Genomic DNA, 111,785 nt, shown 5'->3' on the forward strand with positions numbered 1-111,785 from the left:
GAGCAGCCGCGCGGCCGTCGTCATGCGCCAGCGGGTGAGGTAGGTCGGCGGCGGTTCGCCGACCACGTCGGGGCGGCCGATCCGGCACCAGGACGTGACGCAGGCGGAGCACGAGGAGCACTTCGCGAAGTCCGGGCGTCCCGATGCGTGGGTCGACCACATGCTGCACCTGTCCGAGCTGGTGCGAGCGGGCGCGTTCGCCGCGGTCAGCGACGACTTCCGGCGGCTCACGGGGAAGGACCCCCGCACGCTGGTGGCGTACGCCGGGGAGAAGTGGGCGCCGGCTCCCGGACGTGACCACGGTGGGGGTCCGGAGGTTGCGCCCCCGGAAGATACGACAAGCGAGTGGGCCCGGAGAGACTCGAACTCTCACTGGCATGGACCTAAACCATGTGCCTCTGCCAATTGGGCTACGGGCCCGCAGCACGGGGAAGCGTAGCGTGCGGCGTGGCCCGTGCGGGAGCGGTGGGGCGGTCGACTAAGTTGGGGCTCGGAAGACCCATGCGGCGAGGAGGAAACGTGGCTCGCGACCCCGAGACGATCGAGCGTGAGATCGAGCAGGCCAGGACCGCTCTGGCGGCGACGCTCGACCAGCTGACCGTCAAGGCCGACCCCAAGAAGCTCGCCGACGCGGCCAAGGACGGCGTGCGCGCCAAGCTGGACAACCCCAAGGTGAAGTACCCGCTGATCGGTGGCGGGATCCTGGTGCTCGTCCTGCTGGTGCGCAAGCTCCTCAAGTAGCGGCTCAGGCCTGGTTGGCCGGCGCCTTGCTCTCCGTGGCGGGCGCCGGCTCGGCCGGGGCCTTGCGGTCCTCGACCGCCTTCGGGAGCTGCTTGCTCGGGGGCAGCTGCGGCTTCTTGTCCGCGACCTCCGGGACCTGCGCGGCCTCCGTGGTCTGCTGCTTCGGCACGCTGCCCGGCGGCGGGACCTCGAGCGGCGGGAGCTTCGGGAGCGTCAGCCGCGCGGTCATGTACGCGCTCGTGAAGTCCAGCGCGCTGCCGTTGAGCAGGTGCACCACCGTTGCCTTGCCGTCGACCGCGAGCTCCTCGACCAGCTGGTCGGCCCGGTCGCGGGCCGCGATGATGCCGGGTGCCCGCGCGGTCAGCTCCTTGCCCTGGCCGCTGACCGTGATCGTCCAGTCGGCGTCCTCTTGGACGTACGTCGCCGTGATCGCTTCCACCATCTGCCTCACGCCCCTCTCCATGCCTTCACAACCGTGACGCGGTCGCCGCGATTCCATGACGCGGTACCGCGCCCCCTCTCGGCCGTGAAGGTCCAGCACACTTTCTACCGTGTCTTCAGTACCGTAGAGCAACTCTGTGTCACAGGACACGACAGCAGTGAGTAACGACCGAATGGCCTAATGCACTTGCAGGCTACCGTGCACGGTGCTGCAGGCCGCTCCACAGCACGTCCATAGCGTATTCGGTGGCCGTCTCGGGGTTCACCTCATCGTGTTTCTCGCACCAGATCGCGAGCCGTTCGCACGCCCCGACCACGAATTCCGCGGCCGCTTCGGCCCGCAGGTCGTCGCCGCTGTCGAAGTAGCCGCTCATCAACGCGGCGATTAGGTCGGTCTGCTGGCGGCGGGTCTCCTCGACCTCGTCCGCGGCCGGCGTGCCGATCAGCGCCATTTCGTGGCGCAGCAGCGACCACGCCTGGCGCCGCTCGCGGATGAAGACGAAGAAGGCGAGCAGGCCGCGGCGCAGCGCGTCCTCGGCCGTCGCCGCGCCGACCGTCGCCTGCTCGGTGACCTCGCGCAGGATCGACCGCGACTCGCGGATGCAGGCCAGCAGCAGGCCTTCCTTCGAGTTGAAGTACTCGTAGAGCATCGGCTTCGAGACGCCCACCAGTTCGGCGATCTCGTCCATCGACGCCGCCGCGTAGCCGCGTGCCGCGAAAACCTCTTCGGCGACCTCGACCATCTGCCGCATCCGCTCGGCCCGGGGCATGCGCTTGCGCTTCGCGGTCGTCATGGGCAACACTCTACCGGCAGTAACCTACTCTGAGTAAGATGGACGACGAGTAACAGGCAACGGGAGGGCGCCATGGGCAACCGCACGGAAACCGGGGTCGTCATCGTCGGGACCGGCTTCTCCGGTCTCGGCATGGCGATCCAGCTGCGCAAGGAGGGGCGCGACGACTTCGTCATCCTCGAAAAGGCGCAGGACGTCGGCGGCACCTGGCGCGACAACAGCTACCCGGGGTGCGCCTGCGACATCCCGTCGCACATGTACTCGTTCTCCTTCGAGCAGAACCCGGGCTGGTCGCGGGCCTACTCGCCGCAGCCGGAGATCTGGCGCTACATGCGCGAGGTCGCCGACAAGTACGACCTGCGCCGCTTCGTCCGGTTCGGCCAGGAGATGACCGGCGCCCGCTGGGACGCCGAGGGCAACCGCTGGCACGTCGCCACGAGGGGCGGCGACGAGTTCGTGGGGAACGCCCTGGTCGCCGGGGTCGGCGCGCTGCACCTGCCGATGGTCCCGGACCTGCCGGGCATCGAGAAGTTCGCGGGCCCGGCCTACCACTCCGCGCAGTGGCGCCACGACGTCGACCTCGAGGGCAAGAAGGTCGCCGTGATCGGCACCGGCGCCAGCGCGGTCCAGTTCGTGCCGAAGATCGCGCCCGAGGTGGCCGAGCTGACGCTGTTCCAGCGGACGCCGCCGTGGATCATGCCCAAGGCCGACCACGAGATGTCCGGGCGCACCCGCGCGCTGTTCAGGGCGTTCCCGCCGGCTCAGCGCGCCTACCGGAACCTGCTCTACTGGCTGCTCGAAGCGCGCGCGATCGGCTTCAACGGCCAGTCGTGGGTCATGAAGCTGGGCCAGCGCCTGGCCAAGCGGAACATCGACCGTGCGATCAGCGACCCGACCTTACGCCGTAAGGTCACGCCGGACTACACCATGGGCTGCAAGCGCGTGCTCATCTCCAACGAGTACTACCCGGCGCTGGCGCGAGACAACGTCGACGTCGTCACCGACGGCGTGCGGGAGGTGCGCGAACGCAGCGTCGTCGACGCGGCGGGGGTCGAGCACGAGGCCGACGTCATCATCTACGGCACCGGCTTCCACGTCACCGACGCCTTCGACGACCTGGAGATCGTCGGCCGCGACGGGCGCAACCTCGGCAAGGAGTGGGCGACCGAGGGGATGCGGACGCACCTCGGGATCACCGTCGCCGGCTTCCCGAACCTGTTCTTCCTGCTCGGCCCGAACACCGGGCTCGGGCACAACTCGGTCGTGTTCATGATCGAGGCCCAGATCTCCTACGTCGCGGAGGCGCTGCGGCTGGCCCGGGGCCGGGCGATCGAGCCGAAGCCCGAGGTGCAGGAGCGGTTCAACACCGACATCCAGCGCAAGCTCGCGAAGGGCATCTGGACGCGCGGCGGCTGCAAGAGCTGGTACCTCGACGCCAAGGGCGTCAACCGCACCATCTGGCCGGGCTTCACCTGGCGCTACTGGCTGGACACCCGGAAGGTGCGGCGCGAAGACTTCCTGGTCGGCTGAGGGGCGTGGGTGTTCAGGGCGGTTCTGACCGCCCTGAACACCCACGACCGGGCTGGGACTAGCGGGAGACGTAGCGGCGGAGGCCGGCGATCAGCTCGACGGTCGGCAGCTCGCAGAGCTCGGCCATGCGCTCCAGCGCGGGCAGGTCGAGCGCCACCTCGGCGGCGCCGTGCTCGCCCGACTGGCGCAGCCGGTCCTCGGCCCAGCGGCGCAGGGGGAGCAGTTCGGGGGACTCATCCGCGACGACCTTGCGCAGGTCGACGCGGACCCGGCCGGGCTCGTCGACGAACACCCGGCGGTGCACCTTCGCCAGCAGGTCCTGGGGCAGCTCGTCCATCGCGACGCACAGCTCGACCAGGCGCACGACGGAGCACTGTCTCGTGCCCAGTTCGTAGGTGGCCAGCGTCTGCAGCGAAATCTCGCTCTGCAGGTGCTGGTTGAGCTCCTTGCGCGTCCAGCCCCGGCTGCGCCGGAGCTTCCGGAGCTCGTCCCCGAGTATCCGCTGGTACTCCTCGCCGTCGATCAGCACATCAATTTCCCCTGCCGTGCGCTCCCGCGGCACCCGTACGGTTGTGACAACTTTCCCGTGCAGGTGCACCCTCACGTGTATGTAAGTGCGCAGGAGCCCGACCCTTACGCGAATTCGCGCATGTCTTTGATACCGATTGCGCGAGTTAGGCCGAACGGGTTAACGCCGGCTCGCTCACCGGCGCATTCCCGGGGGTCAGTTGACGCAGGGAACGCCCTCGGCCGTGATCGGCTTCTCCGCGTCGGCGGGCGGCGCGGCGGCCTGGGACGGCGCGCTCGAGGAAGCACCGGCACCGGCGCCCGAGTTCGCGTCGGAGGTGGCGCCCTGGAAGTCGGCGCCGAGGAAGACCAGCACGTGACCGGCCTGGACGCTCTTGTCCTCCTGGATCGTCGGCGAGCCGCCCAGGGCGTCTGCGACGGCCTGGCCCTTGTCCTTGCCGCCCTTCGGCACCCAGATGACCGTCGTCTTGCGCGAGGTCGCGTTCGCCGTGTCGCCGGAGGTGAAGCCCTTGCCTTCGAGGGTCTTGGCGACGCTCGCGGCCAGGCCGGTCTTGCCGGAGGCGTTGCGGACGTCGACCGTGGTCGCCTTGTTGGCGGGGTCGGCCTGCGGCGCGGGCGGCTGCGACGTCTGACCGGGCTGCGGTCCGGCGAGGCTCTGCACGAACTGCTTGACCTCGGTGGGGTCGACCTGGATGGCGACGCCGTCCTCGGGGGTCCGGTACTCGACGTTCTTCACCGGGATGGTCCGGAACTCGAGCTGGCCGCCGGTCAGGCCCTTCATCTGCTGGGCGAACCCGAAGATGTCCCAGTTCTGGTTGAGCACGACCGACTTCTTGATGGCGTCGATCAGGTCGTTGAGCTTGCCGGGGTTGGTCAGCGTGCCCGCCGAGAGCACCTTGCGGGCCATGCCGGCCATGAACACCTGCTGCCGGACGACCCGGTCGAGGTCGCCGTTGGGCAGGCCGTGGCGCTGGCGGACGAACTCGAGCGCCTCGACGCCGGAGATCGTGTGCTGGCCCTTGCTGAAGTTCGCCCCGGAGTACTGGTCCTTGACGTTGTCGTTCAGGCAGACGTCGACGCCGCCGATGGCCTTGGTGATGTCGCTGAAGCCGAGCAGGTTGACCGCGGCGTAGTTGTCGATGGTCGACCCGGTGAGCTTCTCGATCGTCTGGATCAGCTCCTTCGCCCCGGCCTGGTTGGCCTTGACGTCGAGCTCCTTCGGGTCGGTGACGCCCTGCTTCTGCAGGTCCTTGCGGGCCGCGAGCATCGCGCGGGCGTACGCCGAGTTGATCTTGTGCTTGCCGTAGCCGGGGATGTCGACGTAGGAGTCGCGCGGCAGGGACATCGCGACGGCCTTGCTGCCGTCGTTCGGGATGTGCACGAAGATGAGCGAGTCGGTGTTGAGCTCGCCGTCGGACTCGCCGGCGCGCAGCTCGTCGAGCACCTCGCGCGGCAGGGGGTTGCCCTGGGCGTCGGTGCGGCTGTCCAGGCCGACCAGCAGGATGTCGCGGGCGCCGTCGGCCGGCTTGTCGCCGCCGGCGTCGTCGCTGATCACGTTCGCGTAGTTCAGCCCGTTGACCAGGCCCTGCATGGCCGCCCACGCGTACCCGGTCAGGCCCATCACCAGCAGCGAGACGACGGCCAGCGCGATCTTCGCGCCGCGGAAGGAGTTGCGGCGGCCCCGCGCGACCGGGCGCGGCCGGGGGCGGCGCTGCGCGGGAGCGGGACGGCGGGCGTCCACGGGCTCGCGGCGGGGCGCCGGGCGGCGGGACGGCGGTGGGGTGCGCCGGCCCGGCTCGTCCTGCCAGGGCCGGGCGGGGCGGCGGTCGCCTTGCCCGTTCCGCGGCGGGTGATCCACGCGGGCGACTCCTCACTGCTTCGATCGGTGGTCCTGGGGTTGGGACGCATGGTGCCTGCCCCGGGTTGCCGTAGCGTTACACATCCCCCCACGAATGTGTCATGCACCACCCAGTTTCCCGCAGGACCGGCGCTTTCGCCTGGTCACGAAGCCGCCCCCGCCGGACGTCTGGCCGGCAGCAGCGTGCCGGCCGCGGCGAGCAGGGCGAACGCCGCCGTCACGACGTGCAGGGTGACGCCGAGGAAGCCGGGCGTGCCGCCGTCCGCGGCGAACAGCAGTGAGGGCGCGCAGGCCAGCGCCGTGGCCAGCCAGGTGCCGGTCGCCGCGCCCGCGCCGATCCGGATCGTGTGCAGCAGGAAGACCCCGAGCAGCAGGTGCACCAGGCTCTGGATCGGGTCGAGCCGCAGGCCGAGCAGGTCGGCGTCGGCGGCCACCCCGCCGAACCGGGTCAGCGCGAAGCCGAACACGCCGAGCATCGCGTAGCCGATGCCGAGCACGGCCGCGGCCCGCGTGAGCACCGCCGTCCGGCGGCCGGGGAGCTCGGCCGCGCGAGGTGCCCGTGCACCGTGGCTGTGCCGCTCGAACCACCAGAAGACCACGGTCGCGGGCACCGCGAGCAGCCCGACCGCGACCAGCGTCCGCGGCCGGATCAGCCAGCTCAGGCCGTCGGCGATCCGCCCCGGCAGGTAGACGACGGCGACGAGCAGCAGCATCGCGGCGAGGAACGCCAGGTAGAGGCTCATCGGCGCGCGCAGGACGAACCGGCAGGCGGTGGCGACGCCGGGACGGCGGCCGAGGCGCGCCAGCGGGCCGGCGAGGAGCCCGAGCAGGCCCAGCTGGACCAGGCCGAGCAGCAGCACGCCCCACGGCGGCGCCGACAACGCCGCCGGGGCGCCCGGGCTGCCGAGCAGGACAGGTGGCCCGCCCCGCAGGACGCTCGCCACGACGAGGCCCGCTACCCCGCTCGCGGTGGCCACGGCGAGCAGCCGTCGTGCCGGGCGTACGCCGTCGGCGTGGGCGAAGGCGAGCTGCTGGGCGAGGAGCGCGAGGGCGAACGTCGCCGCGTAGCGGGGCAGCGGCGAACCCGCGGCGTCCGCGAGCACCTCGCCGCCGACGACCAGCGCGAGCAGGACGGCGGCCGCGCTCACCGGCGCCCGGCGGTGCAGGGCCAGCAGCGCGGGCGCGCAGACGATCGTCAGCAGGTAGACCCCGAGCAGCCAGAGCGGGTGCAGCGCGATCCGCATGACCGTGGCCGTCGTGCCGGCCGGGATGCCGAGCAGTTCGAGCGCGAGCGGCGTCAGCAGCGCGACGACGGCGAAGATCAGCGCCGGGCGGAGCAGCGGGCTGGCGCGTTCGGCCAGGAAGTGGCGGTAGCCGCCGCCGGCTTCCTGCTCGGCGCGCCAGCCGGCGGCGTTGGCGTGGCCGCCGGCGAAGAAGATCAGCGGGGTGAGCTGGGTGAGCCAGGTGAGCGGCCACCACGCCGTCTCGGCGGCGCCCGCCCAGTGCGCGAGCGCCGTCACGGACTCGCCGAGGAGCAGCAGGACGACCCCGCCGGCGCCGAGCAGCGCCCACCGGCTGACGTCGGCGGGGGTGGCGGGGGCCGGCCGCCGTGGTTCGCGGCGGGTCCGCAGCCAGCCGCGCAGCCGGAACACCAGCAGGCAGGCGATCACGAGCACGCCGGCGACCATCGGCCCGATCGGGTCGCCGACCGGCGGGCCCCAGCGCTGGTGCCACGAGTTGACGACCAGGCCCGCCGAGTAGAACGACGCGACCACCCGGCAGGTGAGCGCGGAGTTCATCGGGTTGAGGTCGCAGGCGTGGTGCATGTCGTAGGAGAGTCGGTCGTCGAGCGCCGCCCGGACCTCCGGGCCGAGCGGGTGGCCCTTGCGGTCGGCGTAGCGCAGCAGGTCGTAGCCGAGATCGTGCGCCTTGCACGGCACGGCGTAGTCCCACTTGGTGTTGTCGTCGCCCCACGGCGTCGAGCAGCCGCCGTCGACGTGGACCGCGCGGACGGTCCCGTCGCGCGCCGGCAGCGCGCCCGGGGTGACGCCGCTGAGCGCGGTGAAGTCCTTCGGCAGCAGCGCGAGCGCGTCGGGGTGCGGGCCGGGGTGCACGAGCGCCTCGACGGCGTTCTGCGCGGCGAGCACGTCCCCGGTCGGCGGCCCCTGGTCGGGCGGCGACGGCGGGCGCGAGGCGATCAGCCCGAACGCGAAGACGACCAGCAGCACCAGCAGCAGCCACCCGGACGTCGACCAGGGTCGGCGACGACGAGGCGGCTCGGGCTCGGCTGGCATGGGTCCAGGGTGCCAGCCCGGGGGTGGGCCCGACATGGGGACAACCCCAGTGTCGCGGCGCGGGTTTCCCCTAAGCTGCCCGATCGGCCGCCCGATCTCCTCTTCCCCGCGCGCACCCGGGTCGGTGACGCTGTCCCCGGGGGCGCGGTGACCAGGAGGGCGTGCGGTGAGCTCGACCGATCCCGGAGTACCGGTGGAGAACGCGGTCCGCGCCTTGCGCCGGCTGGCCCCCGGCGCGCTGGTGCGCCGGCCGCGGAGCCCGGAGCTGCGCGCGCTGGCGCGGGCGTTGCGGTCGCTCGCACCGCGCGAGCTGGCCCGGACGTGCCCGGACGCGGTGGCGCGGGTGGTGCTGGCCGGGCAGCTCGATGCGCTCGGCCGGGCGATGACGGGGTGGTACGGCTCGGCGGGCCCGGAGGCGGCTCGGCTGGTGCGGGCGGCGCGGTACAGCCGGCGGTTCGGGCGGGCCGGGCCGCTGCGGGAGCGGTTGCGGGCCGAGCCGGGCCTGCGCACGGCGGCGTTGGGGTGGGCCGAAGCGAGCGGCTGCCGGTTGTTGGTGGACGAGCTGCTGGGAGCGCCGCTGGTCCCGGGGGTGGAGGACGGACGGCGGGCGGCGGAGCTGGTGGTGGCTGCTGTGCTGCCGCAGGTGGAGCTGGGTGACCTGGGGCCAGGCGGCCCGGTGCCGGGCAGAGTGGCCGGCGGCGGTGACCGGGCCGGTGCCGGGCTCGAAGTTCGGGCGCTGCACCTCGGTGAACTCGGCTTCCGCGTCGACATCGAGGCCGATCCCCCCGTCGACCTCGCTCGCGACGACGGCGGCCTGACCCTGCGCGCCCTCTGGTGGAACGGGCTCGGCCGCGTCGCCGACGACCTCGGCCACGAGTACCTCCTGCTCGCCAAGGACCCGGCCGGGACCGGAATTGTCCGGCACTGGTGTCACCCGCGGCCCGCGGCCGGGGCGCGGGTGCTGCGGCTCGAGTCCGGCGGCTACCGCGGTGAGCTGCTGCGGCTCGATCCCTCCGCCGCCCGGACCTGCGCCGACGTCCTCGTCAAGCTCGAGCTCACGGTGCGGCTGGCGGCGTGAGCGTGTCCGGCGCGAAGCAGACCTGGTCGCGGCCGTTCTCCTTGGCCAGGTAGACCGCCGCGTCCGCGGACTGGAGGAGGCGCTCCAGGGTGTCGCCGTGGCGGGGGTGGCGGGCCACGCCGATCGAAGTGGTCCGGTCCGCGATCGTCGCCGGGTCGCCGCGCTTGTCCGTGGTCACGATGTGCAACTTGGCAATCGCGACGCGTATCCGTTCGGCCGCGTCCCAGGTGGCTTCTTCGTCGATGTCCGGGAGCAGAATGAGGAATTCCTCACCGCCGAAACGGCCGACCAAGTCGCTCGGTCTCGTCACTTCGTCCAGCGTTTGCGCAACGGTGCGGAGCACGTCGTCGCCCGCCGGATGTCCATAGGTGTCGTTAATCCACTTGAAGTGGTCGAGATCGACCATCAGGAGCGCCAGCTGATCACTCGATCGAGCGGTCCGTTCCAGTGCCCGCTCCGCCGACTCCGACCAGCCGCGCATGTTGAGAATGCCCGTTTTCGGGTCGGTCCGGACGTCGTTCTGGAGCTGGTCGAGTTCCGCGAGCCGATTGAAGACCACGGTGGCGACCGCCATCACCACGACCATCGGCGGGACGACGGCGAGCAGAATCGCGGTCACCGCGCCGAGGCCGACGGTGATCGCTTCGAGCATGTTGTCGGCCGGGCTGCCCAGGACGTTACGCAGGGTCGGCTCGGAGGACATGCCGAGCGCGAGTGCCCCGCCGACGTAGACGATCTGGATCGCCTCGTAGATCGCGGCGGTGACGACGATGGCGCCGAACTCGGCGAGGAAGTCGTCCCAGCCGGTGCCCAGGAAATGGGGGCCGAGCGCGGTGTAGGTGAGGTGCGCGAGCACCGCCGCGAGACCGTGCGTGATCGACGAGAAAATGAAGTTGTGTGCCGGGCGGCGGGCGATGAACCAGTGCTGGAGCCGGACGACGAAGATGACGAGCAACGTCAGCGGAACCGGGAGGATCATCGCCGCGGAAAAAGTCCACACGGCGGTGAGGTCGATCAGCACCGTCTTTTTGCGGTTGCGGCGCCGTTCTTCCTGCCGCTGGGTCAGCTGAATGTGCACCGTCGCGCCTGCCGCGAGGATTCCGAAATTCAGCCAATCGCGGGAAACGAGCGCCTGTGAATAGGCGAGCGAAACCGCGAGAACGGCGATGGCCAATCCCTCGCTGCCCAGCATGAACGCGATGACGCGGGGACGTCGCCGCCAGAGCGCCCAGTTCCGCGGCGAGTGCGGGTGGTCGCGTCGGACCGTCCCGGGTGGACCACCGGGCGTGGTCGGCTGGTCCGGCTGTTCGTGCGGCGACGTCGGCCGCGGCCGGTCGCCGCCGGCCGGTTCGCCGCCGCCGGTCGCGGCGTCGTCTGGTCCGGGATGCAATTGGTCACCTCCTTTCCAGCCTACTTCGGGTGTTGAGTAATCTCATCGGTACCTGCCAGAGTGTTCACACATTCCGTCGGCGGGTACCATCCCACTGCAACGGAACTGCCGAGTCCTCGGTGGAACTGCCGGGAACGCGGACCAAAAGCATCTTCAGGCTCCCCACACGGAGGTGGCACCGTTGACCAACCGCGATCTCTGATGCGCCGTCGAATTGTCCTCCCCGATTACCCAGAGAGGTGGCGACCATGCGCAACCGCGACCTGTGACCGCCTGAATACCATTCATGATCTTGACCGCACGGAGAGGTGGCTCCCGATGGCCAACCGTGACCTCTGAACCCCCGGCTCATGACGGCCGCGGTTCCCGTTCGGCACCGCCGACCCGGCGCCAGGCGAACCCGACCGGCACGGCCAGCAGCAGTCCCACCGCACCGGCGAGCGCGATCGTCGCGTTCGCGGAGCCGAGCCACTGGGCGACCAGCCCGCCGATGCCGACGCCCACACCCTGGGCGACGCGCAGCCCGGTCCGGTACAGCCCGCCGGCGCTGCCCCGGATGTCGTTGGGCACCCACGTGATGAACGTGGCGGACACCGTGATGACGTACGCGCCGGTCGCACCGGCCAGCGCGAGCAGGACCAGCGCGAGCGCCAGGTTCGGGTGCAGCGCGAACGCCGCGAGCGCGGCCAGCGGCAACGCGGCCAGCACACCCAGCAGCTTGCGGCGGTGCTCGGTGGAGACGAACCGCGACAGCAGGAACGTCCCGAGCACGAACCCCAGCGGATCGGCGGCCAGCAGCCAGCCGACCGCCTGGTCACCCGCGCCCAGCTGCGCGGCGAGCGGCGCGGCGAGACCCTCCGGGATCACCGCCAGGCCGACCAGCCAGGACAGGTAGAGCAGCACCCGCAGCCGTTCGTCGCCGAAAACCTGCCTCACGGCGCCGAACCACGGGGCGTTCCCGTTCCCCGCGGCCGGGCGCCGCAGCATCATCAGCCGCACCACGGCGGCGGCGACCAGGAACGTCAGCGCGTCGATCGCCAGCGCCCACGACGTCCCGATGCCGGTGACCAGCAGCCCGCCCGCGGCGAGGCCGGCCAGCATGGCCGTGTTGTTCGTGATCCCGCGCAGGTCCTGGCTCTGCAGGTAGACGTCGTCGTCGGCGAAGATCTCCCGGCCGAGCGCGTTCTGCGCCGCGTTGCACGGCGCGTTCGCCAGCCGCGCGAAGACGAACAGGACGAACAGCCAGGCCATCGGCATCCCGGGCACGGCCATCAGCCCGATCAGCACGGCCTGCGCGAGCGAGCCGGTCGCCAGCACCGCCCGGCGGGGGAACCGGTCGGCGAGCTGGGAGAGGCCGAGCCCGCCGGCGAGCGCGGGCAGGAACGTCAGTGAGTAGACGACGGCCGACAGCAGCGGCGAGCCGGTCCGGTCGAAGATCAGGATGGCGAGGGCGACGATGGTCAGCTGGTCGCCGAGCATCGACTGGGTTTCGGCGAACCACAGCGCGCGGAACTCGCGGTTGGCCAGGACGGCCCGCAGCCGCGGCGTCGCGCGCGTCGTCACCTCGTAACCACCGTCCCCCGATCGAGTGAATATGGACCGTCCGCATTGTGCCTCGCCAGTGACGACCCCGTCCGGGGGAGTCACCGCTGACCTCCCGGAAGCACGAACAGTATGGCGCCGATTACGCGCCGATGTCCTCGGAACGGGCGGCACTCACCCCGTCGAGGGGCGATCGGGTCACACACCCGAAGAGGCGGCGGACGGTGGCTGTGACCGGCCCGCGGGTACCTCCGGACTGATCGAACCGGATTCGCTCGGCGCAGGGCGGCCGCCGCTCGTCGTCGGGGCGCTGCCCCGCTGGGCCGGATGGGCCAAGACTGGACCCAGAGCCGGCCGGGGTGGACGGGACGCGCGCCGCCGGCGCCGCAGAGCGGGGAGTGGACGATGGACGGGTTGATGCAGGGCAAGGCGGTCGTGGTGACCGGCGCCGGGCGGGGCCTCGGCGAGGCGTTCGCGGTGCACGTGGCCCGCGCGGGCGGCGCGGTGGTGGTCAACGACGTCGACGCCGAGCTCGCCGAGCGCACGGCGGAGAACATCCGGACGCACGGCGGCCGGGCCGTCGCCAGCGGGCACAGCGTGGCCGACGCGGGGCAGGCCCAGGAGATCGTCGACCTCTGCGTCAAGGAGTTCGGCGGGATCGACGGGCTGGTCAACAACGCCGGGCTGAACTACGAGGCCCTGCCCTGGGAGGACGACGCCGAGCAGGCGCGCGAGCTCGTCGCCGTCAACGTCATGGGCGTGGTGAACACCGGGCTGGCCGCGATCAAGGCGATGGTCGGCGCGGGCACCGGCGGCTCGATCGTCAACATCTCGTCGGGCGCCTCGCTCGGGCAGCGCAAGCTCGGCGTGTACGCGGCGAGCAAGGGCGCGGTCGCGTCGCTGACCTACTCCTGGGCGCTCGACCTCGAGGAGCACGACATCCGCGTGAACGCCGTCTGCCCGCTCGCGCACACGCGCATGGTGTGGAAGTCCGAGCGCTCCCTGCGCGCGTGCCCACCGGACCGCACGCCGGCGCGGATCGCCCCGGTCGTGCTGTTCCTGCTCGGCGCCGGCTCGCACGGCATCACCGGCCAGATGATCCGGTGCAACGGCCCGCAGCTGCACGTCATGGGCCAGCCGTTCCTCAAGCAGCCGATCCTCGAGCGGCCGGTCTGGGACACCGAGACCGTGCAGAAGGCGTTCGACGAGGTGTTCTCCGCCCACTTGGAGAACTACGGCCTGGAGAAGCGCGTGCCGCCGAGGCTGCGCAAGTGGACGGAGTCGACCTCACCCCGCACCGCCTGACGCGCCGGGGCTCGCACTTTCACGTGAAAGTGCCGACCTGGGGCTCGCACTTTCACGTGAAAGTGCGAGCCCTGGGGGCGGAGCTTTCGTAGGGAAAGTGCGGGGGTGGTCAGGCGCCGGCGGCCGGCTCCGGGTCGCGGGTTGCCGCGTACAGGGCCTCGATGTTCGTCGAGTAGCGGTCGTTGATGACCCGGCGCTTGAGCTTGAGCGTCGGGGTCAGCTCGCCCGACTCGGGCGTCCACGCCTTCGGGAGCACGTGGTAGCGCTTGATCTGCTCGATCCGCGCCAGCCGGCTGTTCGCCGACTCGACCGCGCGCTCCAGTTCCGCGCGGACCGCCGGGTGCGAAGCCAGCTCCTCCGGCGTCGCCTCGACGCCGTTCGCCGCGGCCCAGCCGGGGGCGATTTCGTCGTCGAGGACGATCAGGGCCGTCACGTACGGGCGGTCGTCGCCGATCGCGACCGCCTGGCCGATCAGCGGGTGCTCCTTGAGGAGGCCCTCGATCCGCGTCGGCGCGATGTTCTTGCCGCTCGAGGTGATGATCAGTTCCTTCTTGCGGTCGGTGATCGTCACGAAGCCGTCTTCGTCGATCGTGCCGATGTCGCCGGTCGCGTACCAGCCGTCCGCGTCGGTGGCGTCGGCGATCGTACCGTCCTCCTGCAGGTAGCCGAGGAAGACGATCGGGCCGCGGACCAGCAGTTCGCCGTCGTCGGCGACCTTCACCTCGACGCCGTCGAGCGGCTTGCCCACCGAACCCGCGCGGAAGTCCGTGCTCGAGTTCGACGTCGCCGCGCCGGTGGTTTCCGACAGGCCCCAGACCTCGCAGATCTCGACGCCGAGGCCGGCCAGGAAGTAGATGATCTCCACCGGCAGGGCGGCCGCGCCGCTCGAGGCGACCAGGAGCTTGTCGAGGCCGAGCAGGCCGCGGACCGGCGCCAGCGCGGCTTCGTCGGTCTGGCGGATCTTCTCGGCGAGTTCGGCCGGTACCTCCTGGCCGGCGCTGCGCAGCTTGTAGCCCTGCTGCAGCAGCTCGTTCGCCTGCAGCAGCGCCGTGCGCCGGTCTTCGGGGACGCTGCCGAGCATGTTCTTGAGGCCGGCGACCATCTTCTCCCACACGCGCGGGACGCCGAAGAAGCTCTGCGGGTGCACCTGGCCGAGCGCGCCGGCGACCGCGGTCGGGTCGGCGAGGGTGTGCACGTGGCCGGCCCACACGATCGGCAGGTACACCGACAGCTCGCGCTCGGCGATGTGCGCGAGCGGCAGGTACGCGATGTTCGTCGCGTGCATCGGCGGGTGGTGCAGCTCGGTGACCGCGTACGCCTGGTGGATCGCGTTGCGGTGCGAGAGCACGACGCCCTTCGGGTCGCCGGTGGTGCCCGAGGTGTAGATCATCGACAGCGGGTCGTCCGGCTTGATGTCCTGCCACGACCGCTCGAACGCCTCGGGGTCGGCGGCAAGCGCTTCCCGGCCCCAGCTCCGGAGGTCGGCGAGGGAGACGAACCGGCCGTCGCCTTCGGGGATCGCGGTTTCGTCCATCACGACGATGCGGCGCAGCGCCGGGAGGTCGTCGAGCACCGGGCGCCAGCGCGCCAGCTCGGTCTCGCCGCCGAGCACGACGACCGGGGCCGCGCTGTGCCGCGCGACGAACCGGATCTGGTCCGGGCTGAGCGTGGCGTAGGCGGTGCACGGGATCGAGGACAGGTGCGTCGCGGCGAGGTCGGCGATGATGTGGTCGGGACAGCCGGGCGCCATGATCAGCATGCGGTCACCCGCGGCGAGCCCGAGCCCGGCGAGGCCGCGGGACACCTCCGCGATCGCCGTGCGGAATTCCAGCCAGCTCAGCGTCGGCCGGCCTTCGAGGTCGAGCGAAGTGATCGCCGGCAGGTCCGGGTAGTCGACCGCGTTGCGGTGCAACAGCCGCGGGATCGTCTGGCCTTCGGTCTGCTCGGCGACGGACGGGGTGGTCAACGCTGGCCTCCTCGGTGCTCCGGATGGCCACACTGTAGGGGCTCCCGGCCGAGGTGGATAGAGAATCGCGGCCAGGTCAACCGTCGCCGTCGAACCGGACATCCCGGTCAGCCGCCCACCACCGTCCACTGTGTACACGGGCGCCCGCGCGCCGGCCGCGCTTCAATGGAGGTACCACGGACTCCAGGGGGAAGCGATGACGCGGTCGGCTCGTGAGCTGCTTGACCGGATCCAGGCCGAACTCGCGCCGCGCGACGGCGACAACCGGCTGGTCCCGCTGATCACCGCCGGCCGGGCGCCGCGCGAGGTGTTCGCCGCGCTCGCCGCCGAAGAAAAGCTGATCACCGCCAGCGACTGGCGGAGTTTCCACGCGCTCGCCGCCCGCGCCGACGAGCCGAACGCGCGCGCCTTCTTCGGTGGTCTGGCGCCGGGGGAGCAGCAGGCGAACGGGATGCTGGACGCGTTGCTCGCGGCCACTGGCCCGGACCACGGGAAGGAACTGCCGCGCGCGGGCTGCCAGGCGTACCCGGCGTACGTGGCGTGGCTCGCGCTGAACGGCGAGTCGGCGGCCGCCGTGGCCGGGATCTTCGCGAACTTCGCCGCCTTCGGCCGGTACTGCCGGGACGTCGCCGCCGCGATGCGCGCGCACTACGGCTTCACCGCCACCGAGTGCGCGTTCTTCGACTTTTTCGCTGCGGACGTCCCCGAAATCGAAGAACAAGCGCTCGCGGCCGTCCAGGCCGGCCTCGACGCGCGGCGGCTCGACAGGGCCGAGGCGCATCGCTACGCGCGGCTCTTCCAGAGTTACGAACTGCTCTTCTGGAACACCCTCGCCGACGAGTTCCCGGCCTGACCGCCCGCGGAACCGGTACCGGCGCCACGGGCCGTGTCCGCGCGAGCGCGCATGCGGAATGGCGGGAATTCCGGTGTGCGGTCCGGGGAATCCGTGGCGGTCTTCGCGAATGCCGCGCATTTCCGCTTTACGGAAGCCGTCCGGCCCGGACGAAGTGGCGGCGGACGGCCGGCTTCGCGAACCCGTGACGTTTCTCACCGAACCATCCGGCGCTGTCGTACGTAGCGGACCCGCGGCGGGACGGCGGGCGGACCGCAACCGGTACCAGCGTGCATCCCTGCGGTGAAACGGAAGTCGACCTGGGACGAACGTCACGACTTTCGGTGGTGGACTTTCCAAGAGCAGGCAGCAAGTGTGGACGGGTCACCGTGCCAAGATCACGTTCGCGCCACGGACTTGACGCGCCCTGAGCGGCTGCATACCGTCGTCGCGGGCGAAGCAGACCACGGTGATGTTGATCCGGCTGGTCGGAATCCGGGTGTTGACCGCCTCGGGCGACCCGAAACCATGTACTGCCGGAAGGAAAACGGACCCAGGTGAAGCAGATTTCTCTTCGACGCAACCGGGGATCCTCGATTCGGAAGCGCGTGCTCACGATCGCGCTCATCCCCAGTGTGGCCTTGTTGCTGGTCGGCGTGGCCCTCGCGGGCTACCTCATCTACGACGCGGTGACCGCACGCGACTACACCACGCGCATCCGGAATTCGGAAGCTCCGGCGATCCCGTTCTTCGCCGCGCTCCAGCAGGAGCGCCAGGCGACGCTGAGCCTCCTCGCCGGCCAGGGCAACCAGCGGGCCGTGCTCGCGGCCGTCCGCCCGAAGGTCGACTCGACCGCCGCGAAGGAGATCGAGAACCTCCGGGACAACTTCGCGGACTACGACGACACCCCGCCGAGCGTCCAGAAGAACATCGCCACGTTCTTCGGGGTCTTCCAGCAGCTGCCGCAGACGCGTCAGGCGGTCGACAGCGGCCAGATCCAGATCAGCCAGGCGTTCGCCTTCTACAACAGGATGCTCGACCAGTTCACCGACGGCGTCGCCGGGCTGGCGCAGAAGGCCCGCGGCGCGCAGAACGCGTTCGACCGGCTGACCGCCATCCCGCTGTTCACCGCGGCCGACGCGATGCAGCGCAGTGACGCGCTCGCCGCCGCCGGGCTCGCCGCGGGCGGGCTGACGAACGACGACTTCCGCGCCTACGTCGGCCAGGTCGGCGCCTACCACGCCCAGCTCGACGCCTCGGCGCCGAAGATGATCCCCGAGGTCAAGGCCAAGTACGACCAGCTGCTGGCCAGCCAGCCGTGGCAGACCGTGACCCAGGTGGAAACCGCTTTCCTGCGTGGTGACCTGACGAAGCTGCCGGTCGCGCAGGACCAGTGGCGCACCGCCGCCCGCCAGGTCGGCGACGCGCTGATGGGCATCTTCGTCGCGCAGAGCTCGAACGCGAGCCAGGCCGCCATCGAGGACGCCGACTCGACGTTCACCGAGTCGCTGATCGCCGGTGTGATCGCCGTCCTGTTCGCGGTCTTCGTGGTCTTCGTCGCCGTCCGGCTGTCGAACCGGCTCATCGGCCGGCTGCACCGGCTGCGCGAGGACACCCTCGACGCGGCGGAGGTCCGGCTGCCCGAGCTGGTCGCCCGGGTCCAGGCGGGCGAGCCCGTCGACCTGGAAGAGGGCGGGCACTTCCTCGACCACGGCACCGACGAGATCGGCCAGGTCGCCGACGCGTTCAACAAGGCGCAGCAGACCGCCATCGCGGCCGCCATCGACGAGGCGAAGATCAAGGAGGGCACCAAGGCGGTGTTCCTCAACATCGCCCACCGCAGCCAGGTCATCGTGCACCGCCAGCTCAAGGTGCTCGACCAGGCCGAGCGCAAGCAGGAGGACCCGGAGCAGCTGGACACCCTGTTCCAGCTGGACCACCTCTCCACCCGCGCCCGCCGCAACGCCGAGAACCTGATCATCCTCGGCGGCGGGCAGCCGGGCCGGCAGTGGCGCAACCCGGTCGGGCTGGCCGAGCTGGTCCGCGGCGCGTCCGCCGAGACCGAGGACTTCGCGCGGGTCAAGACGGCGGCGCTGCCGCAGATCGCCATCCGCGGCCCGGTCGTCGGCGACCTCGTGCACCTGCTCGCCGAGCTGATCGACAACGCGACGTCGTTCTCGCCGCCGCAGTCGCGGGTCGAGATCCGCGGCAACGTGGTCGGCAAGGGCGTCGTGATCGAGGTCGAGGACCAGGGCCTCGGGCTCGAGCCGGACCAGACCGAAGAGATCAACACGATGCTGGCCAGCCCGCCGGACTTCGGCATCATGGCGCTGTCCGACGAGCCGCGCCTCGGCCTGTTCGTGGTCGCGCGGCTGGCCGCCCGCCACGGCATCCAGGTGCACCTGCGCGAGTCCGCTTACGGCGGCACCCGGGCCATCGTCCTGGTGCGCACCGACCTGCTGGCCCCGCTCGCCGAGTCCGAGCCGGAGCAGCCGATCACCCCGCCGAAGCCGGAGCTCGTCCCGAACCCGGTCGAGCCGGAGCAGGGCAACGACGAGGTCGCGCCGCTCAAGCGCCCGCAGCGCCGCCCGGCCCGGCACCGCACCGAACCGCCCATGCCGACCCAGCCGGCGCCGGTCTCGCCGCCGCCGTCCGCGCCGACCCCGGTGGCGGCGCCGCCCGCGCCGCCGTCCGCGCCGACGCCGGTCCCGGTCGCTTCCGTCCCGGAGCCGGTGAGCCAGCCGACCCAGGCGCAGCCGGTGGCCCCGCTCCGCCCGCCGTCCCCGCCGAACCGGACCTCGCGCCCGGCCCGCCCGGCCGCGCAGCAGCCGGCGTGGCCGCCGCAGGAACCGCGCCCCGCGGTGCCCGAAGGACGGCCGCAGCAGCCGCGCCGCCCGGAGGCGCCCGGCCGCCCGCCGCTGCCCCAACGGCGACGCCAGCAGAGCCTCGTGCCGCAGTTGCGGGAAGATAAGCCCGCACAGGAACGCGAAGAGGTGCGGCTGGACTCCCCGGAGGCCGCCCGCAGCAGGCTGTCCGCGTTCCAGCAGGGCACCCGCCGGGCCCGTGACGAAGAGTTTCCCGAGAACGACGACACGTACGGAGAGCGCGAGTAATGGTCAACTCAGGCGCCCACGAGCTCGACTGGCTGCTCGACGACCTCGTAAAACGGGTCGCCGGGGCGGACCGGGCGGTGGTCCTGTCCTCGGACGGCCTGCTCATCGGGCGATCGGGAAACCTCTCCGAGGAGGACGCCGAACACCTGTCCGCGGTGGCTTCGGCGTTCCAGAGCCTCGCGCGCGGGACCGGACGGCACTTCGGCGGCGGCAACGTCCGGCAGACGATGGTCGAGATGGACCACGCGTTCCTCTTCGTGACCGCGGCCGGGCGGGGTGCCTGCCTGGCCCTGCTCGCGCGTGAAGACGCGGACATGGGCCTCGTCGCGTACGAGATGAACCTGATGGTGAAGCGCGTCGGCCAGGTGCTCACCTCGGCCCCGCGGACCGGTGCCGGCGTCCTGCCCACGTCGCCATGAGCGGACGGCACGAAGCCTGGTTCGACGACGAGGCCGGCCCCCTGGTCCGGTCGTACGCGGTCACGGGCGGCCGCACGCGGTCGGACACGCTCGGGCTCGACCTCATCACGCTCGTCGTCGCCCTGCGTACCGCGCACGAAGCGGGCATGCTCGAACCGGAGTACGCGCGGATCATCGCCCTGTGCCAGCGGCCGGTCTCGGTGGCCGAGGTGGCCGCCCGGGTCGACCTCCCGCTGCCCGTGGTCAAGGTGATGCTCAGCGACCTCATCGAGCAGAACCTGGTGCTGTTCCGTACCGCGGCACCGGCTCAGGAATCCCCCAACCGACACGTATTGCAGGCGGTCCTTGATGGCATCCGGAAACTCTGACCCCCGGCGGAACCTGACCGCGACCGCGGTCAAGGTACTCATCGCCGGCGGGTTCGGGGTCGGCAAGACCACGATGGTCGGCTCGGTGAGCGAAGTGCCGCCACTGCGGACCGAGGAGGTCATCACCACCGCCTCCGAAGGCGTCGACGACCTGTCGGGCGTCGAGCAGAAGACCACGACGACGGTCGCGCTCGACTTCGGCCGCATCACGATCAACCCGGACCTGATCCTGTACCTGTTCGGTACGCCGGGGCAGGACCGGTTCTGGTTCATGTGGGACGAGCTGGCCGAGGGCGCGCTCGGCGCCGTCGTCCTGGCCGACACCCGCAGGCTGGACAGCTGCTTCGCGGCCGTGGACTTCTTCGAGCGCCGCAACCTGCCGTTCGTCGTCGGCGTGAACTGCTTCGACGGCGCGTACCGCTACGGCACCGAGGAGGTCCGGCAGGCGCTCGACGTCGGCATGGACGTCCCGCTGCTGCTGTGCGACGCCCGGGACCGGGAGTCGACCAAGCAGGTGCTGACCAGCCTGATGGAACACGTGATGGCGCGGTCCGATCTGGCAGCCGCCCAGGGTGGCTACTGACCGGACCGCGCTCTCGCGGCGTCAGCGACGGCGCTTGACGAGCGTGTCCACGGCGAAGCGGCCCGGGCCGATCGCGGCGAACAGCAGGAAGACCCATGCGTAGACCGCGGCCGGCTCGCCCATGTTCTGCAGCGGCAGCAGGCCCATCGGGGCGTGCACGGTGAAGTAGGCGTAGGCCATCACGCCGGAGAGCAGGATCGCAGCGGGCCTGCTGGCGAGCCCGACGAGGAGCAGCAGCGCGCCGGCGAGCTCGAAGACGCTGCCCCACCAGCCGGGGAACGAGCCGAACGGGACGCCGCCGCCCTGGCCGTCGACGCCACCGAAGAAGCCGAATCCCTGCAAGCCGTGGAAGCCGAACAGGAACGAGATCACGATCCGGCTCGCGCCGATGACGATGCCGGTGACCTGCGTCTTCGGGGTGGCGGTGGACTGGGTCTCGCGGGCGATGGTGGTGGTCATTTCGGGGTTCCTTCCCTGGGTTGCTTCCGTGCCTTCTGCCTACGCGTCGAGCGGGTCACCACCGGATCGACAACCCCGGCGGATTTTTTTTCCGGGGGTTTCGGCAGACTGGGCCGATGGCGGGCAAACGCAGTGCCGGGCTCCTGCTCCACCGCGGGCGGGGCGAGGCCGTCGAAGTGCTCCTCGGGCACATGGGCGGGCCGTTCTGGGCGAAGAAGGACGCGGCGGCGTGGTCGCTGCCGAAGGGCGAGCTGGAGCCGGACGAAGAGCCGGAGGCCGCGGCGCGGCGTGAGTTCGCCGAAGAGCTGGGCCTCCCGGCCCCGGACGGCGAGTACGTCCCGCTGGGCGAGGTGAAGCAGTCGGGCGGCAAGGTCGTCACGGCGTGGGCGGTGGCCGGCGACCTCGACCCGGCGCTGGTGGTGCCGGGGACGTTCACCATGGAGTGGCCGCCGCGCTCGGGTCGTCAGCAGGAGTTCCCCGAGGTGGACCGGGTCGAGTGGTTCTCGCTGGCGGCGGCGCGCGAGAAGCTGCTGAAGGGCCAGCTGCCGTTCCTGGACCGGCTGCTGGAGCTAGTGCGCGAGTAGGGCGTCCAGCGGTTTGGCGGTGAAGGACGGCAGCACGACGTCGGCCTGCCCGAAGTCGAGGCTCTCGGTGATGGCGTTCGGCACGGCGACGCAGGTCAGCCCGGCGGCCTTGGCGGCGGTGACGCCGTGCGGGGTGTCCTCGAAGGCGATGGTCTGCGCCGCGGTCGTTCCGAGGGCGTCCAGCGCGGCGAGGTAGAGGTCGGGATCGGGCTTGGCCTTGTGCCGGTCCCCGGTGAGGACGGCGTCGAAGTGGTGGGCGATGCCGAGCCGGTCGAGGTGCGGGTTGACCCAGCCCCCGGACGAGCTGGAGGCGACGGCGAGCTTGAGGCCCCTTTCGTGCGCGGCCGCGAGGTAGGTCTCGACGCCTTCGCGGGCGCCGAGGGTCTCGAGGAGCTCGTAGACCCGGGCCTTGGTCCGGGGGCGCAGCGCGTCGACGTCGATGCCGGGCACGTGCTCGGCGAGCAGCGCGAACATGGCGGGCGTGGTGTGCTGGGTCCCGATGACGGCGTACCAGGCTTCCAGGGGGAGCTCGGTGCCGTGCTCGAGGAAGACCTCCTGCCACGCCTGGAGAACGGCGGACTCGGTGTCGGCGAGCGTGCCGTCGAAGTCGAAGACCAGGGCGCGGGTGGGCACGGGTGAACCCTGCCCGGTCGGTGATCGTTCAGGCAAGGGGGTTGTGACGAGCCTCGAAGGCCCGCATCGCCTGTTCGCCGCGGAGGGCGAAGACGACCTCCTCGATCCCGCCGGGGTCGGCCTGGCTGACGGTGGCGAGCGCGATCTCGGCGGCCGAGTCGAGGGGCCAGCGGTAGCTGCCCGTGGAGATGGCCGGGAAGGCGACGGTCCTGGCGCCCAGCTCCTTCGCGACTTCCAGGGCGTTGCGGTGGCAGTCGGCGAGCAGCCCGGACCGGTCTTCGGTGGCCGACCAGACGGGACCGACGGTGTGCACGACCCACTCGGCCGGCAGGTTCCCCGCGGTGGTGGCGACGGCTTGGCCGGTCTTGAGCCCTTTCCCGTAGTGCCCGGCCCGCAGCTCCCGGCACGCGGCGAGGATCTCGGGGCCGCCCTTGCGGTGGATGGCCCCGTCGACCCCGCCCCCGCCGAGCAGCGAGGAGTTGGCGGCGTTGACGACGACGTCCACCTCGAGGGTGGTGATGTCGGCGTCCAGGATCCGGATGCGCATGGGGTGGATCCTCCCGGACAGAATGGGTTCGTGCTGCTGAATTCCATCGCCGAGCTGGCCACTGAGGAGTACCCCGGCGAGTTGCCCTTCGGCGCGGAGTCGCGGCAGAACACGTGGCCCCTCGGCGGCCCTCGGCCGGCGGTCCGGTGCGCCGTCGGACCTTCTGAGTGTGGCACGACCAGCAGATCGGGGCGCTCACGTTGTCGCTCTCGTCGCTCGGCCCCGGCGAGTTGCCCTTCGGCGCGGAGTACGTGCCGACTCGTGAACTGACGCCGATCGGCGAGGAGGTCCTCGCCGATCCGAGTTCCGGCTTCGTGGCGTGGAGCGCGATCACTGCCTAGCCCAGGAAGAACTTCGTCAGCACCGGGGCCAGTGCCGTCGCCTTCACGATGTGCGTCTGGCCCGGCAGGGTCGCGTACTCCGCCGACGGCAGCACCTTCGCCAGCGACGACACCCCGTGCCGCATCCACTCGGGGCTGCGGTCGCCGTCGATCGCCAGCGTCGGGGTCGTCACCTCCGGCCACGACGGCGTCAGGGGCTCGCCCGACTGGCGGTCGCCCACCACTGCCGTGTCGTACGGGATCGTGTGGGCCACCTTCTTCAGCTTCGGCCAGAACGGCATCACGCGCATCATCGCCACCGTCGCGCGGCCCAGGCCGACGCCCTCGGTCATGAACAGCTTGACCGCCTTGCCGCGCTTGCCTTCGGCGAGAGCCGCGTCGAGGCGGGCCGGGTAGTCGGCCGGGACGCGGGGGCGGGTGGCGTCCACCACGAACGGGGGTTCGTACAGCGCCAGCTTCGGGACCGGCAGGGTGCGAGCCGCTTCGAGGGCCAGTGCCGCGCCCGACGAGATGCCGAACAGGAACGCTTCGCCGCCCGCTTCCTTCAGCAGGGCCTCGATGTCCTCGACCTCGCGCTCGATCGCGTACGGGCCCGTGTCGGTGCTCTCGCCCCGGCCGCGGCGGTCGTACGTGTACACCGCGAAGCGCCCGGAGAGCTCCTTCGCCAGCGCGTCGTTCGGGGACGAGCCGCGGTAGCACATCGCGCCGTCGACCAGCACGAGCGCGGGGCCGGTGCCCGAGCGCGTGTACGCGATCTTGGTGCCGTCGGCGGAAATCGTCGTGGTCATCGGGACTCTCCTCGCGGCATCAGGTGGGCGGACGTCGTGGCGAGCCAGGCCCAGGCGAGCACCACGGCCGCCCAGAAACCGAGGGTGACGGCCGGGCTCGCCGAGCCGGACGCTACGCCGCCGAAGCCTACGAGGAACAGCAGGCCGGTGATCCGCGAGTACCACGCCCGGGCCGTCGGCAGGTGCGCGCCGATCGCGAAGCACGCGGCGACCAGCGCGGCGAAACCGACGCCGCCGCAGGCGAAGTGCAGGGCGCCGTGCCAGCTCACCGACGACGGCGGGCCGGCCGGCGTGCCCAGCGGGAAGCCGTCCTGCGGGTCGGCGCGGAAGACGCCGGCGCAGATCAGGCTGACGCCGTACACCGCCAGCAGTCTCGGCCCCCACCTCCCGGGCAGGACGCGCCGGAGGCCCGCCGCGGCCGCGAGCGTCAGGAGGCCGGTGACGAGGAAGTTCGCGACCTGAACGAAGCCGAGCGAGCCGTTGGCCAGGATGCTCGCCGGGTGCCGCGTGAAGTCGAAGCCGGCGCGGGTCAGGCCCTGGAGCACGGCGGTGCCGACGAAGACCGGTCCGGCGAGGATTCCGCAGGTCAGCAGCGTGCGGGTGGGTGCGGAGACGCGGGTGGGAAGCGTGGTCGTGGTCATGCGGACAGCCTGGCATCCGATCATTCGAACTGTCAAGACAAAAAAAGTTGTCGGTGACACCGGTTCGGATCGGCTGCGGCCGAGATTCGGCTCAGGCGGAGCGCAGGGTGAGGAGCGTGATCTCGCTGGGCGCGAAGACGCGGAACGGCGGACCCCAGAACCCGGTGCCCCGGCTGTTGTACAGCTGGGTCGGGCCGTGCCGGGTCAGGCCGGACAGCGTCGGCTGGTCGAGGCGCACCAGGAGGTGGAACGGCCAGATCTGCCCGCCGTGGGTGTGGCCCGAGATCTGCAGGTCGACGTCGGCCTCGCGGGCCTCGCGGACCTGCTTCGGCTGGTGTGCGAGCAGCACCACCGGGACGCCTTCGGGGCGGTCGGCCAGCGCCGCGGCCAGGTCGGGGCCGTGGCCCGGGAGGCCCGAAGAGGTGCCGGTCGGATCGTCGATGCCGGCGAACAGGATCCGGTCGCCGCCGCGCTCCAGCAGGGTCGAGCGGTTGTGCAGCGTGTCCCAGCCGAGCCCTTCCATGTGGTCGAGCCACGCCTGGGCTTCGCCGAAGTACTCGTGGTTGCCGGTGATGTAGAAGCGCCCGAGCGCGGCCTCGACGCCGCCGAGCGGGTCGACCTGCTTGCGGCGCTTGGCCACTGCGCCGTCGGCGAGGTCGCCGGCGTGGCAGACGACGTCGGCCTGCAGGGCGTTGACCGCCGCGACGACCTGCTCCGACCACTTCGTGCGGTCGATCGGGCCGAAGTGGGTGTCGGTCAGCACGGCGACGCGCAGGCCGTCGAGCCCCGGCCCGAGGCGCGGGACGACGACGTCCGTCCGCTTCACCGGCGGCACGCGCATGGCGACGCGGTTGCCGTGCACGAGCAGGACGGCGGCCACCAGCACGGTCGAGCCCGCGACGATCCGCGACCGCAGCGGGTCTTCGACGCCGAGCAGCGCGACCCGCAGGACGAGGCTCAGGATGCACCAGCTGAACAGCACCCAGATCACGGCGAGCAGGGAGTCGCCGAGGCGCGCGGACGCGTCGCTCTGGCGCTTGGAGTGCCCGCGGAACATCGCGATCGGCATCGTGACCAGGCCGGCCGCCAGCACGACGGTGCCGGCGATCGTGCCCGCCAGGCCCCATTCCGGCGCCAGCACGAGCGTCCACCACGGCACGCCGTACAGCAGCAGCATGGCCAGGATCGGCACGACGACGAGTTGCCCTCTCATCGAACCAGGTTACAGCCCATCGGGCTGTTAGCGTTTTCGCTACCCTGGGAGGCGGAGGAAGGGGGACGGCCGTGAACACGCTGCTCGAGCTGGCGTTCCCCGCGTTGACCGGCCCGACCGCGCTGGTCGCCTTCGCCTCCCTCGCCGCCGCGAGCCTCCTGGTCGTGCTGCTGGCCGGCAGCACGCACCGCAGCGAAGTTGCGCTGTGGTCGGCGCCGGTGCGCAGCCGCGTCACGGCGTTGCGCCGCCGGGCCCGCCACGCCGAGTCGATCCGCCTCCGCGACCCGGGAAGAGCCGGCCGCAGCAGGCCACGAGCACCCGGGCACCGCAGCACGGCTGCGTGAGCTCGGCACGCAGCCATTCCGCCTGTCCCATTCCTTTTCACTCACGCGGAGTGCTGCCCATGTTCGGCTTTCTCGACGTGCCCGTTTCCGGCGCGTACCACCTGATCCACGCCCTCACCGGCCCGCTTTCGACGGCGCTGGCCATCGTCGTGTTCACCCTCGCCGTGCGGCTCCTGCTGCACCCGCTCGCCCGCTCGGCCGCCCGCGGCGAGCGCGCCCGGGCCACTCTGCTGCCGGAGCTGCGGGCGCTGCGGGAGAAACACGGCGGCGACCGCGACAGGCTGGCCGCGGAGATGACGAAGCTGCGGCAGGAGTCCGGGACGTCGTTGTTCGTCGGCTGCCTGCCGATGCTGCTGCAGCTGCCGTTCTTCACGGTCATGTACCGGCTCTTCACCGCCCCGGCGATCGGCGGCGAGCCCAATTCCCTGCTCGGCGCGACGCTGTTCGGGACGCCGCTGGGCGCGCACGGCCTGGCCGGCAGCCCGCTGGTGTTCGTCATCGCGGCGGGGCTGGCGGTCGTGGCGTGGTGTTCGGTCCGCTGGCAGGACCGCCACCGCTCCGAGACACCGGGCGTCCCGGACGTCCCGGGCGGCAAGCTCCTGCGCCTGCTGCCGTACGGAACGGTGCTCGCAACCCTGGTCCTGCCCCAGGCGGCGGGCCTCTACCTGCTCACGACGACGGCGTGGACCGCGGCCGAGCGCGCGCTGCTACGACGCGGTTCGTGAGCGGCGCCAGTCCCGGACCGCTTCCTCGACGTCCACCAGCGCCACCGTCAGCGGGGGACCCGTGTGGTGGTTGAGGTAGGCCTGCCGGATCCGCTCGTTGAGGTCGGTCACGACCTCCCGCACGCGCGCTTCGGTGCGCTCGGCGGCGAGCGTGGCCGGCAGGTCCTGGACTTCGCGTTTGAGCGCCAGTGCCGGCGGCAGCAACGCCTTCGTGTCGTGGCCGCCCCTGCGGACCTCGCGCAGCACCCAGTCGGTCGCCGCGTCGTTGCCGGTCGGTTTCGGCAGCGGGCGGCCGGTGCCCGGGAGGTCGTCGAACTCGCCGCGGTCGCGGGCTTCGGCGATCTGCCGGTCGACCCACCAGCGGAAAGAGACTTTCGTCGGCTTGCGCCGGGTCATCGCCGCACCCCCCTCGTCCGCCGTCCAGGGTAATCTCCGGGGAAGGAGCGAGGGGACCGCATGACCGTCGAACGCAGTGGCGCCGATGCCGTCGACCGCACGCTCGCGCTGCTCTGGCGCGCCCGCGGTGGCACTTCCGAACCGACCAGGGGCCGCAAGCCGACGTTGACGGTCGAGCGGATCGTCGCCGCCGCGATCGGGGTCGCGGACGCCGACGGGCTGGCCGCCGCGTCGATGCACCGGGTCGCCAAGGAGCTCGGCGCCGGCACGATGACGCTCTACACCTACGTGCCCGGCAAGGCCGAGCTGGTGGACCTGATGGTCGACGACGTGCTCGTCGAGCGCCGGCTGCCGGGCCCGGGCGAACCGCGGTCCGGGGACTGGCGTGAACAGGTGGCGCTCTACGCCGAACGGACCCGGGCGGCCTACCGCGCCCACCCGTGGCTGTGCGAGGTTTCGCGGGTCCGGCCGCCGCTGGGGCCCGGGCAGCTGGCCGGGCAGGAGTACCTGCTGTCCATTGTGGACGCGCTGGGGCTGGCGCCGCGGCAGGCGGTCGCCGCGGCCAACGCGATCGGCACGTACGTCGACGCGAACGCCGCGCTCGGCGCGGAGAACACCAGCCTCGAACGCAGCACCGGCCAGTCGACCGAAGCCTGGTGGCACCAGCGGTCTTCCTTCTGGGAGGACTACTTCGTGGTCGACGCGCACCCGGCGATGAACCGGATCTGGCTCGGCGGCGGCTTCGACCAGAGCGCCGAAGCGCAGGGCGAAAAGGCGTACGAGTTCGGCCTGAACCGCATGCTCGACGGCATCGAGGCGCTGGTCGGCTAGCGCCGGCTGCGCCACCGCAGCCGGCGTCGCTCCTGGCGGGGCACTTCGACCGCCGAGCCGCCGCGCAGCAGGTCGCGGCAGACCGGGTCGAACCGGCCGGGTGCCTCGATCATCGGCGCCGCCAGGACCAGGTGCCCGCACACCGCCCGGAACCGCCCGTCGTGCCGTCCCGTCGCGAACTCGTCTTCGGTGACGGCGTGGGTGTAACCGTCGGTGTCGCAGCGGATGTGCACCAGGAACGGCTCCACCGGGCTCACCCGGCCGGGGTGGTCGAGGTGGTTTCGGTCGGGGTCGCCGGAGCGTCGGCCGGGTTGGTGCTCGAAGGCGTCTCCGGCGGCGGGGTGGTGGTGGCCGTCGTCGACGGCGGCGGCGTGCTGGTGGACGGCGGCGGCGTCGACGGGTCCGTGGTCGGGGTCGTCGGCTTGGTGGTGGTGCTGGTCGGGCTGGTCGGGGACGTCGGCGTGGTGCTGCCCGGCGGCGTCGACGTGCCCGGCAGCGAGCCCGGCGGCTGGGCGGTCACCGGCGGCGCGGGCGGGGCCGGGACCCCGACCGGGGCACCGGCCGCGGCGGCGTCCGGGGCGTCGGGCGCGCCGATCGGCACCTGGCTGTCGGGCAGCTGGGCCACCCCGCCGCGGTAGGCCGACGCCCACGCCATCACCGTGTCCACATAGGACTGCGAGTTGTTGTAGCGGCGCACGGCGATGCGCTGCCCCGCGTCGGTCGAGAGGTCCAGCCCGCCCGAGCACAGGTAGCGCGCGGTGGCCAAGGCCTCGTCGTAGACGTTGTTCGGGTTCGACACGCCGTCGCCGTTGCCGTCGGAGGCGTAGCCGCGCCACGTCGACGGGATGAACTGCGTCGGGCCGACCGCGCGGTCCCACACGGCGTCGCCGTCGTACTTGCCGCCGTCGGTGTCGGGGATCGCGGCGAACGCGCCGGCACCGTTGAGCACCGGGCCGAGGATCGGTTCGAGGGTGTCGCCCTTGGCGTTGACGTACCCGCCGCGGGCGTGGTTCGACTCGATCCGGCCGATGCTCGCGATCAGCGCCCAGTCCAGGTGGCAGTTCGGCTGCTCCTTGGCCAGGATGTCGGCGGCGTTCTGGTACGCCTTGAGCATGCTGCCCGGGATGCCGAGTGGCCCGGAGATGCCCGCGGAGCCGGCGCGCCCGCCGGGCACGACCAGCGGCGTGGGCAGCGGGGGCTGGGGCAGGCTGCCGTCGACGGCGATCGGCGGCATGACGATGGTGGGCTGCTGCAGCGGCGCGGCTTGGTCCGGCAGGGCGTTGCCGGCGTCGGCGACCACGACGGGCGCGGGCAGGCCGGTGGTCAGCGTCGGCAGCACGACGAGCGCGCCGCCCGCGAGCGCGGCCGCGGTGCGGCGTACCGCCCGCGAGCTCTTGCGACGTGGCCGGTGCTTCGGCATGGTCGTCCCCGCTTCCCTCGATCTTCGCTGATCGCCTCACCCGATCGGCCCCACCCACCGGTACTGACCGGTAGGAGCAAGCTATCCGATGGGAGCGAACTTTGGCGAATGGCACAGCGAAATCCGGCCGTCGCGGAGAAGTTCGTCCTGATGGCACAAAACCTTAGTAGGGAATCTGTCACATTCACCAGGACTTAACGGGTCGCCGAGGACAGTTTGCCGAGCAGTGCGCCGGGCACGGTGATCCCGCGCTGTGCCACGTCCGAGGAAAACCGCCGGACGAGCGAATCCGAAGGCGTAGCGGCGAACACCACGACTTCGCGGTGCAGCGCCGGCTTCAGCCGCCGCAGCGCACCGGCGAAGGTCCGGGAGAGCGCGGTCGTCGGGACCAGGGCCAGACCGAGCCCCGCCGCCGCGAGCTGAGCCGCCGTAGCCGCTTGCTTCGTCCGCATCACCACGTCCAGCACGGCCCCGCGGCGCGCCGCTTCCTCGTCGAGCCAGCCGCCGAGTCCGTTGTCGGGGTGGTAGTGCACCACCGGCAGCCCGGCGAGGTCGGTCATCGCGAGCGCCGTTCGCGCGGCGAGCGGGTGGTCCGCGGCCAGCGCCACGACGACCTCCTCGCGCCCGACCACCTCGACCGGCCCGGTCCAGCGGCTCGGCCGCGGCCCGGCGGCGACGTCCGCTTCGCCTGATTCCAGTGCCTTGACCAGCGCGTCCGCGCTCGTCGTTTCGGTCAGCGTGATCAGCACGTCCGGGCGGTGGCGGTGCCAGGCCCGCAGCACCGGGGCGAGCAGCCCGGCGGTCATGCTCTCCGCGCACGCGATCCGCAGGGTGCCCGCGCCGCCGGCGGCCACCGCGCGCCCGGCCCGGACCACCCGTTCGGCGGCGGCGAGCGCCGCTCGCGCGTCGGCCAGGACCGCCCGCCCGGTGGCGGTCGGCCGCACCCCGCGCGGCAGCCGTTCGAGCACGGGCGCGCCCAGTTCGCGTTCGAGCGCGCCGATCTGGTGGGACAGCGCGGGTTGCGAGAGGTGCAGCCGCGCGGCCGCTTCGGTGATCGACCCCGCGTCCAGGACGGCGACCAGGCACTCCAGCGCGCGCAACGTAGGCATTCGCCGATTTTATCGCAACCTTCGAAAACATCGAGATCAAGACGGGATTGTCCGCGGGGCCGTGAGCGCTGAACGACGTGTGCGAGACGGAAGGAGCACGGAAATGTCGTTCGAAGGAAAGCGCCTGGTGGTCGTCGGTGGCGGTTCGGGAATCGCCCGGCGGATCGCGGTGGACGCGCGCGACGCGGGTGCCGAAGTCACGGTCGCCGGGCGGAACCCGGCGCGGTTCGCCGAATCCGGGGTGCGCACCGCATTCGCGGACCTGACCGAAGAATCGTCGCTGAAAGCGCTTGCCGAAGAGGCCGGCGAAGTCGACTACCTGGTCGCGCTCGCGTCGGCGCCGGCGAACGGCCCGGTCACGACGCTGGAGCGCGACGCCGTCACCCGGGCGTTCGACGCGAAGGTGATCGGGCCGCTGCTGCTGGCCAAGCACTTCGCCCCGCGGTTCCGTGAGGGTGGGGCCGCGGTGCTGTTCTCCGGCGTCGCCGCGTGGCGGCCGGCGCCGGAACGGACCGTCATGGCCACGACGAACGGCGCGGTGGCCTTCCTCGCGGCCGCGCTCGCGGTCGACCTGGCGCCGATCCGGGTCAACGCCGTCTCGCCGGGCATCGTGGACTCGGGCGCGTGGGATCGGCTCGGGGACGCGAAGGACGCGTTGTTCCGGCGGACGGCGGAAGCGAACCCGGCGCGCCGGGTGGGTACCGTCGAAGACGTGTCGGCGGCGACCCTCCACTTGCTCCTGAACCCGTTCGTCACGGGCACGGTGCTGCATGTGGACGGTGGCGGCCGGCTCGCCTGAAACCCAGGGTGAGCAAGCCTTTACACGGCGGTTGACCATTCCTATGATCGGGCCCGACCGGACGCGCCGCCGCGGTCCGGTCGGCCCGAGGTGGAGGGTTCAATGGCACGTAGGGCGCCGCGACGGGAGCACGTCACCGTCGCCGAGCTGCTGGTCCGGACCACCGCGCCGCGCGAGCAACCCGACGGGGCGCGGGCCCGGCACCGGGAGAAACCGCAGGTCTTGCGTTCGCTCGCCCGGCTGCGGGTGTTCTCGGTGGTCGCCGGGGCGCTGGCGCTGACCGGCGGGGTCGGCGCGGCGGTGTCGATGCCGGTGCAGCGGGGCGCGGGCGCGTCCTGGCCCCCGGTGGGCCTCGAACCCCCGCCGATCGCGCTGATCCCGTTGCCCGCCGACGTCGTGGTGCCGGCCGCGCGGCCAGGTGCGGAATCCGTGGTCTCACCCGCGAATCCCGCCACGACTTCCCCTGAGGCGGCTTCGGCGAATCCGGATTCCGGAATTTCGCCGGGACACCGCGGAACCCTCGCCCGTGCGGTCAAGATCGTCGAGAAGGCGAAACCGGAACCGCGGCACGCCGCGCCGGTGCGGCACGAAATCCCGGACGTGCCGGTCTGGTCGCGCGGCCGGGCCCCGGCTCCGGAGCGGCAAGCGATCCACACCGGACGCCACCGCGGCGGCGGGCACCACGAGTGCGGTGGCCGGCACCGGCGTTAGGCGTCCAGGGGGATCTGGTACTGCATGAATCCCTTGTCGACGGCGACCTGGTCGTAGAGCCGCCGGGCGGTCGTGTTCGACGTCTGCGTGTGCCAGTAGACGCGGACGCACCCCTTCGCGCGTGCCCAGCCGGCGACGGCTTCGATGAGCGCCCGGCCGACGCCATGCCCGCGGGCTTTCGTGTCGGTGAACAGGTCCTGCAGGTAGCAGACGTCGTCCGAAGTGGTGCTGACGTGGGTGAAGAAGTGGACGATGCCGACGAGTTCGCCGTCGAGCCGCGCGCCGAGGGCGTGCATGCGCTCGCCGGTCGCGAACTCGCGCCACGCCCGGTCCACCCGCTCGGCCGGGAGTGTCCTGCCGTAGAACGTGTTGTAGCCGGCGAACAGGTTTTCCCAGGTCGCGCGGTCGCTTTCGGTGAGTCCCCCGGTGGTGATCATGGAATCAGGCTAGTCCACCGGACACAACTCACCAGTAAGGTGACGAACCCGAATCAAATTCATAGAATCAGGGCGCTCGTTCGGCAGCAGTCAAGCGGAGGTTCCTGATGGCGCGCACGGCGCACCGCGGCAGTGGCAGACCCGTCTCGGTGGGCGAGCTGATGCTCCGCTCGGACGTCCACGGCAGGCGCCGCCCGGAGGACCTCGAGGTGCTGGAACTGGCGTACCGGATGCGCCGCCGCACCGGCGCGGCCGCGGACCTCCCCGCGGTGAAGAGCGGTGGCTGGTGGCAGGTGCTGCGCCGCGGTTTCCGCCGCGGCTGACCTACCGGAACGCGACCGCCACGGCCAGCGCCGCGGCGAGGGCGCGGTGGCCCGCCGCGCTCGGGTGGACGTCGCACCCGCCGGACGGCAGCTTCACGAGCAACCCCGCGGCGCACGGGTCGCCACCGGCGCGCAGGGAAGCCAGTCGGAACGCGGTGAACCCGTCGGCGACGGTGCCGCGGTGGTGCCGGGTCACCTGGGCCAGCGTCGCGTTGATCGCCTTCACCTGCGCGACCTGCGCCGGATCGCGGTAGTCGAGCGAGTAGTACGACACGAGCACGAGCTCGCCGCGGTACTGCGCGCGCACCGCGCCGAGGATGGTCGCGAGGTTCGCCCCGACCTGCTTGAGCGCGGCGTCGAACGTGGCGCCGGTGCAGTGGTCGGGGGTGGTGTCGCGGCAGCGGAACAGGTCGTTGGCGCCGACGGTCAGCGTGACTAGCCGGGTGTCCCGGTGCGTCTTCAGGTACTGCACGGCGTAGCCGATCTGGCTGCCGGGATAGGCGACGTGCAAGGGAAAGGCCAGGCGGTAGGCGTTCTCGCAGCCGTTGCTCGGCGCGGCGACGTCCAGCATGCTCCCCGTCGTCTCACCCGGGCAGGACGCGTTGGCGAGCTTCAGCCCGCGCGCGGCCGCGTACTTCTCCGCGTAGCCGCGGAAGTTGGCCGCGTCGAGGTAGTCCGCGCCGGCGTCGGGCCGGTAACCGAACGCGACCGAATCGCCCAGGGCGAGGTACCCACCGTGGGACCGGGCCTCCGCCGGGGCCGTGAGCAGCGCGCTCGCCGCCAGGACCGCCGCTGTGACGGCGAAGAATCGACGAAGTACCAATCCGGCCGAAAGCAGGCGGACACGGTCCGCAGCCGATCTGCACGACGCACCAGGTTCCGCCGTGACTGCCGTCGGGATTGGTACTCGACGGCACAGCATCTTCGGCTCCTTCCGCGCACCGGTGCGTGGCCGGGACCGATTCTGCCGGTTCCGGCCACGCGGCGGTAGGCGTCAGAAGGCGATCGTCGACGGTGCCTTCGGCCCGGCGACCCGCGCCTCGGGCGTACCCGGCTCGACCGCGGCGCAGTGCGTGCCCTTGGCCGGCAGCTTGCCGGTGATCAGGTAGTCGTCGGTGGCCTTGGTGACGCACTGGCTGTTCTTGAAGTACGCGCCGTGGCCCCAGCCGTCGTAGGTGAGCAGCGTGCTGCCGCTCTGCCGGGCGGCGGTCTGCGACCACGCGTACGGCGTCGCCGGGTCGTGGCGGCTGCTGACCATCAGCAGCGGCGGCGCGCCGTGGACCTGCAGCGGGTGCTGCGGGTTGCTCGCCCGCTCCGGCCAGCCGATGCAGCCGGTGACGGCGGTCCAGCCCAGCGAGTTGACCTTGACGTCGGGTGCGAGCGCCGCGGCGGCCCGGCGGTAGGTCTCGAGTTCGGCGAAGTTGTGCACCGGCAGGCGCCAGTCGTCGCAGAACACGCTCTGGAAGACGTTGTTGATCGGGACGTCGTCACGCAGCCGCGCCGACGCGGCCGGCGGGGTGCCGTCCTCGAACGACTTGAGCACGGTCGCGAGCCGATCCCAGCTGGGGCCGTAGAAGCTGCCCTGGATGATCGCCGCGAGGTCCAGCGGGGTGACCGGCTCCTCGCTCCGCGGGTCCTTCAGCTCGCCGCGCGCGGCCTTGTCCTGCAGGTCCCTGGTCACCTTCGAAACGTTCTGGCCGTGCAGCGCGCAGCTCGCCGTCCGGGCGCACCAGGCGGCGAGCTCGCCGAATTCCGCTTGCACGGACTGCGTTTCGCTGTTCAGGAAGTCCCACGCGGTGTACTGCGAGTGGTCCATGTTGCTGTCGAGGACGAGCGCGCGGACCTTGTCCGGGAACAGTTCCGCGTACTGCTGGCCCATCAGCGTGCCGTACGAAACGCCGTAGTAAGTCAGCTTCCGCTCGCCGAGCGCGGCGCGGATGGCGTCCATGTCCCGCGCGACGCTCTTGGTGTCGCCGAACCGCGCCAGCGGCCCGGTGAGCCGGCCGCAGCTTTCGCCGAGCTTCCGGTTGTACTGCGCGAGCTGCTCGAACTCCGCCTGGTTCGCCGGTACCTTCGGGTGGTCCGCGATGATTTCGTCGAGCCCGCACTTGATCTGCGTGCTGTCGCCGACGCCGCGCGGGTCGAACCCGACGGTGTCGAACCGCTTGGTGATCTCGGCCGACAGGGTCCAGCCGGCCTTGACCTCACCCGCGCCCGCGCCGCCGGGACCGCCCGGGTCCATCAGGATCGAGCCGATCCGGGCCTGCGGATCCGTGGCCTTGCGCCGCGCGAGCGCGATGCTCGTGGTGCCGCGGTCCGGGTGCCCCCAGTCGATCGGCACGGTGACCGTGCCGCAGTCGACGTCCGGCGCGTCCGCGCACGGCTTCCAGGCCACGGATTCCGCCGCCGAAGCGGGCGCCGCGAACAGGCTCCCCAGTACCGCCGTTGCCGCCGCGGCCGTCAGCAGCCGCTTCACTACCCCCGACATTGCCAGCCCTTCCCCTCACCGACAGTGTTTGCTCGGCTCCAGGAAATCACCGATCCGGTGATCGCGCCAGCTTCCCAGGTGAACCGGCCCTTGGTGTCTATTGTGGACAGATTGAGCGGGCCGAGCTGCCGCGGACGATCAGCTGTGCCGCCAGCGTCGTCGTGGTCGCCGGGCGGGCGCCGCCGTCGGCGATGCGGTCGAGGAGCAGCCGGGCGGCCCGTTGTCCCATCGCGTAGGCCGGTTGGGCGACGACCGTCAGCGACGGCGTGATCAGCGTGGCCCACGGCACTTCGTCGAACGAGACGATCCCGACGTCGCGGCCCGGGCGCAGGCCCAGTTCCGCCAGCACCTGCAGCAAGCCGACCGTCATCGGGCTGCCGGAGACGAGGAGCGCGTCCGGTGGATCGGGTGCCGTCAGCAACCGGGTCGCGGCTTCCCGGCCGCCGGCTTCGCGGAATCCGCAGCGGTGCACCAGGTTCGCGGAGTATTCGCGGCGGGCCGCGCGGAGCCCGTCGCGGTAGCCCGCGAGCCGCGCGTCCGCGGTGGTGATGCCGGGCGGGCCGGCGACGCAGCCGATCCGCCGGTAGCCCCGGCCGGTCAGGTGCCGCACGGCTTCGGCGGCCGACTCGCGGGAATTGACGAGGACCGCGTCGCAGTCCGCCGAAGCGAGCCGCCGGTCGACCGTCACGATCGGCGTCCGGTGCGTGCGCAGCGGCCCGACGTCGCTGTCGGGTGTCGTCGGCGACAGGACCACGCCCGCGAGCCGTTCCTGCGCCGCGACTTCGACGTACCGGCGCTCCTTCGCGACGTTTTCGTCGGAGTTGCAGAGCATCACCGAGAACCCGGCGGCCTGCGCGGTGTCCTCGGCCCCGCGCGCGATCGCCGTGAAGAACGGGTTTTCGACGTCGGAGATGATCAGCGCCAGCACCGCGGTCTCGCGGCGGCGCAGGCCGCGGGCCAGTCCGTTCGGCGTGTAGCCGAGCTGCGCCACCGCCCACGCCACGCGTCCGGCGAGCACTGGGTCCACAGTGGACTTGCCGTTGAGCGCCCGCGACACGGTCGCGGTCGAAACCCCGGCCAGCGCCGCCACGTCCGCTGCTCGGCGTCGACATCGGCACGGCGGCTCGAAAGGCGTACTGCTGGACCCCGGTGGCGCGGTGCTCGCCCGGGCCGTCCGCGAGCACGCCGTGTCGACGCCGCGCCCCGGCTGGTTCGAGCACGACGCCGAAACCGTCTGGTGGGCGGACTTCACCGCGATCTTCGCGGAGCTGCTGCGCTCGGGGTCAGCGGCATCGGGCCGTGCCTGCTCCCGGCGTCCGCGGCGGGCGAGCCGGTGCGGCCGGCGATCCTCTACGGCGTCGACACCCGCGCCGGCGAGGAAATCGCGGCACTGAACGAAGAACTGGGCGCGGCCGCGATCCTGGCGCGCGGCGGTTCGCCGTTGACCAGCCAGGCGGTGGGGCCGAAGCTGCGCTGGCTGGCGCGGCACGAGCCGGACGTCTACGCGCGCACGGAGAAGCTCCTGATGGCGAGCTCGTTCCTGGTGCACCGGCTGACCGGCCGGTACGTCCTGGACCACCACTCGGCCGGCCAGTGCACGCCGATGTACGACCTCGCCGCCGGCGGCTGGGCGGCGGACTGGGCCGAGCGCGTCGCACCCGGGCTGCCGCTGCCGGAACTGCGGTGGCCGAACGAGATCGCGGGCGAGGTCACCCCGGCCGCGGCCGCGGCGACCGGGCTGCCCGCGGGGTTGCCGGTGACGGCCGGGACGGTCGACGCGTGGGCCGAGGCGGTCAGCGCCGGCGTCCGCGAGCCCGGTGACGTGATGGTCATGTACGGCAGCACGCTCTTCCTGGTCCAGGTGCTCGCCGAACCGCGCCCGCACTCCGGTTTGTGGAGCACCCGCGGCGTCGACCCGGGCAGTTTCACGCTCGCCGCGGGCATGGCGACGTCCGGCGCGGTCACCGGCTGGCTGCGGGACCTGGTCGGCGGTTCGTACGCGGAGCTGACGGCCGAGGCCGCTTCGGTGCCGGCGGGCAGCCGCGGGCTCCTGCTGCTTCCCTACTTCGCGGGGGAGCGGACGCCGTTGTTCGACCCGGCCGCGCGCGGGGTGCCGGCCGGGCTGACGACCGGGCGCGGCCGCGCGGAGATCTACCGCGCGGCCCTCGAAGGCACGGCGTACGGCGTGCGCCACAACCTGGAAGCGATGGCCGTCGCGGGCGGTGTGGCCGGGCGGCCGGTCGCGGTCGGCGGCGGGACAACGGGCGGGCTGTGGACGCGCATCGTCTCCGACGTCACCGGGCTGCCGCAGCAGATCCCGGCCGAGACGATCGGGGCCGCGTTGGGCGACGCGGTGCCGGCGGCCGCGGCCACCGGCGTCGAGCTGGATTTCGCCCGCGTGAACCCGATCGCCGAGACGGTCGTGCCGGACCCGGCGGCCGGCGCGCGGTACGGGGAGTCCTACCGGCACTACCGCGCGCTTTACGAGGCCACGGTCGAGACCACGCACTTCCCGGCCGCGCAGCAGCACGCGGCCGGTCAGCTCCGGGGCGCCTGCCGGCGGGTGGCCGCGCCCCGCCACCCGCGGCCGGCGGCCAGCCCCCGGTAGTGCTCCAGCGCCGCCACGGATTCGGTGACCTGCTCGAAGCTGGGCAGCGCGCGGACGTTGGCCACCAGCGTCATGTCCTTGCGCGGGATTTCGACGAAGCACACCTCGACGCCGGACCGCTCGGCCTCGGCGGCCACCTGGGCGCGCCAGCCGGGGAGGTCGTGGTCGTCGCCGAGCCATTCGTGCAGGTAGACGCACCACTTGCCGCGCTGCAGCTCGCCCGCGATGGCTTCGAGATCGACCAGGTACGGATCGGTCACGCGTTCGGCCATGACCGTTCCCCGCAACACCAAGGCACTACTTCCCTCCTGCACTCCGGCGGTGACCCCTACCGTCCGGAAAGCGCTTCCTCCGGCGGTCACCTCCCCCGCTTCCGCCGTGCAGCGCGTCGCCAACTTACCGGCGGAACGCGCTGCACGGCAACCGGATCGGCGGATCTTGACATCCCGTGCACGACTCGCGTGCGGATGCACGTGCCGAATGGACCTTTCAGCGCACCCGCAGGAGGTTCGGCGTGCCGCCGAAGTACGCACTGTCCGTGACGTACAGTTCGCCGCCGCGCACGGCGATCGCGGTGGGGTTGGCCAGGCCGTCCGAAGTGGACAGGATGGTGCGGACGCCGTCGCGGCCGGTCACGACGACCCGGTTCTCCTGGTTGATCGCCGCGACGACGGTGGCGCCGCGGAAGGCGAAGTCGTCGACCGGTCCGAGTCCGGTGACGGCGACCCGGCCCGGTGCCCGGTTCAGCGGGAACCGCACGAGCGTGCCGCGGTCCAGGTTGGACACCCAGACCGCGCCGTCGTGGACTTTCACGCCGTTGGCGCCGAAGCCGCTCACCGGGGCGAGCAGGTCGCCGGTGGCCCAGTCGGTGACCTGCCCGGTGCGCGGCGAGACGCGCCGGACGACCGAGCCGAACGAGTCGGCGACGAAGAGGTCGCCGCTGGCCGGATCGCGCGCGACGCCGTTCTGGAACCCGGACGGGGGCAGGGAAGCCACCTTGACCGGGGTGCCGCCGGGGCGCACGCGGTAGAGGCCGGTCGCCGCCGTGCCGGTGGAAACGGCGACGTACAGGTCGCCGCCGGGGGACCGCACGATGCCCCCGAGGAACAGTTTCTTGTGCACCACGGGGATGTCGCCGTCGTCGGGCACGGGGAAGCGGGCGATGACGCTGACCCGTCCGCCGGGCGTGACGCGGCCGATTTCGCCGGTGTAGGCGAAGGTGAGGTCCGCGGAGCCGTCGGGCTCGAGCGCGATGTTTTCCGGCTGCTGCCCGGCGGCGAGGTCGAGCGGAACGAGCCGCGTGGCCGCGTGGGCGGGCGCCGCGGGGAGGACGAGGGCGGCGGCCGCGGTCAGCGCGACGCCGATCTGCTTGATGCGCAAGGGAACTCCGTCGTGGTCGGGATCTCCGTGCTTTCGACGGTAGGGGCGGCGCACCCCCGGCCACCAATAGCTCGACGTGGGCCGCCCATCGGAAAACCGATCACAGGTCGCGCGCGAAACACCGCGAGAGCGGCTCGCCGACGTAGGGCCCGTAGGCCTCGATCGGTTCGTAGCCTTCGCGCTGGTAGAAGCGGATGGCGTCGGGCTGCCCGGTGCCGGTCTCCAGCAGCAGCCGGGCGATGCCGAGCTCCCGCGCGTGGTCTTCGAGCGCGCGCAGCAGGGCGGTCGCGACGCCGGTGCCGCGGGCCGCCGGGTCGACGTACATGCGCTTGACCTCGCCGGGCCCCGGCCCGAGCAGCAGCAGCCCGCCGCACCCGAGCGCCGTTCCGGAGGCGTCGCGCGCGACGAGGAACACGGCCATGGTTTCGGCGGTCGGGAGCGCGCCGGGCTCGTGGTCGTCGGTGCCGTAACGGGCGTCCAGCTCGGTGCGCTGGGCGGCACGCAGGCGGACGGCGTCGGCGTTGTCCCAGGTCACCGAATCGATGGCGAACGTGCAGTCGAGCATCAGGTCATACCCCCGTTTCGTAACGCTTGTTACCGTAGCATCTGTTACGCTTCCGGGGAAGGAGGCGGACTTGCCGAAGCAGCGTGACGTCGAGGCCCAGCGCGAACTCCTGTCCGGCGCGACGTGGCGGGTGCTCGCCGAGAACGGCCTCCCCGGTCTGACGCTGCGCGCGGTCGCCGAGCGCGCCGGCTGCACGACGGGCCTGGTCATGCACGCGTTCCCGACCAAGAAGGCGTTGCTGCTGCACGCGCGAGACCTGCTCTACGAACGCACGGCCGTCCGCGCCGACGCGGCCGAGGCGGCGAGCCTTGACGCGTTCGGGGCGCTGGAAGCGGTCCTCGGCCAGGCGGTCGACCTCCCGCACGGCCACCACGACGAATCCCGCGTGTGGGTGGGCTTCCTGGCGGCGGCACTGGCGGACGACGACCTGGCGGAGCGGCACCGCGCGGCGAACCGTTCGTTCCTCGCCAGGGTCGGCCGGTTGGTGGCGGCGTGCCGTCCGGAGTGGACGGAGGAGCGGCTCGAGCTGACGACGAAGAGCCTGGTGGCGTTGGTGGAGGGCCTGAACGTCCTGGCGGCGGCCGACCCGGGCGGTTACCCGGCGCGGCTGCAGCAGAACGCGCTGGCGGCCGCCCTCGCCCCCCTGCGTTAGCTCCCGCCGTGGTGCACGTTCCCGTGCACGCGGCCGATCTGGATGGCGGTGCCGCCGTGCATCTGTTCGATCACGTTCGAGGTCACTTCGGCGCGTGCTTCTTCGGTAGCGGCCAGCTTCTTTTCGTATTCCTTCCCGACGCCGTTCTTCAGGAGGTCGCCGCTCGGATTCGGCACGTAGAGGTAGACCGTGCCGCGGTATTCCTTCACTTCGACGTCAGCCGGGATGACGCGCGATTTCGGCAGCTGCGCGTAGCCGCTGGCGAGCACGTCGTCGAAGATCCGCTGCGAAAGCACGACGGCGAGGAACGTCTGATCGGGATCGGACGCGGTGAGTACTTCCCGCACCGGCGCGGAATCGAGCAACCGGTGCGTGGTGATCACGGCGGCCCCGATGGCGACCGCGGAGCTTTCGCCGTCGGCCTCCCGGATCGGCCCGACGTTCAGGCTGGCCCGCATCCGCATCCGCAGGTACCGGCTGGTGGCCCGAAGCCGGACATCCCGCTCGGCGAGCACGCTTTCGAGCGCGTCGAAGAGTCGCGACACGACGGCGGGCAGAAACCGCGGCTCGAACCCGATCCCGTACCCGTCCCCGGTCCCGTGCGGGAAAAGCGCGGTCTTCCAGACCTCGTCGAGCCCGGCCCGTTCGAAAGCCTGGGCGAGCACATCCGGAATCATCGCGGCGAGCACCCCTTGATCGGCATCGGAATTGCTCCCGAACGCCTTGGTGTCCACCACCAGCAAAGCCCGATAAGGCGGCAGCTCGACATCGGCCGTCATGCGGTCCTCCCCTGTCCGTCATCACCGAGTGTGGTTCGGCCGAGCGGGTGAGCTTTCCGCTTTCCACACGGCCACCCGATCCACCGGTCCCGCAGAATACGCCGCAGGAGCGGTCCCGCGTGGGAGGATCCCGGCCCGGCAGGACCTCAAGCCGCCGGGCCGAAGCGGCGGCGGTACGCACTCGGGCTCAACCCCGTGTGCCGCCTCAACTGCAATCGTAGATTCGCCGCCGTTCCGAAGCCGCTTGCCGAGGCCACCCGGTCCAAGCGCAGCTCGCCTCGCTCGATCAGGCGGCACGCCAGCGTCACCCGCTCCGTCGTCAGCCAAGCCAACGGCGTTGTCCCCAGCTCGGCCCGGAACTTCCGGTGCAGGGTCGCCGGGCTGGTTGAAGCGTGGGCCGCTAGGTCAGCGACCGTAAGGGGCTCGTCCAGGCGAGCGAGGGCCCAAGCCAGCACCGGAGCCAGCGAAGTGTCCGGGACCGCAGGCACCGGGCGGGCGATGAACTGCTGCTGCCCGCCGTCGCGGTGGCCCGTGAACACCAAGCGCCGGCTGACGGCGTTCACCACCTCGGCGCCGTGGTCGCGGTGGATCAGGTGGAGGCCCAGGTCGAGGGAGGCCGCGCTGCCCGCTGCCGTCAAGATCGTGCCCTCGTCGATGAACAGGACGTCCGGCTCCCACCGGACCGCCGGGAAGCGCGAAGCGAACTCCGGGGCCCACTGCCAATGGGTCGTCGCGCGGCGGCCGTCCAGGACGCCGGCCTCCGCGAGGGCCAGGGCGCCCGTGCAGAAGCTCACCAGGCGCGCGCCTCGGGCGGCTGCGCGGTGGATCGCCGCGATGATCGAAGGGTTCGTCGGGACTCGCGTGTTCGGGCGGGCCGGCACGATCAGCGTGTCCGCTGTGTCAGCCGCCTCCAGGCCGGCGACTCCGGACAAAGTGAACATGCCCAGGTTCATCCGCACGGCGGGCGTTGCCGAGCACAAGGTGAAGTCGTACCAAGGGCGGTTCAGCTCGGGTCGGCGGAGGCCGAACAGCTCCGTGGTCACGCCCATCTCGAACGGGTTCGACTCCTCCGTCACGATCGCCACGACGCGGTGCGAGAATTCTTGCGGCATGTGCGATTCCTAGCACTCGTGCCCGGGAAACGCCAGGTCGAGGATGGGGTGCATGAACCCGATCGACCTCAATGAAGTCCTCGCGAGCTTCGACGCCGCCTGGAGTCCGCGGATCGTCAGTCGTGTCAACGACTACGACGTCCGGCTCGCTCGCTTCGAGGGTGAGCACGTCTGGCACGTCCACCGGGACACCGACGAGTTCTTCCTCGTTCTCGACGGGGAGATCGAGATCGGGCTTCGCGACCCGGACGAACGAATGGTCACGCTCGGAAAGGCGCAGGCTTTCGTCGTGCCCAAGGGCGTCCACCACAAGCCGTCGTCGAAAGCGGGGGCCAGTGTTCTGCTGGTCGAACCCGCCGGGACGCTCTCGGTCGGGGACGACCACGACGAGGTGCCCGGCCACGTCGACGTCACCACCGGGCACCTTGTCTGACGGCGACCGCCGCTGACCTGCTGAGTCTCTCTGCGAAACGGCGTACCCTCGGCCGCATGAAACGGACGTCGTTCGCGCAGTGGCCGTGCTCGATCGCGCGCACCATCAATCTGCTGGGAGACTGGTGGACCCCTCTGGTGCTGCGGGACGCCTTCTACGGCGTGCACCGCTTCGACGAGTTCCAGCAGGCGCTCGGCATCGCGCGCAACACCCTCGCCGACCGGCTCAAGCGGCTGGTCGAGGAGGGTTTGCTGGAGAAGGTCGCCTACCAGACCGAGCCGGTGCGCTACGACTACGTGCTCACCGAGAAGGGCCGCGACTTCTACCCGGTGCTGCTCGCGATGACCCGCTGGGGCGACAAGTGGCTCGCCACCGAAGCCGGCCCGCCGATCACCGTCCACCACCTCGCCTGCGGGCACGACACGCACGCCGAAATCGTCTGCGCGGAGTGCGGTGAGCCGATGACGCCCGAGGAGACGCGCATGCGCCGCGGGCCCGGGTTTCCGCCCCGGCTGGCGCAGCGGCCGGACGTCGAGGCGCGCTTCGCTCGGCAGGAGTGACGTTGACAGCGTAGGTCTATCTACGCAACTATCGTGGTCAGACGGCTCTTCGAGAGGGGTGCGACCACGATGGAGTGGACCGGCGCGAGGTACGCCGACCTGCCGACGGCCGAGGTTTCGACCTGGATCGACGCGGTGCCCGAGGACGTCTGGCCGGTCGTTTCGGACATCGCGCTGATGCCCGAGCTGAGCGCCGAGCTCCAGTCCGTCGAGTGGTGCGAAGTCGGGCGCAAGTTCCTCGGCCGCAGCAAGCACGACGCCTTCGGCGAGTGGGAGACCACCTCGTACGTCGTCGAGTGCGAGGCCCCGCGCGTGTTCTCGTGGGCCGTCGCCGATCCGGCCGAGCCGAGCGCGACCTGGAAGTTCACCCTCGAACCCGACGGCGGCGGCACCCGGCTGAGCCAGTGGGTGCGGATGGGGCCCGGCCGGTCCGGGCTGTCCTTCGCCATCGACCGGATGCCCGAAAAGGAACAGAAGATCGTCTTCGTCCGGCTGCGGGAGTTCGAGACGGCGATGGCCGGCAACCTCGCCGCGATCAAGGACCGGGTGGAGAACCGGTGAGGACCGCGACCACCGTCGAGTTCTCGAAGGACACCCGCGAGACGGTCGACTTCGTGCTGGAGGCGGAAAAACTCGGCCTCGACGTCTGCTGGGTCGCCGAAGCCTGGGGTGCCGACGCGCCGTCCGCGCTTGGCTACCTCGCCGCGCGCACCGACCGGATCCGGCTCGGGTCGGGCATCATCCAGCTCGGCACCCGCACGCCGGTCGCGATCGCGCAGGCCGCGCTCACCCTCGCCGACCTGTCCGGCGGCCGGTTCGCGCTCGGGCTCGGCGCGTCCGGGCCGCAGGTCGTCGAGGGCCTGCACGGCGTCCCGTTCGCGAAACCGTTGACGCGCATGCGGGAGACCGTCGAGATCATCCGCCAGGTGTTCGCCGGCCAGAAGGTTTCCTTTTCCGGCAAGGCGTTCGAGATCCCGCTGCCCGGCGAGGCGCGGCCGATGCGGCTGTCGACCGCGCCGAACCCGGACATCCCGATCTACCTCGCGACGCTGTCGCCGAAGCTCCTCGAGCTCACCGGCGAGGTCGCGGACGGCTGGCTCGGCACCAGTTTCGTCCCCGAAGGTGCCGAGGCGTACTTCGGCCCGCTCGACGCCGGGCTCACGAAGGCCGGCCGGAAGCGGGCGGACATCGACGTCTGCCAAGGCGCCGAAGTCGCGTTCGCCGACGACGAAGCCGAACTGCGCGCGCTGGTCGGCAGCCGCAAGAAGGAACTCGCCTTCAGCCTCGGCGGGATGGGCTCGGCCACCACGAACTTCTACAACAACGCCTACAGCCGCCAGGGCTGGGCGGACGTCGCCGCCGAGGTCCGGGAACGCTGGCAGGGCGGGGATCGCGACGGCGCCGCCGCGCTCGTCACCGACGAAATGGTGCTCGGCACGACATTGATCGGCACCGAGGACATGGTGCGGGAACGCCTGCGCGTCTGGCGCGAAACCGGCGTCGACACCGTCCGGCTGTACCCGGCCGGCGAAACGCTCGAAGCGCGCTTGAGCACCCTCGGCCGCGCGCTCGACCTGCTGTGAAGGGAACCGCCATGGGCGAGTGGCAGCGCACCGCGTGCAGCCTCTGCTACCTCAACTGCGGCCTGGAGGTGCAGGTCGAGGGGCGGAAGATCACGCGCGTCCGCGGGGACAAGGCGCACCCGCGCTCCGCCGGGTACCTCTGCCAGAAAGCGCAGCGCCTGACCTGGTACGGCGACCACGACGACCGCTTGACGACGCCGCTGCGCCGTCGTCCGGACGGCACGCACGAGCCGATCGGCTGGGACACCGCGCTTTCCGAGATCGCCGCCAAGCTGCGCGCGATCCGGGACGCCGACACCGCGGCCGGGCGGCCCGGCTCGTTCGCCTACGTCGGCGGAGGCGGCCAGGGCAACCACTCCGGCGGCGCATACGGCGCTTCACTGCTGAAGTGGATGAACTCGACGCGCCACTTCAACGCGCTTTCGCAGGAGAAGACCGGCGACTTCTGGGTCAACGGGCAGCTGTTCGGCTCGGCGCTCGTGCACACCGCCGAGGACGTCGAGCACTGCGACCTGCTGGTCGTGCTCGGCTGCAACCCGTGGCAGGCACACGGGTTCAGCAACGCGCGGCACGCGCTCAACACGCTGAAGAACGACCCCGCGCGCCGGATGATCGTGATCGACCCGCGGCGCACCGAGACCGCCGAGATGGCCGACCTGCACCTGCCGCTGCGGCCGGGCACCGACGCCTACCTGCTGGGCGCGATCCTGGCGTTGCTGCTCGAACGCGGTGGCGCGGACGAGGAATTCCTTGCCCAGCGCACCGAAGGTTTCGACTACGTCGCCGCCGTCCTGGCGAAAGTGCCGGTGGACGCCTGGATCGCGCACGCCGAAGTGTCCCGTGTGGACGTCGAGCGCGCGGTCGAGCTGATCCTGGCGGCGGAAGCGATGACCGTGCGCGTCGAGCTGGGGATCCAGCAGGGGCGGCACTCGACGCTCAACAGCTACCTCGAAAAGCTGCTGTACCTGCTGACCGGGAACTTCGGGCGGCGCGGCACGAACAACCTGCACTCGTGGCTGCTGCCGCTGTGGGGTTCGGGGAGCGGGAAGCGGTCGGAGATCACCGGGTTCGAGTACATCGGCGGGCTGCTGCCGGCGAACACGCTGGCCGAGGAGATCCTCGCCGACCACCCGAACCGCGTCCGCGCGCTCTGGGTGGAGTCGTCGAACCCCGCCAACACCTTCGCGGGGACGCGGGAGGTCGAACGCGCCATCCGCGCCGCCGAGCTGTCCGTGGTCGTCGACATCGCCTACACCGAAACGGCCGCGCTGGCGGAATACGTGCTGCCGGCCGCGTCGCAGCACGAAAAGTGGGAGTTCACGCTCTTCACGTTCGAATGGCCGACCAACTACTTCCAGCTGCGGCCGCCGTTGCTGGACCCGTTGCCGGGCACGCTCGTCGAAGCGGAGATCTACACGCGGTTGTTCGACGCGCTCGGCGTGCTGCCGCCGTCGGATGTGCTGGCTTCGCTGGCGCTCGGCCCGCGGTCCGAGGTGCAGGCGGGGATCGGCGCGCTGGTCCAGGCGATGCCGGAGCGGGCGGCGATCCTGCCGGTGCTGCTCTACCGGACGCTGGGGGCTTCGCTGCCCGGCGGCGCCGCGTCGATCGCGCCGCTGTGGGCGGGGTGCCACCGCGCGGCGAAGACGATGACCGTGCCGGTGCAGCGCGCGCTGGGCAGCACTTCGACCGGCTCGGAACTCGGCGAGGAGCTCTTCGACCGCATTTTGGCCGGGCCGACGCCGTTTTCCGCGCACGAGCAGGACGAAGTGTGGAGCCTGCTGCGGCGCCCGAAGGTCCGGCTGGCGGTGCCCGAGTTGCTGGACTGGCTGACCGCGCTCGACCCGGCGGCCGAGGCGGCGGACCCCGCGTTCCCGCTTTCCCTGCTGAACGGGCAGCGCCGGGCGCACAACGCGAACCAGATCCTGCGCGACCCGCGCTGGCGCCGCACCGACCCGGACGGCGCGTTGCGGGCGCGTCCGGAGGAACTGGCGTCGATCGGTGCGGTGCCGGGGGATTGGGTGGCGGTCGTGACGCCGGCGGGACGCGTGGTCGTGCGCGCCGAGGCCGATCCGGGGATGCGGCCGGGACAGCTGGCGCTGCCGCACGGTTATGGCATGGCGCACCCGGCCGCGGACGGTGGCCGGGTGGTGAGCGGGCCGCGGATCAACCTGCTGACCGATGCGCTGGACCGGGACCCGATCGCGGGGACGCCGCACCACAAAGACGTTCCGGCGCGGTTGGCGGTGGTGACGGCGGAGGAACGGGCGCGGGCGGAAGCGGACAGCGCGCGGGTGCGCGTCTCCAGTGGACGGTCTTAGCGTTTCGCCGGTTTGCAGTGGGCCGATGCGGAAGATCGTCGCGAACCTGTTCATTTCCCTCGACGGCGTCGTCGAAGCGCCCGACAAGTGGTCGCTGAAGCACTGGAGTGACGAGATCGGACAGGCGGTCGGCGGCGGGATGGCCGCGGCCGACGCGATGTTGCTCGGGCGCGTCACCTACGAAGGGTTCGCCGAGGCGTGGCCCGGGCGGACCGTCGAGGACGACGAAGGCGCCGAGTTCATGAACAATGTGCGCAAGTACGTGCTGTCGTCGACGTTGTCCGAGGTCACCTGGAACAACTCGGTTCTGCTGACCGGCGACCCGGCCGAGGCGGTGCGGGCGCTTGAGGCCGAGGCGGGTGGGGACATCATGACCAGCGGCAGCACCACGGCGGTGCGGTGGCTGCTGTCCGAAGGCCTGGTCGACGAGCTGAACCTGCTGCTGTACCCGATCGTCGTGGGGCGCGGGCGGCGGCTGTTCCCCGGCGAAGGCCGTCGTTTCCGTTGCGCTGGCGAAATCGGCCACGTTCTCCAACGGCGTCGTCCAGCTGACCTACGTTCCCGAGTGATTTCCCTTCGGGCCGGCCCACAGCACGACGCCGTTGTCGAAGAAGAACCTCAGTTCACCTGGCGCGGCTGGCCCTGCCAAAACGGCTCCCGCAGCTTGAACTTCTGGATCTTCCCCGTCGCCGTCCGGGGGAGCTCGGCCAGGAACTCCACCCGCTTGGGGCACTTGTACCCGGCCAAGTACGAGCGGCAGTGCTTGATCAGGTCGTCCGAAGTCACCGGCGAGCCGTCGGTGACGACCAAAGCCGTTACCAGTTCGCCCCACTTTTCGTCCGGGATGCCGATCACCGCGGCCTCGCGGACCGCCGGGTGCGAGTTCAAGGCGTCCTCCACCTCGATCGACGACACGTTCTCGCCGCCCGAGATGATCACGTCCTTCTTGCGGTCCGCGATCGTCAGGTAACCCTCTTCGAACGTGCCGCCGTCGCCCGTGTGGAACCAGTTTCCTTCCTGGACGCGGGCCGTCTCCTCGGGGTTCTCCCAGTAGCCGTCCAGGTTGTGGTTCGACCGCGCGAGGACCTCGCCGTCGGTGTCGACGTCGATGCGGACGCCCAGGGCCGGCGTGCCCGCGCGGCCGAGCAGGCGGGCCTGCTCGTGCGGGTCGAGGTCGGCCCACTCGCTGCGCATGCGGTTGACCGTCAGCAGCGGGGCCGTCTCGGTCAGGCCGTAGATCTGGATGAACTCCCAGCCCAGCTCGGCGCGCACCCGCTCGATCGTGCGCGTCGGCGGGGGTGCGCCGGCCACGACGATCCGGACGCGGTCGCGGCCCGGGATCTCGCCCTCCCAGGTCGCCGCGCCGTCCAGGGCCGCCGTCACCACCGCCGGGGCCGCGCACAGGATCGTCACGCCGTGCTCCTCGATGCGCCGCAGGATCTCGGTGCCGTCGACCTTGCGCAGCACGATGTGCCGCCCGCCGAGGCCGGTCACCGCGTACGGCATGCCCCAGCCGTTGCAGTGGAACATCGGGAGGGTGTGGAGCAGGACGTCGTTGTCGCTCAACGTCGTGTGCAGGCCGAACACCACCGCGTTCAGCCAGATGTTGCGGTGCGTGAGCTGGACGCCCTTGGGCCGGGCGGTCGTGCCGGAGGTGTAGTTGACGGTCGCCGTGGCGGACTCGTCGCCGTCCCAGGGCTCTGGGGTGCCGTCGCCGCCCCAGAGGGCGTCGTCGTCGCGGCCGAGGACGAACACGTGCTTCGCCGTCACCGTGTCGAGCAGGTGTTCCAGCTCCGGGTCGACGATCAGCACCTCCGCGCCGGAGTGCTCCACGATGTACTTGACCTCGGCCGGTGCCAGCCGGAAGTTCACCGGCACCAGGATCCGGCCCCAGCCGGATACGCCGAAGAACGACACGAGCAGCCGCGCGGCGTTGTGCGACACCATCGCGACGCGCCCGCCGGCCGGCACGCCCAGCGCGTCCAGGTGCGCGGCCTGGGCCCGCGCCCGCTTCGCGACCTCGCGGTAGGTGAGCGAACCCCAGCTCGGCGCCGGCTGGTCCGGCTCGTCGACCACCGCGACGCGGTCCGGGTACACCGTTTCCGCGCGGTCGAGGAAGTCCCGGACACCCAGATCGAAGAACATGCCCCCGATGATGACTCTTCGCGGGTGCTCGCACCAGTCCGATGTGGTTCGCTGGAGCACGATGGACTTGGACACGGTGGCCGGCGAGCTCTACGGGGGTGACCTCGCGGAGTTCGTCAGCGCGCGCAACGCCGCCGCGAAGGCCGCCAAGGCCGAGGGGGACGCCGAGCTCGCGAAGCAGATCAAGGAGCTGCGGAAGCCGACGACGGCCGCGGCGATCGTCAACCGGCTGGCGCGGGAAGACGACAGCCAGCTGCGGGAACTCGCCGAGCTGGGCGAGGAGCTGCGGGACGCGCACACCCGGCTCGCCGGCGACGATCTGCGCGCGCTGACCCGGCGCCGAGGCGAGCTCGTGCGGCGGATCGTGCACGGGCTGCCGTCGATGAGCGACACCGTGTCCCGCGAGGTCGAGGCGACGCTCGAAGCCGTCGCGGCCGATCCGGACACCGCCGCGCTCGCGGTCGCCGGGCGCCTGACGTCGGTCGCGCACCAGGACACCGACCAGTGGTTCACCCTCGCCGCCACCGTCCCGCCCGCCACCGGGAAGCGGTCGAAGAAGCTGGTGGACCAGGCCGAGCCGGCGAAGCCGAAGCGCGATCACCGCCGTGAGGAAGAGGAGCGGGCGCGCGCCCGCGCCGAACGCGACCGCCTGCGCAAGGAAGCCGCCGAACTGGCGAAGGAGCGCGCGGTCGTCGAGCGCGACCTCGTCCGCACGCAACGGGCCGCCGAGCAGGCGACCGCGCGGGTCGAGGACCTGCGCACGCGGCTCGCCGAAGCCGAGGAACGCGCCGAGCGCGCGACGGCCGAGTTCGAGCAGGCGAAGGAAAGCTACGAACAGGCCGACGCCGCCGCCAACGAGGCGCAGAAAGCCGCCGACGCCGCGCGCTGATCCCGTGCTACTGTGCGAATGCGCCCCGGATGGGCCTACGCACGGAGGTAGTGGCTACTCAGCCCCCTTGAGATCGACACGTTCTGCCTTTCCCCGGCAGGAGTGTGCCCTCCGCGCGCCCCATTCCGTGTCGGCTCACGGCCTCCGGTGATTTCCCTTCATCGGAAAGGACCAGCTTGATCCAGCTCACCACGACCGGTTCCCGCACGGGCCGGCCGCACCGGGTTCCCCTGGGGGACTTGACGATCGACGGCCGGCTCGTCGTCGTGGCTTCGGCGATGGGGTCGCCGAAGCACCCCGCCTGGTACCACAACATCCGCCACAACCCTTTGGTCACCGTGGAAACCCACACGGAGACGTTCGAGGCGATGGCCGCGCTCCCGCCGGACCGCGACGCGTTGTTCGCCGCGGTGGTCGGGCGGGAACCGGGGTTCGCGGCCTACCAGGCGCGAACGACCCGGATCCTGCCCGTGGTCGAGCTGCACCGGCTCGACCACGGCCGTCGCCTGGGCGATTGGCTCGTCGAGGTGCACGACTGGTTCCGCGCCGAGCTGCGGGACCTGCGGGGCGGGGAATTGCGGCGCTTGAGCACGAAGTGTTCCGGCTTCTGCACCGCGCTCACCCGCCACCACACCGGGGAAGGCACGGCGATCTTCCCCATGCTCGCCGCGCGCTTCCCGGCGCTCGCGCCCGCGTTGGCGAAGCTCGGCGAGGAGCACGCCGTCGTCGCGCTGCTGCAGGAGGAGATCCAGCGGCTCGTGGACGAAGAAAGCGATCCTGCGCGGCTACGCGCCGAGCTCGACCGGCTCGCGTCCGAATTGGAAGGTCACTTCGCCTACGAGGAGCGCACGATCGTCAAGGCGCTGAACGCGCTGGCCCCGGCACCGGACTGATCAGAGCAGCACCTCGGCCAGCTGGCGCTGGTGCGCCAGTTCGACGTCGGGGGACGGGCCGAGCACCTGCACCGCCACGTGGTCCGCGCCGGCGTCCACATGGGACCGCAGGTCCTTCGCGATCGTCTCCGGCGAGCCGTGGCGGACGAGGTCGTCGATGAGGCGGTCGCTGCCGCCACTCTCGACGTCCGCCTCCGGGTAGCCGTGGCGCCGCAGGTTCGTCACGTAGTTCCGCAGGCCCAGGTACGGGTTCTGGACGTACGGGCGGCCGATGGCGCGCGCGGCCACCGGGTCGGTGTCGACGACCACCTTCTGCTCGGGGGCGAGCAGCTTGCCCGGGCCGAGGATCGACCGGGCGTGCCGTGTGTGCGCCACCGGGACCAGGTACGGGTGCGCGCCCGCGGTGCGCTCGGCGGCCAGCTTCAGCACGCGGTCGCCGAGCGCGGCGAGGATCCGGGCGTCCGCCGGGACGCCGGCCGCGTCGAGCCGGTCGAGGTAGCCGACGATCTTGTCGTAGGGGCTGCGGTATTCGGTCACCGACTCGGGGTGGCCGACGCCGATGCCCAGCAGCAAGCGCTTTCCGTAGCGGCCGGCGAGCCGGTGGTAGGACGCCGCCAGGGTTTCCGGCTCGTCGACCCACATGTTGACGATCGCCGTCGCCACGGTGATCCGCTCGGTCGACGCGAGCACGTCTTCGACGAACGCGAGGTCGCCGACCGAGTTCCGGCCGGTGCCGAGCCAGACCGCGCCGTAGCCGAGTTCGTCCGCCGCGATCGCCTGCTCCTTCCGGGCCGCGTCGTCGCGGTGCGGGGCGAGGAACAGGCCGAACTGCTTCACTACACTTGTCATAGACGTCAATGTAGCGAATGTAGCGCCGAGCGTCAGCCCGCGATCCGGTGCAGCCACTCCCGCAGCATCTGACGCTCGGTGGTCGTCAGCGCGTCGACGTCGTCGGCGAGCGCGGTCGACAAAGCGACAGCCAGTGCGCCGACGGAAGAGCCGCCGGCCGGTTCGTCCGCGAGCAGCCCGGCCAGCACGGACTCCCTGACCTGCGCGGACATCGCCGGGTCGCGGTCGTCCGCGGGCTGGGCGATCAGGCTCAAGGTGACCCCGCTGTTGGCCGCCGCGAACTGCCGCGCGGCCTCCGCGGCCTCGACGCGCAACCGGCCTTCGCGCGCCAGCGGCGTGAACAGCTCCAGCAGCAGCGCTTCCGCGCTCGAGGTGAGGTTGCACGGCACGCCCGGCTCGATCTGGCCGTAGAGCAGCACGTAGAACACGGGGTGCGCCAAGCCGTACTCGACGTGCCGGTCCCAGCCCGCGCGGATCCGGTCCACCGGGTCGCCGCCGGCGTCCGGGGCCTGGACGTACTGCGTGAAGCCGTAGTTCACGACCGCGTCGAGCAGGCCCTGCTTGCTGCCGAAGTGGTGGTAGAGCGTGGGTGCCTGGACGCCGGCGCGCTCGCAGATCGCCCGCGTCGACACCGGCCCGTCGCCGGCCTCGTGCAGCAGCTGACCCGCGGCCAGCAGCAGCCGGTCACGGGTGCTGGTGGCGTTGCTCGATCGCCCGGCCATATAGCAATTGTAGCGCCGCCCTGTAACGTCGTAGCTTTCCCTATGAAAGTGGCGCGCACTTTCACGTGAAAGTGCGCGTTGGCGGGGTCAGCGGAGGCGTAGCTGGACGCGGCGGAGGCCGGCGAACGCGGCCAGCACCAGCGGGTCGGTCGTCGCGGCGGCCGGGCGCACCGAGCGGTAGCCGTCCAGCAGTGCTTCCCGCAGCTCTTCCCGTTGTGGCAGGTGCCGGAGCTCGGCGAGCGTCACCGCCAGGTCGTACGCGTAGTGCCCGAACCCGCAGTCGTCGAAGTCGATCGCCCGCACCCGGCCGCGGTGGAACAGGTAGTTCACCTGGCGCAGGTCGCCGTGCACCAGGCCGAACGCGTCGGCGCCGAAGCCCAGCTCCGCCCGCACCGCGCGGGCGCGGGCGACCGCGTCGCGGATCCGTTCGTCGCCCGTCCGCGCGACCGCCCGGTCGACGACCGCCGGGGAGAAGCCGTCCACCTGCGTGCGGCCGAACTCGGTGAGGTCGTCGACGCGGCCGCGGTCGAGGCCGTTCATCCGGGCGCCGTGCAGGTGCAGCCGCGCGGTGAACTCGCCGAGCGCGTACAGCTGCGGCGGGCTGAGCCGCTCGTCGACGAACCGGCCGTCGACCCAGTGGCAGAGCACGCACGTGCGGGGTTCCGGCACCGCCGGGTCGGCGACCACGGCGATCAGGTCCCGCTCGCGCGTGGGCACCGGCCGCGGGACGACGAGGTCGGTTTCGCGGCACAACGCGGCGAGCCAGGCCATCTCGGACCGCACCCGCGCCGGTCCCGGCCCGTCCGGGCGCTGCACGCGCAGGACGTACCGGTGGCCGTCCGCGCCGTCGACGCGGAACGCCGTGTTGAGCCCGTGCGCCAGCGGGGTCAGCCGGGCCACCGGCACGGCGTAGGCGGTCAACGCCGCTTCGGCGAGCCGGCGCAGGCGGCGCGTGCGGCCGGCGCGGTCGAGCTCGGCGAACGGTCGGGTGTTCGCCTGGAAGTCGGCCATCGCCCAGGTGCTCAGCTGATCGACCGTTCCGGTTCGCGGGAGTGCGAAACGAGCTCGATCGCCGGCGTCGCGTGCCGCCCGCCGCCGAGCCGCTCGACCCCGCGCAACCCTTCGACCAGCCGCTCGACCTCGGTGTCCGGCCGCACCCCGAAGCGCATGAACTGGCTGGTCATGCCGATCTTGTTGCCGCATTGGCGCACCAGGAGGTGGTGCTCGGCGAGCAGGTATTCGCACAGCTCGGCGCCGTCGACCGAGCCGGGCAGCTTGACGAGCAGGAAGTTCGCCTGCGACGGGTAGACCGTCAGTTCCTGGAACTGGTTCAGCTGCGAATTCATCATGAACCGGTCGAGCGCGAGCTTCTTGAGGCTTTCCTCGTATTCCGCGCGGCGCTCGGCGAGCATGAAGATCACGGTTTCGGCGAGCGAGTTCAGGTTCCACTTCGGCAGCGCACCGGACAGCTTGCGCGTCAACGCCGGGTTCGACACCTGGTAGCCGAACCGGATCCCGTGCAGCCCGAAGTTCTTGCCGAGGCTCTTCAGCACGATCACGTTCGGCCGGACGACGGCTTCCGCGGCCACCGACGCGTTCATCTCCACCTCGACGAAGTCGATGAACGATTCGTCGATCACCACCAGGTCGAGGTCTTCGAGGGCGTCCATGAACCGGATGACTTCGCGGCGGGACAGGTAGCCGCCGTCGGGGTTGTTCGGGTTGCACAGCACCGCGACCCGGGAACCGCGGCGCTTGATGAAGTCGAGGTACTCGTCCACGCGCAGCTCGAAGTTGTTCGCTTCCTTGAGCACGAACATGTCGACGCGCTTCCCGGTTTCCAGCGGCTGGTCGGTCCAGCGGCCGAACGTCGGGATCGGCACCGCGACGCTGGACCCGACCAGCAGCTGGTCGATCCAGGTGATCAGCTCGGTCGAGCCGTTGGCGAGTGAGATCGTCGACGGGTTGAGCCGCAGCACGCTCGCCAGCTGCGCGGTGATCGCGCCGGAATCGCTCGGGTAGAACTTGAGGATCGTGCGGAGGTTGCGCTCCAGCTCGCCGAACATCTCGTCGGTGGGGAAGTAGGGGTTGCAGGGGATGCAGAAGTCCGCGAGGTCGTCGGCGTGCTGCCCCATCGCCCTCGCCACGGAGAAGAACGACGGGCTGTGGGCTTGGCCCTGCTGGAAGAGGCCCCTGGTGGTCGTACCGTGCCGCACGCGTGTTCTCCGTCCGCCGCTTTACCGGCCCCTTGCCTTCCCATCGCCAACACGTACGGATCGGGAACGCGGTTCACCGCCGCTCAGCGCGTAGCCGCCGGTGCCGGCCAGCACGAGGGCGGCCAGCGCGGAAAGGGCCATGACCGGCAGCGGGGCGGCGAAGGGATCCGTGCCGGTGAAGGACTCGACGCCGATGACGGCGGTCAGCACGGCGTCGGCGGCGACGGCGACCTTCACCACGAGCAGCCGGTGCGCCTCGGGCCGGCGGGTGGACCGCAGCAGCCAGGCCAGCCCGGGCAGCACGAGGATCGCGTGCATCGCGACCGCGTGCAACGGCTTGAGCGCGCCCGCCGTCGTGTAGGCCAGCTGCGGGTCGCCGCCGCGGGCCGCCACGACGCCGCGGCCGACCATCACCGCGCCGGTGGCCAGCGCGACGAGCAGCACGAGGAGACCGGCGCGGACGGCCAGGCGCAGGCTCGGCGCGGCCGGCCCCGGCTCGACCAGCGCGGCGGCCGTGAAGCCGATGACGACCACGATGAGCACGCCGCCGCCCGCGGCGAGCGTCATCGAAACGACGTTGTCGAACGGCGTCTCGAAGTTGAAGTGCGACGGCACCCCGCGCCAGGCCTGCAGGCTGACCAGGACGACTTCGACGACGCTCGCGGCGGTGAAGGCGCCGAGCAGCGCGGCGCGCCACCGGGTGCGGAGGGTGAGGAACGACGTCGCCCAGGCGACCGACGCCAGCGTCAGCCCGAAGGACAGGCCGAACGTGACGGCCTTGCGCAGCGACAGCGGCCCCAGCCACGAGCCGCCGGTGGCGAGCAGCGCGACCGCGTGCCCCGCGCCGCTGAGGAACAGCGCCGCGCCGACGACGTAGGCGAGGCGTTCGGCCCGCCGTCCGTCGTGCCAGATCCTCGTCAGTGCGTTCATGGTCTGAAGTGTCGCGCGCCGGCGAAGCCGCCGCGTCGGCTCTGCGGCGACACCGCGTCGTACGACAACGGGCGTACGGCAACCGGCGAGAATGTCGAAAAAGTGTTGGTAAAGGAATTCTCTTTTTCTTGACCGGAACTTCGGGTGCGCGGTGGCCGCCGGAGTTCTACCATCGAATCATGTACATCGCACTGCTGACCTACACAGCGCCCGAAACAGAAGTCGACTACGCGCTCCCGGACCATTCGGAGTGGGTGCGCAAACAATTCACGAAAGGACTGTTCCTGGTTTGCGGAAAAGGTAGCGGCGCCGCCGACCACGTGATACTGACCCGCCCGATGCTGCGGGGCAAGCTCGACGCCGTGCTCGCCAGCGACCCGTTCGTGGTCCAGCGCCTCGCCCGGTACGACGTCATCGAGTTCGCCGCCACCCGCACGGCGCAGGAACTGCAGGCGATCAACGAGGCGCTCGCCTCCTGAGGAAGTCCGTCGAGAGTCGGGTGGCCCGGCGACGGTGCCCCGCCACCTGACGGCGAAGGGTGTTGCCCTGCCTGCTCGCTTATGATCGCGAAGCACGGATGTCCAGCAGGGAGCACGCGATGAGAACCCCCGACCTCGTCTTCCGGGGCCGCCGGTCGAGCAGTGACCACGCGCTGGTGCTGGCCGTGGTGCAGGTGCTCCCGGAGCCCGACGCGGCGAGGGAAGCGGTCACGAGCGCCGTCGCGGACGGCGCCGACCTGGTGGGTTTCGCCGGAACCGGCGTCGAACCCCTGGTCGCGTGGGCCCGAGAGACTTTTCCCGGCCTCGTCCTGGCGGTCGACACCGCGGACGCTTCGGTCGCGGCGGCCTGTTGTGACGCGGGCGCCGACCTGATCCTCGCGCGAGCCGACCTCGTCGACGTCGCGGCCCGGTACGGCGCGGGTTACGCCGGCCCGTCGGTGTCCGACGCGGTCGCGCGCGGGGTGCCCGCCGAGGGGGCCGTCCTCGACGTGGGAGTGGTGCGCGAAGCGCCGTCGCTGCCGTCGGACGTGCCGGTGCTGGCCGCAGTCGCGGGCGACGGCACCCCGGCCGGGCTGGCGCTGGCGGCGCTGACGGCGTCGGCCGGCGCGGCGATCCTCCGCACGGCGCACCCGCGCGCGACGCGGCACGTGGCCGAGATGGCGGCGAGCATCGCGGGCACCCGCCCGCCGGCGAAGGCGGTCCGGTGGGAGTGATCCGGCAGGTCTGGCCGGCCGGGCGCGACCTCGCCGACGCGGACCTCGAGCAGCTGTACGCCTACCCGGCCGACCCGCGCTGGGTGGCGGTGAACTTCGTGTCGAGCGCGGACGGCGCGATCACGGTCGACGGCGTGTCGGGAGCTCTCTCGACGCCCGCGGACCGGATCGTCTACCGCCTCGGCAACGACCTGGCCGACGTCGTCCTGGTGGGCGCGGGGACGGCGGTGGCGGAGGGGTTCGAGGGCATGCGCCCGGACGAGCGGACGGCCGAGCGCCGCCGCCGGTTCGGGCTGGCCCCGATCGCGCCGGTGGCGGTGGTGACTTCCGGCCGTTCGTTGCCGGCGGACGCCCCGGTGATCACGAAAGCCGCGGTCCCGACGCTGGTGTTCACGTCCGCGGCGGCCCCGGCGTCGTTGCGCGCCGCGTGGGCGTCGAACGGCGCGCGGGTGTTCGTGGTGGACGGGGTCTCGGGCGTGGTTTCGACGTTGGTGGCCGAGGGTCTGGGCCGCATCGACTGCGAGGGCGGGCCGAAGCTGTTCGGCTCACTGATCGAGGCGGGCGTGGTCGACGAGTTCCGGTTGACGGTGGCGCCGTTCCTGGTGGCGGGGACGTCGAGCCGCGCCGCTGTCGGCGGGATGGTGGATCCGGCGGCGCTGGAGCTGGCCTCGGTGCTGACGGACGGGGCGAGCGTGCTGTTGCGGTACCTGGTGAAACGAGCTCCGGGCGGCTGACGGCCTCTTTGCCGGCTTCACCCGCCCGTCGATGCCGTCTCGGTGACCGCCGGCAGGCCCCGCCGGTGACGCGCAGGACGTGGGGACCGCGCGCAGGCCCTTCATGCTCTCGAACCCGTCCTCGCGCCAGTCGTCCACGACCGCGGCGCGGCCGATCCGCAGGCCCGGGGTGGGCGGCATCGAGCAGCGGACGTCGTCGCGCAGCAGGGCGGCGAGCGCGTCGATGTCCGTGGCGACGCTGGCGTCGGTGAAGCGTCGGACCAGTTCGCGCGTGCCGGCGTCCTCCTCGCCGCTCGTCCAGTCCCGGCGCTCGCGCAGGCCGGCGCGGGCCGGCCGAGCACGTCACGCAGGATCAGCACGGCCCGCGGCCGCGGCGCCAGGTGCTGGACGGCGACCAGGTGGGCCGGCTCGATCGTCCCCCGCGCGACGGCGACGGTCTCGGGTTCGTCCGCGCGGCCCGCGGGCAGCTCGTCGAGCAGCCGGTCGGGGTAGGGCTGCAGCCACCGCACCTCGCCGCCGGTCGCGGGCTCCGGGCGGCACTTGGCCGGCAGGTCCAGGCAGGCGTTGGTGGCGATCCGGTAGAGCCAGGCCCGGAACGTCGACGCCCTTCGAAGGTCTCCCGCCGCCGCCAGGCGCGCAGGAACGTCTCCTGCGCGGTGTCCTCGGCGTCCTCGAAGGACCCGAGCATCCGGTAGCAGTGCACGTGCGGCTCCCGCCGGTGCCGCTCCGCCGGCCCGGTGAAGGCCGGCTCGTCGACCTGGGCCAGGTCCTCCGGTGCGCTCATCCCGGTCATCCTTCCGCTCGTGGTGTCCGGTCGAAAGGTGAGACGGAGAGAGGCTCGAGAACTCCTCACGCGCCGCTAGCATCGGGGCATGCGGCGGCAGCGCTTCACCGGGACGATCACGACCGGCCCCCGGGGCCGGGTGTACCTGCCGGTGCCGTTCGACCCGGACGAGGTGTGGACCCGCAAGGACACCCACCACGTCACCGGCACCGTCGGCGGGCGCCAGGTCCGCGGCCCGCTCGGCCGCTTCGGCACCGACCTCGGCCTGGGACTGGGCGAGGCGTGGCGGCGGGACAACGGCCTCGGGGCGGGCGACCGGGTCGACGCGGAACTGGCGCCGGAGGGCCCGCAGCGCCAGGACCTGGCCGACGACATCGTGGCGGCGCTGGCGGCGAGCCCGGCAGCCAAGGCGTTCTTCGACTCGCTCGCGACGTTCTACCGCAAGGGTTACCTGCGCTGGATCGACGCGACGACCCGCCGCCCCGACGTCCGCGCGGCCCGCATCGCCGAACTGGTCACCCTGCTGGAGCAGGGGAAGAAACAGCGCTGAGCTGCCTACTCCGGTGCCTGGAAGCCGCCGATTCGTTGTTCGAGCAGTTCCGCCAGCCGCAGTGGGGTGCGGTCCTCGAACGCCGGGCCGATGAGCTGGACGCCGACCGGGAGGCCCTCCGGCGACCGGCCCGCGGGGACGGCCGTGGCGGGCAGGCCGGGCATGGTGGCCAGGCCGGCCCAGACGAGCTGGTCGAAGTACGGGTGGTCGGCGCCGTCGATGGTGATGCGCCGTTCCATCGGGTTGGGGTGGTGGTCGTGCGGGAACGCCGGGGTCGGCGTGATCGGGCAGACCACCGCGTCGAACTCCGCGAACAGCTGCCGCCAGCCGTGGCGGTGGGCCTCGCGGCGGTGGTTCGCCTCGAGCCAGTCGCGGTGGCTGAACTCCATGGCGTGCAGCCGGACGGCGTCGAGACCGGTGGCGTGGGCCCGCAGCCGCTCCAGCGACTCCAGGGGAAAACGCGCGATCGCGCCCGAAATCAGCAACTGCATGTAGACAGTCGCGGCTTCGGTCAGGTCGGGCAGCAGCGGGCTGTGCCGTTCGACGCGGGCGCCGCCGTCGGCGAGCGCGGTGGCCACGCGGTGCACGCCCGCCCGGACCGCGGACCCGACCGGCAGGAGCGGGTGGTCGTCGAGGACCAGGACCCGGAAGTCGCCGAGCCGCTCGTGGCGGGCGGGCGGCAGCGTCAGGTCGTACGCCTTGCCGAGCGTCAGCGGGTCCGGCCCGGCCATGACGTCGAGCAGGAGCGTGAGGTCGCGGGCGGTGCGCGCCATCGGGCCGACGACGGCGAGGTCGAGCTCGACCGGCAAGGCCGGCTCGGACGGCGCGACCATGCCGCGGTTGGCCACCAGCCCGAGCGTCGGCTTGTGCGCGTACACCCCGCAGAAGTGGGCGGGGGTGCGCAGCGAGCCGGCGAGGTCGGAGCCGACGGACAGCGCGCCGAACCCGGACGCCAGCGCCGCTGCCGACCCACCGGAGGAGCCGCCCGCCGTGCGGTCGCGGTCCCACGGGTTGGTGGTGGTGCCGTAGAGGTCGTTGAAGCTCTGGATGTCCTGCAGCCCCAACGGGACGTTGGTCTTGCCGAGCACCACCGCGCCCGCGGCCTTGAGCCGCGCCACCGGCACCGCGTCCGCGGCCGGCCGGTGGTCGCGGTGCGCCGGCAGGCCCCAGGTCGTGGGCAGCCCGGCGACGTCGTAGGACTCCTTGACCGTCACCGGAACGCCGAGCAGCGGCCGGTCCTCACCCCGCGCGCGGGCCTGGTCGGCTCGGTGTGCGGCGGCCCGCGCGCGGTCGAAGTCGGGCACGCAGATCGCGTTGACCACGTCGTCGTCGCGCTCGATCCGGGCGATCGCCTCGTCGGTCAGTTCCCCTGATGTCACGGCGCCGGTGCGCAGCGCGGCAAGGAGTTCTTCGGCTGGTTTGAAGCTCCATTCCATGGGTGCGAAGCTAAGGGCCTGCTCGAGGAGCCACGAAATGCCGGTTCGCGCAATGGGTGGCGGGAAGGTGCGCTCCACCTGGGACGCCACGAAATGCCGCGTGGCGCAACGGGATGGACGTCACGGCGTGGTCGAATGGTGCGTGCTCGAAGCTTGGCTCGACCCGCGCCGGCCGTCCACGATCCGCGCCCGGCGTCACGCCCGGCTCTCGGCGCCGGAGGACGGGGACGCACTGGTCTCCGCGTCGATCGGCCCGGCGGGCGAGGTCGTCGCCTTGTGGGCGGCGGAGCCGGAGGAGCTGATCGCGCGGACGGAGAGCCCAGGCGCCGCGACGTTCCCGGGCACCCGGACGTCACGGCCCGTCGCGGCGCGCGTGGCCGTGTACTCGCCGGAGGTGGTGATCGCCGCGCGGATCTCGGGTGCTCGTCGTCGGTTCCTGCTGCCGGTGGCGGCCGGAGGGCAACGCAATCGTGTACGACTCCACCGGGACACCGCTGCTCGAAGGGACGCTCGGTGACGGCATCGAGCACGTGCGGACTTCGGCTGGGGTGAGCCGGAAGGCCGCCGCCGCTGGGCGCGAGCGGGCTGGTGCGCTTCTCCGCCGCGCTGACGCGGGAATGGGAGTTCTCCGCGCAGAACGCCGGGCGTTCGATCGACGACTGCCACGCCCTCAACGACACCGTGTGGGCCTGCTACTACAGGGACTTCCCGCTCGTCCGGGTCCGCGATGACGCGGTGACCGGCTGGCACAACGACGTCAGCGGCGCGAAGACGCTCGCGACGGACGGCTCCCGCGTCGCCCTGTACGGCGGTTACCGGCCTGACGGCAACCGGCTCGTGACCGGCGTCCTGACCGACGACCGCTTCCAGGTGACCGGCGAGCACCTGCTCGCCGACCCGGACGGGAAGCCGCTGCCGGCGGGGACGCGGGTCATCGGCAGGGGACCGGACTTGCACGTGATCGCGGGCGAGAACTGGTGGCGGCTCGGTCTCGAGGACCTCGAAGGCGCCCGCTGATCGTGGTCAGGATCCTCGGGGCGCCATTTCGAACGGTTCCCAATCGGTCCATCCCGTGCCAGTCCAGTACCAGCGGTGCAGCAGAGCCCCGTGGCGGGTCGTGGCGAACAGTTCCAGGTGTCCAGAGGTCAGTGACGAGCTGGTGATGGCGACGACGGGTTCGGAGGCCGACATCGGTGTCCAGTCCGGAGCCCATTCCTTGCCGGCGTGGCCGTATCGCCGGGCGAAGGCGGTACCGTCCTCCAGAACGACAACCAGGTCCTGTTGGGCCCGCCGCGGTGATCCGGCTGTGGCGGTCCGGACGCGGCCCGGAGCGTGCATGTCGGTCCAGTCGCTCCAGCCTCCGCCGGTGTCCAGGTGATCCCACCGGTGCAGGACTCGTCCGGCTTTGGTGACGGCGAACAACTCGCGATGACCGCGCGGGCGGTTCATCCCCGACCAGGCCACTCCGACGACGGGCTCCGGTGCTTCGAAGTCCTCCCACTCCGACCAGTCCCGGGGATCGCCGTCGGGAAATCTTCGGGTGAAGACCCGGCCGTCGGCGGTGACCACGAACAGATCCTGGTGGCCGTCCCAGGGCGAGCCCGCGGCGATGCCGGTGATCTTGCCGGGGGTGGCCTGGACCCGCCACGGAGACCACCTCCCCGGGCTGCCCTCGTACCAGCGGTGGATCAAGCCCTGATCGCCGGTGACGGCGAAGATTTCCAGGTGCCCGGCGTGCAAGCTCGAGCAGGCTATCCGGTATACGGGTTCGGGCTCGTCCATCGGCCACCACCGCGACCAGCCCGATGGTGCTTCGCGCCCGTATGGCTGCTCCAGGTCGTTCCACCGGCGTACCAGTCGACGATCGCGGTCGACCACGAACAACTCCTGGTGACCGTCCTGCAGCGATCCGGCGGCTGCGCAGCCCCGATGGGCTCTCCCGGTGACGTGCGCCTGGTCCGCGGAGTCTGTTGCGTGCCTGTCGGCTTGTCCCGTCGACTGCCGCCGCAGGTAGTCCGCCCACCCGACGGCCGTATTGGTGGCCAATGCCTCGCCGGCCCCGATCAGCGTCCGGGGTGAGCCACCGAGAAACGCGGCCAGAGCTCGAGCCGCCGGCTCGGTCAGTGCTCCTGCCGTGTGCCGAAGCAGGCTGGTGGCCGCTTCGACGGCGAGCGGCTCGACTTCGATCGTGGTGTAGTTCCGCCACCCGGAGGCGGCACTGGTGATGATCACGTTGCCGGGCCCGGCGGCTGGAATCAACCGCCACCACAGGTTCGGGTACCGGACGTCGTCCAAGACCAGCAGCCACGGCTTGCCCGGCCTCGCCAAGTGGCCGTGCAGCACATCCACGGGATTGCCGACGGCGGGCTGACCCGGGGCCAGCACGTTCAGCAAGTTACCGCACTGCTCGGCGGCTTGGCTCGGCTCACGGGCATCGACCCACAACATCGACCCGTAGTGATCCTGATGACGACGGCCGTGGGCCGCGGCCAGCACCGACTTGCCCACTCCACGCTCGCCGACGAGCACCCGGACGACCGGTCTGGACGGGACGCCCGTGAATGCGTCCGCCAGCACGTCGAGTTCAGCCGAGCGACCGGTCAAATCCGGAGCCAGGGAAAAGTCGACCGAAACAAACTCACGGGAATACCGGTTGTCGAGGAAAATGCTGCCTTGCATCGACCCCACCTGGATCAGGGTGCCATGCGCCTCGCCGTCGAAACGGTTCGCCGCACTGACAGAATCAGCCCGCTCCTGTGCCATCGACCCAGTATGACATTCCGAGGTCGGCCGAAGCTGCATGTTTGCGTAATGGGTGTCGGTGGCCGAACGACACGCTCTGGGTGAACGGCTGGATGACCCTTGTCGGCACTGTGCTCGGTGGAATGCTCGGCCTCTGGAACCAGTGGTCGGCGAGGCGTGATGCCGAGCGGCGCGAGCGACGTGAACGCGCCACGCATCGTCGCGAGGTGCTGCGGCAGGCCGTCGATGCGCTGTTGGTGTCCGCCCAAGTGGTTCCCCGGGAGCGCTTCGATGATTCCGCACATCGTGAGCTCGATGTGGAAATCTTCGGCGATGGGGCCGCCGTCGCCGGACGGTAGGTCATGACCGTCACTGGTGACGCCGGCGGCGGCGCGGTGTTGACCTGCAGGGCGGGTTGGAAAGACGTATCGTTCCTCTCTCCTGCCCGCATCGTGCTCGGGAGGAATCCGGTGGATGACACTCCGGATCGACCACCCACGGGTTCCACGGACAACACCTCGACGGGAAAGAAGATCGCGAACGTCGTGCCCGAGATATCTCGGGCACGACCCATTTCCACGGACGATCGGGCGCCGGCCTGGTCGTGGCTGTCGCCGCCGCCATCGTGCCGGCCCTCGCCGCGCCGGCGATGGCTGCGGCAGGACGAGGCGCTGCACGCCTGAAGCTGCTGGACCCCGAATCGCGGAAAGGTGCAGGACTACACCAACGGCATTTGGAAGGCCGCTGATCCCGCTGACCCGCGTACGCTCATTTGCCAGTACGTGAGCTTCGTCAACGCCGATGAGGCCGAGGTGGCGTTCGGCGCCATGGTCAAGATCAAGAAAGGCCAGCCGGGTGACGCCGTCCTGATGACGCCACCGAACATCGGCCGCAAAGCCGTCATCGCCGACTCCGGTGCGCACTGGGTGCTTGCCGAAAAAGCCGGCTTCGTCGTCGACCTGGAGTGAGGGACTCAGCTCTTCTTGCGCTGGTTGGCGTTGAAGCGCGCTTTCTTCTGCCGGTTCCCGCACGTGTTCATGTCGCACCACCGGCGGCTGCGGCTCTGGCTTGTGTCGAAGAAAGCCGCCCGGCAGGTCGGCGACGCGCACAAGGCCAGCTTTCCGTCCCGTTCGCCCGCGACGATGCTGATCGCGTCGGCCGCGATCACGCCGAGGGCGTCTTCCACACCGGACGCCGGGCCGAGCCGCCAGATCCGCTTTCCTTCGGGCGTCAGGAAAGCCGCTGCCCGGCCCTGGGCGCTGCGGGCGTTCAGGACTTCGACGGCGGCCGCGGGGAGGGGCTCATCGAGGGCCGCCGCGGTCGCCGTGGCGTGGATCGACTCCCGCAGTTCGCGCGCGAGGTCGAGCTGGGCCGGGGTGCAGGACGGCACGGCGAGGCCGCTGACCGCCAGCCAGTCGGCGAGGCGGTGCGGGGTCGGGATGCGCTCCACGGCGTTGCCCTGACGCTCGGTCAGCGTCGCCGTGAAGCTGGTCGCCAGGACGCTGCCGAGGCGGAAGTCGGGGTGCTCAGCACGCATGGAACCAGCTTAGCCGGTTGCCCGCGGCCGTGTCGGCATGTTAGAACCGTCTAAGCCGGTTCACTCTCGACCGAGGAGGTCCCATGCCCACCAGCGACGTCCACGCCTTCGAAGCCCGCGCGACCGACGCCGACCTCGACGAACTGCGTGCGCGGCTGGCCGCCGCGCGATTACCAGAAGCCGAGACCGTCGACGGCTCGCGCCGGTGGGACCAGGGCGTTCCGCTCGCCGATCTCGCCGAGGTCGTCGACTACTGGCGCACCGGGTACGACTGGCGGGCGTTCGAAGCGCGCCTCGACCGGATCGGGCAGTTCCGCACGACCGTCGACGGGCTGGGAATCCACTTCCTGCACCGCCGATCCGCGCGTGCCGACGCGACGCCGCTGCTGCTCACGCACGGCTGGCCGGGCAGCGTCGCCGAGTTCGTCGACGTCGTGGCCGAGCTGGCCGACCCGGAAGACGCGGCCGCGCCGGCGTTCCACGTCGTGGCGCCCTCGCTGCCGGGCTTCGGTTACAGCGACAAACCGGCCACGACCGGGTGGGGAACCGAGAAGATCGCGGCCGCGTGGGTGGAGCTGATGAGCCGGCTCGGCTACCGCGAGTTCCTCGCGCACGGCGGCGACTGGGGCGGCAACATCACCACGGTGCTCGCCGGCCGGTTCCCGGCGCACGTCCTCGGCATCCACACGACGTTCGCGGAGGGGCCGCCCGGGCTGCCGGCGGACGGGCTGACGGCGCTCGAGCGGAAGTGGGCCGAGGAGACGCGCGACTTCTGGCGCAACCGCGCGGCGTACGCGAAGCAGCAGGCGACGCGGCCGCAGACCATCGGCTACTCGCTCGTCGACTCACCGGTCGGGCTGCTCGCCTGGATCCTCGACAAGTTCGCCGAGTGGTCGGACACCGAAGACAGCCCGTTCGAACGGATTTCCCGCGACCGGATCCTCGACGACGTCACCCTGTACTGGCTGACGCGGACCGGCGCGTCGGCGGCTCGCATCTACTACGAAAGCCACAACTCGCTCGACCCCGAGCTCCGGGTCGACGTCCCGGCCGCGATCACCATGTACCCGCGCGACATCGAGAAGTGCCCGCGTCCGTGGGCGCGGGAGCGGTACCGGCGGATCGTCCGGTGGTGCTCGCCCGAAGCCGGGGGACACTTCCCGTCGCTGGAAGTGCCCGGGTACTTCGTCGGGGATCTGCGCGAGGGCCTCGCCGCGGTGCTGGCCGCCCGGTCAGGACGGACCGAGCAGTCGCCGGAAGTGGTCCGGTAGCGGCAGTTCCCGGGCTTCCGCCGGTGTCAGCCACGCGAAGTCGTCGTGCTCCGCCGGGTTGAGCACGACCTCGCCGGTGCCGGTTTCCTCGGTCGTGTAAACGAAAGCGTGGATCCGCAGATCGCGCCCCGCGATGTCCGGCCACGAATCCCGCGCCAGTTCGCCGGTGACGCGAACCCGCAAACCGGTTTCCTCCACCGCTTCCCGGACCGCCGTCGTCTCGAACGGCTCGCCCGGCTCGGCCGTCCCGCCCGGCAGTTCCCACTCGCCCGCGCGGAACACCCCGGCCGTGCGGCGGAGGAACAGCACCCGCTCGCCGCGCGGGATCCAGCAGTACGCCAGGTTCTTTTCCTTCATGGGCGCCGATTCTCGCTCAGTTGGTCTTCGACGTCGGCAGGTGGGCGCCCAGATAACCGACATACACCCGGCCCGTGCGGTCCGTGTCGTCCAGGAAGTGCAGGCGCGGCGCCGGTGCTTTGAAGCGCTCCAAGGCGATGTGGGCACCGAAGTAGTCGCGGCCCGCCGGGTTGGTGCGGGGGTCGACGCGGAACGTCCTGGCCTGGCGGAGCCGTTCGTTCGTGGTCACCGTGTCGGACTCGGCCAAGGCGATGATGTTGGCGCTGATCAGGGAACCCGGCTGGCCGGTGCGGGCGAACGCGAGGACGTCCGACAGCTCGGGGCCGGGGTCCTGGCCCGCGTCGAGCAGCGACGTGCGCGCGCTCGCGTACGCGTCGAGGGTCCGCAGCGCGTCCCACGCCTTGCGGCGCCAGGCCGCGGCTTTCGGGTGGTGGTCGAGGATCGCGGCCGGCGCCGGTTCCGCCGTGAGCACGAGGTGCGCGAGCGACGCCGCCGCCTTGACCAGCTCGGCGAAGCTGGAGAACTCCTCCGGCGGGCGGCCGGCGGCGGCCACTTCGTCGTCCGCTTCGTGGTGGCGGGCGAGGCGGCCCGCCAGCAACCCGTTGACGCGCCTGAGTTCGTCGCGTTCGGCTTCGGTCTCCTCGAATTCGCGCGCGTAGTCGTCCACCGTCGCCTGCAGCTGCGCGAGCTGCTCGCGCAGGCACCCGACTTCGGTCGCGGAGACGTCCTCGAGCCGGCTGCGCAGCGCCTTCACCTCGCAGGCGTGGCGATCGCGCTCTTCGGCGTGGGCCTTGGCCTTCTTCCGCAGGATCGTGATCACCCGGCGGGCCTCGGCCAGCTCGCGCTCGGCCCGGTCGAGCTTCTCGGTCAGGCCGGCGTCCGGCTCGCGCTCCGGCGAGACGAACGGATCGGCCGCGTACCAGGCCCGCACGCTCGCCACGTCGGCCCACTCCTCCGGCAGCGGCGTCCGGCCGCGCGCCTGGATGAGCTGCGTGATCGCGCCTTCGAGGGCTTCGCCGTTCACCGGGCTGGCCGTCTCGACGAAGTCCGGGAGCTGGTCGCACGGCGGCGCGTACAGCCGCGCGCCCGCCGGGACCGCGCAGCCGAGGGGGACGTTCCGGTTGAGCGTGCGGCGGAAGCGGTCGTCGACGTCGAAGACGTTGACCAGCCCGGCCCAGCCCGCGACCGGCACCGTCGGCGGCTCGGCGAGCACCAGCACCGCCGACGTCCGCCACGGCGCCACCAGCGCCTCGCCCAGCAGGTCGGCGAGGTGGTCGCACTCCTCGCGGGACCAGCCGCGCATGGCCAGCACCGGGGTTTCGATCGGGATTTCGTCGTGGCCGCTCGCGCCCAGCTCCTCCAGCCCGATCCGGTGCGCGGGCGCGACGTGGCAGCTGCGCCACGGCCGCGTGCACGCCGCGGCCAGCAACCACGTCACCCGGTCCTCGCCGGCGCGGTAGCAGAGGGACAGGAATACCTGAACGGAGTAGCGTCCTTCGCCGTCGCCGTAAGCGAATTCGAGGTCGCACCGGCGCGATCCGCCGTCGTCGGACGAGCCGAGATCGGTGACGGTGTAGTCGTCGTGCTGCCGCTGGCGGGTGATCAGCCTGCTGCGCAAGGCGTCCAGGGGGCGTTTTCCTTCGGTGGGGACCAAGCCGTGGTGCCAGATCCGGTGCACCCCCACAGGACTCAACTCCGTTCGCCACGACCAGGACCTGAGCCGAACATAGCGGATCCTGTGACCGGTCGAACGCGGGGCGTCACCTCGTCCAGAGGCAGAACGGGTGCCCGGCGGGATCGAAGCAGACGCGCACGTCGTCCTGCGGCTGGAAGTCCGCGACGACGGCCCCGGCGGCTCGCGCGGTGGCGGTCGCTCCCTCGAGGTCGTCGACTTCGATGTCGAGGTGCAGCTGCATCTGCTGGGTGCCGTCGGCGGGCGGCCAGACGGGCGGCACGTGCCCGGTTTCGAGCTGGAACGACAGCCCGGCGCTCCCGTCGTCCGGCCGCAGCGTCACCCACTCCGGCTCATCGGTCCGGATCGGCCAGCCGAGCAGTGTCGAGTAGAAAGCGGCGAGCGCGCGCGGCTCCGGCGCGCCGAGCACGGTGGAGGTCAGCTTCATGGTCGGGTGGTACCCGCGGATCCGCCCGGAATGCACGTCCGGTGTGGACGTCGTTACAGACTTCACCCTTTAGGACGTTCCCGCCGGGACGTCGAGCCTGTTCACAGCCGGTTGGGCTGACTTTCCGTAGCTAAAACCCTCCCGATCATTGCTCCGTTGTGCAACTATTGGGCCGTTCGCGGGGAGAGGGCCTCGCGACGGGGGACTCACCGTCACGGTCAGCGTCCCCATGCAGATCCCCAGGGGAGAGGAGATCGACCATGTCGACGCCCACAGACACCAAACCGGAAGAGACGCCGGAACCGATCGAGAAGGCCGGCCCGGTGGTCCCGCACCCGGAGCCCGACGAGTACGGCTGGGTCCACCTGGACCACGAGCACATCGCGGTCCCGAAGACCGACGGACCGGTCGTCACGCCGAACTGCGCGCCGCCGTGCTACCAGGTGGCCCGCTGAGCTTCACCAAGATGTGACCGCCCGCCTGCCGATCTTCGACCGGTAGGCGGGCTCCGTTCTGCAACAGCCTGTGCTGTCATAGGGGAGTGCCTGTGACAAAGCTGGACCCGACCGAAGTCATCGTCAGGGTCCGCGAACTCCAGCAGACAGCTTCGGACGTGTCCTGCCTCGGGCGTTTCCACGAAGGTGTCCGCCTGCTCCGCAAGGGGATGGGCCTGCTGGACGGGATGTATCCGGTCGCACCCGAGCACCACACCGACTGGATGGTCACGCGGATCCGGCTCTCCAGCACGCTGGTGGCCCTGACCTCGGAGATCTCCGGTGACTTCAAAGCCGGGCTCGCGGGACTCGACGACATCCGCCGGCTCATCGCCGGCGTCGAGGATCCGGTGGTGCGCGCCGAGCTGAGCGCCGCGCTGGAGCACAACTACGGGGCCCGGCTGATGAGTGTCGGCCGGAACGAAGACAGCCTCGGGTACTTCGCTGCCTCGATGGAACACCGGCGCTACTGGCTCGACCACACCTTGGAAGCCGAGCCCCGCATGGTCGGGCTGGTCCAGACCCTCGCCGCCCGCGGGTGGGTGCACACGAAGCTGGGCAACGTCGCCCAAGCGCGTGAAGACCTGAACCGCGCGATCGAGCTCGCGGAGAAGTTCGAGCTGCGGGCCGACGCGGCCGACGGGCGCCGTTTTCTCGGGACCTTGGCGCTTCGCACCGGTGATGTCCCGGAGGCGCTTCGCCTGTACGAGGTCAGTGAGCGGTCGTACCGGGCCCTCGGCCTCGATGTGCCGTCGCAGCTGAGGCTGGAGCAGGCGGAAGCGCTGCTGGCCGCCGGCCTGGCCGGTGAGGCCGGCGAGCACCTCGACGACCTCGCGGAGTCGATGCGGTCGCAGCCGAGCGTCACCCGGGAACTGGCCTACATCGAACTGCACCGCGCGGAGGCCGCGTTGCTGGCCGACGACCTCGTGCTCGCCAGGCAGATGGCCGGATCCGCCCGGCGCCGGATGCTCAAGGTGGGCTGCCAGACCTGCGCGGGCAACGCGAAGATCATCGGGTTGCAGGCCGATGTCCGGGAGGCGTTGCGCTCCGGGGAGATCCCCGCCGCGCTGCCGAACCGGGCCATCCGGACGGCCGAAACCCTGCCGCTCCCGCGCCTGGCCGAGCAGGCCGCCACCGCGCGGATGCTCGCCGTGCGGCTGGACATCCGGCGGGGCAACCTCAAACGAGCCGCCGAGACGCTCCGCACCGTCCCGCGGCCCGGGCAGCTCACCCCCATCGACTACCGGATGCTGCGGCGCCTTTGCCGGGCCGAGCTCGCCGTCGCGCAGGGGAGCCGGGCGAAGGCGCTCACCGAAATCCGGTCCGGGCTCACCGAACTCGACGCCGTCCGTGACCGGATGGGCGGGCTCGACCTCGTCTCCGGGACCGCGTTGCACGGCCAAGAGCTCGCCGACCTCGCCGTGAAGCTCGTGCTCGAACGCAACGATGCCCGGCGCCTGTTCGTCTGGCTCGAACGCACCCGCGCGCAGACCTACCGGTACGAACCGCTTTCCGCCGGGACCGATCCCGAGCTCGCCGCGAGCGTGGCCGAGGTGCGGGGTCTCGGGCAGGCGATCCAGGAGGCCCAGCACGACGGGCACCCGATCGCCGGGCTGCGGGCCAAGTACAACGAACGGCTGCGGGAGGCCCAGCGGCTCGGGTGGCACACCGGGCGGTGGGGGCGGCCGCGGCCGGTGGCCGGGCTGCACGAAGTCGTCGCGCGGCTCGGGGAGCGGGCCATGATCAGCTTCGCCGCTTCCGGGGACGAGCTCGTCGCCGTCGTCGTGGCCGGCGGCGAGTGCCGGCTCGTGCGGCTCGGGTCGGCCGGGGCCGCCGCGGAGTCCGCGCGGGTGCTCAACGTCGACCTCGACGCGCTCGCGCCGGACAACCTGCCCGAGCGGCTGGCCGAGGTCGTCATGGCGTCCGCGCGCAAGCAGGCCGACAAGATCGACGCGCAGCTCATCCAGCCGCTCGCCGAGCTGTTCGGCGACCGCGAACTGGTCATCGTGCCGACCGGGCCGCTCTACGCCGTGCCGTGGGGCGTGCTGCCGGGGCTGCGGGGACGGCCGACCGTCGTGGCGCCGTCGGCGACCGCGTGGCTCGCCGCCGAGCTCACCACGCTGTCCCGGGCGCGGCGGATCGTGCTCGTCCGCGGGCCCGGGCTGGCGGGGGCGCGCGGTGAGCTGGAGAAGCTGACGACGCACTACCGCACCGCGACGACCATGACCGGCGCCAAGGCCACCGTGAAGTCCGTGTTGCGAGCGATGGACGGCGCGAAGCTCGCGCACTTCGCGGCGCACGGAGCCCACGAGCCGGAGAACGCGCTCTTCTCCCGGCTGGAACTCGCCGACGGCGCCCTCTTCGGCCACGAGATGGCGGGGTTGCGGCAGCCGCCGCGGCAGGTCGTCTTCGCCGCGTGCGAGCTGGCGCTCAACCGGATCCGGCCCGGCGACGAAGCTCTGGGCTTCGCCAGCGCGTTGCTGGCCAGCGGTTCGCGGACGGTGATCGCCCCGCTGTCCCGCGTCGGCGACCTCGCCTCGGCGGCCGCGATGGACGACTACTACCGGGCGCTGGCGGAGCGGGAACGCCCCGCGCTGGCACTGGCCGACGCGATCGCGGTGGACCCGTTCCGCAGGCCGTTCGTCTGCCTCGGGGCGGGTTGAGTGGGTGGGGAGCTGGTCTTGAGGGTGGCGTGAGCTGGGCGTGGTGTCATGAACGGGTCGTTCATGTCGTCGGACGTGGTGAACGACTCGTTCATGACGTCTGGGGGTGGGATGCCTGGTTCGGTCCGGTGTCGCTGGGGTTGGGTTCGCCTCAGGCTGGGGTCGTTCGTGCTGGCTTTGCCGGTGCTCCGGTCGTCGGTGCGGGTTGAGTGGGTGGGGAGCTGGTCTTGAGGTTGGCGTGAGCTGCGTGCGGTGTCATGAACGGGTCGTTCATGTCGTCGGACGTGGTGAACGACTCGTTCATGATGTCCGGGGGCGGGACGTCCGGTCGATCCGGCGCGGCTGGGCTTCGGTCTGCCTCAGGCTGGGGTCGGCCGGCTGGCTTTGCCGGTCGGCGCGGGTTGAGCGGGCGGGGACCACACCAGGCGCGGGTCGGTCTGGACGAAACGGCCGAGGAGGTGGTCGATCCGGGTCAGGACGTCCAGGTCGAGACGGATGCCGGCGGCCTTCGCGTTCTCCGTGACCTGCTCGGGCGTGCTCGCGCCGGCGATCGTCGAAGCGACGCCCTCGTGCTGCAGCGTCCACGCCAGCGCGAGCTGCGCCATCGTCAGGCCGGCGTCGTCGGCGACTCCGCGCAGTAGCGCCACCCGTTCCAGCAGCTCCGGCATCAGCAACGGCCGCGCGTACGCCGGTCCCGCCGCGCGGGAGCCCGCCGGGATGCGGCCGTCGTGGTACTTGCCGGTGAGCACGCCCTGGGCGAGCGGCACCGAAGCGAACTGCCCGACGCCGATCCGGTCGCTCACCGGCATCACCTGGGCCTCCGCGACCCGCCACAGCATCGAGTAGTGCGGCTGGTTGGCGATCAGCGGGACGTCGTAGCGCTGCGCCGCTTCGTGGGCCTGCAGCAGCTGCTCGGCTGTCCACTCCGAAGTGCCGGCGTAGCGGACCTTCCCCTGCCGCACCAGATCCGACAGCGCGAGGAACGTCTCCGCGACCGGGGTGCGGTAGTCGAAGCGCAGCAGCTGGTAGACGTCGACGTGGTCGGTGCGCAGCCGCCGCAGCGAGCCCTCGCACGACGCGATCACGTGCTTGCGGCTCAGCCCGGCGGCGTTGGGGCCCGGGCCCTCCGGCCAGAAGACCCCGGTGCACAGCACCAGTTCGTCGCGGTCCAGTCCGGAAAACACGGCCCCGTAAGCCTCTTCGGCCGCGCCGCCGTCCCACGCCGCCGCGGTGTGGAACGTCGTGACGCCGGCGTCCAGCGCCGCGGTGACGCAGCCGGGTTCGCCGTGCGTCAGCCAGTTGCCGTACGCGATCTCGCTGACGGCGAGCCCGCTCGCGCCGAGCCTGCGGTACTCCACTTCAGCCTCCCACGGCCATCTCGTCGATCCACGCGTCGACCGCGCTCGCCTTGCGCGCGAACGATTCCCGCACGGACTCGTGCGGCAGGATCAGGAACTCCTCCTTGCCGAGCCCGTGCACGACCGCCTCGGCGACGTCCTCGGGCTCGAGCAGCGGCGCCAGCGCCGCGATGGCCAGCGCGGCCGGGTGACCGGCGGCGATGCCGGGTTCGAGCAGTGCCGTGCGGACGCCGAGCGGGCACAGCGCGCTGACCCGGATCCCGCGCGGCCGGTAGGTGATCGCCAGCCACTCGGCGAGGCCGACGGCCGCGTGCTTGGTGACCGAGTACGGCGCGTCGCCCGGGGTGCCGAGCAGGCCGGCGGCCGACGCCGTGATCAGCAGGTAGCCCTCGCCGCGCGCGAGCATCGCGGGCAGCACCGCCTGCGCGGCGTGCACGTGCTGCAGCACGTTGAGCTCCCAGGACTTCTGCCACTGCTCGTCGGCGGCGTGCACGCCGGTGCCGAACGCCGCCCCGGCGTTGGCGCAGAACAGGTCCACCGGGCCGAACTCGTCCCGCGCGGTCGTGACCAGCGCTTTCAGGTCCTTTTTGGACGTCGCGTCGGCGGCCGCCGCGACGGCCCGGCCGCCCGTGGTGGTGATCTCGTCCGCCACCTGGGCGGCGCCGGCCTCGTCGACGTCCGACACCACCACGCCCGCCGCGCCCTCGGCGGCGAAGCGACGGGCCATCGCGGCCCCGATCCCGTGGGCCGCGCCGGTCAGCACGACGACCCGTCCAGTCAGTTCCACGCGGGCTCCAGGTATTTCGGTGTCGAATTGTCACTTGCGTGCGGGAATTGCATTCCGAGATTGCGATCCAGGTGATAAAAGTGCTGGTCAGGGCCATGATCGTGGGGCGCTCTCGCTTTCGTACCCTAGCACGAGTATTGCTTTTAACCGGTCCGGTGCGTTATTTCTGAAGATCGCCACACCCCGCGCTCAGGAGGTCCGACGATGGCCGAGCTCGTCCCGCCGTCGCACGTTCGACGGCTGCGTTGCCTGGGCGTCGGCGACCCGGACGCCGTAGCCGCGGTCGCCCGCGGTGGCGGCCTCGGCGTGCTCGACGGCGCCGATCCGGCGGCCGTGGCTCTGGTCGCGGCCCGGGTCCGCGTGCCCTACGCTGTGCGCACGGACGGCCCGCTGCCCGCCGGCGCGGCCTTCGCCGTCCGGACGAAAGCGCCGTGGGCGGGTGCGCTCGCCGAAGTCGGTGACGTGACCACGGCTGCCGAGGCGTTGCGCGGTGGTGCGCTGGGACTGGTCGCGCGCGGTGGCGAGCTGAGCGACTTCGTTCTGCTGCAACAGCTCCTGAGCATCTTCGACGTGCCGGTGTGGGGGACGGTGGCCGGACCGCGGACCGCCGTCGGCGCGCTGGCGGGCGGTGCGGCCGGCGTGGTCACGAAGTCCACAGTGGAATTGAACGCTGTGGAATCGGACGTGCGCCGGATCACCGGTGCCGCCGTGCCCGCGGTGCCGCCGCCGGACCGGCTGCTGCGGACGCTGGGCACCGCGCTCCCGGTGGTCCAGGGCCCGATGACGCGGGTGAGCGACCAGCCCGGGTTCGCGGCCGCGGTCGCCGACGCCGGCGGGTTCCCGTTCGTCGCCGTGGCCACCGCGAACGGCGCGCGCACCACCGAACTCCTGAGCCGCACCGCCGAGTTGCTCGGCGACCGGCCGTGGGGCGCGGGGATCCTCGGCTTCGTCCCGGACGACCTGCGGGCCGCGCAGCTCGCCGCGATCCGGGCCGCCCGGCCGCGGTGCGTGCTGATCGCGGGCGGGAAACCCGGGCAGGCCAGGGCTTTGGAGGCCGAGGGGATCGCGACCTTCGTGCACGTGCCGTCGCCGATCCTGCTCGGCCAGTACCTCGACGCCGGGGTCCGCCGGTTCGTCTTCGAGGGCGCCGAATGCGGCGGGCACGTCGGCCCGCGCCCGAGTTTCGAGCTGTGGGAGGAACAACTGGCGGTGCTCGGCGCGGCCAAGGACGTCGAAGTGCTGTTCGCCGGCGGCATTCACGACGCCCGGTCCGCCGCTGTGGTCCGGGCGATGGCCGCGCCGCTCGACGCCGTCGGCGTGCTGATGGGCACTGCGTACCTCTTCACCGAAGAAGCCGTGACGCACGGCGCGATCACGGATCTGTTCCAGCGGCGGGCGATCGAAGCCGGCACCACCGTCACTCTGGAGACCGCGCCGGGTCACCGCACACGCTGCCTGCCGAGCCCGTACACCGCGGAATTCGAGCAGGTCAAAGCGAACCTGCGGGACGTGCCCGCGCAGGAGGCCTGGCAGCGGCTGGAGGAGCTGAACACCGGACGGCTGCGCGTCGCGAGCAAGGGCGTCCGCCACGGCGGGGTGGTGGTCGACGAGGAAACCCAGCTCGCCGAAGGGATGTTCATGGCGGGGGAGGTCGCCGTGCTGCGCGACCGCCGGACGACGATCGCGCAGCTGCACCGTGAGGTCACGGCCGGGAAACCGTTCACCCGCCTGGAAGAACCCGTCCCGGCGGAGGCCACCGGGGACATCGCCGTAATCGGGATGGCCTGCACGTTCCCGGGCGCCCCGGACCTCGAAGCGTTCTGGTCCAACATCTTGCGCGGCGAGGACGCCGTCACCGAGGTGCCGCCGGAGCGCTGGGACCCGGAAGTCTACTTCGGACAGTCGACGTCGAAGTGGGGCGGCTTCCTGCCGCCGGTGGCCGTCGACCCGCTCGACTTCGGCATCCCGCCGTCCGCGATGGGCAGCATCGACCCGGCCCAGCTGGTGTCGCTGGAGACCGCCCGCCGGGCACTGGAAGACGCCGGGTACGCCGGGCGCGACTTCGACCGCGAGCGCACGAGCGTCGTGTTCGGCGCGGAAGCGGGTGGCGACCTCGCCAACGCGGGCACCCTGCGGTCCCTGCTCGACGGCTACCTCGACGAGGTGCCGCCCGAACTCCTCGCGCAGCTGCCCGAACCCACCGAGGACACCTTCCCCGGCACGCTCGCCAACGTCATCTCCGGCCGGATCGCCAATCGGCTCGACCTCGGCGGCGCGAATTACACCGTGGACGCCGCCTGCGGTTCGTCCTTGGCCGCACTGGACCTGGCCACCAAGGAACTGCGCGCCGGCACGAGCGAACTGGTCCTCTGCGGCGCGGTCGACCTGCACAACGGCATCCACGACTACCTCATGTTCACCTCGGCGGGCGCGCTCTCGCCGACCGGCCGCTGCCGCCCGTTCGACGCCGCCGCCGACGGGATCGCGCTCGGCGAGGGCGTCGCGTGCCTGGTGCTCAAGCGGCTCGCCGACGCCGAGCGCGACGGCGACCGGATCTACGCCGTGGTCAAGGGCGTCGGCGCGGCCAGCGACGGCAAGGCGCTCGGCCTGACGGCGCCCCGCCCGGAAGGCCAGTACCGCGCTCTCGAACGCGCCTACCGCGACGCCGGGGTGTCCCCGGTGGACGTCGGGCTCGTCGAGGCGCACGGCACGGGCACGGTCGTCGGGGACGCGACCGAACTGCGCACGCTGACCGGGTTCTTCGCCGACGCCGGTGCCGCGCCCGGCAGCTGCGTGCTCGGGTCGGTCAAGAGCCAGATCGGGCACACGAAGTGCGCGGCCGGGCTGGCCGGCCTGATCAAGGCGGCGCTGTCGCTCTGGCACGAGGTCGTCCCGCCGACGTTGCACCTGAGCCGGCCGAACGCCGCCTGGGACCCGGCGGCCAGCCCGTTCACGTTCACCACCGCGGCCCGGCCGTGGGCCGAGCCGGCCCGGCTGGCCGGGGTCAGCGCGTTCGGCTTCGGCGGCACCAACTTCCACGCCGTGCTCGGGGCCGGCCCGGTCGCCCCGGACCGCAGCCACGGCCCGCGCGACTGGTCCGAAGGCGCCGAGAAAGCCCTTGCCGGGATCCGGCGCGCCGACGCCGACCCGGGGAAGATCGCGTTCCTCTTCCCCGGGCAGGGCAGTCAGCGCCCCGGCATGCTCGCCGAGCTGTTCGTGCACTTCCCGGAGCTGGCCGAGCCGCTGAAGCTCGCCCCCGACGTCGCCGGGAAAGCGTTCCCGCCGCGGGTGTTCGACACCGGCGCCGACCAGGAGCAGGAGAAAGCCCTTACCGACACGCAGGTGGCGCAGCCCGCGCTCGGGCTCGTCGAAACCGCGGTCGCCCGGCTGCTGGCGCAGGTCGGTGTCCGTCCGGACTTCCTGGCCGGGCACAGCTACGGCGAGCTGGTCGCGCTGTCGGTCGCCGGCGCGTTCGACAGCGAGACGCTGCTGCGGCTCAGCCGGGCTCGCGCGCGGGCCATCGCCGACGTCGCCGAGCCCGGCGCGATGGCCGCGGTCAAGGCACCGCGGGACGCGCTGACCGCCACCCTGATCGGCCCGGACGTCGTGGTGGCCAACCACAACGCGCCCGAGCAGGTCGTCCTCTCCGGCTCGGTGGCCGCGGTCGAACGCGCGATCCGGCGGCTGCGGGAGACCGGGTTCGCCGCCAAGCGGATCCCGGTCGCCTGCGCGTTCCACAGCCCGCTGGTCGCCGCCGCGGGCGACGTCTTCGCCGCGGCACTCGCCGGGGAGTCCGTCGTGGACCCGAAGCTGCCGGTGTGGGCGAACCGCACCGCGGCGCCCTACGGCGACGACGTCAAGGCCGAACTCGCCGCCCAGATCGGCGCCCCGGTCCGGTTCCTCGACCAGATCGAGTCGATGTACGCGGCGGGCGCGCGGACGTTCGTCGAGGCCGGGCCCGGCCGGGTGCTGTCCCGGCTGGTCGCGGAGATCCTCGGCGACCGCCCGCACACCGTCGTCGCCTGCGGTCCCGGCCTCGACGGCTTCCTGGCCGCGTTGGCGGCGCTCGCCGCCGCCGGGGTCGACGTCCGCACCGATCGCCTCCGGCGCGCGCGGCCCCCGGCGCCTTCCCCCACCGCCTGGGCCGTGGACGGGCGCTCCGCCCGCGCACCCGGCGCCGAAGTCCCCGCTTTGCCCCCGGCCCGACGAATCCGGAGTACCGCCATGACCCAGCCCGCTCCCGGCCGCGACCAGGCGGTCGTCGACTTCCTGCGCACCACTCGCGAACTCGTTGCGGCGCAACGGGAAGTGATGCTCGGCTACCTCGGCAGCACACCCGTCCCGGCGCCCGCGCCCGCGATCGCTCCGGCTCCGGTACCGGTGGTGCACGCGGAACCCGAACCGGAACCCGAACCGGTGGCCGAACCGCCGGCCGACGTCCTGGGCACGGTGATCGGCGTGATCAGCGAGCGCACCGGCTACCCGGCCGAGATGATCGCCGGTGACCTCGACCTCGAAGCCGACCTGTCGATCGACTCGATCAAGCGCACCGAAATCGCGGGCACGCTGCTGTCCCGGCTGGGGCTCCCGGCCGACGACCGGACCGACCAGCTCAGCCGCGACCGGACGGCCGACGCGCTGACCGCGCACCTGGAGAGCTGGCTGAACCCCACGCCGGCGGCCACCGCGCCGACCCGGTACCGGCTCGACCGGGTGCCGGTGCCGCTCGACCCGGATCCCGCGCGGCTGCAGGGGAAGTCCGTCGCGGTGGTCGGTGACGACCCTGCCGTGGCGGCCGCGTTCGCCGCGGCCGGGGCGGCGGTCGTCGCCGGGGACGCGGACATCACCGTGCTCCTCGCCCGTGACCTGACGGACGTGTTCGCCCGGCTCAAGGCGCTGCGGGGGACCGTGCTCGTGGCGGCCGCGCCGGACGCGGTGCCGGGGCTGCGCGGCCTGGTCCGGTCCGCCGCGCTGGAACGCGACGGCGGCACCCGGCTCGTCGAGGTCACGCAGGACGTCGCCAAGGTGCTGGTCGACGAGGCCCTCAGCGACGGGCCGTCGGTGGTCGGGCACGACGACCGCGGTCGCTTCACGATCGAACCCCGGCCCGCCGGCCTCGGCTCGATCGCCTACTCCGGCGCCGGGCCGGGCGGCGGCGAACTCGCCGCGCTGGGCCTGGGCCCGGACTCCGTGGTCCTCCTGATCGGCGGCGCCCGCGGGATCACCGCCCGCGCGGCCGTCGCGTTCGCCGCCGCCGGCGGCCGGATCGAACTCGCCGGCCGCACGCCGTGGCCGGGCGAGCCGGACGACCTGCCCGCCGACCCCGCCGCGATGCGGGCGGTGCTGGCCGGGCGCGGGGGTTCGGTGGCCGACATCGAACGCCGGGTGCGGACCGTGCTGGCCCAGCGCGAGATCGGGCGCACGCTCGACGAGGTGCGCGCGGCCGGCGGCGACCCCGCCTACCGGTCGCTCGACGTGCGGGACCCCGAAGCCGTGCACCAGCTGGCCAAGGAGCTCGGCGGGCGGATCGACGGCGTCGTGTTCGCCGCGGGCGTCATCGACGACAAGCTCATGGCGGACAAGGACGAGCGGTCGTTCCGGACCGTCTTCGAGACCAAAGTGGACGGGGCGCGCACCCTGCTCGCCGCGCTGGCGGAGACCGGCGCCGAGCCCGGGTTCGTCACCTTCTTCGGCAGCATCGCCGCGGTGCTCGGCAACCGCGGCCAGACCGACTACGCCGCCGCGAACGACGCGCTGGAGTCGCTGGCGAGGACCTGCCCGGGCCGCGCGGTGACCGTCCACTGGGGACCGTGGGCCCCCGCGGCCGACCACGGCGGCATGGTCTCGCCGGAGCTGGCGCGCGAGTACGAACGCCGGGACGTCGGCCTGCTCGACGCGGACGAGGGCGTCGCGGCGCTGCTGCGCGAACTCGCCTACGGCACGGACCGCGCGGTGCTGTACACGGCGTCGTTGTGGTGAGCCAGGAGCCGGTGGCGATCGTCGGGCTGGGCGTGTTCCTGCCCGGAGCGTCCACTGTGGACCAGTACTGGCGGAACCTGGTGGCGGGCACCGACGCCGTCACCGAGATCCCGCCGCACCGCCGCGACCCCGCGTTCCACGGCCACGGCGGCAGCGCGCCCGACCGGACCCACGGCCGCCGCGGCGGCTTCACCGCGGAGACCCTGGACTTCGACCCGGTCGCGCACGGCGTGCCGCCGACGTCGCTCGAGGGCACCGAGCCGGACCAGCTGACGGCGCTGGCCGTCGCGGTGGCGGCGGTCGGGGACGCCGGCGGTCTCGGCCGGCTCGGCGACCCCGAGCGGATCGGCGTCGTGCTCGGCCGCGGCGGGTACCTTTCGCCCGGGCTGCAGGGCTTCGACCAGCGCGTCCGCACCGTCCGGCAGATCACCCGCACGGTCGGCGAGCTGCTGCCTTCGGCCGGCCAAGACGTCCTCGACCGGCTGCGGACCGCGTTGCTGGAACCCCTCGGCGAGTTCCGGCCGGAGACCGCGGCCGGGCTGGTGCCGAACCTCGCCGCGGCCCGCGTCGCGAACCGGCTCGACCTCGGCGGCCCGGCGTACACGGTGGACGCCGCGTGCGCGTCCTCGCTGGTCGCGGTCGACCAGGCGATCGGCGAGCTGACCCGCGGCCGCTGCGACGCCGTGCTGGCCGGCGGGGCGCACCAGACGCAGGACGACACGCTGTGGGCGCTGTTCACCCAGCTCGGCGCGCTGTCGCCGAGCCAGCGGATCAGCCCGCTCTCCCGCGCCGCCGACGGCCTGCTCATCGGCGAGGGCACCGCGATCGTCGTGCTCAAGCGGCTGGCCGACGCCCGCCGCGACGGCGATCGCGTGTACGCCGTGATCCGCGGCAGCGGCACGTCGAGCGACGGGCGGGGCGCGAGCCTGCTCAGCCCGTCCGTCGCCGGGCAGACCCTCGCCCTGCGGCGCGCGTGGGACGGGCTGGACCCGGCGGAGATCGGCCTGCTCGAAGCGCACGGCACGGCCACGCCCGCGGGCGACGCCGCCGAGCTGACCACCGTCGCCGACGTCTTCGGCCAGGCGAGCGAGTCGCGATCGGTGATCGGCTCGGTCAAGTCGATGATCGGGCACACGCTGCCGACCGCCGGGGTCGCCGGGCTCGTCAAGGTCGCGCTCGCGCTGCACCACGGGGTCCTGCCGCCGACGCTGCACTGCGCCGACCCGAACCCGCTGCTGGACAAGACCCGGTTCCGGGTGCTGGCCGAGGCCGAGCCGTGGGGTGACCTGCCGCGCGTGGCCGCGGTCAACGCCTTCGGCTTCGGCGGGGTGAACGCGCACGTCGTGCTCGAAGCCGCGGACCCGGCGCCGAAGCGGCGGGTCCGCGTCGACGAGCCGGAACGCGTGCTGCGGCTGGCCGCGGCGACGCCGGAAGCGCTGCTGGAGCAGCTCGACGAGCCCGGCGGGGGCGACGGGCCCTGCCGGCTCGGGATCGTCGGCGCGGACGAGCGCAAGCTGGCCACGGCCCGCCGCGTGCTCGCGAAGGTGACGGCCGAAGGCCGGTCGTGGCACGGCGGTGGCGACGTCTGGTGCAGCCTCGACCCGTTGCTGCCGGGCGGGAAGACCGCCTTCCTCTACCCGGGCCTGGAGGCCGGCGCCGAGCCGCGCCTCGACGACGTGGCCGGGCACTTCGGCCTCGACCGTCCACAGTGGTCGACGGCGACCGTGCCCGCGCGGGCCACCAGCGTGTCGTCGACCGGGCTGCTGCTCGACCACGCCCTGCGGCGGCTGGGGATCCGCCCGGACGCGCTCGCCGGGCACAGCGCGGGCGAGTGGACGGCCATGCAGGCCGCCGGGATGTACCGGGCCGAGCCGGACCTGCTGGAGCGGTACTGGCCCGGCGGGTTCGAGCTGCCCGAAGCGGACTACCTGGTGCTGGGCTGCGCTGCCGCGCGGGTGACCGAGCTGCTCCCCGGCGACCTCGTGATCTCGCACGAGAACGCCGCGCGGCAGACCATCGTGTGCGGCCCGCCGGACGCCGTCGCGGAGTTCGCGGTGACCTGCCGCGGGCTCGGCATCGTGGCCCGGACGCTGCCGTTCCGGTCCGGCTTCCACACGCCGCTGCTGGAACCGCACCTCGCGCCGTTCGCGCGGCTGGTCGCGGACCTGGACCTGCTGGCGCCGGCGGTGCCGGTGTGGTCGGCGACGACGGCGCGGCCGTACCCGTCGGCCGCGGCCGACGTCCGCCGGCTCTACCTCGACCACCTGCTGCGCCCGGTCCGGTTCCGGCAGCTGACCGAGGCGCTGCACGACGCCGGGTTCCGGGCGTTCGTGCAGGTCGGCGCCGGGCAGCTCGGCTCGTTCGTCACCGACACCCTCGGCGAGCGGCGGCACCTGGTCGTCGCGGCCGCATCCGGCACCCGGCCCGGGCTCGCGCAGCTGCGGCGGGTCGCGACCGCGTTGTGGACCGAGGGCGGCGACCCCGACTTCGCGGCGCTGGAACCGCGGCGGATCCGGCTCAACACCGGGAAACCCCTGCTGTCGCTGGGGGAATCTGCCCGCGGACTGCTGGACACCGCGGCGCCGCCGGAGCTGCCGGCGGGCGTGCCGGACGCGATCGTGGCCGAGTTCACCGCGCTGCTCACCGAAACCCGCCGGACCGCGGCGGACGTCGTCGCGGCGGCCGCGCGCCGGCGGGTCGAGTCCACTGTGGACGTCTCGCTCGACGCGATGCCGTACCTGCGCGACCACCGGTTCTTCCGGCAGCGCGACGGCTGGCCCGACGAGGCCGACTTCCGGCCGGTGGTGCCCGCGACGACGCTGGTCGACCTCGCCTGCCGGGCCGTCGAACGCACCTGGCCGGGCACGAAGGCGGTGGCCGTGCGGGACGCGGTGTTCTCGCGCTGGCTGATCGCCTCGCCCGCCCGGCGGGTGCCGTTGTCGCTGAGCCGCGAGGGCGACCGCGTCACCGTCGAGATCGGACCGTACGCGCTGCTGACCGTCGAGGTCGGAGTGTTCGCTCCACCGCCGTCGCGGGCCGCCGTGCCCGGGCCGGAGACCGCGCCGCCGTTGAGCGCGGCCGAGATCTACGAGCGGCGCGAGATGTTCCACGGCCCGGCGTACCAGGGCCTGGCCCGGCTGACCGGCCTCGGCGAGCAGCACATCCGCGGCGAACTGGTCGTGCCGTCCGCGCCCGGCGGGCTGCTCGACAACGTCGGCCAGCTGCTCGGCTGCTGGCTGATGGCGACCCGGTCCGACGACCTCCTCGCGTTCCCGCGCTCGATCGGCAGGCTCACCTGGCACGGGCCGGAACCCGGGCCGGGGACGCGGCTGGAGTGCCTGGTGCGCGTCCGGCTGCCGCGGCCCGAGGTCCTCGAGATGGACGCCGAGCTGGTGCGGGACGGGCAGGTGCTGGCGAGCATCGAAGGCTGGCGGGACGTGCGGTTCCCGTGCGACCGCGCGGCCCACCGCGTCTACGCCTTCCCCGCGGAGAACCTGCTGTCCGAACGGCGGGAGGACGGCTCGGTCGCGGTCACCGACCGCTGGCCGACGGTCGCCGCGCGGGACATCTACGCCGGGATCTACCTCAGCGCGGAGGAACGGGCCGAGTTCGCCGCCGTGCCCCCGCGGCAGCAGCGCGGCTGGCTGCTGCGGCGCATCGCCGCCAAGGACGCCGTCCGGGCCCGGCTCGCCGAACCCGTGTACCCGGCGGAAATCCGCGTCCACGACGACGGCACGGTGTCCGGCAGGCACCGGGACCTGCCGAGTTCCGCCGTCACGGTCGAGCTGACCGGGGAGACCGCCATCGCACACCACAGGAGCACGCCATGACCACCGACCACGCGTCCGCGACGTTCGACGTCGTCGCCGAGCTGCTCGCCGAGCTCGTCGGCGACGCCGAGGTACTCGGCATCGAGATCACGCCCGACACGACGTTCCACGAGGACCTGCAGCTGGAGAGCATCGACCTGGTGACCTTCGCGAGCATCCTCGCCGAGCACTTCGGCGCCGACGTCAACCTCGCCGAACACCTGGCGGAGAAGGACCTCGACGACGTCATCGGCCTGACCGTCGGCGACATCGCCCGGTTCGTGGGGGAGCGCACGTGCCCACGATGACCGTCAACGGGCTGCGCACGAACGTGCAGCTCGTCCCCGCCGGCGGCACCGAGACCGTGGTGTTCCTGCACGGCATGGGCACCGACAGCCTGGCCAGCTTCTACCTGACGCTGGCGCCGCCGGTCGCGGCCGCGGGCATCGACGTGATCAGCTACGACCTGCGCGGGCACGGCAAGACCGAGCGCCCGGTGCACGGGTACACGCTCGGGGACTTCGTCGCCGACCTCGACGACCTGCTGGTGCAGCTGGCCGTCGACCGGCCGGTGCACCTGGTGGGCAACAGCTTCGGCGGCACGCTCGCCTACAGCTACGCCGTGGCGAACCCTTCGCGGGTCCGCAGCATCGTGTGCATCGAGTCCGAGCCGGCGACCGAGGTGTGGGCGGGCAAGATGAGCGAGATCCTCGCGCACACCATGCGGTTCCTGCAGGTCGAGGAGAGCTTCGACTGGATCGAGGCGAACTTCAGCGCACACCACCGGCGGCTGGCGCGGCTGGCGGCCGAGCGGATCACCTCGACGAAGATGGCCGAGGAGGTGCCGCTCGGGCCGTTGCTGACGTGGGACCAGGTGGCGGCGATCGGCTGCCCGGTGCTGTCCATCCTGGGCAGTCACGGCTACCAGGCCGACGACCTCGAAGCCTTGACGTCGTTGCTGCCGAACGGTGAGCTGCACGTCTTCGAGGGGCAGGGGCACTCGGTGCTGGTGGAGCAGCACCGCGAGGTGCGCGAGCTGGTGCTCAAGTGGATCGATCGGCACGCGGCGTGAAGTTCCTGCTGGTCGTCCCGCCGCTGGCCGGGCACGTGGCGCCGTTGCTCGGGGTGGCTTCGGTGCTGGAGGCGCGGGGGCACTCCGTGGCCTGGTGCGGCCCGGTGCCCGCACTGTCCACAGTGGTCCCCGGCCGGGTCTTCCCGGCCGGGGACTCCGCGCCGTTCTCGCTGGCGCTTCGGCCACCGGAGCTGCGCGGGTTCGCGGCGCTGAAGTACCTGTGGGAGTCCTACCTGGTGCCATTGGCGGACGCGATGGTGCCCGGCGTGCTGGCGGCCGTCGCCGTGTTCGAGCCGGACGTCGTCGTGGTGGACCAGCAGGCGATGGCGGGCGCCCTGGTGGCCGCGCGGTGCGGGCTGCCGTGGGCGACGTCGGCGTCGACGTCGACCGAGCTGGCCGACCCGCTGGGCTCGCTGCCGAAGATCGCGTCCTGGGTGGACGACCTGCAGGCGGGGTTGCGCGCCCGGCACGGCGTGCTGCTCGGCGACCTGAGGTTCTCTCCGCACCTGGTGCTGGCGTTCACGACCCGGGCACTGGCCGGCGAATCCCGGCTGGCGGTGCCGGTGTCCTACGTCGGCCCGGCGCTGCCTTCAGCGCCCGGTGAGTGGTCCCCTGTGGACGATCGGCCGCTGGTCGTGGTGACGCTGGGGACGTCGAACGCGGCGGCCGGGGCGCGGTTCCTCGCCGAGAGCGTGGACGCGCTGGCCGGGATGCCGGACGTGCAGGGGCTGGTGGTGGATCCCTCCGGGCGCCTGATCAGTGAAAGTGTCGCGCTGGCCCGGCGGATCCCGCAGGTGGCGGTGTTCGCGCGCGCGTCGGTGGTGGTCTGCCACGGCGGGCACAACACGGTGTGTGAAGCGCTTTCCGCCGGGGTCCCGCTGGTGGTGGCACCGATCCGGGACGACCAGTCGATGCTGGCCCAGCAGGTGGTCACGGCGTCGGCGGGCGTGCGGGTGCGGTTCGACCGTGCGAAGGCGGGCGATCTCCGGCGGGCGATCGAAGCGGCCGGGGAGTACCGGCCTGGGGCCGAGGAGATCCGGGAGTCGTTCGAGGCCGCGGGTGGCGCGGAGGAAGCGGCAACCCACCTGGAGGCACTGGGTTAGCCGCGATTGCGGAAGGTGCGGGCGGCCAGGGTCGAGCCCGCCACCGCGGCCACCGCCGCGATCACCAGGGCCGTCAGCACCGACCAGCCGATCGGGCGGGCCAGTGCCAGCGCGCGGGTCGCGTCGATCGCGTACGTCAGCGGGTTGACCGCCGAGACCGCCCGGACCCATGCCGGCATCGTGTCCAGCGGCATGTACGCGCTCGAGGAGAACATCAGCGGGAACATCACCACGAACGACGCCGCCTGCAGGGTTTCCGCCTTGCGCAGCCACGTCGTGATCGCGACGAACACCCAGCTCAGGCACCAGCCCACCACCAGCGTCAGCAGCAGCGCCAGCCCGAGGCCCAGCACGCCGCCCGCCGGGCGGAAGCCGAGGAACAGCACGCTCGCCAGCGCCGTCACCACCAGCTGGACGGCCAGCCGCGCGGAGTCGGCCAGGGTGCGGGCGACCAGCACCGAGACCAGCGAGATCGGCAGGCAGCGGAGCCGGCCGGTGAAGCCGCCGTAGATCTCCGCCAGCAGGCCCGCGCCCGAGCTCATCGCCGTCGTCATCGCGATGTTCACCAGCGTCGCCGGCACCAGGAAGTTCACGTAACCCTGGTACGCCGCCACGCCCGGCAGGGCGCCGACGCCGCTGAACACCTGGCTGAACAGCAACAGCAGGACCACCGGCTGCAACAGTCCGAAGAAGACCAGCCGCCGGTCGCCGAACGCCGTGCGCAGCGAACGGCCGGCCAGCACGCGGACCTGCGTCCAGAAGCCGGATTCCGGCCACGCCGTGGGATCGCCGAGCGCGGAGACGGCCGCCCGGTGCCGTGCCTGCGTCACCAGCCGACCGCCGTCCGGTGCAGGGACAGGTAGACGTCGTCGAGCGTCGGCTCGGTCACCGTCAGGTCCCGCAGCGGCGCGCCCGCCGTGTCGAGCGCGCGCACCAGCACGGGGATGTCGCCGGGCCCGGTCAGCGGCACGGCGAGGACGAGCCCGGTGCGCCCGGCCGCCATTCCCAAGCGGGACAACGCGTCCACGGCCCGCTGCAGCGCCAGCTCGGTGCCGAACGTCAGCGTCGCCGTCCGGTTGCCCAGGCGCCCCTTGAGCTGCGCCGGCGTCCCGGACACCGTGATGTGCCCGAGGCCGAGGACGACGACGTGGTCGGCCAGCCGGTCGGCCTCTTCGAGGTACTGGGTGGTGAGCACGACGGTCGTGCCGCGCGCCGCGAGCCCTTCCACGATCGACCACAGCCCGGACCGGCTCACCGGGTCCAGCCCGGTCGTCGGTTCGTCGAGGAACAGCACCTGGGGCGCGCCGACGAGGCCCGCGGCCAGGTCCAGCCGCCGCCGCATGCCGCCGGAATACGTGCCGGCCCGCCGGTCGGCGGCGTCTTCGAGGCCGAAGGACGCGATCAGCTCGGCGGCCCGCGCCTGCGCCTGCCGCGGTTTCGCGCCCAGCAGCCGCGCGATCAGCACGAGGTTCCCGCGCCCGGACAGGGCGTCGTCGACCGCGGCGAACTGGCCGGTCACCCCGATCCGCCGCCGGACCGCGCGCCCGCGTTGCACGACGTCGTAGCCGCACACGCGGGCCGTGCCCGCACTCGGCCGGACGCGGGTGCTGAGGATGTCGATCAGCGTGGTCTTCCCGGCGCCGTTGTGGCCGAGGACCGCCAGCACCGCGCCGCGGGCGACGGTCAGGCTGATCCCGGCGAGCGCGGTGACTTCGCCGTACTGCTTCGCGAGGTCGGTCACGGCGATGACCGGCTGGTTCATGGCCGCTCCTTCCCCTACTTTCGGAAAAGGTAACGGGACGCGGGCGCTGCGAGCAAGAAGATCGCGGCCACCGGCCGTGCGCGTGACAATTTCCGCCGCCCCGATCCGTCCGCACGTGACAAGCGCTGACCTGCATGACCCTTCCCGGCGGGGGCGTTCCCATGCGCGTGACAAAGAAATCCGAGCGGCTTGTTCGGCCGGAATCGCGGAGGTAGTTTTCGCTGAAATTCCCCCATTCCCTGAGGTGACGACCCGTGAGATTTTCGTGGAAGTCGAGAAAGCCCGCGTACGGCTTGGCCGCCGCTACCGTCGCGGGGGTCGCGGCGACCGTCGTGCTCGTCGGGGCCGGGCCGACCGAGGCCGCGCCGGTGAGCTTGACGTTGAACTACAACTGCCCGTTCCCGCTGATCGGCGACCAGGTGCTGGCGGTGAAGATCGACACGAACCTGCCCGACAACGCCGTCGCGGGTGCCTCGTCGACGCCGATCACCTTCGACGTCGACGTCACCGTGCCGGAGACCGCCACCGAGGGCCTCGCCCTGGTCGGCGCCACCTCGCTCGACGGCTCGGCGAAGGCCGCGGCGCAGCTCAAGTACCCGGTCGACAAAACGCTGAACCTGAACCTGCCGCTGACCATCGCGTCGACGCCGGTGCCGCCCTCGGGCGCGTTCCACGTCAAGAGCAGCGGCAAGGCGCCGGCGGTGACGTTCCCCAGCCCCGGCACCGCGTCGGTGACGGTCGGGAACTTCAGCACCACGATGACCCCGCGCACGGCGGACGGCCAGCCGACCGACCTGGGCACGTTCACCTCGGACTGCGTCGCCGTCCCGGGCCAGAACCAGCAGCTGGGCACGTTCGAGATCAAGCCGGCGGGCGGCACCACGACGCCGACGACCCCGACCACGCCCACGACGCCGACCACGCCGACGACTCCCACCACGGAGCCGACGACCCCGACGACGGAGCCGACCACTCCGACCACGGAGCCGACGACTCCCACGACGGAGCCCACGACTCCGACGACCGAGCCGACCACTCCGACTACGGAGCCGACGACTCCCACGACGGAGCCGACGACCCCGACCACGGAACCGACGACTCCCACCACGGAGCCGACGACCCCGACGACGGAGCCCACGACTCCCACGACGGAGCCGACCACTCCGACGACCGAGCCGACGACCCCGACCACGGAGCCGACCACTCCCACCACGGAGCCCACCACGCCGACGACGGAGCCGACCACGCCGACCACGGAACCGTCGACGCCCACCAGCGAGCCGACGACCCAGCCGACCACGCCGCCGGGCGGCGTCGAGGTCAAGTACTCGGTCAAGGGCAAGTCGGTCCTCAAGCAGCTGCACGCCACGCTGCCGCTCGGCCCGGGCAGCCTGGACGCGAAGCTCGACGCCGCGTCCGGCAAGTTCGGCGCCCAGCTCGCGCTGCCGAAGTCGGACGTGGACTTCCGCGTCCTCGGCTTCATCCCGGCGTCCGCGACGGTGAAGCTCGACCAGGCCGGTGCGATCAACGGCACGCTCACCGGCGGTGCGGTCAAGGCGAACGCGCGGATCGACGTCCAGCTGACCAAGGTGCGGGTCTTCGGATTCCCGATCCTGCAGTCGAAGTCGTGCCACACGGTGAAGCCGGCCGACGTGCCGCTCGTCTCGGCGCCCGGGTTCGACCCGCTCAAGGGCGGCAAGCTGACCGCGACGTACGGCATCCCGCAGTTCACCGGGTGCGGGTTCCTGACCGGGCTGATCAGCGGGCTCACCTCCGGCCCCGGCAACAAGCTGGAAGTGACCCTCACCAAGAAGTGAAGTAGTGGCGAGAAAACGCAGACCCGCGTGACAAGAACGTGAACAACCCTTGTCCCGCAACGAGAATCGTCAGTAGCTTCGGAAAGGATCGCCTTCGATGAGGAAGTCCGAATGTCTTCGCTGACCCGGTTCTCGCTGCCGCTCGTGCTGACGCTGGTGGCGTTCTCGTTGGGTGCGGCGGAAGCCGCACCCAACGAGAACGCGCCGTCGGTGCAAGCGGCCAACCCGATCCCCTTCGGGTTCACCCTCGGGGACGCGCAGCAGCCGACCACGAGCCACGTCGCCAAGCTCGGGTCGGACATCGCGTTCCCGCCCGGCACCTTCGACGGCGCGCTGGGCGGCCTCACCAGCACCGTGCCGATCACCGGCAAGTTGAACATCCCGCCCACCGACGGCTACTTCGTCGCGTTCCGGTTCATGGGCACCACCGGCCGGGTCGAGATCGTCCCGGACGGCGACGCCACCGGCACGGCCACCGTGCACACGGGCAAGGACAAGGACTGCAAGGCCACGCAGACGAACATCTGCGCCGACACCGACGTGACCGCGAAGGTGTTCATCAAGCTCTCGAACGTGAAGGTGGACGGCAAGGCCCTCGAAGTCGGCCCGGACTGCCGGACGGCGCAGCCCGCGTCCGTGACCATCAAGGCGCTGGTGCCGATTTCGCTGCCGGCCCCGCCGGTGAAGGTGACTTCGACGTTCAGCACGCCCGCGTTCGCCGGGTGCACCGGGCACGAGGACCTGAGCCGGCTGCTCACCGGCCTGGTTTCGGGGCCGGGCAACACCTTCGTCTCGAACCTCACGTTGCGCTGCTTCAGCGCCGGGTGCAAGCAAGCATGACCACCCTGCTCAGCGAAGCTCCCCGGAAAGCGGCCAACGGCCTGCGCGAATTCGGGCGCATGTGCGCCATGGGCCTCGACATCGTCCTCGCGATGTTCCGCCGCCCGTACCAGGTCCGCGAATTCGTCGAGCAGTTCTGGTTCATCGCCAGCGTGTCCATCATGCCGGCGATCCTGGTGTCCATCCCGTTCGGCGCGGTCATCTCGCTGCAGCTCGGGTCGCTCACCAGCCAGATCGGCGCCCAGCAGTTCAACGGCGCCGCCAGCGTCCTGGCCGTCGTGCAGCAGGCGAGCCCGATCGTGACGACGCTGATCATCGCCGGCGCGGGCGGCAGCGCCATCTGCGCCGACCTCGGCGCACGCAGCATCCGCGAGGAGATCGCCGCGATGGAGGTGCTCGGCGTCTCGCCGATCCACCGGCTGGTCGTGCCGCGGGTGCAGGCCGCCGTCGGCGTTTCCGTGCTGCTCAACGGCTTGGTCAGCGTCGTCGGCGTGCTGGGCGGCTACTTCTTCAACGTGATCATCCAAGGCGGCACGCCCGGCGCGTACCTGGCCAGCTTCAACGCCCTCGCGCAGCTGCCGGACCTCGTCGTCAGCTCCGTCAAAGCGGTGATCTTCGGCTACCTCGCCGGGGTGGTCGCGTCCTACCGCGGCCTGAACCCGAAGGGCGGCCCCAAGGGCGTCGGCGACGTCGTCAACCAGTCCGTCGTCATCACCTTCCTGCTGCTGTTCTTCGTCAACACCGTGCTGACCGCGCTGTACCTGCAGCTCGTCCCGGCGAAGGGAACCTGAGTGGCCATCCTCGGCAAACCCGGCGACCGGCTGTTCGAACTCGGCGACCAGCTGATGTTCTACGTCCGGGCGATCGCGGCCGTCCCGCTCGCGGTGACCCGCTACTTCCGCGAAGTGGTGCGGCTGCTGGCGGAAGTGACGTTCGGCAGCGGCGCGCTCGCGGTGATCGGCGGCACGATCGGCGTGATGGTCGGGCTGTGCGTGTTCACCGGCGTCACCGTGGGCCTGCAGGGGTTCAGCGCGCTGAACCAGATCAACATCTCGGCGATGACCGGGTTCCTGACGGCGTACTTCAACACGCGCGAGATCGCGCCACTCGTCGCCGGGCTCGCGCTTTCGTCCACAGTGGGCAGTGGCTTCACCGCGCAGCTGGGCGCCATGCGGATCTCGGAGGAGATCGACGCGCTCGAGGTGATGGCCGTGCGGAGCATGCCGTACCTGGTCACCACCCGGATCGTCGCGGGGTTCATCGCGATCATCCCGCTGTACGTCATCGGGCTGCTGATCTCCTACTTGGGCTCGCGGCTGACCACCGTCGTCTTCTTCGGCCAGTCCGGCGGCACCTACGACCACTACTTCACGCTGTTCCTGCCGCCCGGTGACGTGCTGTGGTCGTTCGGCAAGGTGCTCGTCTTCAGCGTCGGCGTGATCCTGACCCACTGCTTCTACGGCTACCGCGCTTCCGGCGGGCCGGCCGGGGTGGGCGTCGCGGTCGGCCGGGCCGTGCGGACGTCGATCGTGCTGATCAGCGTGCTCGACCTGTTCCTGTCCCTGGCCATCTGGGGCGCGACGACGACGGTGAAGGTGTCCGGATGAGCCGCTTCGCCACGCAGCTCGCCGGGGTCGCGTTCCTCGGCGTGCTCGTGCTGCTCGGCTACCTCGCGGTCGCGATCTACGACAAGGACTTCGACGACGCCGAGCTGGTGACGCTGAAAGCGGATCGGGTCGGCAACCAGCTCGCGCCGACCGCCGAGGTCAAGGTCAAGGGCGTGCCGTTCGGCGAGGTCCGGGCGGTGCGCAGCACGCGCACCGGCGCCGAGATCGACCTGGCGCTCGACCCGGCGAAGATCGGCCAGCTGCCCGGCAACGTCTCCGCGCGGCTGCTGCCGAAAACCGTCTTCGGCGAGCGGTACGTCAACCTCGTGCTGCCCGACCGTCCACAGGGGAAGCTCGCCGCGGGCGACGTCATCGCGCAGGACCGCTCGTCGAGCGCGATCGAGCTCGAACGCGTCCTCGGCGACCTGCTGCCGCTGCTGCGCGCGGTCCAGCCGCAGAAGCTGAACAGCTCCCTCGGCGCGATCTCGCAGGCCCTCGACAACCGGGGGCAGCCGATCGGCGACAGCATCGTGAAGCTGCAGGACCTGCTGGCCCAGCTGAACCCGCTGATGCCGCAGTTCAAGGCGGACATCACCGGCCTGGCGAACGCGGCGGACGTCTACACCACCGCCGCGCCGGACATCCTGCAGGCGCTCACCGACCTGTCGACCACCGCGAAGACCATTGCAGACACCCGAGCCGACCTCGACAACCTCTACACGAGCGTCACCAGCGCCACCGGGCACCTGAACGACTTCCTGCGGAAGAACAAGGACAACATCATCGGTGTCTCCGCCGCCGGCCGCCCGTCGCTGGAGCTGCTTTCCCAGTACTCGCCCGAGTTCCCGTGCCTGTTCGACGCGGTGAACCGGCTCAAGCCGCTGATGGAGAAGGCATTGGGCAAGGGCACGAACGAGCCGGGGCTGCACGTCACGCTCACCGTGCAGGACCCGCGCGACAAGTACGTCCCCGGCCGGGACACCCCGCGCTTCGACGCCACCGGCGGCCCGAAGTGCTACGGCGGCGGGGCGGCGGCCTCGGGCGCCGCCTTCGCGACCGACGGTGACCTCGGGCCGGCCAACTCCCCGGGGGAGCGGCAGCTCGTCGCCGAGCTCCTGAAGCCGGCGCTGGGCGCCGTGCCGGACTGGAGCAGCGTCCTGATCGGACCGGCGCTGCGCGGAACGGAGGTGACCGTCCGATGAGGAGCATCGCTGGTCCGGCGATCAAGGGCCTGATCTTCTTTCTCGTCACCGCGGTCGCGACCGGCGTGCTGGCCATCACGATCGCCAACGCCGGCGTCGGCTCGACGATCGGGTACACCGCCCGGTTCACCGACGCGACGTCGGTCAACCCCGGCGACGAGGTCCGCATGGCCGGCGTCCGGATCGGCCAGGTCGACGCGGTCCGGGTCGTCGAGCACCGCCTCGCCGACGTCGACTTCTCCGTCGACCTCACGCACCGCCTGACCGCGTCGGCCGCGGTCACCATCCGCTACCGCAACCTGGTCGGGCAGCGGTACCTCTCGGTCGACCCCGGCGCCACGGACACCTCGCCGACGCTGGCCGAGGGCGCCGAGATCCCGCTGGACCGGACCACGCCGGCGCTCGACCTCACCGCGTTGTTCAACGGCTTCAAGCCGCTCTTCCAGGCGCTCTCGCCCAACGACGTCAACCAGCTCTCGTCCGAGATCATCCAGGTGCTGCAGGGCGAGGGGAGCACGATCGAAAGCCTGTTGCGGCACACGGCGTCGCTGACGTCCACATTGGCCGGGAAAGACGCCGTCATCGGACAGGTGATCGGCAACCTCAACACCGTCCTCGACACCGTGAACGCCCAGGGCGACCAGTTCGACGCGCTGGTCGACACCACCGCGCAGCTGGTCACCGGCCTCGCCGCGGACGCGAAGCCGATCGGGCAGGCGATCGGCGGGCTCGGCGAGCTGACCACCGCCACCGCCGGGCTGCTGGAGCAGGGGCGGCAGCCGCTCAAGGACAGCATCACCGCGCTCGGGGACCTGTCGAAGAACCTGGCCGACAACACCCCGGTGTTCCAGCAGTTCGTCGACAACCTGCCGAAGAAGCTCGACCGGATCGGCACGCTGTTCTCCTACGGCTCGTGGGCGAACTTCTACCTCTGCTCGGTGGAGACCGACGCGAAACCGGCGCCCGGCGGCCCGCCGCCCGGCATTCCCGTCACGGCCGGGAGGTGCCGGTGAAACCGCCCCGCGTCAAGCCGTTCCGCTCGCGGAACCCGATCGCCGTCGGTGCGGTGACCGCGCTGGTGATGGCCCTGTTCGGCAGCGCCACCTTCTTCTCCGACGACCTGCCGCTCGTCGGCGGCGGCACCACGTACCGGGCGGAGTTCCACGAGGCCGCCGGGCTGAAGCCGAATGACGAGGTCCGGGTGGCCGGGGTGAAGGTCGGCGAGGTCACCGACGTGCGGCTGGCCGGCGACCACGTCGAGGTGCTGTTCCGGGTCAAGGACACCTGGGTCGGGAACCGGACGACGGCGGCGATCAAGATCAAGACGCTGCTGGGCCAGAAGAACCTCGTGCTCGACCCGGTCGGCAACGGCGAGCTGGACCCGGCACAGCCCATCCCGCCCGAGCGCACGAGCTCGCCCTACGACGTCACCACGGTCTTCAACGACCTGGCCGGCACGGTCGGCGCGATCGACACCGACCAGCTCGCACAGGCGTTCCGCACGCTGTCCGACACGCTCGGCGCGTCGGCCCCGCAGGACGTGCGGACCGCGTTCGACGGCATCGCCGCCCTGTCGCAAACGCTTGCCTCGCGCGACGATGAGCTGGTCAAGCTGTTCCAGAACACCAACCAGGTGTCGAAGACGCTCGGCGAGCGCACCGGCCAGATCGAGGCGCTGATCCGCGACGGCAACACGCTGCTGACCGAGCTGAACGCGCGCAAGGACGCGATCGCGCAGCTGTTCGGCGGCATCAAGAACCTCTCGATCCAGCTGCGTGGGCTGGTCGCGGACAACCAGAAGACGCTCGGCCCGGCGCTCGACCAGCTCGACCGCGTCGCAGGAGTGCTGCAGCAGAACCAAGGGAAGCTCGAGGACAGCCTGCGCCTGGCCGGGCCGTTCTACCGGCTGCTCGGCAACGCCGTCGGCAACGGCCGGTGGATCGACACCTACATCTGCGGCCTGATCCCCACCGGCACCACGCCGGGAAGCTGCCTGCCGCCGAAGAACGGGGGACGCTGATGGCGCACCAGCTGACCGACCTGGGAGCGCAGGCACGACGGCGGACGCGATTGCGCGCGCTCACCGTCGGTGTCCTCCTCGCCCTCGTCGTCTCGGCGGCGTGGCCGATCGCGACCGCACCCCGGGAGCGGACGCTGACCGCGTACTTCACCGCCGCCGTGGGCATCTACCCCAACTCCGACGTGCGCGTCCTCGGTGTCGCCATCGGGTCGGTGTCCGAAGTGGAGCCGAACGGCACCGACGTCAAGGTGACCATGACGCTCAAGCCGGACGCCCAGCTGCCCGCGGACGCGGGAGCAGTCGTGATCACGCCGAGCCTGGTCGCCGACCGGTACGTGCAGATCACGCCCGTCTACCGCGGCGGGCCGCAGCTGCCCGACGGCGCTTCGATCCCGCGGGAGCGCACCGCGACCCCGGTCGAGGTCGACGACCTGCTGCACAGCCTCAACCAGCTGATGTCCGCACTGGGACCGCAGGGGGCCAACAAGGACGGCGCCGTCAGCGAGGTGCTGACCAAGTCGGCCGAATACCTCAGCGGCAACGGGCAGACCATCGGCACGGCGATCAAGAACCTCGGCGAATTCGCCCGTGCCGCCAGTGATTCGAAGGACGACCTGTTCGGCTCGGTCGACAACATCAGCAAGTTCACCGCCATGCTCGCGGCCGACGACGGTCAGGTGAAGCAGGCGATCTCGCAGATCGCGTCGCTGAGCAAGGTGCTGGCCGACCAGCGCGACCAGTTCTCCGGCGCGCTGACCGAGCTGACCCAGGCGCTGAGCGTCGTGCAGGGGTTCATCAAGGACAACCGCGGCAAGGTCCGGACCGATGTGGACAAACTGGCCGACGTCACGAAGATCCTGGTCAACCAGAAGGAGTCCCTCGCCGAAGCGCTGCAGGCGGCGCCGAACGCGCTGACGAACCTCCTGGGCGCCTACGACAAGGCGAACGGGACCCTCGACGGCCGCGGCAACCTCCTCGAGTTCCCGGAGGGGAAATGAAGTCCCTGGTCAAGCTGGCCGCCGTGGTGACGCTCGCGCTGGTCACCACCGGCTGCGGGCGCGGCGTCAGCGTCTACGACATCCCGCTGCCCGGCGGCGCCGCGCTCGGCGACCACCCGATCCACGTCACCGCGAGCTTCACCAACGTGCTCGACCTGGTGCCGCAGTCCGGCGTCAAGGTCAACGACGTCCCGGTCGGGCAGGTCGTGAAGGTGGAGCTGGCGCCGGACGGGCACAGCGCGATCGTGGAGCTGCTCCTCAACGGCGACGTCGACCTGCCGGGCAACGCCGTCGCGCGGCTGCGGCAGGCCAGCATCCTCGGCGAGAAGTTCGTCGAGCTGGCCGCGCCGCCCGACGCGACGCCGTCGGGCCGGCTCCTCGACGGGTCGACCATCCCGCTGGACCAGTCCACGCTGACGCCGGAGATCGAGGAGGTCTTCGGGGCGCTGTCGCTGCTGCTCAACGGCGGTGGTGTGGCGCAGGTGCAGAACATCAGCCACCAGCTCAACGAGGCCCTCGGCGGCCGCGAGACCGCGGCCCGCAGCCTGCTGTCCTCTTTGGACGAGTTCGTGCGCGGTCTCGACGAGCACCGCACCGAGATCACGCGGGCGATCGAGAGCGTCAACAAGCTGGCGCAGACGCTGAACGCACACACCGACCAGATCACCACCACGCTGAACGGCCTCACCCCCGGCATCGGCGTGCTCAACCAGCAGCGCGAGGCGCTGGTTGGGATGCTCAAGTCCCTCGACGGGCTGACCTCGGTCGCCGTCGACACGGTCAACCGCAGCAAGGACGACCTGGTCGCCGACCTCAAGGCCCTCGAACCGCTGCTGCGGCGGCTGGCCGACTCCGGCGACAAGCTGCCGAAGGCGATGGAGATGATCTTCACCTTCCCGTTCCCGGACGCGGCGCTCGACACCATCCGCGGCGACTACCTCAACGGCTTCCTCAAGGTGGGTCACTGATGCTGACCCGGTTCGTGCGCCTGCAGGTGACGATCTTCGTGGTCATCGCCGTGCTCGGCGTGGCCTACGTCGGAGCCACCTACGCCGGTCTGGACAAGGTGTTCTTCGACCGCGGCTACACCGTGAAAGCGCAGTTCCCTACCGGCGGCGGCATCTTCGCAGGCGCCGAGGTCACCTACCGCGGGGTCCCGATCGGCCGGGTCGGCGAGCTGCGCCTGACCCCGGCCGGGATGGAAGCCGACCTGGAGATCGACTCGGGCACCGCGCCGGTCCCGGCCGACACCGAGGCCGTCGTCGCGGACCGCTCGGCGGTCGGCGAGCAGTACGTCGACCTGCGGCCACGCAGTGCTGGCGGGCCGAAACTGGGGGACGGGTCGGTGATCACACAGGCCGATACGAAGATCCCGCTGCCGGTCGACGTCGTCTTGTCGACAGTGGACACGTTCGCCAATTCGGTGCCCAAGCCCGCGCTGCGCACGGTCGTCGACGAGCTGTACAACGCGACCACCGACGCCGGTCCGGCGCTGGACCAGCTGGTCGGGCGCGGCATCGAGTTCGTGCAGGCGGCGAGCGCGCACGTGGCGCCGCTGACCCGGTTCGTCACCGACGCGCACGTCGTGCTCGACACCCAGGTGCAGCAGGCGGGCGCGATCCGCGAGTTCGGTGCCAACGCGAAGCTGCTGGCCTCGACGTTGAAGCAGGCCGACGGCGACCTGCGCACGCTCATCCCGGCGGTGCCGGCCGCGGCGAACGAGGTCGGCGCCCTGATCCGCGACTCCGGGCCGCAGCTGGGCGTGCTGCTGGCGAACCTGCTGACCACCGCGGACGTCCTGGAGAACCGGCGAGACGGGCTGCGGCAGCTGCTGATCACCGCACCGCAGGCGGTCGCGGCGGGCAGCGCGGTGATCCGGCCGGACGGTGCCCACTTCGGGCTGTCGCTGACCTTCTTCGACCCGCCGCCGTGCACGACCGGGTACACGACGCCGTACCGCGACGGCCTGGACACCTCGACCCGCCCGCTGAACACGGCCGCGCGCTGCGCGCTGCCGAGGGGCAATCCGACGAACGTGCGGGGTTCGCAGAACGCACCGGGAGGACGGCCGTGAAGATCCTGACGTGGCTGGCCCCGGCGGCCGCGGTCGTGGCGACCGCGGCGGCCGGGTGGTCCGGGTTCACCTGGTGGCAGGCGGCGCACGACGACGGCGTCGCGCGCGCGGTCGTCCGTGAAGACGCCTTGCAGGCGGGCCGGACGGCCGTCGCCGGATTGACCACTTTGGACTACCACCAGGCAGCGCCGGGTTACCAGCGCTGGCTGGACCTCGCCGGCGGCGCCCTGCACGACGAGCTGGCCGCCGACCGGCAGGGCAGCCTCGACCGGATCGCCCAGGCGAAAACGGTCACCACCGGGAAGGTCACCGACGCCGCGGTGACCGAAGTGGACACCGGTGCGGGGACGGCGAAGCTGATCGCGTCGGTCGAACTGGTCGTCGCACCGGACGGCGGTGACGCCGTGACCAAGCGCAACCGGTTCCAGGCTGACCTGACGCGCGGGCCGGACGGCTGGCACGTCACCGGGCTCGGCCAGGTCCCGGCCGGGGAGGCACCGTGACCCAGACGAAGAAGCGCCCGGTGAAGGTCGCCGGCCGCCTGCACGACGAAAAGCCGGCCGCCGAGGACCAAGAGGGTCGTGAGCGTGAAACCGGGGCAGAACACCGTTTCTCACTCACGACCCCCGGGCCACGGCGGCGGGTGGGGTGGGTGTGCGCCGTTGTTGCGGTGGTGATGGCCGGGGTGGCCGGGTGGTTCACCCTCGAGGCCCAGGCGACGAACGCCGTCGTCGCGCACAACAGCGCGTTGGCCGATGCCGCGGGTACCGGTGATGCGGCGAAGCAGATCAGCGCCGCGCTCGGCACGGTCTTCTCCTACCGCTTCGACGACCCGGCCAAGAGCGAGCAGGCGGCGAAGGACGTCCTCACCGGTCCTGCGCTGGCCCAGTACGACCAGCTCTTCGGCCAGGTGCGCAAGCTCGCCGCGGACCAGAAGCTGGTGGTCACCTCGACCGCCGTCGCGGCCGGCGTGAAGCTGCTGGACGGCGACCGCGCGGCGCTGCTGGTGTTCCTCGACCAGACCGGGACGCGGGGCGACGGGCAGCGCAGCACCGGGGCCGCGCAGCTGAGCGTCACGGCCGAGCGCGCCGGCGGGAAGTGGCGCGTCACCGGCATGTCCGCCGCCTGAGAATGCACGAGGGACCGATGCTCACGAGTTCTGAACGGGCCGCCGGGGCCACGACGCTTTCGACGCTGCTGACCGCCCGCGCGGCGGCCTCGGGCACCGAGAGAGCGCTTACCTTCCTCGGCCCCGAGGGGACGACGGTGACCTGGGCCGAGCTGGACGGCCGGGTCACCGCCGTCGCCGCGGCCCTGCGCCAGGTCACCGAACCCGGGCAGCGCGTGGCGATCCTCGTCGCGCACCCGGTCGAGCAGGTCGTCGCGTTCCTCGGCGTGCTCCGCGCCGGGCTGGTCGCGATCCCCGCCGGCCCGGACCGCGCCCGCGTCTTCGCGGACGCGGAACCGGCGATCGTGCTGGCGACTTCGGCGACGGTCGCGGCGACCCGGCGCTTCCTGTCCACCTTGGACACGTGTGGCCACCGCGTGCTCGCCGTGGACGCCGTGCCCGCGGCACCGGGCTTCACCGAGGACCCGGTGCCCGCCGAAGACGTGGCGTACCTGCAGTACCCGGGCGGGGTGATGGTCACGCACGCGAACGTCGTCGCCAACGCCCGGCAGGCGGCGCCGGTGCTGGGGCCGGGGACGCTGGTGAGCCGGTTGTCGCTCAGCGATCCCCTGGGCCTGCTGCTCGGCGTGGCCGTGCCGCTCACCACCGGCCGGCCCGCGGTGCTCGTCGAGCGGCTGGAACCGCTCGAGGCGCTCGGGCCCCTGACGACGTTGGCGAGCACCACCGACCCCGAGCTGGACCGGCTGCGCGAGGCGGTCGGACAGCTGCGGGTCTGCTACCGCGTGCCCGAAGCGACCGCGCTGGTCGCGTGCGGGCACCCGGCGGGCCAGCGGGTCGCGATCGTCGATCCCGGCGGACGGCGGCTGCCCGCGGGCGAGGCCGGCGAGATCTGGGTGAGCGGGCCGAACGTCGCCCGCGGCTACTGGAACCGGCCCGAAGAATCGTCCCGCGTCTTCTGCGCCATCCTCGCCGGGGACGACGAACCCCGGTGGTGGCTGCGGACCGGTGACCTCGGCGTGCTCGACGAGGCGGGCGAACTGTCCATCCTGGACGAAGACTTCGCCGCCGGGCACCACCCGCGCGACCTCGAAGCGACCGCCGGGGAAGCCCATCCGGCGATCCGGGACGCGGCCGCGTTCGCTGTTCCCGGTGCGCAAGTCGTGCTGGTCGTCGAGCTGGCCTCGGGGATCGTCCCGCCGCGCGGCGTGGTCGAGCGGGCCGTGCGCGGTGCGTTGGCGGAGCGGCACGGGCTCACGCCGCGCCGGGTCGTCGTGCTGAGCGCGGGCGCGCTGCCGGGGAACCGGGCCGAGTGCCGGGAAAGCTACCTGGCCGGTCTGTCGACTCCGGACGGCCTGCGGTGACCGGGCCGGTGGAGGACGAACGCGCGTTGTCGCCGGGCGTCCCGTTCGCCACCCGGGCGTTCGAGGTGACCTGGCCCGAAGCCCCGTTGCCGCCGGCGCCGCCTCTGCCGCCAGGGTCGTGGCTGCTGCTCACCGACGAGCACCCGGCCGCGCTGGCCCGGGCCGTCGCGCTCGCGCTGTCGCTGGCCGAGACCGGGGACGAGGCCCTTTCCCTGCCCCAGGACGACTTCGGCGAGCTGCCCGGGTTCCTGGCCGGCCGCCGGGTGCGCGGCGTCGTGTTCCTCACCGGGGCCCCGCACGCCTACCACGATCCCGAGGACGCGCGCGAACTCCTGCAGGCGGTCTCGTCGGTGGTCGCGCGGCTCGACCGCGGCGTCCGCTTCCACCTGGTGACGCAGGCGCGGGGCGAGCCGGGGCTGGTGTTCCTGCGCGGGCTGATCCGGGTGCTCGCCTGCGAACGCCCGGACCTGCGGGCCAGCATCGCCGACTTCGACGTCCGGTCCACTGTGGACGCGATCGCACGGGAACTGCGCGCGGACGCGCCGGAAGACGAAGTGCGCTGGCGCCACGACGTCCGGTACGCGGCGCGGCTGACGCGGGTTCCGGTCGCGCCCGAAGTGCCGGCCGGGCCGGGGGCGTACGTGGTCACCGGCGGGTTCGGCGCGCTCGGACTGGCTACCGCGCGGTGGCTGGCGGACCACGGAGCCACCCGGATCGTCCTTTCCGGACGGCGCGGCGGGGTGGCCGACCTCCCCGGCGTTGACGTCGTGGTCGTCGCCGGTGACCTCGCCGACTCCGGCGTCGCGGACCGCTTGATCGCCGAAGCGACGGCGGGTGGCGTGGCGTTGCGGGGGATCGTGCACGCGGCCGGGGTGTTCGCCGAGGACGCCGAGATCGTGTGGCGGGCCAGGGTGCTCGGTGCGCGTCGGCTGCACGAGGCGATCGCGGAAATCCCGCCGGTCTGGTGGCTGCTGTGCTCGCCGGCGACGGCGCTGTTCGGTTCGCCGGGCGGGGTCGGGGACGCGACGGCCGACGCGTGGCTGGACGCGTTCGCGGCCTGGCGGCGCTCCCGCGGGCTGCCCGCGGCGATCACCCGGGTCGGCACCGGGCAGCTCTCGCCGGCGGTCTGGCGGCCGTACTTTTCTTCCGTGCTTGAGGAATTCGTGCACCGGACCGACCTGTTCGGGGAGGACGCGTCAGGCGTCTGACGGCAGCCGTCCGGCCAGCAGGCCGCGGAAGTGCGGGCAGGTCATGATGTCGTCGTGCGGGCAGGGGCCGCCGCCGAGCAGGTCGAGCGCGGCCTGCGTCCGGGCGAGCCGGGCTTCCAGCCGCCGCCGGTGCCCGGCCAGCAGTTCCTCGCGCGCCGACGCGGTCGGGGCGGCCAGCACCGCCCGGATGTCGGCGAGCCCGAGGCCCGCCTCCTTCGAGACCAGGATCGCCGCGACCCGGTGCTGGTCGGCATCGCTGTAGCGACGGCGGTTCCCGGCGCGTGCGGGGGCCAGCAGCCCTTCGGCCTCCCAGTGGCGCAGCACGTGGGACGGCACCCCGAACCGGGCCGCCACCTCGCCTATTGACTTCATGCCGACATTAAGTCCCAAGATGGCGGCCATGTCCACGTTGCTCGCTCTCCTGGATTCCTTCGACGACCGGCCCGCCGCCCGCGACCTGCGCGAACTCACCTACCGCGGCCTGACGGGCACGGTGGTCGACGTCGGCTGCGGCGGCGGGCGCGCGGTCGGCGAGCTGGTCGCCCGCGGCGTCCGCGCCATCGGCGTCGACCTGAACGCCGCCATGGTCGAGGCCGCCGCCGAGCGCTGGCCGGCGGGCGAATTCCACGTCGCCGACGCGACCGCGTTGCCCCTCGGCGACGGCGCGGTCACCGGCTACCGCGCCGACAAGGTGCTGCACGCGCTCCCCGATCCCGGGGCGGCGGTCACCGAGGCCCGCCGGGTGCTCGCTCCGGGTGGCCGCGCGGTGCTCACCGGGCAGGACTGGGACGCCATCCTGATCGACTCCGACGACCCCGGCCGCACCCGCGCGCTCGTCCACGCCCGGGCGGACCGGCTGCCGCACCCGCGGGTGGCGCGGCGCTACCGGAACTTGTTGCTGGACAACGGGTTCACCGGCGTGACGGTGGAGGTACGCACGGCGGTCTGGACCGACGCCGCGTGCCTGCCGATGCTCGCCGACCTCGCGGGCGAAGGCGACTGGCTCGACGAGCAGACGGCGAGAGCCCGAGACGACCGCCTGTTCGTGGCGCTCCCGTTCGTGGTGGCGGCCGGCGTCCGCTGAGCCGGCCGGGCGATGCGCGGTGGAGGGCTCACGCTTCGGCGGCGCCGTAGCGGAGGCCGTCGACAAGGACGGCGACCATGCGCCTGCCGTGCCCCGGCTCGCGCCCGGGTGCGGGCTGGCACAACAACGCGATCGCGTGCAGGAGGTCCTCGGCGCCGAGGTCGCCGCGGATCGCACCGTCGGCGGCCGCCGCGTCGAGCAGAGCCGTGAGCGTAGGCCCCAGCCGCTCCATGAAGTAGCCGGGCAGCCCCTCGAACGCCGGATCGCCCGAGTGCAGGGCCGAGGCGAGCCCGCGCTTGGTCCCGAGGAGCTCGACGAATCGGTCGATCCAGAGCGAAAGCGCCCGCTCCGGCGGGTGGGCGGCGCTCAGCTCGGGGCCGGCGTCGGCGACGGCGTCGATCCCGGTCCGCACGACGGCCTTGACCAGGTCCGAGCGTTGCGGGAAGTGCCGGTACAGCGTGCCGACGCCGACTCCGGCGAGGTCGGTGATCTCCTTGGCCGGCGCGTCCACGCCGGAGGTGGCGAAGACCGTCCGCGCCGCCTCGATCAAGGCCTCGACGTTGCGCTGGGCGTCGGCACGCCGGCGTCGGGTGTCCTGGGTCACTTCGCCCCTCTCGGTTGCGTAACCGGAAAGCCTTTCCGTATAGTTCCGGAATAGCTTTCCACTTACGGCCAGCGTACGGCATCCGCGCCGGCCGGCACCCCGACGGGAAGAGACCCCATGCACTACCGCACCCTCGGCCGGACCGGGATCAAGGTCAGCCCGTACGCGCTCGGCGCGATGATGTTCGCGACGTCCTTCGGCAACCCCGACCCGGACGACTCCGCCCGCATGATCCACAAGGCATTGGACGCGGGCCTCAACTTCATCGACACCGCCGACGCCTACGGCGACTCCGAAGAGGTCGTCGGCAAAGCGTTGCGAGGCCGCCGCGACGACGTCGTGCTCGCCACCAAGTTCGGCCGCCAGGTCGGCGGCGACCCGCGCCACCAAGGCGCCTCCCGGCGCTGGATCGTCACCGCCGTCGAGAACTCGCTGCGGCGCCTGCAGGTCGACCACATCGACCTCTACCAGCTGCACCGCACCGATCCCGCGACGGACGTCGAGGAAACGCTTTCCGCGCTGACCGACCTGCTCCGGACCGGCAAGGTCCGTGCGATCGGCACCTCCCAGAGCCTCGCGTCCGACATCGTCGAGGCCCAGTGGGTCGCCGAACGGCGCGGCCTGGCGCGGTGCCGCGCCGAGCAGGCGGCCTACTCCCTCCTCAACCGCGGCGTCGAACGCGAAGTGCTGCCGCTGGCCCAGCGCTTCGGCATGGGCACGCTGATCTGGGGCCCGCTCGGCCAGGGACTGCTCACCGGGCGCGTCCGCAAGGGCGAGCGGAACGACCTGCGCCGGGCCCACCTGCTCAAGCACCTCAGCGACGAACGCCGGCTCGACGTCGTCGAGCAGCTCGTTCCGCTGGCCGCCGAAGCGGGCCTGCCGATGACCCACCTCGCGATGGCCTTCGTCATCGCCCACCCCGGCGTCACCAGCGCGCTGCTCGGCCCGCGGACCATGCCCCAGCTCGACGACCTGCTGGCCGGCGTCGACGTCCGGCTCACCGATGACGTCCTCGACCGCATCGACGAAATCGTGCCGCCCGGCACGAACGTGGGCGCGCTCGACCAGAACTACCAGCCGCCGGCCGTGCACGAGCCGGGCCTGCGCCGCCGTCCGCTCGCCGAGCGCGCCGCGGCCTGAGCCGGGGACGGGGACGGGGACGGGGACGGGCCAGGATGCGTTGGCCGGTACGGATGCGACGCCCTCGACGGTGTGTCCGCGCAGGCGGCGGCCGGAACCGCGGCCGCCGGCCTCGAGGTCGCTTGCGCGTGACCCGGCTACATCAAGGTCGCGCGCAGAGCCAGGATCATCTCGAAGCGGTCGTCCGGGTTGCGGAGGTGGTCCTCGAACAGGGTTTCCAGCTCCTGCGCCCGGGCCCGGACCGTCTGCGGGTGGATCGCCAGCCGGTCCGCCACCTCGCGGACGTTGCCGCACGTCTCCAGCCACGCGAGCAGCGTGCCCGCCAGGCGGTTGTACTGCTTCGGCGTCAACGCCGTCAGCGGAGCGAGCCGGCGGCGGCAGACCTCCGTGGCGAGGAACGGTTCCTTGCGCAGCCACAACGTCGCGAGGTGGTCTTCGCACCAGGTCAGCGGCTCGTCCGGGAGGGCGTCCGCGGCCACCAGGCGCAAGGCCTCCTGCGCCGTCGCCAGTGACCGGCCCGCCTGGCGGGGCGGCACCGGCGGCCCGACCGCCGCGCGGTGCCCGGCCAGCGCGGCCGTCAGCGCGTCGCGGTCTTCGGGGGCGGCCAGCAGCAGCCGCGGTGTCCCGTCTTCGAAGTCCTCCAGCGCGTTCAGGCCGCTGACGTCGGCGGCCTCGTCGAGTGCCACCGCGACCAGCCGGTGCGGCAGCGGCCACTCCGCCGCCGTCGAGGCTTCCTGGACCGTCCGGGACGGCGACGGCGGGTCCGCCAGCAGCAGGTCCAGCAACCGGCGGCGCCGTCGTTCGAGCGCACCCGCGGCACGGGCCTGCGCCGCCGCGTGACCTTCGATCGACAACGCCGACAGCTCGTCGATGTAGGCGAAGATCGCCTCGGCCAGCAGGCACAGCGTCGCCGACGGCACGCCGGCGCGCGTCCCGACCTCCGCCATCCGGCGCCAGGTCACCCGCGCGCCGACCCGGTAGGCCGCCTGCAGGACGTCGAGGTTGCGGCCCTGCGCGAGCTCGTGCACGCCGAGCCCGACGAACAGCTTCCGCCGGTCGTCGGGCGCCGGGCCGGACGCGGCGATCCGGTCGATGAACTGCAGGATCGCCGCCTGCACGCCGGCCCGCAGCGCCTTGCCGAACGCGCCGTCGAGCGGCCGCGCGTAATCCGGGATGGTCCGCTGGATCTCGCGCAGCACCTCGTCGGCGACGTCCAGCAGCCGCGGCCGGAACACCGCGGCCAGCTCCCGGGGGAGCAGGGCCCACAGCTGGCCCGGCCGCCCGTCGCCGCCGAGCATCGGCCCGTACGTCGTTTCGACGGGGGGTCCCGTCATCGCCCACCTCATCGTGGTCAGGAACCTAGGAGAGCCTCCGCGCGCAGGGCGATCTCCATGTCGAGCCGGTCGTCGGCGTTGTTCAGCCGGTCGCCGAACAGGTCGATCAGCTGGTGCATGCGGTACCGCACGGTCTGCGGGTGCACCTTGAGCCGTTTCGCGATCTCGGGCGCGCTGCCGCGGGACTGCAGCCAGATCAGCAGCGTCTCGCCGAGGCGCGCCCGCTGCTTCGGGGTGAGGTCCTTGAACGGCTCCAGGCTGCGCGAACACAGCTCGCGGACCAGGAACTCGTCGGCGAGCAGCCACAGCGTGGACAGGTGGTCGGTGCAGCGCGTCACCGGTGCGTCCGGCAGCACGCCGCGCTGGACGAGCTTCAACGTCCGGCGCGCCCAGAGCAGCGACCGCGGTGCGTCGGTGAGCCGCACGGTCGGGCCGACCACCGCGCGCCAGCCGCGCAGCCGCTCGGACAGGTTGGTCAGGTGCTTGGCCGGGTCGCCGGTGACCAGGCACGGTTCGCCGCCCTCGAGGTCGACGAGGACGTCGGAGTGCAGGTCCGGCGCGGTGAGGCTGTGCTGGTCGGCGCGGGGTTCGAGGGCGACGACCGTGACCTCGGCCGGCAGCGGCCACTGCGCGGTGGCGGCCTGCGCGGAGATGGTCTGCGGTGCGGACGGCGGATCGGCGAGCAGCAGGTCGAGCAGCCGTCTCCGGCGGCGCGCCCGGGTGCCGGCGGCCCGCGTCTGGGCCGCCGTGTAGCCCTCGATCGACAGCGCGGAGATCTCGTCGACGTAGGCGAAGATGGCCTCCGCGCTGGTGCACAGCGTGTCCGCGGCGAGGCCGGCGGCCTGCCCGAACTCCGAGATGTGCCGCCACGCGACCCGCCCGCCGACCCGGTACGCGGTCTGCAGGCAGTCGAGGCTGCGGCCTTCGTTGAACTCGATCTTGCCGAGGTTGCGGAACACGGTCGTCCACGTCTCGAGCGGGACGGCACCGGGGGTGCCGACACTGTCGAGGCACTGGATGATCGACTGCCGCACACCCTGGGTGATGATGTGCCCGAAGGCGCCTTCTAGGGGCTGGCGGTACTCGGGCACCGCCCGCTGGACCTCCTGCAGGATGGCGCGGGCGAGCGGGTCGACCCGCGGTTTGAACCGCACGGCCAGTTCGCGGGGCAGCGAAGCCCACAGCCCGATGGCGCCGGAAGCGCGCCCGTGCTGGGGGTCCGTCGGGGTTCGAGGGGCGGGTGGGTAGGCGGGCCGGGGCCGGTCGGCCGACACGGACTGCTGCCGGTGAGCCGGTCCGGAAGAGCGCTCGCCGGGATGAGGCCGGTTGACCCGCAGTGCGGGGCCGGCGAACCCGGTGTCCACGTCGGTCATGTTTTTATCCTTGCTGGCAACAAAATCAGCCTCTTCGTCGTCGAAGCCGATCCAGATTTTGTGGCTCAGGCAACATAATTTCGCGCGAACGGCACTGTCAACGGGTTCTCCGCTGACTTCGGGGTAACCCGTCCGGACTACACCCGAACGGGTGGAACGGCGCGAGGGGAGGTGACACTTCCGCCGCGGGCCGATGGTGCGCGGGTGACAACTTTTCCGGCGGCCTTTTCGGACGGCTCAGCCGGCCAGGAGGCGGGCGACGACGTCGTCGAGCGTCAGCCGCGCGGGCGTGGTCCCCGAGACGAACTCGTTCAGCAGCAGGCAGAACCCGTCCGGGTCGGCCACGTGCGGAAAGTGTTTCACGTTTTCCAGCACCGTCAAGCGGCTGTCCGGCAGCAATGTCGCCGTCCGGCGCCCGTGCGCGGCCGGGATCAGCGGGTCGCGCGCGCCCCAGACCAGCAGCATCGGCACCGACTCGGCCAGGTAGAGCTTCTCCACGGCGCTCGCGCGCTGGCCGCGCAGGTCGATCAGGCTGCGCGCGATGGCGAGGAACGCGCGCCGCCGCCCGGGGTCGGCCAGCGAGCCGAAGTGCCTGGCCAGTTCCCGTGTTTCAGGTTTCAACGATCCCCCGAGCCGGCGGCCGGCCCGTGCCACGGCCCGAGCGAGGGCGAGCGTCCACCGGTTGACCGTCAGCGCCAGGAAGACCGGCGCCCCCGGCAGTGCGGTCGCCCGCAGCACGGGGCTGACTTCCGGGCCGAGGCCGGCGCTGCCGACCAGGACGAGCCGGTCGCACATTTCCGGGAACTGGTAGGCGAACTGCATCGCGATGCCCCCGCCGAGCGAGTGGCCGACGACGGTCGCGTGCCGCACGCCGGACACCGCGAGCACGTCCCGCACGATGCTGGCCATCGCGCCGAGGCCGTAGTCGGTGCGCGGTGCGTCGGAATCCCCGTGCCCGGGCAGGTCCGGGGCGAGGACGCGGCGGCCGAGCCCAGCGCACCGCTGCAGCACCGGCGCCCAGGTTTCGGCGCTGCCCGCGATCCCGTGCAGCAGCACGATCGCTTCGTCGCCGTCGTCCGTCGCGGGCAGGTGCTCGTGCACCCGGACGCGCCGGCCGTGCAAGGTGAGGTCGTGAGTTCGGAGTGTCATCGGCGCCCTTTCTCGCGGAGCCGAAAATAGGGCATCCGACTACTTCCGCCGATGTGGTGAAGACCACCCCGGCGAAATCCGCACCGAGCATGACAAGAAATTTTGCGGAAAGACGCGCACGCGTGCGGGTTTCCGGGAAGCACGGGGAAAGTGTATCGACATTCCGGTGGTATCCGGGTAATTCTCGAAGGCATGGTCGCAATGACGCACCGGACGCGCTGATGTCCTGCCGCGCGAGTATTCATTTCGCCCCGCCCCTGCCGCGCCGCCGCCCGGGGCACCGTCCCTGGCGCCGGGTGCTGCCGATGCCGGTGCGCACGCTGGACCGCGTGCTGAGCGGGCCGTCACACGCACGGGGAGCTGCGCAGGGGAACCGCTGAGCACCTGCGCGGGCGAGGCGTGCTGGGTGCTTCAGCTCTCCGGGGGCCGGTGGGCGCGCATCAGCCGTTGCGCGCGCAAGGCCAGCTGCATGCCCAGGCGGTCGTCCGCGTCCTTCAACCGGTCGCCGAACAGCTCCTCCAGCTGGCGCAAGCGGTTGCGGACCGTCTGCGGGTGCACCCCCAGGCGCTGGGCGATCTCCGGCGCGCCACCGCGGGTCTCCAGCCAGGCCAGCAGGGTCTCGCCCAGCCGGTCACGCTGCTTCTCGGTCAGCGAAGCGAACGGGTCGAGGCTTTGCCGGGCCAGCTCCGCGGCCAGGAAGTCCTCGGCCAGCAACCAGAGCGTGGCCAGGTGGTCGCGGCACCAGATGATCGGGCCCGGGGTGTCCGGGCCGGACAGCGACAGCGCGCGGCGGGCCGTGCGCAGGGCGGCCGGGGCGTCGGCCAGGGGCACCGTCGGGGAGACCGCCGCGCGCCAGCCGTCGAGCTTGGCCTCCAGCGGGGTCAGTTCCGCGTCGGGGTTGCGGGTCAGCAGGTGCGGCTCGGGGCCGTCGAGATCGGCCAGGACGCCGTCGCCGAGCAGGTCGGCGGGGAAGTCGGCCGCGTCCGGGCCGCGCTCGAGGGCGACCATCGCCGCCGTCTCCGGCAGGGGCCAGCCCGCGCCGCCGGCCAGCTCCGCGATGCTGCTCGCAGCGCCTTCCGGGGCCTGGACGATCAGCTCCAGCAGGCGCCGCCGCCGGACCGGGACGGCGCCCTCGGCCTTCGCCTGCGCCTCCTGGTAGCCCTCGATCGCGGTGGCGCACAGCTCGTCGACGTAGGCGAAGATGGCCTCCGCCGCGACCGAGATCACGGCCGGGTCGACGCCCGCCGCGACGACGCCGGGGTGCATCGCCCGCCAGGCCACCCTGGCCCCGAGCGTGGCGCTGTCCTGCAGCGCGTCGAGGTTGCGGCCTTCGGTGAACTCGATCCGGCCGCGGCCGCGGTAGAACTCGATCCAGTGGTCGTGGGACAGGGCCGGCTCGCCCATCGAGTCGACGCAGTGCTGCACCGCGTACTCGACGCTCTTGACCAGGACCTTCCCGAAGACGCCCTTGAGCGGCTGGCCGTAGGCCGGGACCGTGCGCTGGACCTCCTGGATCATCGCGGCCGCGGCGTGCCCGACGTGCGGGCGCAGGCCCGCGCCGAGCGCGCGTGGCAGCGAAGCCAGCAGGCGGAAGCTGCGGTACTCGACCACCAATCCCCCTTCGAGTCCGGTGTCGGCTGAGCGTATCCGACCGGTGCGTGACTGAATAATCAACGACTGGTTCCCTGAAAGGGTGACGCGCACCCGTCCTTTTGACACGGACGGGTGGGCGTTCTACGCTCCGTGTCAGGTGGCGGGGTTATTTCTGAGGCGCCAATTCCCAGTGGAGGACTGAATTCCCCATGCGCGTTCCCGCTGCCTCGGACGGCTCCGTGTGGGCCCGCCTGCCGCACGAACTCGGCGACGTCGTGCGCCCGCGGATCCCGGAGATCGCCCGGGCCTGCGTGGACGCCATCGCCGCCGAGGTTCCGGAATATTCCGGGAGTTTCGCCCCCGGCCCGGCGCGCGTCGCCGCGATCGAGCAGACGCGGCGCGGGATCGAGCGCGACATCGACCGCGTCGGCACGCCCGCGATGTGGCAGGCCGACCGGCTCGCCGAGTTCCGCGGGCACGGGCGCGCGGCGTTCCACAATGGCCTGAGCCGCGAGGCCGTGCAGGCGGCCGTGCGCGTGTCGAGCCGCGTGACGTGGCGGTGGATCGCCGACACCGCACGGGAAGCGGGCCTGTCCGGCGACGTCCTGTACGGCGCGGCCGAGGGCATGTTCGCCGACGTCGAGACGTCGATGGCGGCGGTCGCGGAGGGCTACAGCGCGGCCGAAGCGGCGGTGTCCGGCACCGGCGAACGCCACCGCCGCGTGCTGCGCGCCCTCCTGGGCGGCCGCACACCGGCCGAAGTGGACGGTCTGGTCGCCGCGTCCGGGCTGCCGGCGCCGTCGCGCGTGGCGGCGGTGGCGTTCCGGGCGCTGCCGGGTGCCCCGGAGTTCCCGCCGGGCCTGCTGCCCGAGCACGTCCCGGCCGACCCGTCGGGCGACCCGCCGGCCGCGCTGACCTCGGCCCCGGACACGGACCTGGCCGGGCTGTCGGCCCTCCCGGCGGGCTGGACGGCGGCGGTGGGCCCGCTGGTGCCGGTGGCGTCGGCCCCGGAGTCGTTCCGGGTGGCCCGCCGCGCGGTCGATCTGGCGGCGCGCGGCCTGCTGGACGCGCCGGGCCCGGTGGTCTGGTGCCGCGACCACGTGACGACGCTGCTCCTGCTGGCGGACGAGTTCCTGGTGGCGCAGCTCGCGGAGACGACGCTGGAGCCGCTGTCGAGCCTGTCCGGACGCCGCCGCGAGCAGCTGGCGGAGACGTTGCTGGCGCTGGTCCAGACCCGGGGGAGCGCCCCGGAGCTGGGCCGCCTGCTCGACCTGCA

110 protein-coding genes, 1 tRNA gene and 2 pseudogenes (2 of these 113 running past the window's edge) are annotated in these 111,785 nt (G+C 72.0%); 61 read left to right on the forward strand and 52 right to left on the reverse strand.

Annotation, left to right across the window (positions count from 1 at the left end):
- Window positions 1-162 carry the 5' portion of a helix-turn-helix domain-containing protein gene (locus MUY14_RS45750; protein WP_315863247.1) on the reverse strand. 120 nt of this gene lie to the left of the window's left edge, so 162 of the gene's 282 nt are visible here — the first part of the coding sequence; its start codon is at window positions 160-162; the stop codon falls past the left edge of the window.
- A gap of 184 nt (window positions 163-346) precedes the next feature.
- Window positions 347-420: transfer RNA gene (locus MUY14_RS45755), tRNA-Leu, on the reverse strand.
- Window positions 421-519: 99 nt separating this feature from the next.
- On the opposite strand from MUY14_RS45755, the gene MUY14_RS45760 reads away from it, so the two are divergent.
- On the forward strand, window positions 520-741 hold the full coding sequence (locus tag MUY14_RS45760; RefSeq protein ID WP_086864478.1) for a DUF3618 domain-containing protein: 222 nt from the start codon (window positions 520-522) through the stop codon (window positions 739-741).
- 4 nt (window positions 742-745) lie between these two features.
- Here MUY14_RS45760 and MUY14_RS45765 read toward each other — a convergent pair whose 3' ends face one another.
- A complete protein-coding gene (locus tag MUY14_RS45765; RefSeq protein WP_247025538.1) occupies window positions 746-1,183 on the reverse strand; it encodes a hypothetical protein in 438 nt (145 codons plus the stop codon).
- Window positions 1,184-1,376: 193 nt separating this feature from the next.
- Complete coding sequence (locus MUY14_RS45770) at window positions 1,377-1,976, reverse strand: TetR/AcrR family transcriptional regulator (protein WP_247019285.1); 600 nt, start codon at window positions 1,974-1,976, stop codon at window positions 1,377-1,379.
- Between the two features lie 72 nt (window positions 1,977-2,048).
- On the opposite strand from MUY14_RS45770, the gene MUY14_RS45775 reads away from it, so the two are divergent.
- Window positions 2,049-3,506, forward strand: coding sequence for an NAD(P)/FAD-dependent oxidoreductase (locus tag MUY14_RS45775; protein ID WP_247019287.1), 1,458 nt, complete (start codon window positions 2,049-2,051; stop codon window positions 3,504-3,506).
- 58 nt (window positions 3,507-3,564) lie between these two features.
- Here MUY14_RS45775 and MUY14_RS45780 read toward each other — a convergent pair whose 3' ends face one another.
- The 3 genes from MUY14_RS45780 to MUY14_RS45790 all read right to left on the reverse strand — a co-directional run bounded on the left by MUY14_RS45780 (window position 3,565) and on the right by MUY14_RS45790 (window position 8,186).
- On the reverse strand, window positions 3,565-4,035 hold the full coding sequence (locus tag MUY14_RS45780) for a helix-turn-helix domain-containing protein (RefSeq protein WP_247019289.1): 471 nt from the start codon (window positions 4,033-4,035) through the stop codon (window positions 3,565-3,567).
- Between the two features lie 195 nt (window positions 4,036-4,230).
- Window positions 4,231-5,892: an LCP family protein gene (locus MUY14_RS45785; protein ID WP_247019290.1), complete on the reverse strand. Its 1,662-nt coding sequence runs from the start codon at window positions 5,890-5,892 to the stop codon at window positions 4,231-4,233.
- Between the two features lie 143 nt (window positions 5,893-6,035).
- Complete coding sequence (locus MUY14_RS45790; RefSeq protein WP_247019292.1) at window positions 6,036-8,186, reverse strand: phospholipase; 2,151 nt, start codon at window positions 8,184-8,186, stop codon at window positions 6,036-6,038.
- Between the two features lie 166 nt (window positions 8,187-8,352).
- Between MUY14_RS45790 and MUY14_RS45795 the strand changes: the two genes are divergently transcribed.
- Window positions 8,353-9,264, forward strand: a complete 912-nt coding sequence (locus tag MUY14_RS45795; protein ID WP_247019294.1) for a hypothetical protein — start codon at window positions 8,353-8,355, stop codon at window positions 9,262-9,264.
- Here the strand turns inward: MUY14_RS45795 and MUY14_RS45800 are convergent.
- A complete protein-coding gene (locus tag MUY14_RS45800; protein ID WP_247019296.1) occupies window positions 9,242-10,456 on the reverse strand; it encodes a diguanylate cyclase in 1,215 nt (404 codons plus the stop codon). The genes MUY14_RS45795 and MUY14_RS45800 overlap by 23 nt on opposite strands.
- Window positions 10,457-11,002: 546 nt before the next feature.
- Window positions 11,003-12,217: an MFS transporter gene (locus MUY14_RS45805; RefSeq protein ID WP_281506235.1), complete on the reverse strand. Its 1,215-nt coding sequence runs from the start codon at window positions 12,215-12,217 to the stop codon at window positions 11,003-11,005.
- A 384-nt stretch (window positions 12,218-12,601) separates the two neighbouring features.
- On the opposite strand from MUY14_RS45805, the gene MUY14_RS45810 reads away from it, so the two are divergent.
- Window positions 12,602-13,501 carry an SDR family NAD(P)-dependent oxidoreductase gene (locus MUY14_RS45810; protein ID WP_247019298.1) on the forward strand — a complete coding sequence of 300 codons (900 nt, stop codon included), beginning with the start codon at window positions 12,602-12,604 and terminating at the stop codon, window positions 13,499-13,501.
- Between the two features lie 109 nt (window positions 13,502-13,610).
- On the opposite strand, the gene MUY14_RS45815 is transcribed toward MUY14_RS45810, so the two are convergent.
- Window positions 13,611-15,467 carry a long-chain fatty acid--CoA ligase gene (locus tag MUY14_RS45815; RefSeq protein WP_247019300.1) on the reverse strand — a complete coding sequence of 619 codons (1,857 nt, stop codon included), beginning with the start codon at window positions 15,465-15,467 and terminating at the stop codon, window positions 13,611-13,613.
- Between the two features lie 196 nt (window positions 15,468-15,663).
- Between MUY14_RS45815 and MUY14_RS45820 the strand changes: the two genes are divergently transcribed.
- The 5 genes from MUY14_RS45820 to MUY14_RS45840 all read left to right on the forward strand — a co-directional run bounded on the left by MUY14_RS45820 (window position 15,664) and on the right by MUY14_RS45840 (window position 20,782).
- On the forward strand, window positions 15,664-16,320 hold the full coding sequence (locus tag MUY14_RS45820; protein ID WP_247019302.1) for a transcriptional regulator: 657 nt from the start codon (window positions 15,664-15,666) through the stop codon (window positions 16,318-16,320).
- Between the two features lie 587 nt (window positions 16,321-16,907).
- Entirely contained in the window at window positions 16,908-19,412 is a 2,505-nt protein-coding gene (locus MUY14_RS45825; RefSeq protein ID WP_247019303.1) for an ATP-binding protein, read from the forward strand.
- Entirely contained in the window at window positions 19,412-19,831 is a 420-nt protein-coding gene (locus MUY14_RS45830; protein ID WP_013229428.1) for a roadblock/LC7 domain-containing protein, read from the forward strand. Before MUY14_RS45825 ends, MUY14_RS45830 begins: the two co-directional genes overlap by 1 nt.
- A complete protein-coding gene (locus MUY14_RS45835; protein WP_155541361.1) occupies window positions 19,828-20,199 on the forward strand; it encodes a DUF742 domain-containing protein in 372 nt (123 codons plus the stop codon). Before MUY14_RS45830 ends, MUY14_RS45835 begins: the two co-directional genes overlap by 4 nt.
- The gene (locus MUY14_RS45840; protein ID WP_247019304.1) at window positions 20,180-20,782 is read left to right on the forward strand and encodes an ATP/GTP-binding protein; all 603 of its coding nucleotides are present in this window, start codon (window positions 20,180-20,182) and stop codon (window positions 20,780-20,782) included. Before MUY14_RS45835 ends, MUY14_RS45840 begins: the two co-directional genes overlap by 20 nt.
- 21 nt (window positions 20,783-20,803) lie before the next feature.
- On the opposite strand, the gene MUY14_RS45845 is transcribed toward MUY14_RS45840, so the two are convergent.
- Window positions 20,804-21,241, reverse strand: a complete 438-nt coding sequence (locus tag MUY14_RS45845) for a DoxX family protein (protein WP_247019305.1) — start codon at window positions 21,239-21,241, stop codon at window positions 20,804-20,806.
- 116 nt (window positions 21,242-21,357) lie between these two features.
- Between MUY14_RS45845 and MUY14_RS45850 the strand changes: the two genes are divergently transcribed.
- On the forward strand, window positions 21,358-21,825 hold the full coding sequence (locus tag MUY14_RS45850) for an NUDIX domain-containing protein (protein ID WP_247019306.1): 468 nt from the start codon (window positions 21,358-21,360) through the stop codon (window positions 21,823-21,825).
- Here the strand turns inward: MUY14_RS45850 and MUY14_RS45855 are convergent.
- Together MUY14_RS45855 and MUY14_RS45860 are read right to left on the reverse strand one after the other, a co-directional pair.
- Window positions 21,811-22,458 (reverse strand): HAD family hydrolase, encoded by a 648-nt coding sequence (locus tag MUY14_RS45855; RefSeq protein WP_247019307.1) that lies wholly within the window; start codon window positions 22,456-22,458, stop codon window positions 21,811-21,813. The two genes, MUY14_RS45850 and MUY14_RS45855, sit on opposite strands and share 15 nt — an antisense overlap.
- Window positions 22,459-22,486: 28 nt before the next feature.
- On the reverse strand, window positions 22,487-23,005 hold the full coding sequence (locus MUY14_RS45860; RefSeq protein WP_247019308.1) for an O-acetyl-ADP-ribose deacetylase: 519 nt from the start codon (window positions 23,003-23,005) through the stop codon (window positions 22,487-22,489).
- Window positions 23,006-23,172: 167 nt separating this feature from the next.
- On the opposite strand from MUY14_RS45860, the gene MUY14_RS45865 reads away from it, so the two are divergent.
- A complete protein-coding gene (locus tag MUY14_RS45865; protein WP_247019309.1) occupies window positions 23,173-23,346 on the forward strand; it encodes a hypothetical protein in 174 nt (57 codons plus the stop codon).
- Here the strand turns inward: MUY14_RS45865 and MUY14_RS45870 are convergent.
- The 3 genes from MUY14_RS45870 to MUY14_RS45880 form a co-directional block, all read right to left on the reverse strand.
- Window positions 23,343-24,134: an alpha/beta fold hydrolase gene (locus MUY14_RS45870; protein WP_247019310.1), complete on the reverse strand. Its 792-nt coding sequence runs from the start codon at window positions 24,132-24,134 to the stop codon at window positions 23,343-23,345. The genes MUY14_RS45865 and MUY14_RS45870 overlap by 4 nt on opposite strands.
- Window positions 24,131-24,775 carry a DUF998 domain-containing protein gene (locus MUY14_RS45875; protein ID WP_247019311.1) on the reverse strand — a complete coding sequence of 215 codons (645 nt, stop codon included), beginning with the start codon at window positions 24,773-24,775 and terminating at the stop codon, window positions 24,131-24,133. Before MUY14_RS45875 ends, MUY14_RS45870 begins: the two co-directional genes overlap by 4 nt.
- Window positions 24,776-24,866: 91 nt before the next feature.
- Window positions 24,867-25,988, reverse strand: coding sequence for a metallophosphoesterase (locus MUY14_RS45880; protein WP_247019312.1), 1,122 nt, complete (start codon window positions 25,986-25,988; stop codon window positions 24,867-24,869).
- Between the two features lie 71 nt (window positions 25,989-26,059).
- Here MUY14_RS45880 and MUY14_RS45885 point away from each other — a divergent pair, with 71 nt between their 5' ends.
- On the forward strand, window positions 26,060-26,332 hold the full coding sequence (locus MUY14_RS45885) for a DUF6412 domain-containing protein (RefSeq protein ID WP_247019313.1): 273 nt from the start codon (window positions 26,060-26,062) through the stop codon (window positions 26,330-26,332).
- Between the two features lie 59 nt (window positions 26,333-26,391).
- On the forward strand, window positions 26,392-27,057 hold the full coding sequence (locus MUY14_RS45890; RefSeq protein ID WP_247019314.1) for a membrane protein insertase YidC: 666 nt from the start codon (window positions 26,392-26,394) through the stop codon (window positions 27,055-27,057).
- Here MUY14_RS45890 and MUY14_RS45895 read toward each other — a convergent pair.
- Window positions 27,040-27,453 (reverse strand): DUF1992 domain-containing protein, encoded by a 414-nt coding sequence (locus tag MUY14_RS45895; protein ID WP_247019315.1) that lies wholly within the window; start codon window positions 27,451-27,453, stop codon window positions 27,040-27,042. The genes MUY14_RS45890 and MUY14_RS45895 overlap by 18 nt on opposite strands.
- A 60-nt stretch (window positions 27,454-27,513) precedes the next feature.
- On the opposite strand from MUY14_RS45895, the gene MUY14_RS45900 reads away from it, so the two are divergent.
- A complete protein-coding gene (locus MUY14_RS45900; protein ID WP_247019317.1) occupies window positions 27,514-28,284 on the forward strand; it encodes a TetR/AcrR family transcriptional regulator in 771 nt (256 codons plus the stop codon).
- Here MUY14_RS45900 and MUY14_RS45905 read toward each other — a convergent pair.
- From MUY14_RS45905 to MUY14_RS45915, 3 genes are all read right to left on the reverse strand, one after another.
- On the reverse strand, window positions 28,281-28,532 hold the full coding sequence (locus tag MUY14_RS45905) for a hypothetical protein (protein ID WP_247019319.1): 252 nt from the start codon (window positions 28,530-28,532) through the stop codon (window positions 28,281-28,283). The two genes, MUY14_RS45900 and MUY14_RS45905, sit on opposite strands and share 4 nt — an antisense overlap.
- Before the next feature lie 5 nt (window positions 28,533-28,537).
- Window positions 28,538-29,704 (reverse strand): lytic transglycosylase domain-containing protein, encoded by a 1,167-nt coding sequence (locus MUY14_RS45910; RefSeq protein WP_247019321.1) that lies wholly within the window; start codon window positions 29,702-29,704, stop codon window positions 28,538-28,540.
- Window positions 29,705-29,898: 194 nt separating this feature from the next.
- Window positions 29,899-30,813, reverse strand: a complete 915-nt coding sequence (locus MUY14_RS45915) for a LysR family transcriptional regulator (RefSeq protein WP_247019322.1) — start codon at window positions 30,811-30,813, stop codon at window positions 29,899-29,901.
- Window positions 30,814-30,916: 103 nt separating this feature from the next.
- Between MUY14_RS45915 and MUY14_RS45920 the strand changes: the two genes are divergently transcribed.
- Together MUY14_RS45920 and MUY14_RS45925 are read left to right on the forward strand one after the other, a co-directional pair.
- Window positions 30,917-31,612: an SDR family oxidoreductase gene (locus MUY14_RS45920; RefSeq protein ID WP_247019324.1), complete on the forward strand. Its 696-nt coding sequence runs from the start codon at window positions 30,917-30,919 to the stop codon at window positions 31,610-31,612.
- 102 nt (window positions 31,613-31,714) lie between these two features.
- On the forward strand, window positions 31,715-32,323 hold the full coding sequence (locus MUY14_RS45925; RefSeq protein WP_247019326.1) for a hypothetical protein: 609 nt from the start codon (window positions 31,715-31,717) through the stop codon (window positions 32,321-32,323).
- Here the strand turns inward: MUY14_RS45925 and MUY14_RS45930 are convergent.
- Window positions 32,320-32,760, reverse strand: coding sequence for a GNAT family N-acetyltransferase (locus MUY14_RS45930; protein WP_247019329.1), 441 nt, complete (start codon window positions 32,758-32,760; stop codon window positions 32,320-32,322). The two genes, MUY14_RS45925 and MUY14_RS45930, sit on opposite strands and share 4 nt — an antisense overlap.
- A 107-nt stretch (window positions 32,761-32,867) precedes the next feature.
- Between MUY14_RS45930 and MUY14_RS45935 the strand changes: the two genes are divergently transcribed.
- On the forward strand, window positions 32,868-33,083 hold the full coding sequence (locus tag MUY14_RS45935; protein WP_247019330.1) for a hypothetical protein: 216 nt from the start codon (window positions 32,868-32,870) through the stop codon (window positions 33,081-33,083).
- Window position 33,084: 1 nt separating this feature from the next.
- Here the strand turns inward: MUY14_RS45935 and MUY14_RS45940 are convergent, their stop codons facing one another.
- From MUY14_RS45940 to MUY14_RS45950, 3 genes are all read right to left on the reverse strand, one after another.
- Window positions 33,085-33,906 carry an SGNH/GDSL hydrolase family protein gene (locus tag MUY14_RS45940; RefSeq protein WP_247019332.1) on the reverse strand — a complete coding sequence of 274 codons (822 nt, stop codon included), beginning with the start codon at window positions 33,904-33,906 and terminating at the stop codon, window positions 33,085-33,087.
- Window positions 33,907-34,077: 171 nt separating this feature from the next.
- Window positions 34,078-35,571 (reverse strand): alpha/beta hydrolase, encoded by a 1,494-nt coding sequence (locus tag MUY14_RS45945; RefSeq protein ID WP_247019333.1) that lies wholly within the window; start codon window positions 35,569-35,571, stop codon window positions 34,078-34,080.
- A gap of 97 nt (window positions 35,572-35,668) precedes the next feature.
- Window positions 35,669-36,661 (reverse strand): LacI family DNA-binding transcriptional regulator, encoded by a 993-nt coding sequence (locus tag MUY14_RS45950; protein WP_247019334.1) that lies wholly within the window; start codon window positions 36,659-36,661, stop codon window positions 35,669-35,671.
- A gap of 5 nt (window positions 36,662-36,666) precedes the next feature.
- On the opposite strand from MUY14_RS45950, the pseudogene MUY14_RS45955 reads away from it, so the two are divergent.
- Window positions 36,667-38,179 (forward strand): annotated as a pseudogene (locus MUY14_RS45955) (FGGY-family carbohydrate kinase).
- Here the strand turns inward: MUY14_RS45955 and MUY14_RS45960 are convergent.
- The 3 genes from MUY14_RS45960 to MUY14_RS45970 form a co-directional block, all read right to left on the reverse strand.
- Window positions 38,110-38,451, reverse strand: a complete 342-nt coding sequence (locus MUY14_RS45960; protein WP_247019335.1) for a hypothetical protein — start codon at window positions 38,449-38,451, stop codon at window positions 38,110-38,112. The pseudogene MUY14_RS45955 and the gene MUY14_RS45960 sit on opposite strands and share 70 nt — an antisense overlap.
- Before the next feature lie 217 nt (window positions 38,452-38,668).
- Window positions 38,669-39,559 carry a hypothetical protein gene (locus MUY14_RS45965; RefSeq protein WP_247019336.1) on the reverse strand — a complete coding sequence of 297 codons (891 nt, stop codon included), beginning with the start codon at window positions 39,557-39,559 and terminating at the stop codon, window positions 38,669-38,671.
- Between the two features lie 100 nt (window positions 39,560-39,659).
- A complete protein-coding gene (locus MUY14_RS45970; protein WP_247019337.1) occupies window positions 39,660-40,124 on the reverse strand; it encodes a GNAT family N-acetyltransferase in 465 nt (154 codons plus the stop codon).
- A 70-nt stretch (window positions 40,125-40,194) separates the two neighbouring features.
- Here MUY14_RS45970 and MUY14_RS45975 point away from each other — a divergent pair, with 70 nt between their 5' ends.
- Entirely contained in the window at window positions 40,195-40,776 is a 582-nt protein-coding gene (locus MUY14_RS45975; protein WP_247019339.1) for a TetR/AcrR family transcriptional regulator, read from the forward strand.
- Here MUY14_RS45975 and MUY14_RS45980 read toward each other — a convergent pair.
- Both MUY14_RS45980 and MUY14_RS45985 read right to left on the reverse strand, forming a co-directional pair.
- Window positions 40,773-41,555, reverse strand: a complete 783-nt coding sequence (locus MUY14_RS45980) for a hypothetical protein (RefSeq protein WP_247019342.1) — start codon at window positions 41,553-41,555, stop codon at window positions 40,773-40,775. The two genes, MUY14_RS45975 and MUY14_RS45980, sit on opposite strands and share 4 nt — an antisense overlap.
- A 146-nt stretch (window positions 41,556-41,701) precedes the next feature.
- Entirely contained in the window at window positions 41,702-42,667 is a 966-nt protein-coding gene (locus MUY14_RS45985) for a GlxA family transcriptional regulator (protein ID WP_247019344.1), read from the reverse strand.
- 52 nt (window positions 42,668-42,719) lie between these two features.
- Here MUY14_RS45985 and MUY14_RS45990 point away from each other — a divergent pair, with 52 nt between their 5' ends.
- From MUY14_RS45990 to MUY14_RS46015, 6 genes and pseudogenes are all read left to right on the forward strand, one after another.
- A complete protein-coding gene (locus MUY14_RS45990) occupies window positions 42,720-43,100 on the forward strand; it encodes a cupin domain-containing protein (RefSeq protein ID WP_396126669.1) in 381 nt (126 codons plus the stop codon).
- Between the two features lie 56 nt (window positions 43,101-43,156).
- Window positions 43,157-43,660: a helix-turn-helix domain-containing protein gene (locus MUY14_RS45995; protein ID WP_247019348.1), complete on the forward strand. Its 504-nt coding sequence runs from the start codon at window positions 43,157-43,159 to the stop codon at window positions 43,658-43,660.
- A gap of 69 nt (window positions 43,661-43,729) precedes the next feature.
- Complete coding sequence (locus MUY14_RS46000) at window positions 43,730-44,221, forward strand: SRPBCC family protein (protein ID WP_247025540.1); 492 nt, start codon at window positions 43,730-43,732, stop codon at window positions 44,219-44,221.
- Window positions 44,218-45,243: an LLM class flavin-dependent oxidoreductase gene (locus MUY14_RS46005; protein WP_247019350.1), complete on the forward strand. Its 1,026-nt coding sequence runs from the start codon at window positions 44,218-44,220 to the stop codon at window positions 45,241-45,243. Before MUY14_RS46000 ends, MUY14_RS46005 begins: the two co-directional genes overlap by 4 nt.
- 11 nt (window positions 45,244-45,254) lie before the next feature.
- On the forward strand, window positions 45,255-47,561 hold the full coding sequence (locus MUY14_RS46010; RefSeq protein WP_247019352.1) for a molybdopterin-dependent oxidoreductase: 2,307 nt from the start codon (window positions 45,255-45,257) through the stop codon (window positions 47,559-47,561).
- Window positions 47,562-47,586: 25 nt separating this feature from the next.
- Window positions 47,587-48,000 (forward strand): annotated as a pseudogene (locus MUY14_RS46015) (dihydrofolate reductase family protein); the annotation flags it as partial.
- A 179-nt stretch (window positions 48,001-48,179) separates the two neighbouring features.
- On the opposite strand, the gene MUY14_RS46020 reads toward MUY14_RS46015, so the two are convergent.
- Window positions 48,180-49,706, reverse strand: a complete 1,527-nt coding sequence (locus MUY14_RS46020) for an AMP-binding protein (RefSeq protein WP_247019354.1) — start codon at window positions 49,704-49,706, stop codon at window positions 48,180-48,182.
- Between the two features lie 61 nt (window positions 49,707-49,767).
- Here MUY14_RS46020 and MUY14_RS46025 point away from each other — a divergent pair, with 61 nt between their 5' ends.
- On the forward strand, window positions 49,768-50,595 hold the full coding sequence (locus MUY14_RS46025) for a hypothetical protein (protein WP_247019356.1): 828 nt from the start codon (window positions 49,768-49,770) through the stop codon (window positions 50,593-50,595).
- A gap of 104 nt (window positions 50,596-50,699) precedes the next feature.
- On the forward strand, window positions 50,700-51,488 hold the full coding sequence (locus MUY14_RS46030) for a nitroreductase/quinone reductase family protein (RefSeq protein WP_396126670.1): 789 nt from the start codon (window positions 50,700-50,702) through the stop codon (window positions 51,486-51,488).
- On the opposite strand, the gene MUY14_RS46035 is transcribed toward MUY14_RS46030, so the two are convergent.
- From MUY14_RS46035 to MUY14_RS46055, 5 genes are all read right to left on the reverse strand, one after another.
- Complete coding sequence (locus MUY14_RS46035) at window positions 51,489-52,337, reverse strand: LLM class F420-dependent oxidoreductase (protein ID WP_247019360.1); 849 nt, start codon at window positions 52,335-52,337, stop codon at window positions 51,489-51,491. It abuts the gene before it with no gap.
- 32 nt (window positions 52,338-52,369) lie between these two features.
- Entirely contained in the window at window positions 52,370-53,059 is a 690-nt protein-coding gene (locus tag MUY14_RS46040; protein WP_247019362.1) for a TetR/AcrR family transcriptional regulator, read from the reverse strand.
- Between the two features lie 87 nt (window positions 53,060-53,146).
- Window positions 53,147-54,070, reverse strand: a complete 924-nt coding sequence (locus tag MUY14_RS46045) for a phosphotransferase enzyme family protein (protein WP_247019364.1) — start codon at window positions 54,068-54,070, stop codon at window positions 53,147-53,149.
- 11 nt (window positions 54,071-54,081) lie between these two features.
- Window positions 54,082-55,275 (reverse strand): histidinol-phosphate transaminase, encoded by a 1,194-nt coding sequence (locus tag MUY14_RS46050; RefSeq protein WP_247019366.1) that lies wholly within the window; start codon window positions 55,273-55,275, stop codon window positions 54,082-54,084.
- Window positions 55,276-55,296: 21 nt separating this feature from the next.
- Window positions 55,297-56,205, reverse strand: coding sequence for a hypothetical protein (locus MUY14_RS46055; RefSeq protein WP_247019368.1), 909 nt, complete (start codon window positions 56,203-56,205; stop codon window positions 55,297-55,299).
- 179 nt (window positions 56,206-56,384) lie between these two features.
- Here MUY14_RS46055 and MUY14_RS46060 point away from each other — a divergent pair, with 179 nt between their 5' ends.
- The 3 genes from MUY14_RS46060 to MUY14_RS46070 all read left to right on the forward strand — a co-directional run bounded on the left by MUY14_RS46060 (window position 56,385) and on the right by MUY14_RS46070 (window position 58,152).
- Window positions 56,385-56,684, forward strand: coding sequence for a YciI family protein (locus MUY14_RS46060; RefSeq protein WP_247019370.1), 300 nt, complete (start codon window positions 56,385-56,387; stop codon window positions 56,682-56,684).
- A 119-nt stretch (window positions 56,685-56,803) separates the two neighbouring features.
- Entirely contained in the window at window positions 56,804-57,418 is a 615-nt protein-coding gene (locus MUY14_RS46065) for a dihydropteroate synthase (RefSeq protein WP_247019372.1), read from the forward strand.
- Entirely contained in the window at window positions 57,415-58,152 is a 738-nt protein-coding gene (locus MUY14_RS46070; protein ID WP_247025541.1) for a dihydrofolate reductase family protein, read from the forward strand. The genes MUY14_RS46065 and MUY14_RS46070 overlap by 4 nt, the downstream gene beginning before the upstream one ends.
- A gap of 352 nt (window positions 58,153-58,504) precedes the next feature.
- Here the strand turns inward: MUY14_RS46070 and MUY14_RS46075 are convergent, their stop codons facing one another.
- Complete coding sequence (locus tag MUY14_RS46075; protein ID WP_315863248.1) at window positions 58,505-58,945, reverse strand: sigma factor; 441 nt, start codon at window positions 58,943-58,945, stop codon at window positions 58,505-58,507.
- 79 nt (window positions 58,946-59,024) lie between these two features.
- Between MUY14_RS46075 and MUY14_RS46080 the strand changes: the two genes are divergently transcribed.
- A complete protein-coding gene (locus MUY14_RS46080; protein WP_247019374.1) occupies window positions 59,025-59,486 on the forward strand; it encodes a YdeI/OmpD-associated family protein in 462 nt (153 codons plus the stop codon).
- Between the two features lie 5 nt (window positions 59,487-59,491).
- On the opposite strand, the gene MUY14_RS46085 is transcribed toward MUY14_RS46080, so the two are convergent.
- Window positions 59,492-60,922, reverse strand: a complete 1,431-nt coding sequence (locus MUY14_RS46085) for an amidase (protein WP_247019376.1) — start codon at window positions 60,920-60,922, stop codon at window positions 59,492-59,494.
- 37 nt (window positions 60,923-60,959) lie between these two features.
- Between MUY14_RS46085 and MUY14_RS46090 the strand changes: the two genes are divergently transcribed.
- Complete coding sequence (locus tag MUY14_RS46090) at window positions 60,960-61,439, forward strand: hypothetical protein (RefSeq protein WP_247019378.1); 480 nt, start codon at window positions 60,960-60,962, stop codon at window positions 61,437-61,439.
- 71 nt (window positions 61,440-61,510) lie between these two features.
- Entirely contained in the window at window positions 61,511-61,939 is a 429-nt protein-coding gene (locus MUY14_RS46095) for a hypothetical protein (protein ID WP_247019380.1), read from the forward strand.
- Window positions 61,940-61,945: 6 nt separating this feature from the next.
- On the opposite strand, the gene MUY14_RS46100 is transcribed toward MUY14_RS46095, so the two are convergent.
- Window positions 61,946-63,685, reverse strand: a complete 1,740-nt coding sequence (locus tag MUY14_RS46100) for a hypothetical protein (RefSeq protein ID WP_247019382.1) — start codon at window positions 63,683-63,685, stop codon at window positions 61,946-61,948.
- Between the two features lie 80 nt (window positions 63,686-63,765).
- Here MUY14_RS46100 and MUY14_RS46105 point away from each other — a divergent pair, with 80 nt between their 5' ends.
- From MUY14_RS46105 to MUY14_RS46115, 3 genes are read left to right on the forward strand one after another with little or no spacing between them, the layout of a single operon-like run.
- Entirely contained in the window at window positions 63,766-64,023 is a 258-nt protein-coding gene (locus tag MUY14_RS46105) for a hypothetical protein (RefSeq protein ID WP_247019383.1), read from the forward strand.
- 3 nt (window positions 64,024-64,026) lie between these two features.
- Window positions 64,027-64,347 carry a hypothetical protein gene (locus MUY14_RS46110; RefSeq protein WP_247019385.1) on the forward strand — a complete coding sequence of 107 codons (321 nt, stop codon included), beginning with the start codon at window positions 64,027-64,029 and terminating at the stop codon, window positions 64,345-64,347.
- Window positions 64,348-64,374: 27 nt separating this feature from the next.
- Window positions 64,375-64,632, forward strand: a complete 258-nt coding sequence (locus MUY14_RS46115) for a hypothetical protein (RefSeq protein WP_247019387.1) — start codon at window positions 64,375-64,377, stop codon at window positions 64,630-64,632.
- Window positions 64,633-64,637: 5 nt separating this feature from the next.
- Here the strand turns inward: MUY14_RS46115 and MUY14_RS46120 are convergent, their stop codons facing one another.
- Window positions 64,638-65,201: an ABATE domain-containing protein gene (locus MUY14_RS46120; protein WP_247019389.1), complete on the reverse strand. Its 564-nt coding sequence runs from the start codon at window positions 65,199-65,201 to the stop codon at window positions 64,638-64,640.
- A gap of 83 nt (window positions 65,202-65,284) precedes the next feature.
- Here MUY14_RS46120 and MUY14_RS46125 point away from each other — a divergent pair, with 83 nt between their 5' ends.
- Window positions 65,285-66,472 carry an epoxide hydrolase family protein gene (locus MUY14_RS46125; RefSeq protein ID WP_247019391.1) on the forward strand — a complete coding sequence of 396 codons (1,188 nt, stop codon included), beginning with the start codon at window positions 65,285-65,287 and terminating at the stop codon, window positions 66,470-66,472.
- On the opposite strand, the gene MUY14_RS46130 is transcribed toward MUY14_RS46125, so the two are convergent.
- The 3 genes from MUY14_RS46130 to MUY14_RS46140 all read right to left on the reverse strand — a co-directional run bounded on the left by MUY14_RS46130 (window position 66,434) and on the right by MUY14_RS46140 (window position 68,949).
- Complete coding sequence (locus MUY14_RS46130; RefSeq protein ID WP_247019392.1) at window positions 66,434-66,829, reverse strand: NUDIX domain-containing protein; 396 nt, start codon at window positions 66,827-66,829, stop codon at window positions 66,434-66,436. The genes MUY14_RS46125 and MUY14_RS46130 overlap by 39 nt on opposite strands.
- A 16-nt stretch (window positions 66,830-66,845) precedes the next feature.
- Window positions 66,846-68,447, reverse strand: a complete 1,602-nt coding sequence (locus MUY14_RS46135) for a hypothetical protein (protein WP_247019394.1) — start codon at window positions 68,445-68,447, stop codon at window positions 66,846-66,848.
- Between the two features lie 142 nt (window positions 68,448-68,589).
- On the reverse strand, window positions 68,590-68,949 hold the full coding sequence (locus MUY14_RS46140; protein ID WP_247019396.1) for a VOC family protein: 360 nt from the start codon (window positions 68,947-68,949) through the stop codon (window positions 68,590-68,592).
- A gap of 260 nt (window positions 68,950-69,209) precedes the next feature.
- Between MUY14_RS46140 and MUY14_RS46145 the strand changes: the two genes are divergently transcribed.
- Both MUY14_RS46145 and MUY14_RS46150 read left to right on the forward strand, forming a co-directional pair.
- Window positions 69,210-69,404: a hypothetical protein gene (locus MUY14_RS46145; RefSeq protein ID WP_247019397.1), complete on the forward strand. Its 195-nt coding sequence runs from the start codon at window positions 69,210-69,212 to the stop codon at window positions 69,402-69,404.
- A gap of 92 nt (window positions 69,405-69,496) precedes the next feature.
- Complete coding sequence (locus MUY14_RS46150) at window positions 69,497-72,106, forward strand: CHAT domain-containing tetratricopeptide repeat protein (protein ID WP_247019398.1); 2,610 nt, start codon at window positions 69,497-69,499, stop codon at window positions 72,104-72,106.
- A 359-nt stretch (window positions 72,107-72,465) separates the two neighbouring features.
- Here the strand turns inward: MUY14_RS46150 and MUY14_RS46155 are convergent, their stop codons facing one another.
- Both MUY14_RS46155 and MUY14_RS46160 read right to left on the reverse strand, forming a co-directional pair.
- Window positions 72,466-73,464, reverse strand: a complete 999-nt coding sequence (locus MUY14_RS46155) for an aldo/keto reductase (RefSeq protein WP_247019399.1) — start codon at window positions 73,462-73,464, stop codon at window positions 72,466-72,468.
- A gap of 1 nt (window position 73,465) precedes the next feature.
- Complete coding sequence (locus MUY14_RS46160) at window positions 73,466-74,251, reverse strand: SDR family oxidoreductase (protein ID WP_247019400.1); 786 nt, start codon at window positions 74,249-74,251, stop codon at window positions 73,466-73,468.
- Window positions 74,252-74,455: 204 nt separating this feature from the next.
- On the opposite strand from MUY14_RS46160, the gene MUY14_RS46165 reads away from it, so the two are divergent.
- From MUY14_RS46165 to MUY14_RS46185, 5 genes are read left to right on the forward strand one after another with little or no spacing between them, the layout of a single operon-like run.
- Window positions 74,456-80,230, forward strand: coding sequence for a type I polyketide synthase (locus MUY14_RS46165; protein ID WP_247019401.1), 5,775 nt, complete (start codon window positions 74,456-74,458; stop codon window positions 80,228-80,230).
- The gene (locus MUY14_RS46170) at window positions 80,224-84,060 is read left to right on the forward strand and encodes a beta-ketoacyl synthase N-terminal-like domain-containing protein (protein WP_396126671.1); all 3,837 of its coding nucleotides are present in this window, start codon (window positions 80,224-80,226) and stop codon (window positions 84,058-84,060) included. The genes MUY14_RS46165 and MUY14_RS46170 overlap by 7 nt, the downstream gene beginning before the upstream one ends.
- The gene (locus tag MUY14_RS46175; RefSeq protein WP_247019403.1) at window positions 84,057-84,347 is read left to right on the forward strand and encodes a phosphopantetheine-binding protein; all 291 of its coding nucleotides are present in this window, start codon (window positions 84,057-84,059) and stop codon (window positions 84,345-84,347) included. Before MUY14_RS46170 ends, MUY14_RS46175 begins: the two co-directional genes overlap by 4 nt.
- Entirely contained in the window at window positions 84,335-85,111 is a 777-nt protein-coding gene (locus tag MUY14_RS46180; protein WP_247019405.1) for an alpha/beta fold hydrolase, read from the forward strand. The genes MUY14_RS46175 and MUY14_RS46180 overlap by 13 nt, the downstream gene beginning before the upstream one ends.
- The gene (locus MUY14_RS46185) at window positions 85,087-86,214 is read left to right on the forward strand and encodes a glycosyltransferase (RefSeq protein WP_247019407.1); all 1,128 of its coding nucleotides are present in this window, start codon (window positions 85,087-85,089) and stop codon (window positions 86,212-86,214) included. Before MUY14_RS46180 ends, MUY14_RS46185 begins: the two co-directional genes overlap by 25 nt.
- Here MUY14_RS46185 and MUY14_RS46190 read toward each other — a convergent pair.
- Window positions 86,211-87,044: an ABC transporter permease gene (locus MUY14_RS46190; protein ID WP_247019408.1), complete on the reverse strand. Its 834-nt coding sequence runs from the start codon at window positions 87,042-87,044 to the stop codon at window positions 86,211-86,213. The genes MUY14_RS46185 and MUY14_RS46190 overlap by 4 nt on opposite strands.
- Entirely contained in the window at window positions 87,041-87,976 is a 936-nt protein-coding gene (locus tag MUY14_RS46195; RefSeq protein ID WP_247019409.1) for an ATP-binding cassette domain-containing protein, read from the reverse strand. Before MUY14_RS46195 ends, MUY14_RS46190 begins: the two co-directional genes overlap by 4 nt.
- Window positions 87,977-88,230: 254 nt before the next feature.
- Here MUY14_RS46195 and MUY14_RS46200 point away from each other — a divergent pair, with 254 nt between their 5' ends.
- The 14 genes from MUY14_RS46200 (at window position 88,231) to MUY14_RS46265 (ending at window position 102,232) form a co-directional block, all read left to right on the forward strand.
- Entirely contained in the window at window positions 88,231-89,793 is a 1,563-nt protein-coding gene (locus MUY14_RS46200; protein ID WP_247019410.1) for a DUF6801 domain-containing protein, read from the forward strand.
- Window positions 89,794-89,904: 111 nt separating this feature from the next.
- A complete protein-coding gene (locus tag MUY14_RS46205; RefSeq protein WP_247019411.1) occupies window positions 89,905-90,633 on the forward strand; it encodes a hypothetical protein in 729 nt (242 codons plus the stop codon).
- Window positions 90,630-91,424: an ABC transporter permease gene (locus MUY14_RS46210; protein ID WP_247019412.1), complete on the forward strand. Its 795-nt coding sequence runs from the start codon at window positions 90,630-90,632 to the stop codon at window positions 91,422-91,424. Before MUY14_RS46205 ends, MUY14_RS46210 begins: the two co-directional genes overlap by 4 nt.
- Window positions 91,425-91,478: 54 nt before the next feature.
- The gene (locus MUY14_RS46215; protein WP_225958070.1) at window positions 91,479-92,240 is read left to right on the forward strand and encodes an ABC transporter permease; all 762 of its coding nucleotides are present in this window, start codon (window positions 91,479-91,481) and stop codon (window positions 92,238-92,240) included.
- Window positions 92,237-93,442, forward strand: a complete 1,206-nt coding sequence (locus tag MUY14_RS46220) for an MCE family protein (protein WP_247019415.1) — start codon at window positions 92,237-92,239, stop codon at window positions 93,440-93,442. Before MUY14_RS46215 ends, MUY14_RS46220 begins: the two co-directional genes overlap by 4 nt.
- Entirely contained in the window at window positions 93,439-94,455 is a 1,017-nt protein-coding gene (locus MUY14_RS46225; RefSeq protein ID WP_247019416.1) for an MCE family protein, read from the forward strand. Before MUY14_RS46220 ends, MUY14_RS46225 begins: the two co-directional genes overlap by 4 nt.
- Window positions 94,452-95,462 carry an MCE family protein gene (locus MUY14_RS46230; RefSeq protein ID WP_247019417.1) on the forward strand — a complete coding sequence of 337 codons (1,011 nt, stop codon included), beginning with the start codon at window positions 94,452-94,454 and terminating at the stop codon, window positions 95,460-95,462. The genes MUY14_RS46225 and MUY14_RS46230 overlap by 4 nt, the downstream gene beginning before the upstream one ends.
- Window positions 95,462-96,460: an MCE family protein gene (locus MUY14_RS46235; RefSeq protein ID WP_247019418.1), complete on the forward strand. Its 999-nt coding sequence runs from the start codon at window positions 95,462-95,464 to the stop codon at window positions 96,458-96,460. The genes MUY14_RS46230 and MUY14_RS46235 overlap by 1 nt, the downstream gene beginning before the upstream one ends.
- Window positions 96,457-97,428: an MCE family protein gene (locus MUY14_RS46240; protein WP_247019419.1), complete on the forward strand. Its 972-nt coding sequence runs from the start codon at window positions 96,457-96,459 to the stop codon at window positions 97,426-97,428. Before MUY14_RS46235 ends, MUY14_RS46240 begins: the two co-directional genes overlap by 4 nt.
- On the forward strand, window positions 97,428-98,534 hold the full coding sequence (locus MUY14_RS46245) for an MlaD family protein (RefSeq protein ID WP_247019420.1): 1,107 nt from the start codon (window positions 97,428-97,430) through the stop codon (window positions 98,532-98,534). The genes MUY14_RS46240 and MUY14_RS46245 overlap by 1 nt, the downstream gene beginning before the upstream one ends.
- Window positions 98,531-99,037 (forward strand): hypothetical protein, encoded by a 507-nt coding sequence (locus MUY14_RS46250; RefSeq protein WP_247019421.1) that lies wholly within the window; start codon window positions 98,531-98,533, stop codon window positions 99,035-99,037. Before MUY14_RS46245 ends, MUY14_RS46250 begins: the two co-directional genes overlap by 4 nt.
- Window positions 99,038-99,186: 149 nt before the next feature.
- Complete coding sequence (locus MUY14_RS46255; protein ID WP_247019422.1) at window positions 99,187-99,663, forward strand: hypothetical protein; 477 nt, start codon at window positions 99,187-99,189, stop codon at window positions 99,661-99,663.
- A gap of 17 nt (window positions 99,664-99,680) precedes the next feature.
- Window positions 99,681-101,024, forward strand: coding sequence for an AMP-binding protein (locus MUY14_RS46260; protein ID WP_247019423.1), 1,344 nt, complete (start codon window positions 99,681-99,683; stop codon window positions 101,022-101,024).
- Between the two features lie 8 nt (window positions 101,025-101,032).
- Window positions 101,033-102,232 (forward strand): KR domain-containing protein, encoded by a 1,200-nt coding sequence (locus MUY14_RS46265; protein ID WP_247019424.1) that lies wholly within the window; start codon window positions 101,033-101,035, stop codon window positions 102,230-102,232.
- On the opposite strand, the gene MUY14_RS46270 is transcribed toward MUY14_RS46265, so the two are convergent.
- Window positions 102,221-102,604, reverse strand: coding sequence for a MerR family transcriptional regulator (locus tag MUY14_RS46270; protein ID WP_247019425.1), 384 nt, complete (start codon window positions 102,602-102,604; stop codon window positions 102,221-102,223). The genes MUY14_RS46265 and MUY14_RS46270 overlap by 12 nt on opposite strands.
- Before the next feature lie 28 nt (window positions 102,605-102,632).
- Here MUY14_RS46270 and MUY14_RS46275 point away from each other — a divergent pair, with 28 nt between their 5' ends.
- Window positions 102,633-103,316: a methyltransferase domain-containing protein gene (locus MUY14_RS46275; RefSeq protein WP_247019426.1), complete on the forward strand. Its 684-nt coding sequence runs from the start codon at window positions 102,633-102,635 to the stop codon at window positions 103,314-103,316.
- A gap of 28 nt (window positions 103,317-103,344) precedes the next feature.
- Here the strand turns inward: MUY14_RS46275 and MUY14_RS46280 are convergent, their stop codons facing one another.
- Entirely contained in the window at window positions 103,345-103,920 is a 576-nt protein-coding gene (locus tag MUY14_RS46280; RefSeq protein ID WP_247019427.1) for a TetR/AcrR family transcriptional regulator, read from the reverse strand.
- A gap of 117 nt (window positions 103,921-104,037) precedes the next feature.
- On the opposite strand from MUY14_RS46280, the gene MUY14_RS46285 reads away from it, so the two are divergent.
- Window positions 104,038-105,060 (forward strand): aldo/keto reductase, encoded by a 1,023-nt coding sequence (locus tag MUY14_RS46285; RefSeq protein WP_247019428.1) that lies wholly within the window; start codon window positions 104,038-104,040, stop codon window positions 105,058-105,060.
- Between the two features lie 137 nt (window positions 105,061-105,197).
- Here the strand turns inward: MUY14_RS46285 and MUY14_RS46290 are convergent, their stop codons facing one another.
- From MUY14_RS46290 to MUY14_RS46305, 4 genes are all read right to left on the reverse strand, one after another.
- Window positions 105,198-106,394 carry a helix-turn-helix domain-containing protein gene (locus tag MUY14_RS46290; protein ID WP_247019429.1) on the reverse strand — a complete coding sequence of 399 codons (1,197 nt, stop codon included), beginning with the start codon at window positions 106,392-106,394 and terminating at the stop codon, window positions 105,198-105,200.
- 17 nt (window positions 106,395-106,411) lie between these two features.
- Entirely contained in the window at window positions 106,412-107,767 is a 1,356-nt protein-coding gene (locus tag MUY14_RS46295; protein ID WP_247019431.1) for a helix-turn-helix domain-containing protein, read from the reverse strand.
- Between the two features lie 237 nt (window positions 107,768-108,004).
- Window positions 108,005-108,916 carry an alpha/beta fold hydrolase gene (locus MUY14_RS46300; RefSeq protein ID WP_247019433.1) on the reverse strand — a complete coding sequence of 304 codons (912 nt, stop codon included), beginning with the start codon at window positions 108,914-108,916 and terminating at the stop codon, window positions 108,005-108,007.
- A 411-nt stretch (window positions 108,917-109,327) separates the two neighbouring features.
- A complete protein-coding gene (locus tag MUY14_RS46305) occupies window positions 109,328-110,530 on the reverse strand; it encodes a PucR family transcriptional regulator (RefSeq protein ID WP_396126672.1) in 1,203 nt (400 codons plus the stop codon).
- A 188-nt stretch (window positions 110,531-110,718) separates the two neighbouring features.
- On the opposite strand from MUY14_RS46305, the gene MUY14_RS46310 reads away from it, so the two are divergent.
- Window positions 110,719-111,785, forward strand: the 5' portion of a protein-coding gene (locus MUY14_RS46310; protein ID WP_247019435.1) for a helix-turn-helix domain-containing protein. It continues 130 nt past the right edge of the window; only the first 1,067 of its 1,197 coding nucleotides appear in the window; its start codon is at window positions 110,719-110,721; its stop codon lies off the right edge, out of view.

This window comes from Amycolatopsis sp. FBCC-B4732 (assembly GCF_023008405.1).
GTDB classification, from domain to species: Bacteria; Actinomycetota; Actinomycetes; order Mycobacteriales; family Pseudonocardiaceae; genus Amycolatopsis; species Amycolatopsis pretoriensis_A.

Bases quoted from the DNA above. Each gene is read 5' to 3' on its own strand.
- MUY14_RS45765 (WP_247025538.1), bottom strand. From the start codon at position 1,183: ATGGTGGAAGCGATCACGGCGACGTACGTCCAAGAGGACGCCGACTGG.
- MUY14_RS45770 (WP_247019285.1), bottom strand. From the start codon at position 1,976: ATGACGACCGCGAAGCGCAAGCGCATGCCCCGGGCCGAGCGGATGCGG.
- MUY14_RS45775 (WP_247019287.1), top strand. From the start codon at position 2,049: ATGGGCAACCGCACGGAAACCGGGGTCGTCATCGTCGGGACCGGCTTC.
- MUY14_RS45790 (WP_247019292.1), bottom strand. From the start codon at position 8,186: ATGCCAGCCGAGCCCGAGCCGCCTCGTCGTCGCCGACCCTGGTCGACG.
- MUY14_RS45800 (WP_247019296.1), bottom strand. From the start codon at position 10,456: ATGCTGGGCAGCGAGGGATTGGCCATCGCCGTTCTCGCGGTTTCGCTC.
- MUY14_RS45810 (WP_247019298.1), top strand. From the start codon at position 12,602: ATGGACGGGTTGATGCAGGGCAAGGCGGTCGTGGTGACCGGCGCCGGG.
- MUY14_RS45820 (WP_247019302.1), top strand. From the start codon at position 15,664: ATGACGCGGTCGGCTCGTGAGCTGCTTGACCGGATCCAGGCCGAACTC.
- MUY14_RS45830 (WP_013229428.1), top strand. From the start codon at position 19,412: ATGGTCAACTCAGGCGCCCACGAGCTCGACTGGCTGCTCGACGACCTC.
- MUY14_RS45835 (WP_155541361.1), top strand. From the start codon at position 19,828: ATGAGCGGACGGCACGAAGCCTGGTTCGACGACGAGGCCGGCCCCCTG.
- MUY14_RS45840 (WP_247019304.1), top strand. From the start codon at position 20,180: ATGGCATCCGGAAACTCTGACCCCCGGCGGAACCTGACCGCGACCGCG.
- MUY14_RS45845 (WP_247019305.1), bottom strand. From the start codon at position 21,241: ATGACCACCACCATCGCCCGCGAGACCCAGTCCACCGCCACCCCGAAG.
- MUY14_RS45850 (WP_247019306.1), top strand. From the start codon at position 21,358: ATGGCGGGCAAACGCAGTGCCGGGCTCCTGCTCCACCGCGGGCGGGGC.
- MUY14_RS45860 (WP_247019308.1), bottom strand. From the start codon at position 23,005: ATGCGCATCCGGATCCTGGACGCCGACATCACCACCCTCGAGGTGGAC.
- MUY14_RS45870 (WP_247019310.1), bottom strand. From the start codon at position 24,134: ATGACCACGACGATTTCCGCCGACGGCACCAAGATCGCGTACACGCGC.
- MUY14_RS45875 (WP_247019311.1), bottom strand. From the start codon at position 24,775: ATGACCACGACCACGCTTCCCACCCGCGTCTCCGCACCCACCCGCACG.
- MUY14_RS45880 (WP_247019312.1), bottom strand. From the start codon at position 25,988: ATGAGAGGGCAACTCGTCGTCGTGCCGATCCTGGCCATGCTGCTGCTG.
- MUY14_RS45890 (WP_247019314.1), top strand. From the start codon at position 26,392: ATGTTCGGCTTTCTCGACGTGCCCGTTTCCGGCGCGTACCACCTGATC.
- MUY14_RS45895 (WP_247019315.1), bottom strand. From the start codon at position 27,453: ATGACCCGGCGCAAGCCGACGAAAGTCTCTTTCCGCTGGTGGGTCGAC.
- MUY14_RS45900 (WP_247019317.1), top strand. From the start codon at position 27,514: ATGACCGTCGAACGCAGTGGCGCCGATGCCGTCGACCGCACGCTCGCG.
- MUY14_RS45910 (WP_247019321.1), bottom strand. From the start codon at position 29,704: ATGCCGAAGCACCGGCCACGTCGCAAGAGCTCGCGGGCGGTACGCCGC.
- MUY14_RS45915 (WP_247019322.1), bottom strand. From the start codon at position 30,813: ATGCCTACGTTGCGCGCGCTGGAGTGCCTGGTCGCCGTCCTGGACGCG.
- MUY14_RS45920 (WP_247019324.1), top strand. From the start codon at position 30,917: ATGTCGTTCGAAGGAAAGCGCCTGGTGGTCGTCGGTGGCGGTTCGGGA.
- MUY14_RS45925 (WP_247019326.1), top strand. From the start codon at position 31,715: ATGGCACGTAGGGCGCCGCGACGGGAGCACGTCACCGTCGCCGAGCTG.
- MUY14_RS45930 (WP_247019329.1), bottom strand. From the start codon at position 32,760: ATGATCACCACCGGGGGACTCACCGAAAGCGACCGCGCGACCTGGGAA.
- MUY14_RS45935 (WP_247019330.1), top strand. From the start codon at position 32,868: ATGGCGCGCACGGCGCACCGCGGCAGTGGCAGACCCGTCTCGGTGGGC.
- MUY14_RS45945 (WP_247019333.1), bottom strand. From the start codon at position 35,571: ATGTCGGGGGTAGTGAAGCGGCTGCTGACGGCCGCGGCGGCAACGGCG.
- MUY14_RS45960 (WP_247019335.1), bottom strand. From the start codon at position 38,451: ATGGCCGAACGCGTGACCGATCCGTACCTGGTCGATCTCGAAGCCATC.
- MUY14_RS45970 (WP_247019337.1), bottom strand. From the start codon at position 40,124: ATGCTCGACTGCACGTTCGCCATCGATTCGGTGACCTGGGACAACGCC.
- MUY14_RS45980 (WP_247019342.1), bottom strand. From the start codon at position 41,555: ATGACGGCCGATGTCGAGCTGCCGCCTTATCGGGCTTTGCTGGTGGTG.
- MUY14_RS45985 (WP_247019344.1), bottom strand. From the start codon at position 42,667: ATGCCGCAAGAATTCTCGCACCGCGTCGTGGCGATCGTGACGGAGGAG.
- MUY14_RS45990 (WP_396126669.1), top strand. From the start codon at position 42,720: ATGAACCCGATCGACCTCAATGAAGTCCTCGCGAGCTTCGACGCCGCC.
- MUY14_RS45995 (WP_247019348.1), top strand. From the start codon at position 43,157: ATGAAACGGACGTCGTTCGCGCAGTGGCCGTGCTCGATCGCGCGCACC.
- MUY14_RS46000 (WP_247025540.1), top strand. From the start codon at position 43,730: ATGGAGTGGACCGGCGCGAGGTACGCCGACCTGCCGACGGCCGAGGTT.
- MUY14_RS46010 (WP_247019352.1), top strand. From the start codon at position 45,255: ATGGGCGAGTGGCAGCGCACCGCGTGCAGCCTCTGCTACCTCAACTGC.
- MUY14_RS46020 (WP_247019354.1), bottom strand. From the start codon at position 49,706: ATGTTCTTCGATCTGGGTGTCCGGGACTTCCTCGACCGCGCGGAAACG.
- MUY14_RS46025 (WP_247019356.1), top strand. From the start codon at position 49,768: ATGGACTTGGACACGGTGGCCGGCGAGCTCTACGGGGGTGACCTCGCG.
- MUY14_RS46035 (WP_247019360.1), bottom strand. From the start codon at position 52,337: ATGACAAGTGTAGTGAAGCAGTTCGGCCTGTTCCTCGCCCCGCACCGC.
- MUY14_RS46040 (WP_247019362.1), bottom strand. From the start codon at position 53,059: ATGGCCGGGCGATCGAGCAACGCCACCAGCACCCGTGACCGGCTGCTG.
- MUY14_RS46045 (WP_247019364.1), bottom strand. From the start codon at position 54,070: ATGGCCGACTTCCAGGCGAACACCCGACCGTTCGCCGAGCTCGACCGC.
- MUY14_RS46055 (WP_247019368.1), bottom strand. From the start codon at position 56,205: ATGAACGCACTGACGAGGATCTGGCACGACGGACGGCGGGCCGAACGC.
- MUY14_RS46060 (WP_247019370.1), top strand. From the start codon at position 56,385: ATGTACATCGCACTGCTGACCTACACAGCGCCCGAAACAGAAGTCGAC.
- MUY14_RS46065 (WP_247019372.1), top strand. From the start codon at position 56,804: ATGAGAACCCCCGACCTCGTCTTCCGGGGCCGCCGGTCGAGCAGTGAC.
- MUY14_RS46075 (WP_315863248.1), bottom strand. From the start codon at position 58,945: ATGACCGGGATGAGCGCACCGGAGGACCTGGCCCAGGTCGACGAGCCG.
- MUY14_RS46080 (WP_247019374.1), top strand. From the start codon at position 59,025: ATGCGGCGGCAGCGCTTCACCGGGACGATCACGACCGGCCCCCGGGGC.
- MUY14_RS46085 (WP_247019376.1), bottom strand. From the start codon at position 60,922: ATGGAATGGAGCTTCAAACCAGCCGAAGAACTCCTTGCCGCGCTGCGC.
- MUY14_RS46090 (WP_247019378.1), top strand. From the start codon at position 60,960: ATGCCGGTTCGCGCAATGGGTGGCGGGAAGGTGCGCTCCACCTGGGAC.
- MUY14_RS46100 (WP_247019382.1), bottom strand. From the start codon at position 63,685: ATGGCACAGGAGCGGGCTGATTCTGTCAGTGCGGCGAACCGTTTCGAC.
- MUY14_RS46110 (WP_247019385.1), top strand. From the start codon at position 64,027: ATGACCGTCACTGGTGACGCCGGCGGCGGCGCGGTGTTGACCTGCAGG.
- MUY14_RS46120 (WP_247019389.1), bottom strand. From the start codon at position 65,201: ATGCGTGCTGAGCACCCCGACTTCCGCCTCGGCAGCGTCCTGGCGACC.
- MUY14_RS46125 (WP_247019391.1), top strand. From the start codon at position 65,285: ATGCCCACCAGCGACGTCCACGCCTTCGAAGCCCGCGCGACCGACGCC.
- MUY14_RS46130 (WP_247019392.1), bottom strand. From the start codon at position 66,829: ATGAAGGAAAAGAACCTGGCGTACTGCTGGATCCCGCGCGGCGAGCGG.
- MUY14_RS46140 (WP_247019396.1), bottom strand. From the start codon at position 68,949: ATGAAGCTGACCTCCACCGTGCTCGGCGCGCCGGAGCCGCGCGCGCTC.
- MUY14_RS46145 (WP_247019397.1), top strand. From the start codon at position 69,210: ATGTCGACGCCCACAGACACCAAACCGGAAGAGACGCCGGAACCGATC.
- MUY14_RS46165 (WP_247019401.1), top strand. From the start codon at position 74,456: ATGGCCGAGCTCGTCCCGCCGTCGCACGTTCGACGGCTGCGTTGCCTG.
- MUY14_RS46175 (WP_247019403.1), top strand. From the start codon at position 84,057: ATGACCACCGACCACGCGTCCGCGACGTTCGACGTCGTCGCCGAGCTG.
- MUY14_RS46195 (WP_247019409.1), bottom strand. From the start codon at position 87,976: ATGAACCAGCCGGTCATCGCCGTGACCGACCTCGCGAAGCAGTACGGC.
- MUY14_RS46205 (WP_247019411.1), top strand. From the start codon at position 89,905: ATGTCTTCGCTGACCCGGTTCTCGCTGCCGCTCGTGCTGACGCTGGTG.
- MUY14_RS46210 (WP_247019412.1), top strand. From the start codon at position 90,630: ATGACCACCCTGCTCAGCGAAGCTCCCCGGAAAGCGGCCAACGGCCTG.
- MUY14_RS46215 (WP_225958070.1), top strand. From the start codon at position 91,479: ATGTTCTACGTCCGGGCGATCGCGGCCGTCCCGCTCGCGGTGACCCGC.
- MUY14_RS46220 (WP_247019415.1), top strand. From the start codon at position 92,237: ATGAGCCGCTTCGCCACGCAGCTCGCCGGGGTCGCGTTCCTCGGCGTG.
- MUY14_RS46225 (WP_247019416.1), top strand. From the start codon at position 93,439: ATGAGGAGCATCGCTGGTCCGGCGATCAAGGGCCTGATCTTCTTTCTC.
- MUY14_RS46235 (WP_247019418.1), top strand. From the start codon at position 95,462: ATGGCGCACCAGCTGACCGACCTGGGAGCGCAGGCACGACGGCGGACG.
- MUY14_RS46240 (WP_247019419.1), top strand. From the start codon at position 96,457: ATGAAGTCCCTGGTCAAGCTGGCCGCCGTGGTGACGCTCGCGCTGGTC.
- MUY14_RS46245 (WP_247019420.1), top strand. From the start codon at position 97,428: ATGCTGACCCGGTTCGTGCGCCTGCAGGTGACGATCTTCGTGGTCATC.
- MUY14_RS46260 (WP_247019423.1), top strand. From the start codon at position 99,681: ATGCTCACGAGTTCTGAACGGGCCGCCGGGGCCACGACGCTTTCGACG.
- MUY14_RS46270 (WP_247019425.1), bottom strand. From the start codon at position 102,604: ATGAAGTCAATAGGCGAGGTGGCGGCCCGGTTCGGGGTGCCGTCCCAC.
- MUY14_RS46275 (WP_247019426.1), top strand. From the start codon at position 102,633: ATGTCCACGTTGCTCGCTCTCCTGGATTCCTTCGACGACCGGCCCGCC.
- MUY14_RS46285 (WP_247019428.1), top strand. From the start codon at position 104,038: ATGCACTACCGCACCCTCGGCCGGACCGGGATCAAGGTCAGCCCGTAC.
- MUY14_RS46290 (WP_247019429.1), bottom strand. From the start codon at position 106,394: ATGACGGGACCCCCCGTCGAAACGACGTACGGGCCGATGCTCGGCGGC.
- MUY14_RS46295 (WP_247019431.1), bottom strand. From the start codon at position 107,767: ATGACCGACGTGGACACCGGGTTCGCCGGCCCCGCACTGCGGGTCAAC.
- MUY14_RS46300 (WP_247019433.1), bottom strand. From the start codon at position 108,916: ATGACACTCCGAACTCACGACCTCACCTTGCACGGCCGGCGCGTCCGG.